This is a genomic window from Actinomadura rudentiformis, from assembly GCF_008923185.1.
In the GTDB taxonomy this organism is placed as follows: domain Bacteria; phylum Actinomycetota; class Actinomycetes; order Streptosporangiales; family Streptosporangiaceae; genus Spirillospora; species Spirillospora rudentiformis.
On sequence record NZ_WBMT01000001.1, the window covers coordinates 115344 to 227466 of the forward strand.

General features: G+C 68.2%; 111 protein-coding genes and 3 pseudogenes (2 of these 114 only partly in view). 48 read left to right on the forward strand and 66 right to left on the reverse strand.

Annotated features, from left to right (window positions below):
* Positions 1 to 279 carry the beginning of a hypothetical protein gene (locus F8566_RS50750; protein WP_151556852.1) on the reverse strand. It extends 651 nt beyond the left edge of the window, so only the first 279 of its 930 coding nucleotides appear in the window; its start codon is at positions 277 to 279; its stop codon lies beyond the left edge, outside the window.
* A gap of 81 nt (positions 280 to 360) precedes the next feature.
* Between F8566_RS50750 and F8566_RS00545 the strand changes: the two genes are divergently transcribed.
* Positions 361 to 768 (forward strand): ArsR/SmtB family transcription factor, encoded by a 408-nt coding sequence (locus F8566_RS00545; RefSeq protein WP_151556854.1) that lies wholly within the window; start codon positions 361 to 363, stop codon positions 766 to 768.
* The gene (locus F8566_RS00550) at positions 768 to 1697 is read left to right on the forward strand and encodes a cation diffusion facilitator family transporter (RefSeq protein ID WP_151556856.1); all 930 of its coding nucleotides are present in this window, start codon (positions 768 to 770) and stop codon (positions 1695 to 1697) included. The genes F8566_RS00545 and F8566_RS00550 overlap by 1 nt, the downstream gene beginning before the upstream one ends.
* 708 nt (positions 1698 to 2405) lie before the next feature.
* Here F8566_RS00550 and F8566_RS00560 read toward each other — a convergent pair.
* On the reverse strand, positions 2406 to 2849 hold the full coding sequence (locus tag F8566_RS00560) for a TetR/AcrR family transcriptional regulator (protein WP_151556858.1): 444 nt from the start codon (positions 2847 to 2849) through the stop codon (positions 2406 to 2408).
* An 84-nt stretch (positions 2850 to 2933) separates the two neighbouring features.
* On the opposite strand from F8566_RS00560, the gene F8566_RS00565 reads away from it, so the two are divergent.
* Positions 2934 to 3611 carry a DUF5990 family protein gene (locus F8566_RS00565; RefSeq protein ID WP_225992725.1) on the forward strand — a complete coding sequence of 226 codons (678 nt, stop codon included), beginning with the start codon at positions 2934 to 2936 and terminating at the stop codon, positions 3609 to 3611.
* 415 nt (positions 3612 to 4026) lie between these two features.
* On the opposite strand, the gene F8566_RS00575 is transcribed toward F8566_RS00565, so the two are convergent.
* Positions 4027 to 4662 carry a copper resistance CopC family protein gene (locus tag F8566_RS00575; RefSeq protein ID WP_192809439.1) on the reverse strand — a complete coding sequence of 212 codons (636 nt, stop codon included), beginning with the start codon at positions 4660 to 4662 and terminating at the stop codon, positions 4027 to 4029.
* A 258-nt stretch (positions 4663 to 4920) separates the two neighbouring features.
* Here F8566_RS00575 and F8566_RS00580 point away from each other — a divergent pair, with 258 nt between their 5' ends.
* From F8566_RS00580 to F8566_RS00590, 3 genes are all read left to right on the forward strand, one after another.
* Entirely contained in the window at positions 4921 to 5298 is a 378-nt protein-coding gene (locus F8566_RS00580) for a BlaI/MecI/CopY family transcriptional regulator (RefSeq protein WP_151556862.1), read from the forward strand.
* A complete protein-coding gene (locus tag F8566_RS00585; RefSeq protein ID WP_151556863.1) occupies positions 5295 to 6236 on the forward strand; it encodes a M56 family metallopeptidase in 942 nt (313 codons plus the stop codon). The genes F8566_RS00580 and F8566_RS00585 overlap by 4 nt, the downstream gene beginning before the upstream one ends.
* A gap of 439 nt (positions 6237 to 6675) precedes the next feature.
* Positions 6676 to 7374, forward strand: coding sequence for an SRPBCC family protein (locus tag F8566_RS00590; RefSeq protein ID WP_192809440.1), 699 nt, complete (start codon positions 6676 to 6678; stop codon positions 7372 to 7374).
* Positions 7375 to 7574: 200 nt separating this feature from the next.
* On the opposite strand, the gene F8566_RS00595 is transcribed toward F8566_RS00590, so the two are convergent.
* Positions 7575 to 7880, reverse strand: a complete 306-nt coding sequence (locus F8566_RS00595; protein ID WP_151556865.1) for a hypothetical protein — start codon at positions 7878 to 7880, stop codon at positions 7575 to 7577.
* 440 nt (positions 7881 to 8320) lie between these two features.
* On the opposite strand from F8566_RS00595, the gene F8566_RS00600 reads away from it, so the two are divergent.
* From F8566_RS00600 to F8566_RS00610, 3 genes and pseudogenes are all read left to right on the forward strand, one after another.
* Complete coding sequence (locus F8566_RS00600; RefSeq protein ID WP_225992834.1) at positions 8321 to 8848, forward strand: DoxX family membrane protein; 528 nt, start codon at positions 8321 to 8323, stop codon at positions 8846 to 8848.
* Between the two features lie 227 nt (positions 8849 to 9075).
* A pseudogene (locus F8566_RS00605) lies at positions 9076 to 9423 on the forward strand (OsmC family protein); the annotation flags it as partial.
* A 29-nt stretch (positions 9424 to 9452) separates the two neighbouring features.
* Positions 9453 to 10307, forward strand: a complete 855-nt coding sequence (locus F8566_RS00610; RefSeq protein WP_151556868.1) for a universal stress protein — start codon at positions 9453 to 9455, stop codon at positions 10305 to 10307.
* Positions 10308 to 10793: 486 nt separating this feature from the next.
* On the opposite strand, the gene F8566_RS00615 is transcribed toward F8566_RS00610, so the two are convergent.
* Both F8566_RS00615 and F8566_RS00620 read right to left on the reverse strand, forming a co-directional pair.
* Positions 10794 to 11231: a pyridoxamine 5'-phosphate oxidase family protein gene (locus tag F8566_RS00615; RefSeq protein WP_151556870.1), complete on the reverse strand. Its 438-nt coding sequence runs from the start codon at positions 11229 to 11231 to the stop codon at positions 10794 to 10796.
* A 357-nt stretch (positions 11232 to 11588) separates the two neighbouring features.
* Entirely contained in the window at positions 11589 to 12020 is a 432-nt protein-coding gene (locus F8566_RS00620; protein ID WP_151556872.1) for a pyridoxamine 5'-phosphate oxidase family protein, read from the reverse strand.
* A gap of 220 nt (positions 12021 to 12240) precedes the next feature.
* On the opposite strand from F8566_RS00620, the gene F8566_RS00625 reads away from it, so the two are divergent.
* Complete coding sequence (locus tag F8566_RS00625) at positions 12241 to 13986, forward strand: GAF domain-containing sensor histidine kinase (protein ID WP_151557853.1); 1746 nt, start codon at positions 12241 to 12243, stop codon at positions 13984 to 13986.
* A 213-nt stretch (positions 13987 to 14199) separates the two neighbouring features.
* The gene (locus F8566_RS00630) at positions 14200 to 14430 is read left to right on the forward strand and encodes a hypothetical protein (protein ID WP_151556874.1); all 231 of its coding nucleotides are present in this window, start codon (positions 14200 to 14202) and stop codon (positions 14428 to 14430) included.
* A gap of 180 nt (positions 14431 to 14610) precedes the next feature.
* Here the strand turns inward: F8566_RS00630 and F8566_RS00635 are convergent, their stop codons facing one another.
* The 7 genes from F8566_RS00635 to F8566_RS00665 form a co-directional block, all read right to left on the reverse strand.
* Positions 14611 to 14892 carry an STAS domain-containing protein gene (locus F8566_RS00635; protein ID WP_192809441.1) on the reverse strand — a complete coding sequence of 94 codons (282 nt, stop codon included), beginning with the start codon at positions 14890 to 14892 and terminating at the stop codon, positions 14611 to 14613.
* Positions 14893 to 15977: 1085 nt separating this feature from the next.
* Positions 15978 to 16667, reverse strand: coding sequence for a response regulator transcription factor (locus tag F8566_RS00640; RefSeq protein ID WP_151556878.1), 690 nt, complete (start codon positions 16665 to 16667; stop codon positions 15978 to 15980).
* A gap of 121 nt (positions 16668 to 16788) precedes the next feature.
* The gene (locus F8566_RS00645) at positions 16789 to 18333 is read right to left on the reverse strand and encodes a bifunctional aminoglycoside phosphotransferase/ATP-binding protein (protein ID WP_151556880.1); all 1545 of its coding nucleotides are present in this window, start codon (positions 18331 to 18333) and stop codon (positions 16789 to 16791) included.
* 5 nt (positions 18334 to 18338) lie between these two features.
* Positions 18339 to 19022, reverse strand: coding sequence for a CBS domain-containing protein (locus tag F8566_RS00650; protein ID WP_151556882.1), 684 nt, complete (start codon positions 19020 to 19022; stop codon positions 18339 to 18341).
* A 1-nt stretch (position 19023) separates the two neighbouring features.
* Positions 19024 to 19509 carry a universal stress protein gene (locus tag F8566_RS00655; protein WP_151556884.1) on the reverse strand — a complete coding sequence of 162 codons (486 nt, stop codon included), beginning with the start codon at positions 19507 to 19509 and terminating at the stop codon, positions 19024 to 19026.
* A gap of 150 nt (positions 19510 to 19659) precedes the next feature.
* Entirely contained in the window at positions 19660 to 20052 is a 393-nt protein-coding gene (locus F8566_RS00660) for a nuclear transport factor 2 family protein (protein WP_151556886.1), read from the reverse strand.
* The gene (locus F8566_RS00665) at positions 20049 to 20723 is read right to left on the reverse strand and encodes a TetR/AcrR family transcriptional regulator (protein ID WP_151556888.1); all 675 of its coding nucleotides are present in this window, start codon (positions 20721 to 20723) and stop codon (positions 20049 to 20051) included. The genes F8566_RS00660 and F8566_RS00665 overlap by 4 nt, the downstream gene beginning before the upstream one ends.
* A 110-nt stretch (positions 20724 to 20833) precedes the next feature.
* Here F8566_RS00665 and F8566_RS00670 point away from each other — a divergent pair, with 110 nt between their 5' ends.
* Positions 20834 to 21301 carry a DUF6069 family protein gene (locus F8566_RS00670; RefSeq protein WP_225992727.1) on the forward strand — a complete coding sequence of 156 codons (468 nt, stop codon included), beginning with the start codon at positions 20834 to 20836 and terminating at the stop codon, positions 21299 to 21301.
* A 324-nt stretch (positions 21302 to 21625) separates the two neighbouring features.
* On the opposite strand, the gene F8566_RS00675 is transcribed toward F8566_RS00670, so the two are convergent.
* The 5 genes from F8566_RS00675 to F8566_RS00695 all read right to left on the reverse strand — a co-directional run bounded on the left by F8566_RS00675 (position 21626) and on the right by F8566_RS00695 (position 29437).
* Positions 21626 to 24331 carry an HAD-IC family P-type ATPase gene (locus tag F8566_RS00675; protein WP_151556890.1) on the reverse strand — a complete coding sequence of 902 codons (2706 nt, stop codon included), beginning with the start codon at positions 24329 to 24331 and terminating at the stop codon, positions 21626 to 21628.
* A gap of 17 nt (positions 24332 to 24348) precedes the next feature.
* Entirely contained in the window at positions 24349 to 24651 is a 303-nt protein-coding gene (locus F8566_RS00680) for an SHOCT domain-containing protein (protein WP_225992728.1), read from the reverse strand.
* Between the two features lie 273 nt (positions 24652 to 24924).
* Positions 24925 to 25605, reverse strand: a complete 681-nt coding sequence (locus tag F8566_RS00685; protein WP_192809442.1) for a CBS domain-containing protein — start codon at positions 25603 to 25605, stop codon at positions 24925 to 24927.
* 351 nt (positions 25606 to 25956) lie between these two features.
* The gene (locus F8566_RS00690; RefSeq protein WP_151556894.1) at positions 25957 to 28317 is read right to left on the reverse strand and encodes a phosphoketolase family protein; all 2361 of its coding nucleotides are present in this window, start codon (positions 28315 to 28317) and stop codon (positions 25957 to 25959) included.
* An 88-nt stretch (positions 28318 to 28405) separates the two neighbouring features.
* Entirely contained in the window at positions 28406 to 29437 is a 1032-nt protein-coding gene (locus F8566_RS00695) for an Acg family FMN-binding oxidoreductase (protein ID WP_151556896.1), read from the reverse strand.
* A 204-nt stretch (positions 29438 to 29641) separates the two neighbouring features.
* On the opposite strand from F8566_RS00695, the gene F8566_RS00700 reads away from it, so the two are divergent.
* Positions 29642 to 30184, forward strand: coding sequence for a CBS domain-containing protein (locus F8566_RS00700; RefSeq protein ID WP_151556898.1), 543 nt, complete (start codon positions 29642 to 29644; stop codon positions 30182 to 30184).
* A gap of 510 nt (positions 30185 to 30694) precedes the next feature.
* On the opposite strand, the gene F8566_RS00705 is transcribed toward F8566_RS00700, so the two are convergent.
* Positions 30695 to 30958 carry a hypothetical protein gene (locus F8566_RS00705; protein ID WP_151556900.1) on the reverse strand — a complete coding sequence of 88 codons (264 nt, stop codon included), beginning with the start codon at positions 30956 to 30958 and terminating at the stop codon, positions 30695 to 30697.
* 702 nt (positions 30959 to 31660) lie between these two features.
* Here F8566_RS00705 and F8566_RS00710 point away from each other — a divergent pair.
* Positions 31661 to 32215, forward strand: a complete 555-nt coding sequence (locus F8566_RS00710; RefSeq protein WP_151556902.1) for a hypothetical protein — start codon at positions 31661 to 31663, stop codon at positions 32213 to 32215.
* Between the two features lie 754 nt (positions 32216 to 32969).
* Here the strand turns inward: F8566_RS00710 and F8566_RS00715 are convergent.
* Positions 32970 to 33833, reverse strand: a complete 864-nt coding sequence (locus tag F8566_RS00715) for a helix-turn-helix transcriptional regulator (RefSeq protein WP_151556904.1) — start codon at positions 33831 to 33833, stop codon at positions 32970 to 32972.
* Between the two features lie 34 nt (positions 33834 to 33867).
* Between F8566_RS00715 and F8566_RS00720 the strand changes: the two genes are divergently transcribed.
* Positions 33868 to 34446: a VOC family protein gene (locus F8566_RS00720; RefSeq protein ID WP_192809443.1), complete on the forward strand. Its 579-nt coding sequence runs from the start codon at positions 33868 to 33870 to the stop codon at positions 34444 to 34446.
* 161 nt (positions 34447 to 34607) lie between these two features.
* Here F8566_RS00720 and F8566_RS00725 read toward each other — a convergent pair whose 3' ends face one another.
* Both F8566_RS00725 and F8566_RS00730 read right to left on the reverse strand, forming a co-directional pair.
* Positions 34608 to 36272: a glycoside hydrolase family 27 protein gene (locus F8566_RS00725; RefSeq protein ID WP_151556908.1), complete on the reverse strand. Its 1665-nt coding sequence runs from the start codon at positions 36270 to 36272 to the stop codon at positions 34608 to 34610.
* Positions 36273 to 36485: 213 nt separating this feature from the next.
* Positions 36486 to 38090 carry a non-reducing end alpha-L-arabinofuranosidase family hydrolase gene (locus F8566_RS00730; protein ID WP_225992729.1) on the reverse strand — a complete coding sequence of 535 codons (1605 nt, stop codon included), beginning with the start codon at positions 38088 to 38090 and terminating at the stop codon, positions 36486 to 36488.
* A gap of 237 nt (positions 38091 to 38327) precedes the next feature.
* On the opposite strand from F8566_RS00730, the gene F8566_RS00735 reads away from it, so the two are divergent.
* On the forward strand, positions 38328 to 39740 hold the full coding sequence (locus F8566_RS00735) for an endo-1,4-beta-xylanase (protein WP_151556910.1): 1413 nt from the start codon (positions 38328 to 38330) through the stop codon (positions 39738 to 39740).
* 26 nt (positions 39741 to 39766) lie between these two features.
* On the forward strand, positions 39767 to 41137 hold the full coding sequence (locus F8566_RS00740; RefSeq protein ID WP_151556911.1) for an RICIN domain-containing protein: 1371 nt from the start codon (positions 39767 to 39769) through the stop codon (positions 41135 to 41137).
* A gap of 116 nt (positions 41138 to 41253) precedes the next feature.
* Here the strand turns inward: F8566_RS00740 and F8566_RS00745 are convergent, their stop codons facing one another.
* Together F8566_RS00745 and F8566_RS00750 are read right to left on the reverse strand one after the other, a co-directional pair.
* Positions 41254 to 42096, reverse strand: a complete 843-nt coding sequence (locus tag F8566_RS00745) for a hypothetical protein (protein ID WP_151556913.1) — start codon at positions 42094 to 42096, stop codon at positions 41254 to 41256.
* Position 42097: 1 nt separating this feature from the next.
* On the reverse strand, positions 42098 to 42604 hold the full coding sequence (locus F8566_RS00750; protein ID WP_151556915.1) for a SigE family RNA polymerase sigma factor: 507 nt from the start codon (positions 42602 to 42604) through the stop codon (positions 42098 to 42100).
* 279 nt (positions 42605 to 42883) lie between these two features.
* Between F8566_RS00750 and F8566_RS00755 the strand changes: the two genes are divergently transcribed.
* From F8566_RS00755 to fxsT, 3 genes are all read left to right on the forward strand, one after another.
* Positions 42884 to 43465: an RNA polymerase sigma factor gene (locus F8566_RS00755; RefSeq protein ID WP_151556917.1), complete on the forward strand. Its 582-nt coding sequence runs from the start codon at positions 42884 to 42886 to the stop codon at positions 43463 to 43465.
* Positions 43465 to 44490: a hypothetical protein gene (locus tag F8566_RS00760; RefSeq protein WP_151556919.1), complete on the forward strand. Its 1026-nt coding sequence runs from the start codon at positions 43465 to 43467 to the stop codon at positions 44488 to 44490. The genes F8566_RS00755 and F8566_RS00760 overlap by 1 nt, the downstream gene beginning before the upstream one ends.
* Before the next feature lie 217 nt (positions 44491 to 44707).
* The gene (gene fxsT, locus F8566_RS00765) at positions 44708 to 47686 is read left to right on the forward strand and encodes an FxSxx-COOH system tetratricopeptide repeat protein (RefSeq protein WP_192809444.1); all 2979 of its coding nucleotides are present in this window, start codon (positions 44708 to 44710) and stop codon (positions 47684 to 47686) included.
* Between the two features lie 427 nt (positions 47687 to 48113).
* On the opposite strand, the gene F8566_RS00770 is transcribed toward fxsT, so the two are convergent.
* The gene (locus tag F8566_RS00770) at positions 48114 to 48431 is read right to left on the reverse strand and encodes a MerR family transcriptional regulator (RefSeq protein WP_225992835.1); all 318 of its coding nucleotides are present in this window, start codon (positions 48429 to 48431) and stop codon (positions 48114 to 48116) included.
* A gap of 784 nt (positions 48432 to 49215) precedes the next feature.
* Between F8566_RS00770 and F8566_RS52560 the strand changes: the two genes are divergently transcribed.
* The 4 genes from F8566_RS52560 to F8566_RS00790 all read left to right on the forward strand — a co-directional run bounded on the left by F8566_RS52560 (position 49216) and on the right by F8566_RS00790 (position 52165).
* Complete coding sequence (locus F8566_RS52560) at positions 49216 to 49479, forward strand: RNA polymerase sigma factor (protein WP_318836378.1); 264 nt, start codon at positions 49216 to 49218, stop codon at positions 49477 to 49479.
* Between the two features lie 139 nt (positions 49480 to 49618).
* Positions 49619 to 49813 (forward strand): RNA polymerase sigma factor, encoded by a 195-nt coding sequence (locus F8566_RS52565; protein WP_318836379.1) that lies wholly within the window; start codon positions 49619 to 49621, stop codon positions 49811 to 49813.
* A 331-nt stretch (positions 49814 to 50144) separates the two neighbouring features.
* Positions 50145 to 50816, forward strand: coding sequence for a CU044_5270 family protein (locus F8566_RS00785; RefSeq protein ID WP_264159280.1), 672 nt, complete (start codon positions 50145 to 50147; stop codon positions 50814 to 50816).
* A 275-nt stretch (positions 50817 to 51091) separates the two neighbouring features.
* Positions 51092 to 52165 (forward strand): hypothetical protein, encoded by a 1074-nt coding sequence (locus tag F8566_RS00790; protein ID WP_151556927.1) that lies wholly within the window; start codon positions 51092 to 51094, stop codon positions 52163 to 52165.
* Positions 52166 to 52323: 158 nt separating this feature from the next.
* On the opposite strand, the gene F8566_RS00795 is transcribed toward F8566_RS00790, so the two are convergent.
* Both F8566_RS00795 and F8566_RS00800 read right to left on the reverse strand, forming a co-directional pair.
* Positions 52324 to 52953: a LysE family translocator gene (locus F8566_RS00795; RefSeq protein ID WP_151556930.1), complete on the reverse strand. Its 630-nt coding sequence runs from the start codon at positions 52951 to 52953 to the stop codon at positions 52324 to 52326.
* A 412-nt stretch (positions 52954 to 53365) separates the two neighbouring features.
* On the reverse strand, positions 53366 to 53920 hold the full coding sequence (locus F8566_RS00800) for a peptidoglycan-binding domain-containing protein (RefSeq protein ID WP_151556932.1): 555 nt from the start codon (positions 53918 to 53920) through the stop codon (positions 53366 to 53368).
* A 335-nt stretch (positions 53921 to 54255) separates the two neighbouring features.
* Between F8566_RS00800 and F8566_RS00805 the strand changes: the two genes are divergently transcribed.
* From F8566_RS00805 to F8566_RS50760, 3 genes are read left to right on the forward strand one after another with little or no spacing between them, the layout of a single operon-like run.
* Positions 54256 to 54609, forward strand: a complete 354-nt coding sequence (locus tag F8566_RS00805; protein WP_151556934.1) for a DNA glycosylase AlkZ-like family protein — start codon at positions 54256 to 54258, stop codon at positions 54607 to 54609.
* On the forward strand, positions 54590 to 54943 hold the full coding sequence (locus F8566_RS52780) for a DNA glycosylase AlkZ-like family protein (RefSeq protein ID WP_225992730.1): 354 nt from the start codon (positions 54590 to 54592) through the stop codon (positions 54941 to 54943). The genes F8566_RS00805 and F8566_RS52780 overlap by 20 nt, the downstream gene beginning before the upstream one ends.
* The gene (locus F8566_RS50760) at positions 54940 to 55179 is read left to right on the forward strand and encodes a hypothetical protein (RefSeq protein ID WP_225992731.1); all 240 of its coding nucleotides are present in this window, start codon (positions 54940 to 54942) and stop codon (positions 55177 to 55179) included. The genes F8566_RS52780 and F8566_RS50760 overlap by 4 nt, the downstream gene beginning before the upstream one ends.
* 66 nt (positions 55180 to 55245) lie before the next feature.
* On the opposite strand, the gene F8566_RS00815 is transcribed toward F8566_RS50760, so the two are convergent.
* Positions 55246 to 55608 (reverse strand): VOC family protein, encoded by a 363-nt coding sequence (locus tag F8566_RS00815; protein ID WP_151556936.1) that lies wholly within the window; start codon positions 55606 to 55608, stop codon positions 55246 to 55248.
* A gap of 394 nt (positions 55609 to 56002) precedes the next feature.
* Positions 56003 to 56365, reverse strand: a complete 363-nt coding sequence (locus F8566_RS49585; protein ID WP_192809445.1) for a hypothetical protein — start codon at positions 56363 to 56365, stop codon at positions 56003 to 56005.
* 161 nt (positions 56366 to 56526) lie between these two features.
* Here F8566_RS49585 and F8566_RS00820 point away from each other — a divergent pair, with 161 nt between their 5' ends.
* Positions 56527 to 57735 (forward strand): outer membrane protein assembly factor BamB family protein, encoded by a 1209-nt coding sequence (locus tag F8566_RS00820; protein WP_192809446.1) that lies wholly within the window; start codon positions 56527 to 56529, stop codon positions 57733 to 57735.
* Here F8566_RS00820 and F8566_RS00825 read toward each other — a convergent pair.
* The 5 genes from F8566_RS00825 to F8566_RS00845 form a co-directional block, all read right to left on the reverse strand.
* The gene (locus F8566_RS00825) at positions 57631 to 58419 is read right to left on the reverse strand and encodes a TetR/AcrR family transcriptional regulator (RefSeq protein ID WP_151556940.1); all 789 of its coding nucleotides are present in this window, start codon (positions 58417 to 58419) and stop codon (positions 57631 to 57633) included. The two genes, F8566_RS00820 and F8566_RS00825, sit on opposite strands and share 105 nt — an antisense overlap.
* Positions 58416 to 60152 (reverse strand): ABC transporter ATP-binding protein, encoded by a 1737-nt coding sequence (locus tag F8566_RS00830; RefSeq protein ID WP_151556942.1) that lies wholly within the window; start codon positions 60150 to 60152, stop codon positions 58416 to 58418. The genes F8566_RS00825 and F8566_RS00830 overlap by 4 nt, the downstream gene beginning before the upstream one ends.
* Positions 60149 to 61900 carry an ABC transporter ATP-binding protein gene (locus F8566_RS00835; protein WP_151556944.1) on the reverse strand — a complete coding sequence of 584 codons (1752 nt, stop codon included), beginning with the start codon at positions 61898 to 61900 and terminating at the stop codon, positions 60149 to 60151. Before F8566_RS00835 ends, F8566_RS00830 begins: the two co-directional genes overlap by 4 nt.
* 311 nt (positions 61901 to 62211) lie before the next feature.
* A complete protein-coding gene (locus tag F8566_RS00840; RefSeq protein WP_225992732.1) occupies positions 62212 to 62634 on the reverse strand; it encodes a hypothetical protein in 423 nt (140 codons plus the stop codon).
* A gap of 250 nt (positions 62635 to 62884) precedes the next feature.
* A complete protein-coding gene (locus tag F8566_RS00845; RefSeq protein ID WP_151556947.1) occupies positions 62885 to 63484 on the reverse strand; it encodes a CGNR zinc finger domain-containing protein in 600 nt (199 codons plus the stop codon).
* Between the two features lie 65 nt (positions 63485 to 63549).
* Here F8566_RS00845 and F8566_RS00850 point away from each other — a divergent pair, with 65 nt between their 5' ends.
* Positions 63550 to 64794 (forward strand): MFS transporter, encoded by a 1245-nt coding sequence (locus F8566_RS00850; protein WP_151556949.1) that lies wholly within the window; start codon positions 63550 to 63552, stop codon positions 64792 to 64794.
* Between the two features lie 85 nt (positions 64795 to 64879).
* Here F8566_RS00850 and F8566_RS00855 read toward each other — a convergent pair whose 3' ends face one another.
* From F8566_RS00855 to F8566_RS00895, 9 genes are all read right to left on the reverse strand, one after another.
* Positions 64880 to 67438 (reverse strand): glycoside hydrolase family 9 protein, encoded by a 2559-nt coding sequence (locus F8566_RS00855; protein WP_318836380.1) that lies wholly within the window; start codon positions 67436 to 67438, stop codon positions 64880 to 64882.
* Positions 67439 to 67654: 216 nt separating this feature from the next.
* Positions 67655 to 68962: a preprotein translocase subunit SecY gene (gene secY / locus F8566_RS00860; protein ID WP_225992733.1), complete on the reverse strand. Its 1308-nt coding sequence runs from the start codon at positions 68960 to 68962 to the stop codon at positions 67655 to 67657.
* Positions 68963 to 68997: 35 nt separating this feature from the next.
* Entirely contained in the window at positions 68998 to 69495 is a 498-nt protein-coding gene (locus F8566_RS00865) for a hypothetical protein (protein WP_151556950.1), read from the reverse strand.
* Between the two features lie 131 nt (positions 69496 to 69626).
* Positions 69627 to 71054: a DUF6351 family protein gene (locus F8566_RS00870; RefSeq protein ID WP_225992734.1), complete on the reverse strand. Its 1428-nt coding sequence runs from the start codon at positions 71052 to 71054 to the stop codon at positions 69627 to 69629.
* Between the two features lie 109 nt (positions 71055 to 71163).
* The gene (locus F8566_RS00875) at positions 71164 to 71976 is read right to left on the reverse strand and encodes an alpha/beta hydrolase (protein WP_151556954.1); all 813 of its coding nucleotides are present in this window, start codon (positions 71974 to 71976) and stop codon (positions 71164 to 71166) included.
* Entirely contained in the window at positions 71973 to 72329 is a 357-nt protein-coding gene (locus F8566_RS00880) for a DUF4387 domain-containing protein (RefSeq protein WP_151556956.1), read from the reverse strand. The genes F8566_RS00875 and F8566_RS00880 overlap by 4 nt, the downstream gene beginning before the upstream one ends.
* Entirely contained in the window at positions 72322 to 73716 is a 1395-nt protein-coding gene (locus F8566_RS00885) for an acyclic terpene utilization AtuA family protein (protein WP_151556957.1), read from the reverse strand. Before F8566_RS00885 ends, F8566_RS00880 begins: the two co-directional genes overlap by 8 nt.
* 17 nt (positions 73717 to 73733) lie before the next feature.
* Positions 73734 to 74678: a phosphoglycerate dehydrogenase gene (locus F8566_RS00890; RefSeq protein WP_151556959.1), complete on the reverse strand. Its 945-nt coding sequence runs from the start codon at positions 74676 to 74678 to the stop codon at positions 73734 to 73736.
* 70 nt (positions 74679 to 74748) lie between these two features.
* Positions 74749 to 76023 (reverse strand): MFS transporter, encoded by a 1275-nt coding sequence (locus F8566_RS00895; RefSeq protein ID WP_151556960.1) that lies wholly within the window; start codon positions 76021 to 76023, stop codon positions 74749 to 74751.
* A gap of 112 nt (positions 76024 to 76135) precedes the next feature.
* Between F8566_RS00895 and F8566_RS00900 the strand changes: the two genes are divergently transcribed.
* From F8566_RS00900 to aroQ, 5 genes are all read left to right on the forward strand, one after another.
* On the forward strand, positions 76136 to 76885 hold the full coding sequence (locus F8566_RS00900) for a GntR family transcriptional regulator (RefSeq protein ID WP_151556962.1): 750 nt from the start codon (positions 76136 to 76138) through the stop codon (positions 76883 to 76885).
* Positions 76886 to 77051: 166 nt separating this feature from the next.
* Positions 77052 to 77558, forward strand: coding sequence for a SigE family RNA polymerase sigma factor (locus tag F8566_RS00905; protein WP_225992735.1), 507 nt, complete (start codon positions 77052 to 77054; stop codon positions 77556 to 77558).
* Between the two features lie 33 nt (positions 77559 to 77591).
* Entirely contained in the window at positions 77592 to 78293 is a 702-nt protein-coding gene (locus F8566_RS00910) for a hypothetical protein (RefSeq protein WP_151556965.1), read from the forward strand.
* A gap of 193 nt (positions 78294 to 78486) precedes the next feature.
* Entirely contained in the window at positions 78487 to 79473 is a 987-nt protein-coding gene (locus F8566_RS00915) for an alpha/beta hydrolase (protein ID WP_225992736.1), read from the forward strand.
* 41 nt (positions 79474 to 79514) lie between these two features.
* The gene (aroQ, locus tag F8566_RS00920; protein WP_225992737.1) at positions 79515 to 80219 is read left to right on the forward strand and encodes a gamma subclass chorismate mutase AroQ; all 705 of its coding nucleotides are present in this window, start codon (positions 79515 to 79517) and stop codon (positions 80217 to 80219) included.
* A gap of 58 nt (positions 80220 to 80277) precedes the next feature.
* Here the strand turns inward: aroQ and F8566_RS00925 are convergent, their stop codons facing one another.
* The gene (locus F8566_RS00925) at positions 80278 to 80739 is read right to left on the reverse strand and encodes a MarR family winged helix-turn-helix transcriptional regulator (RefSeq protein ID WP_151556967.1); all 462 of its coding nucleotides are present in this window, start codon (positions 80737 to 80739) and stop codon (positions 80278 to 80280) included.
* A gap of 63 nt (positions 80740 to 80802) precedes the next feature.
* On the opposite strand from F8566_RS00925, the gene F8566_RS00930 reads away from it, so the two are divergent.
* Entirely contained in the window at positions 80803 to 81180 is a 378-nt protein-coding gene (locus tag F8566_RS00930; RefSeq protein ID WP_192809447.1) for a nuclear transport factor 2 family protein, read from the forward strand.
* Positions 81181 to 81220: 40 nt separating this feature from the next.
* Here the strand turns inward: F8566_RS00930 and F8566_RS00935 are convergent, their stop codons facing one another.
* Positions 81221 to 82186, reverse strand: coding sequence for a hypothetical protein (locus F8566_RS00935; RefSeq protein WP_151556971.1), 966 nt, complete (start codon positions 82184 to 82186; stop codon positions 81221 to 81223).
* 94 nt (positions 82187 to 82280) lie between these two features.
* Positions 82281 to 82790 (reverse strand): winged helix-turn-helix transcriptional regulator, encoded by a 510-nt coding sequence (locus F8566_RS00940; protein ID WP_151556973.1) that lies wholly within the window; start codon positions 82788 to 82790, stop codon positions 82281 to 82283.
* Between the two features lie 88 nt (positions 82791 to 82878).
* On the opposite strand from F8566_RS00940, the gene F8566_RS00945 reads away from it, so the two are divergent.
* Positions 82879 to 83940: an epoxyqueuosine reductase gene (locus F8566_RS00945; protein ID WP_151556975.1), complete on the forward strand. Its 1062-nt coding sequence runs from the start codon at positions 82879 to 82881 to the stop codon at positions 83938 to 83940.
* A gap of 190 nt (positions 83941 to 84130) precedes the next feature.
* On the opposite strand, the gene F8566_RS00950 is transcribed toward F8566_RS00945, so the two are convergent.
* Positions 84131 to 85000, reverse strand: a complete 870-nt coding sequence (locus F8566_RS00950; RefSeq protein WP_151556977.1) for an alpha/beta fold hydrolase — start codon at positions 84998 to 85000, stop codon at positions 84131 to 84133.
* A gap of 96 nt (positions 85001 to 85096) precedes the next feature.
* The gene (locus F8566_RS00955; protein ID WP_151556979.1) at positions 85097 to 86497 is read right to left on the reverse strand and encodes an MFS transporter; all 1401 of its coding nucleotides are present in this window, start codon (positions 86495 to 86497) and stop codon (positions 85097 to 85099) included.
* An 83-nt stretch (positions 86498 to 86580) separates the two neighbouring features.
* On the opposite strand from F8566_RS00955, the gene F8566_RS00960 reads away from it, so the two are divergent.
* The gene (locus tag F8566_RS00960; RefSeq protein WP_151556981.1) at positions 86581 to 87507 is read left to right on the forward strand and encodes a LysR family transcriptional regulator; all 927 of its coding nucleotides are present in this window, start codon (positions 86581 to 86583) and stop codon (positions 87505 to 87507) included.
* A 335-nt stretch (positions 87508 to 87842) separates the two neighbouring features.
* On the opposite strand, the gene F8566_RS50765 is transcribed toward F8566_RS00960, so the two are convergent.
* The 3 genes and pseudogenes from F8566_RS50765 to F8566_RS00970 form a co-directional block, all read right to left on the reverse strand.
* The gene (locus F8566_RS50765; protein WP_225992843.1) at positions 87843 to 88160 is read right to left on the reverse strand and encodes a hypothetical protein; all 318 of its coding nucleotides are present in this window, start codon (positions 88158 to 88160) and stop codon (positions 87843 to 87845) included.
* 88 nt (positions 88161 to 88248) lie between these two features.
* A pseudogene (locus F8566_RS52785) lies at positions 88249 to 88821 on the reverse strand (pectate lyase family protein); the annotation flags it as partial.
* A gap of 11 nt (positions 88822 to 88832) precedes the next feature.
* Positions 88833 to 90713 (reverse strand): rhamnogalacturonan lyase, encoded by a 1881-nt coding sequence (locus F8566_RS00970; protein ID WP_151556983.1) that lies wholly within the window; start codon positions 90711 to 90713, stop codon positions 88833 to 88835.
* 277 nt (positions 90714 to 90990) lie between these two features.
* On the opposite strand from F8566_RS00970, the gene F8566_RS00975 reads away from it, so the two are divergent.
* The gene (locus tag F8566_RS00975; protein WP_151556985.1) at positions 90991 to 91503 is read left to right on the forward strand and encodes a hypothetical protein; all 513 of its coding nucleotides are present in this window, start codon (positions 90991 to 90993) and stop codon (positions 91501 to 91503) included.
* Between the two features lie 149 nt (positions 91504 to 91652).
* Here the strand turns inward: F8566_RS00975 and F8566_RS00980 are convergent, their stop codons facing one another.
* A complete protein-coding gene (locus F8566_RS00980; RefSeq protein ID WP_151556987.1) occupies positions 91653 to 92168 on the reverse strand; it encodes a nuclear transport factor 2 family protein in 516 nt (171 codons plus the stop codon).
* 68 nt (positions 92169 to 92236) lie between these two features.
* On the opposite strand from F8566_RS00980, the gene F8566_RS00985 reads away from it, so the two are divergent.
* Together F8566_RS00985 and F8566_RS00990 are read left to right on the forward strand one after the other, a co-directional pair.
* On the forward strand, positions 92237 to 92866 hold the full coding sequence (locus F8566_RS00985) for a winged helix-turn-helix transcriptional regulator (RefSeq protein ID WP_151556989.1): 630 nt from the start codon (positions 92237 to 92239) through the stop codon (positions 92864 to 92866).
* Positions 92867 to 92997: 131 nt separating this feature from the next.
* Positions 92998 to 93594, forward strand: a complete 597-nt coding sequence (locus F8566_RS00990; protein ID WP_225992738.1) for a hypothetical protein — start codon at positions 92998 to 93000, stop codon at positions 93592 to 93594.
* A gap of 59 nt (positions 93595 to 93653) precedes the next feature.
* On the opposite strand, the gene F8566_RS00995 is transcribed toward F8566_RS00990, so the two are convergent.
* A complete protein-coding gene (locus tag F8566_RS00995; protein WP_225992739.1) occupies positions 93654 to 94130 on the reverse strand; it encodes a DUF488 domain-containing protein in 477 nt (158 codons plus the stop codon).
* Positions 94131 to 94208: 78 nt separating this feature from the next.
* A pseudogene (locus tag F8566_RS01000) lies at positions 94209 to 94437 on the reverse strand (hypothetical protein).
* Between the two features lie 6 nt (positions 94438 to 94443).
* On the opposite strand from F8566_RS01000, the gene F8566_RS01005 reads away from it, so the two are divergent.
* Complete coding sequence (locus tag F8566_RS01005) at positions 94444 to 95418, forward strand: helix-turn-helix transcriptional regulator (protein WP_151556995.1); 975 nt, start codon at positions 94444 to 94446, stop codon at positions 95416 to 95418.
* 68 nt (positions 95419 to 95486) lie between these two features.
* On the opposite strand, the gene F8566_RS01010 is transcribed toward F8566_RS01005, so the two are convergent.
* Both F8566_RS01010 and F8566_RS01015 read right to left on the reverse strand, forming a co-directional pair.
* On the reverse strand, positions 95487 to 95927 hold the full coding sequence (locus tag F8566_RS01010) for a hypothetical protein (protein WP_225992740.1): 441 nt from the start codon (positions 95925 to 95927) through the stop codon (positions 95487 to 95489).
* 134 nt (positions 95928 to 96061) lie between these two features.
* Complete coding sequence (locus F8566_RS01015) at positions 96062 to 96451, reverse strand: RidA family protein (RefSeq protein WP_151556998.1); 390 nt, start codon at positions 96449 to 96451, stop codon at positions 96062 to 96064.
* Between the two features lie 65 nt (positions 96452 to 96516).
* On the opposite strand from F8566_RS01015, the gene F8566_RS01020 reads away from it, so the two are divergent.
* The gene (locus F8566_RS01020; RefSeq protein ID WP_225992741.1) at positions 96517 to 97119 is read left to right on the forward strand and encodes a CGNR zinc finger domain-containing protein; all 603 of its coding nucleotides are present in this window, start codon (positions 96517 to 96519) and stop codon (positions 97117 to 97119) included.
* Positions 97120 to 97347: 228 nt separating this feature from the next.
* Here F8566_RS01020 and F8566_RS01025 read toward each other — a convergent pair whose 3' ends face one another.
* From F8566_RS01025 to F8566_RS01035, 3 genes are read right to left on the reverse strand one after another with little or no spacing between them, the layout of a single operon-like run.
* Positions 97348 to 97656, reverse strand: coding sequence for a hypothetical protein (locus tag F8566_RS01025; RefSeq protein ID WP_151556999.1), 309 nt, complete (start codon positions 97654 to 97656; stop codon positions 97348 to 97350).
* Positions 97657 to 97698: 42 nt separating this feature from the next.
* Positions 97699 to 98247, reverse strand: coding sequence for a hypothetical protein (locus F8566_RS01030; RefSeq protein ID WP_151557002.1), 549 nt, complete (start codon positions 98245 to 98247; stop codon positions 97699 to 97701).
* 40 nt (positions 98248 to 98287) lie between these two features.
* Positions 98288 to 98755 (reverse strand): peptidase inhibitor family I36 protein, encoded by a 468-nt coding sequence (locus F8566_RS01035; protein WP_151557004.1) that lies wholly within the window; start codon positions 98753 to 98755, stop codon positions 98288 to 98290.
* 463 nt (positions 98756 to 99218) lie between these two features.
* Between F8566_RS01035 and ligA the strand changes: the two genes are divergently transcribed.
* Positions 99219 to 101249, forward strand: coding sequence for an NAD-dependent DNA ligase LigA (ligA, locus tag F8566_RS01040; protein ID WP_225992742.1), 2031 nt, complete (start codon positions 99219 to 99221; stop codon positions 101247 to 101249).
* Here ligA and F8566_RS01045 read toward each other — a convergent pair.
* Together F8566_RS01045 and F8566_RS01050 are read right to left on the reverse strand one after the other, a co-directional pair.
* Positions 101242 to 101514, reverse strand: coding sequence for a winged helix-turn-helix transcriptional regulator (locus tag F8566_RS01045; RefSeq protein ID WP_151557006.1), 273 nt, complete (start codon positions 101512 to 101514; stop codon positions 101242 to 101244). The genes ligA and F8566_RS01045 overlap by 8 nt on opposite strands.
* A 64-nt stretch (positions 101515 to 101578) precedes the next feature.
* Complete coding sequence (locus tag F8566_RS01050) at positions 101579 to 102223, reverse strand: TetR/AcrR family transcriptional regulator (RefSeq protein WP_151557008.1); 645 nt, start codon at positions 102221 to 102223, stop codon at positions 101579 to 101581.
* Between the two features lie 108 nt (positions 102224 to 102331).
* Between F8566_RS01050 and F8566_RS01055 the strand changes: the two genes are divergently transcribed.
* Positions 102332 to 103243 carry a sensor histidine kinase gene (locus F8566_RS01055; RefSeq protein WP_225992743.1) on the forward strand — a complete coding sequence of 304 codons (912 nt, stop codon included), beginning with the start codon at positions 102332 to 102334 and terminating at the stop codon, positions 103241 to 103243.
* A 347-nt stretch (positions 103244 to 103590) separates the two neighbouring features.
* Here the strand turns inward: F8566_RS01055 and F8566_RS01060 are convergent, their stop codons facing one another.
* Positions 103591 to 104781: a serine hydrolase domain-containing protein gene (locus F8566_RS01060; RefSeq protein ID WP_151557012.1), complete on the reverse strand. Its 1191-nt coding sequence runs from the start codon at positions 104779 to 104781 to the stop codon at positions 103591 to 103593.
* Between the two features lie 2 nt (positions 104782 to 104783).
* On the reverse strand, positions 104784 to 105089 hold the full coding sequence (locus tag F8566_RS01065) for an antibiotic biosynthesis monooxygenase family protein (protein WP_151557014.1): 306 nt from the start codon (positions 105087 to 105089) through the stop codon (positions 104784 to 104786).
* 98 nt (positions 105090 to 105187) lie between these two features.
* On the opposite strand from F8566_RS01065, the gene F8566_RS01070 reads away from it, so the two are divergent.
* Positions 105188 to 105643: a MarR family winged helix-turn-helix transcriptional regulator gene (locus tag F8566_RS01070; RefSeq protein WP_151557016.1), complete on the forward strand. Its 456-nt coding sequence runs from the start codon at positions 105188 to 105190 to the stop codon at positions 105641 to 105643.
* Between the two features lie 25 nt (positions 105644 to 105668).
* On the opposite strand, the gene F8566_RS01075 is transcribed toward F8566_RS01070, so the two are convergent.
* The 3 genes from F8566_RS01075 to F8566_RS01085 form a co-directional block, all read right to left on the reverse strand.
* Positions 105669 to 106580, reverse strand: a complete 912-nt coding sequence (locus tag F8566_RS01075; protein ID WP_151557018.1) for an alpha/beta hydrolase — start codon at positions 106578 to 106580, stop codon at positions 105669 to 105671.
* A 183-nt stretch (positions 106581 to 106763) separates the two neighbouring features.
* The gene (locus F8566_RS01080) at positions 106764 to 107822 is read right to left on the reverse strand and encodes a tartrate dehydrogenase (RefSeq protein WP_151557020.1); all 1059 of its coding nucleotides are present in this window, start codon (positions 107820 to 107822) and stop codon (positions 106764 to 106766) included.
* A 69-nt stretch (positions 107823 to 107891) separates the two neighbouring features.
* Entirely contained in the window at positions 107892 to 108773 is an 882-nt protein-coding gene (locus F8566_RS01085; protein WP_151557022.1) for a LysR family transcriptional regulator, read from the reverse strand.
* 146 nt (positions 108774 to 108919) lie between these two features.
* Between F8566_RS01085 and F8566_RS01090 the strand changes: the two genes are divergently transcribed.
* The 3 genes from F8566_RS01090 to frdA all read left to right on the forward strand — a co-directional run.
* Positions 108920 to 110530: an SLC13 family permease gene (locus tag F8566_RS01090; RefSeq protein WP_151557024.1), complete on the forward strand. Its 1611-nt coding sequence runs from the start codon at positions 108920 to 108922 to the stop codon at positions 110528 to 110530.
* 161 nt (positions 110531 to 110691) lie between these two features.
* Positions 110692 to 110922, forward strand: coding sequence for a hypothetical protein (locus tag F8566_RS01095; RefSeq protein WP_151557025.1), 231 nt, complete (start codon positions 110692 to 110694; stop codon positions 110920 to 110922).
* Between the two features lie 17 nt (positions 110923 to 110939).
* Positions 110940 to 112123, forward strand: the 5' portion of a protein-coding gene (gene frdA / locus F8566_RS01100; RefSeq protein WP_225992744.1) for a fumarate reductase (quinol) flavoprotein subunit. The gene runs 592 nt beyond the window's last position; 1184 of the gene's 1776 nt are visible here — the first part of the coding sequence; its start codon is at positions 110940 to 110942; its stop codon lies off the right edge, out of view.

Consider the following 112123-nt stretch of genomic DNA (forward strand, 5'->3'; position numbering starts at 1 on the left):
CGAGCGCGTCGTTGCGTTGCGCGCACGGCTTACAGCCTGGAAGCGCTCGCTGCCGCGATCGGCGGTGGCGCCACCTGCCAGTGGCTGATCGAGTATGGGACCGCACGGTGACGCCCGATCCTGCCCGAATGGTGGAACTGGCCGTCCGCCCGTACGTCGGGTTTCCGCTGGTCGCTTCCACGGGCCGGGAATGCCGACCGGATCCCGGCGCTTCACTTCCGCGGTCAACATCTGGCCGCGACCACTGCGTGGCGAACCTGAGACGTGGCTCTCGGTCATTCGCTCTGATCACACGGCCCCGATGTGGGAGCAAGGGCCGTGCGGTTGACAGAGCCACCGCCCATCCATGAAAGTCTATGTATGAACAGATCTTCAGATGAGCAGATTTTGGAGCTCGACGGTTGTGCGGTGCGCGTGGTGGATGCGCCGCGGGTCGCCTCGGTGTGCGAGCGGATGCCCGCCGAGCAGGATCTGGAGGACACCGCCGAGGTGTTCGGGCTGCTGGCCGACTCCAGGCGGCTGCGTCTGCTGGTGGCGTTGTTGGACGGTGAGTTGTGCGTGTGCGATCTGGCGGCGGTCAGCGGTATGAGCGAGTCGGCGGCCTCGCACGCGCTTCGGCTGCTGAGGGCGCACCGGGTGGTGAGCGTGCGACGTTCCGGCCGGATGGCCTACTACCGGTTGGCCGACGCGCATGTGCGGATGCTGTTGGATCTGGCCATGGCCCATATCGAGCACACCGAGGCCGTCCACCCCGAACGGGAGCTGTGATGGGCGCCGGGCACGGGCATGGGCACGGGCACGGCGCAGGCCAGGTTGCCGAGCATGCTGGAGGGCGGCACCGCTGGCGGCTGGGAGCGGCCTTCGCGCTGGTCGGCTCGTTCTTCGTGGTGGAGCTGGCGTACGGGCTGATCTCGGGTTCGCTGGCGCTGCTGTCGGACGCCGGGCACATGGCCGCCGACGTGGTGACGTTGGCCGCGGCGCTGGTCGCCACCAAGATCGCGGCGCGCCCTGATTCCACCGGCCGTCGCACCTACGGGTCCTACCGGGCCGAGGTGTTCGCCTCCGGGTTCGCGGTGTTGGTGATGCTGGGCACCGCCGTCTACATCACGGTCGAGGCCCTGTCCCGGATCGGTGCCGACGCCGAGGTCTCCACCGGGCCGATGCTGGTGGTCGGAGCGCTTGGTCTGGCGGTCAACCTGGCCGCGCTGGTCCTGCTGCGCGCGGGCGCCGCCGACAGTCTGAACGTCAAGGGCGCCTACCTGGAGGTGCTCGCCGACACCGCCGGATCGGTCGGCGTGATCGCAGCCGGCATCCTGGTCGCCGCCACCGGGCAGGTCCTGTTCGACACCCTGGTCGCGCTCGCCATCGCGGTGTTCGTCATCGTCCGCGCCCTGGTGCTGGGCCGCCAGGTGCTCGCGGTGCTCGGCCAGCATGCCCCCGAAGGCCTGGACGTCGACGCCGTGGCCGGCGAACTGGCCGCCATCGACGGCGTCCAGGACGTGCACGACCTGCATCTGTGGACCTTGACCTCTGGCATGCATGTCGCGACCGCCCACCTGGTGACCGCCGAGCAGACCCACGCACACGCCGTCCTGGACCAAGCGCGCGACCTGCTTCGCGACCGCCACGCCATCGCCCACGCCACCCTCCAGGTCGAACCCGCCGACCATGAAGGCTGCGACGAAGTCGGCTGGTGACCCCCGCAGGCACCGCTTCCGGGGGATGTCTTGCTCACCACCGCCGCGGGACGTTGCGGGCCAAGATCGCCCTCCGCCAGCCCGTTGTCCCACCCTCCGCCAGCCTGTTGTCAGCCTTGCGTCGGCTCCCATCAACCCAACCGAGGAGAAACGACGATCGGCCGTGGCCTGTCTGCCGCAGTGCGGGCCGCCTACGCCGGTGAGATGAACGCCGCTCGCCATGCCGTCGGGCCCCCGCCGCCCGCTGGCAGCACCTGTAACGGGCCCGCATCCTCTCCCAGCCCTGGCCCAGGCAGCACACCCGCAACCACCTCGCCATGCTCGCCCTGGTCGTTATCCAGCGCGCTCGCTCCAGCGGCGCTGCCGCTGGAGCCGGTCAGGCGTGGCTCCCTGGTCTTGCCGGCCGTCGCGGTGGCCTGCTCGTTCGCTGCCGAACGCACCCTGCTGTATCAGGCTGCCTGGAACAGCGCGCTGAACGACGACCGGCGCGACGTCGCCCATGCGTTGGTGACGAGACGCTCATGCTGGGGAGCGTCGCGGCGCTGCCACTGCTGGCCGCCCTCGTGCGCAGATTTCGGCCCAACTTACTGATCAGCACGCCGGACAGCGCTCCCGGCTCGTTCCCCGAACTGCAGTAGATCGGGCAGCACCTCGACATCGGCGCGACCACTCTGGAGATCACCGCGCCCACACCCAGCTGCGTCATGATCAGCCACCCGGTCGCTGGCCTGCCCCGCGCCTGTGACCTGCTACGCACCACGCACACCCAATCTGGGCACAACGCAGGCGTCTATGCGCGGCGTCGTACGCCCCGGGCATCGTCCGTCCAGGCGACACCAGGGCACCGGTGACGGCCGGTAGCCACCGTTCCAGGGGCTGGGGCCGGGTGAGGTGTGTGCGTGCGGCTTGAATCGTGTCGTCCAGATGGGCCTGGGCGAGCGTGACCAGGATCGCGTCCTTGTTGGGGAAGTACTGGTACAGCGAGCCGATCGAGAGTCCGGCTTGCGCGGCGATCCGGTCGGTGGTCCCCGAGGCGTAGCCGTGTTCGGCGAAAACGCGAGCCGCCGCAGCCAGAATCCGTGCGCGCGTGCGCCAGGCGCGCTGCTGTCTGGGCGTCTTCCTGGGCCGATGGGCCGACCTGGGAGGGGGCATCGCGAGGCTCCTGACGCGAGTACAAAAAACGAGGATTTCCTCATATTCTAGCCAGGTCTTCGGTAAACCCCTGGGAGGTATGTCATGGCCAGGTCACTCGCATCGCACGCCGCACGCCAGGAGGCCGCGCCGCCGGTCCTGATCGACAGCACCGTGCTGTTCCTGCTGCCGTTCATGGTGTACGTGCTGCACACGCTGAAAGAGCTGCTGAACGGGCGCGGCCGACGACGTACGCCGGTGGCGTGCGGCCTTGGGCGGGAGCCCCCGAGGGCCACGCGTTCGGCTGGGCTGCGAGAAGATGGTGGTGTGCTGGTGCGAATTGAGGCGTCGAATCTGCCGGGGCGAGACTGTGGTCGAGCGCCGGGATTCCCCGGCTACCGCAATATTCACGTCGGTGTCCAGAGGCGGGAGCGCCCGAGTGAGATCCTGGGACTGCGCCCGGGTGATGCTCGTTCGGCGGTGTGGGAGCTGGAGATTACCGCGACGCCGAAGGGGACCGGCTGGGATCTTCGGGGACCCCATGTTCAGGGACGGCCGGGTGGCCGGTTCGTGTATTTGTCGTGGGGCACCGTGGACGATGCCGGGGCGTTCTCGATGTTCCGGCGTGCCAAGGTGTGGTTCGACGGAGTCGAGCCCGACGTGCTGGACGCCGCGGTGGCAGGTGGGTTGTTGGTGGCTCGGCTGGGTTTGACCGACGGCCGGGGCCATCCGTTGTGTGCGGCGGTCCGGCCGCCGCTCGTCGAATGGTCGGCCTCGGCCTAGGACTGCCCTGGCGAGGTGGCCAGGATGCTGCACACCTGGTCGCGCAGTCGGCGGGCTGGACCACGAGACACCATGAATGGCCGGGGTGGTGGAACCCAATGTCGTTGCGGCGATCAGGGGTTGAGGTGCGGATCATGCCAGTTGCAGAAGGCCCTTAGCCGGGTTGTTTGCCGGTGCCTTGGTGGGCGCGGCATGGGGGTACTTCAGGGCCTAGAAGACAGAAATGTGGTCGGTATAGCCCCTGCAACCGCAGCACGGTCTGGGCGCTCACCATGTGGCGCACTCGATGCCCGCGGTGCGCCGCTATCGCGGAGCATCTGCTGCATCGCTTCGATCTCTGCGCGCTGGCCGTTGACGATGCTGTCGGCCAGGCTGCGAACTTCCGCTTGAACGCGGGTGCGGTCAGGCCGCTCGGTTAACGTGCACGGCGCCGGCCTCGCCGGAACGACATGGCAGCGGCGGCCACCACTGCCGCCCCCACAGCGCCGAGCAATATCAGCCCCCACGAGAATCCCGAGGAGGACTGCTCGCCCGGACGCTGGGTCTGCGTCGGAGTGGGCACGGAGCCCGCAGGCGCGGAAGCGGCCGATGGCTGCGGCGCGACGGGACCAGGTTTGAACGTGAACTCCCGCGCCCCGCTGATCACATGTCCGTCGACCGACACCGTCCGGTACGCCACCTGATACGCCCCTGGCTTCGTCAGCGGCATCAGCCCCTGACGAACGACCGCTCTGCCGACCAGAGCACTGCCTGAGTCGGCACGTGCACCGTCCGGGCCGGTCACCCTGATGACGGTGAACTGGCTGTTGACGGGCTGGTTGAAGGTGAGCACCACTTGGTTCGGTGAGGCGGTCTGAACGGACTTGTGCTCGGGCGTGATGCTCTTGAGCTCTGCGTGCGCGTCGGCCGAGGGCGCTACGAGCGGCACTGTCGCGGCGGCGGCGAGGACGGCCGCCAAGGCCCTCAACGTCCCGTGCAGTCCGAGGCGCGCTGCGGTCGTGCGCAGGCGGCCAGGTTGGGGGAGCCCGAGTGCGGCGGAGTGATGGATCACAACTGGCCTCCAGGGCCGGGTGTTTCCTTCGAGGTGTCCGATCCGAGGTTGTGGGCGAATACGTCTGCCGGTAGGAAGATCACCGGTTCGACGCTCGGCGTATCGGTAGCCTATTTCTACGTACTGTAGAAGTTGGCTGGGCATAGCGTAGGGCAGACCGGAGGCTGGTCGAGGTCCTTGGCCGTACGGATGGGGGTGCCCTCACGGTCATGCGGCTAGTGTTCAGGGAACCCATGGGGACGGTGAAGGCGGTGAGACATGAGGCTCGGTGAACTCGAACGCGCGGTGATGAACGAGCTGTGGGCACGGCCGGAGGGTGCGCTGGCCAGTGATCTAGTGAGCGTTCTGCCGTCCGGGCCGGCGCACACGACAGTTCTCACCATCCTGGACCGGCTCGTGCGCAAGGGTCTGGTGACGCGAGTCAAGGAAGGCCGTGCGCACCGCTACAGCGCGCTGCAGACCAAGGACGTGCATGTGGCCGAGGTGATGCACGAGGCCTTTGCCGGGGCGCGGGACCGGGAGTCGGCGCTCAGCCACTTCCTCGATTCGGTCAGTGCCGACGATGTGGCCGCTCTGCGCCGGGTGCTCGATGCGCTCGACGACCCTGGTGCAGGCGCCGGGGAGCGGTCAAAGTGATCTTGAAGCCGCTGCTGGTGGCCGTGTGCTTCTTCGGTTTGGCGGTCGTGCTGCTCGGGCCCGTTCCATCCATGCTGTCGAAGGCGGGCTGGGCCGAACGCAGCCCCAGGGCGGGCCTGGTGCTCTGGCAGGCGATAACCTCAGCCGCAGGGCTGTCCATGGTGATCGCCGCGCTGGCGCTGGCGGTCGCCCCCCTCGCGCTCACCTTCCGCCATGGGCTGCATGTCTTCGTGATCCAGACGCTGGAGGGACGGCCGCTGGACGGTCTCGGGGCGAGCGAGGTGGTGGCGTTGATCTGGGCAGTGGCGATCGCGGGATGGCTGCTCGCGCTCTTGGCGCGCACGACCATCCAGAACGCGCGGCTGCGTGGCAAACACCGTGCGCGGATCGACCTGGTGGCCGAACGGTCCGAGCGATACCAGGGTGTCCAGGTCATCGATCATCCTGCCGCGGCCGCGTACTGCCTGCCTGGCATGCGGGCCCGCGTAGTGATCACTTCAGGGCTGATCGGCCTGCTCGACGAGCGTGAGCTGGTCGCCGTGCTCGACCACGAACGGGCCCACGCCCGTGGCAGGCATCACCTGATACTGCTGCCGTTCGACGTGCTCGCCGCCGCAGTACCGCGCTTGCCCGCCGTGAGGCTCGCCCGCCAGTGCGCAGCCCGGTTGGTGGAAATGCTGGCCGACGACCACGCCCGCCGGCGCAACGGCGGCCCCGTCGTCGCGCTCGCGCTCCTGCGGCTCGCGGCGAGCCGGGCGGAGTCGGGGGCGCTTCCGCAAGGGGCGCTGGGTGCGGCCGATCACGCCGTGGTCGCGCGGGCGCGCCGCCTCACCGAGCCGGTGACACCGGTCCCGGCCTGGCAGTGCGTGCTCACATATCTCAGCGCATTCGGCCTCGTTGCGATCCCGATGACGCTGCTCGTTCCCTGTCTGACCTGACCGTCAGGCGCGGATCGCCCCGCTCAGGCCTCGATGAAACGGGCAGCTTTGGATCACCTGCGCCGGACACCGCGAGCTGCTTGCCCCACGCGCTCGCGTCCACCGGCGTCTTCAACCCGTCGAACGGGCTCGGCAGCACGAGCGGCTTGCCACGGACCAGCCCCTGCACGCCGCCTGCCAGGCAGGGTTGTGATCCCCGCCGACATGGCTGACGGTGCCGGACACATGCTTCTGTGACAGATCCGAGAAGCTGCACTCCTCGCCCGCGCTTGCCGCAGTGTCGCGCGCCGTGCGTCCGTGGCGTGGACTGGTGACAGGGACGAAAGTCCTCCGTACGCAGGTGAGCCGGCTCTGTGCGATGGACTTTCGCCCCTGTCTCTGGCGCGGCGGCGGCGATGTGCTGGTTGTGCAGGTTCCACTGATCGAAGGAGGGGCTAGCATGATCGGCTTTCGTACGGTCCTGCCCGTTCTCGGTGCGGCTGGTGCTTACGCGGCACTGGTGCGGCCCCGGCTGCTGAGCTGGGGAGCGACCAGCGAGGAGGCGAACCGTGTCTACCCGGGGGACGAACTCATTCCGGAGGCGACCGGTCAGAGCACGATGGCCGTCACCCTGCCTGCTCCGCCCGAGCGGGTGTGGCCTTGGCTGGTGCAGATGGGCCACGACCGCGGGGGCTGGTACAGCTGGGACCGGCTTGATAACACCGGGCATCCCAGTGCCGAACGGATCGTCCCGGAGTGGCAGGGCGTCAAGGTGGGCGATCGAATGATCACCATGCCGAACGGGACGTCCTGGTTCACGGTGGCGATGCTGGACGAGCCCCGCACACTGGTGTTGCGGGCCGACCTTCAGGTGCCCACGGGCAGGCCCTTCGACCCCCGCGGTACCTACCCGTCGGCGTACACCGAGGGGGTCTGGGCCTTTCACCTTCAGCCGGTGGAAGACGGGCAGACCCGGCTCGTCGTCCGGACCCGAGGGCGCGGCAAGCCCCGCATCCCCGAGCGGGTCGCCGGGATCGTGCTGGGCGAGCCGGCCCACTTCATCATGCAGGTGCGCCAGTTCCAAAACCTTCGGCGACGCCTTCAGACGGAGCCGGCAGAGGCTGACCGGCCGCGCGTGACCGCCGGTTCCGGTGACTGACCACGATCGGAGAGGAGATCGACGTGGAGGCCAAACGCTGATCGGTCGAGATCTCCATCAGCACGGGGAGCATTTGCTGGCGATGGTGACCGAGGCGTTCTCACATGCCGCCCGGCACGCCCGCGCGAACGCGGAGCACCCCTCCTGCGATAGCCCGCCCCACTCGACGACGACCCGTAGTGAGCCGACATGACCAGTCGTCAGGCAAGGGGCGCCGGTCGAGATGCATCCATGCCGCATCCCGTGAGCGCGGAGGTTTGCTGGTCATGGAGTCGGCGGATGATCAGATGGCCGGTGAGGAACGGCACGCCGGTCGGCGTTGCCGCGAGGAGGTCTGCGAGCGCCGATTCCGAGCCCGAGTCGGTGTGCGTCCTGGGCTGCTCGGTCGACCGTCCCATAGAGGTCTGAGCGTCGGTTGGCGGCTGCTTGGCGATGGCTTGGGGGTGCTGAAGGGCGTCGGCGCGGTCGGCGCGGAGGCCGGAGTCGTATACCCGGTCCACGACCATGGAGGACACCTGTGGCAGTGGCGAAATGACGACAGGGAGCGCCAGCCTGATCGCCCAATGAAATCCGGTCGCCCCATCGCCGAAGCAGGTTGCGGTCGAACCCCAAGCGTCGGCGCAGTCGATGGAACCGCGTTTATCCCTCTGGCGTGCACCGCGTTCTCCCAGAGATGTCCCTTGCCTGTCACTTTCGGCGACGGTAGGCCGTTGCGCCGAGGCGGCAGCAGGTTCGGAGGTCCCTTTATGGCAGGGACCGTTGGGTCGTGGCTTGAGCCGCGTTCGGGGTCTTAGGTCCTGGTTGTTGGGGGTCCAACGCTCCTACCGGGCACTGGGGTGCTCGGGAGACGGTGTCCTCAGCCGGATCACCGAGGTCCGGATCTCCGGAGAGAGGTGTGATGACGATGACCGTCACCGACCGCCCTGCCGTAAGGTCGCGCCGGGCCATGCCGCGTCCGCATCTGGTGGCGCCGGTGCCGTTGACCGAGTCGGTCGCGGCGCGTTATGTGTGGGCGATCGCGAGGCTTTCGCTGGCGTGGGTGTTTGTGTGGGCGTTCTTGGACAAGACCTTTGGGCTTGGGCACGAGACTCCGGCCGCGCGGGCGTGGATCGAGGGCGGGAGCCCGACCGAGGGGTTTTTGAAGAACGCGCCGGCCGGTCCGTTCGAGGGCTTCTACAAGGACCTGGCCGGGCTGGCCTGGGCCGACTGGTTGTTCATGATCGGCCTGGCGGGCATCGGCGTGGCGCTGGCTTTGGGCATCGGCATGCGGATCGCCGCCGCGAGCGGCGCGCTGCTGCTGGTCCTGATGTGGACCGCCGTGCTGCCCCCGGAGAACAACGTGTTCATGGACGACCACCTGGTCTACGCCATCGTGCTCATCGGCCTGGCCATGGTCAGCGCCGGACACACCCTGGGATTCGGCCGCCGCTGGAGCAAGACTGAACTCGTCCAGCGCTTCCCGATCCTCAAGTAGTCCACCGCCACGCGGAGTGCGGGACCGGAGCATGGCTCTGGCCCCGCACTCGCACGTTCGGCGCCAGCGTTCATGCACCAGCCCCTTTTGTGCCCGCCGCGGAGGGCCGTGTGCCCCTTCCTACTAGGACTTTTGGCCCTAACGCCTGCTCTCGGATCCCGCGACGCTGGAGGCAGCGAGAACGGGGAAGTCCGCCGCTGTGCGGCGCCGGGGGAGGGAGGACGGGGATGGACGACATCAAGGTGATCTGTCGTCAGGACGACGTGTTCGTGATCCTCGTCCGTGATCACGTGATCCACGTCGATCAGCCGTACTCGGATGGCGGCCACGACGCAGCGCCGAAGCCCGTCGAGCTGTTCGTGGCGAGCTTGGCCGCGTGCGCCGCGTACAACCAGAGGCGTCACCTCAAGCGCCGCGGGATGCCCGCCGACGGGCTGGAGGTGACCTCGACCTTCGTCATGAGCGATGTGCGCCCCGCGCGGGCGACCCGCGTCGACCTGTGCGTTCGCCCGCCCGCTGGGCTGCCGGAGACCAGACTCGACGGCCTTTATGAGGCCATGGAGCAGTGCACCTTGCGCAACTTGATCGTCCGATGGGAGCAATCATGGTCATGTATCCCTATGTCCTGGTCGGCTACGACGGCATGGTGGAGAGCGACCGGGCGCTGCAGTGGGCGGCCGAAGAGGCCCGCCTGCGCCGGCTGGAACTGGTCGTCTGCCACTGCTGGCGCTGGCCGTACCCGATCAGCCATGTCGACCATGACATCGAGAGGACCGTCCAGCGTATGGGCGAGCATCTTCTCGACCATGGTGCCGATCGCGCCGCGCACCTCGCGCCCACGGTGAAGGTGCGCAAGCGGTTGATGGACGGGCCGGCATACGCGGCGCTGATGCACGAGTCATCTGAGGCCGAGCTCATCGTGGTCGGCTCGCATGAGCAGGACGAGCTTGCGGTGGGGTCCACCGCGTTGCGGTTGCCCGTCCGTTCGCGTCGTCCGGTGGTCGTGGTCCGTCAGGCGGCCTCCTCCTACGATCACGTCGTTGTCGGGGTCGACGGTTCGCCTGGCGCGGACGCGGCGCTGGCGTTCGCGTTCGAGGAGGCGGCGCTGCGCGGGTGGACGCTGGAGGCGGTGTACGGCTGCTGGGAACCGGGCGCGGTCGCCGAGTCCGAGCTGGCGCTGTTCGCCGACAGGGACGCGCTCACCCGGTCGTGCGGAGCCCGGCTGGAACGCGCCGTGGCGCCTTGGCGTGAGAAGTACCCGCAGGTGGAGGCGCGGACCTCGCTGATCATGGAAGGACCGCGCACGGCCCTGCTCAACGCGGCCGCGGCCGCCTCCCTGGTGGTCGTGGGCGATCGCGGGACGGGGAACGTGGATCCGCTCCTGCTCGGGGCGACCAGCTCGGCGCTGCTTCATCACGCGCCCTGCACCGTGGCCGTCGTCCACGATCCCCAGCGCTGATCCGACTCCCAAGCGGCGAACACGGTGCGCGCCGTGGCCAGGGAACTGGCGCGTGACTGGCGACTGAGTAGGGCATCGGCAGTTGTTCAGTGTCTTCGTCGGTCGCCCGCCTGGTGATCAGTTTGTTGAGCGTCGGTAGGTGGGCAGGGCGTGGAACAAACGGTCGGTTCCGAGACCGAAGGCTTGGAGGTCGTCGAGCAGGTCTGGCTTGACGCGCCCAGCGCGAAACCGTGCCCTGGCTGGTGACTTTGGCACGCAGGCCTTCCAGAGCGTCCAGAGCGGTGATGTCGACCTCGACGTCCGGCTCCGTGGGCGTAGCGGTCGAATCCCGTGACCGGCGGTCCGGCTAGCTGGTGGGCGTTCCCCCATACGAACCCGCGAGAGGCCTCAGGATCCGCTCAGCTTGAACCCCACCCCGGCGCCGAGGCGGACCCGGCCGCGCATGCTCAGCTTGAAGCCACACCCGCTCCTGCCTGGCTCGGTCGGTCAGGCCGCCTGCCCGCCGCTGCCGGGAGCGACCGGAACGATCCGGCGGCCGGTGAGGCGGTGGCAGGAGATGCGGATGAAGTGCTCTTTCGGCCCGGGCGACCAGGGCTGCAGCGGCAGCCGGGACAGCCGGGCGATCTCCTTGGGGTCACGTACCGCGCGAGCCTGGCCGACGGCAGTGACGGACCAGCCAGTGCCGGCCGTGGTGTCAAAGTCATCGGTCTCGAACGCGACGACGGCTCCGCGGGTGGCCGCCGCGAGCTTCGAGCCAGGTGCGGTGCGGATGACCACAGAGTCCCCGTCGAGGACGAAGTTGACCGGCTGGACGGCGGGAAGCGCCTGCTCGGTGAACACCACGCGCCCGATCGGGATGGTCTGCATCAGGGCGAGGCATTCGGCGTGGCCGAGCACCTCCAGCCCGTTCGCATCGATCTCCATGCCTCCAGGATCCGCCAGGCCGGGCGTCCCCAGCAGAGGCGAACGTCCTCAGTGGTCGTGCCTTCCGTTCGCGGACGTCCCGGCGCGCACGGACCTTCGGCCTCTGCGGGCGCACCACGGTGGCGGTGCTGCTGCTGTGTTTCTCGCACTCGGCGGCGGCAGCGTGATCTTGAACGGCTGCGCCCGGCGGGCCATCGGCGGTCACCGCCGATCACGGGCCCGCGGCGATCATCATCATGCGCGCACCGGCTCTGGCGCGCAGGTCCATCCGGTCCGATCACGAAGGCCACCCAGCAGGCGGCACGGTCTCTCGAGCCAGGGACCTCGGGTCTGATCGACCCGTTGGGGCTCGGGTCTTCAGCGGGGGACCGGGGTGGTGGTGTTTGCCGGGATGCGTCGGCCGGTGAGGATTTCGGGTCGGATCCGGATGAAGTGGTCGTGCACGCTGGGTCCCCATGGGCGGAGTGGCAGCTGCTGGAGGGCGGTGAGTTCGTGGGGGTCGGTCACGGTGCGGGCGGGGCCGATGGCGACGACTGACCAACCGGTGCGGGTGGTGGTGTCGAAGTGGTCGGCTTCGAAGGCGACGATGGCGCCGCGGGTGGCCGCGGCGAGTTTGGATCCGGGTGAGGTACGGATGATCACGTCTCCGTCGCAGAGGGCGAAGTTGACCGGTTGGATGGCCGGTAGTGCCCGGTCGGTGAAGACGATGCGGCCGAGGGGCGCCGATTCGAGCAGCGCCCAGCACTCGGCGTCGCCGAGGATCTCGAGGCCGCTGCGGTCGAAGGGCATGAACCCATCATGCTTGGGCACCGGCGGTCGGCATTAGGGACCAAGGTCCCTGGTTTTCCGGCTGTCCCCGACGCCTGTCAGGCGAACGGGCTGGAGACGTGGTCCTTGACAGTCCCGTAGGTCTCGCTGCGCGGCCTGGGAAAAGGCGCGCAGTCGGGTGACCGTGGCTCAGGGTCTCTCGGCGGAGGTGCCGGCGCCGGATCAGGGGGATACTGGGCGGATGGTGCCGGTGTCTGGAGCGGGTGATGATCGTGCACGGCTGCTGCTTCCGCAGTTGCGGCTTGATGATCTGCTGACCGAGTTGCAGGTGCGGCTGGAGGCGGTGCGGGGCACGCGGGACCGGGTGCACGCGTTGCTGGAAGCGGTCGTGTCGATCGGCAGCGAGCTGAATCTGGCGACGGTGCTGCGGCGGATCATCGAGGCGGCCACGACGCTGGTCGATGCCCAGTACGGGGCGTTGGGGGTGATCAGCGAAGAGGGCGAGCACCTGGTGGAGTTCATCACCGTGGGGGTGGCCGAGGAGGACATCGAGGCGATCGGGCACTGGCCGCACGGCCACGGCATTCTGGGGCTTTTGATCAAGGAGCCGCAGCCGTTGCGGTTGCCGGATCTCTCCCGGCATCCGGAGTCGTACGGGTTCCCGGCGAACCATCCGCCGATGCGGCGCTTTTTGGGTGTTCCGGTCCGGGTGCGTGATGAGGTGTTCGGCAACCTGTATTTGACCGAGAAGCGTGGTGGCGCCGAGTTCGACGAGGAGGATGAGATCGTGGTCACCGCGCTGGCCACGGCTGCGGGGGTGGCGATCGAGAACGCGCGGCTGTATGAGGAGACGCGGCGGCGTGAGCAGTGGACCGAGGCGTCGGCGGAGATCTCCACCGCATTGCTGTCGGGGGCTGACCGGGAGCAGGTGCTGGAACTGGTGGCGCGGCGGGCGCGTGAGATCTCGGGCGCGTCGCATGCCACGGTCTCGCTGGTCGATGAGGTGGCCGGCGAGTTCGTGGTGATCGCTGCCGATGGCGGGTTGCCTGGTGATCTGCGCGGGTTGCGGTTGCCGCTGGGGGATGAGCTGCTGGGGCGGGTGCTGCGCAGCGGCAGCCCGTTGTCGGTGCCCGATGCCGGGCAGGCGGCCGGTGCCGGGCAGGTGGCTGGTGCCGGGCTCGCCGGTCGTGTGCCGGAGGGGCCGCTGTTGTTGGTGCCGCTGGGTGTGGGTGAGGGCGCGCGGGGTGTGCTCGCGGTGGGGAGCGCCCCGGAGGCGTCGCCGTTTGGGGCGTCGATCCAGCAGTTGCTGGAGGCCTATGCCGCTCAGGCCGCGATCGCGTTGGAGCTGGCCGGACGGCGCCGTGATGCTGAACGTTTGGCGATGCTGGAGGACCGGGACCGGATCGCCAAGGATCTGCATGACACGGTGATCCAGCGGCTGTTCGCTACCGCGATGACGTTGATGAGCGCCATCAAGCTGGTGGAGAAGCGCGATGTGGCGGTTCGGCTGCAGCGTTCGGTGGATGATCTGGACGACACCATCCGGCAGATCCGTTCGACCATTTTCGCGTTGCAGGCGGCGCCGGGTGAGGAGAGCCTGCGCCACCGGCTGCACACCGTGATCGATGCCGCGACCCAGAATCTGGGATTCGCTCCATCAGTGCGCCTGGACGGACTCCTGGACACCGCCATCGGAGACACGCTTGGTGAGCATCTGCTGGCGGTGGTGACCGAGGCGTTGTCCAACGTCGCCCGGCATGCCCAGGCCACCCGTGTCGCGGTGTCGGTCGAGGTCGGCGACGACGAGGCCGTCCTGCGCGTGGAGGACAACGGTGTCGGGATCCCCGAAGACGTCGGACGCCGCAGTGGCCTGCGCAACATGGCCGACCGGGCTGGCGACCTGGGGGGTTCGTTCCAGACACGACCACGCGAGGGCGGCGGCACCCTCCTGCAATGGCGCGCGCCCCTCAACGACGACCAAGCCTGAACCTCCTCCGATCAGCGCCGGGAGCAGTGGACCAAGACGTCGACGGAGATCTCCACAGCGCTCCTGTCGCGGGCCGACCAGGATCTGGTGCTGGAGCCGATGGCAAGGCGGGTCGCGGTTCCGTGGCTGGCGCGGGCGGGGCATTGCCGGTACTGCCTGACCGGCTGGCAGACGCTGTCTGTAAAGCCAGCAGAACGTCGAGACGCCCGTTCAGTGTGCGGTGCTGGGCCGGTCCTGGCTGTTCCCGCCCACCGGTCGCGGTTCAGCGCGGCGGCGACCACGCCGGTGCAGGCACGGGAGGTCGACGCCCGGCTCGTCGTCCACGCCCGGCTCGTCGTCCACGCCCGGCTCGTCGTCCACGCCACGGCCCTCGAAGAGGGTCAGGTCGAAGGGGACATCATGCGAGGCCGCCCGGTCCCGCTGAGCCCTCCCAGCCTGGGCTGATCCGGCTTGATCCACTCCGTTGGTCAACCCTGGTTCCACAGGTCGGGCCCGAAGACCTCATAGTGGACGCGTTCCTCGCCGATCCCGCCGTCCAGCAGACCGCGCCTGGCGTCGCGCATGAACGGAATGGGGCCGCACAACCGCCGTCGTCATCATTTCTCGGGCGCGCGCGGCAAGCTCTCAACTCGCGTCGGGGGCGGCGATGTGCAGGCACCGATCGAGGCAGGTGATGCGGATGACCTTGGCGACGCGGGGATGCAGGTCCACCAGCGTGAGGAGGCCGCCTGCGGCCTCGGCGTGGCGGGTCGCGTCCAAGAGAGCGCTCAGGCCCTCGGAGTCACAGAACGTCACGCCGGACATTTCGACGACCACTTTGGAGTGTCCACCGGCGATCGTCGAACTGACCAGACGGCGGAACGCGTCGCCGGTAGCCATGTCGAGCTCGCCGTGGACTCGGATCATCACCTGAGAGTCGCAGAGAACCTCGGTGGAACTCGTTAGCGGTGTAGATCTTGTGGTCGTGTGCATGACGTAGCCCATTTCGTCCGTTGATTCGGCGCGCGTTTTCCTTCACGCACCAACATCCCCTGTGGGCATGAGGTGGTCGTAGGGGCGAAAGTCCCTGCCCAGTTCGCCAAAGGCCCCCGCGGTCGTCAGGTGCCTGGCAATCCGTCCGCTTGTCGGCAGACGCTGCGGCAAGAGCCTGGTGGCGAGAGCTTGGTACGGAACGTGGGCGGCGCGCCCTCGTACCGACCACGTGTTCGTGCTGCTCACTCGACTGTCACCGGGTGGCTTGTGGGGCGCACAACGGCCACGGGCAGTGGGTGTGATGGATCGCGCCATGGCTTACCGAGCCGAGATGCGGACCCGTGTGCGTTCGGTAGCCCACGACCTCCAGGTCGGCGTGAGCCGAGGCGCCCACGAGGGCGTCGGTGGGATGCGCGCGACCGACGTTGTCGATCACCTTCATCTCGGGGTGGCGCGTGTTCCAGGGAGCCACCGTTGCGGCGAGGTGGTCATGGGACGCGGCGTCCGCCGCCTAGACGTCGATATCCGTTGCCATGCTCAGCGGTGTGGGCCGCCAGGCGTGCAGCACACGCAGGCGTGCGTGCCGCTGTGCGGCGGACGCGAAGGCATAGGCCAGCACCGGCTTCGGCGGGACGCATGGCCCGTCGAGCCTCGGAGGAGCCCGGCGAAGCCGCCGAGTCCGTGATGGCCGACCACCACTTCGTAGGCCTCTTCCGCACGGGCGCGCGCAGCGCGGCGTGACGGTGTCGTGAGGGAGACGGGTCTCAACGGGAAGATCTGGATGAGCCTGGAGGCAGAGACGCCGTGCCTCAACCTCGGTCCTGGGACGTCCGCGCGGGCCGTACGAGCCTGAAGGGAACCGCCATCCGCCCACGCCACGGAAAGAGAGGGCCGTGAACGACCTCGATGAGACCGCGCCGGTCCTGGCCATTTGGACCTTCGCTCCTCCGGGATGGCCAGCCGGTTCCGCGGCGTGCTTCGAAGCCTGTGGCCTCGCTGCCTGGCGGGGCGGGCTGGCGTTAGCTGTTCTTGTGGTCTTTGGAGGAGGATGCCTTGAGTTGGGCGGCGTATGCGGCGGCTTGGGTGCGGCGGCTCATGCCGAGCTTGGCGAACAGGCTTGATACGTAGTTCTTCACGGTTTTTTCGGCCAGGAACATGCGTTCGCCGATCTGGCGGTTGGTGAGTCCTTCGCCGATGAGGTCGAAGATCTGGCGTTCCTGGTCTGACAGGCCTGACAGCGGGTTTTCTTTGGGTTCTTGGCGTTTGCGCAGTCGTTCCAGCATCTGGGCGGTGCTGCGCGGGTCCAGCAGCGACTGGCCGGAAGCGACGGTGCGGACCGCACCCACCAGGTCAGATCCGTGGATCTGTTTGAGCACATAGCCGGAGGCGCCCGCCATGACCGCGTCGAACAGAGCGTCCTGGTCGTCGAAGGAGGTCAGCATCAGGCAGGCCACCTGGGGCATCTGTGACCGGATGTCCCGGCACAGGGTGACGCCGTCGCCGTCGGGCAGCCGCACGTCCAGTACGGCCACGTCGGGCCGGGCCGCCGGGATGCGGGCGAGTGCATGATCGACCGAGCCGGCCTCGCCGACGACCTCGATGTCGTCCTCGGACGACAGCAGCGCGGCCACGCCACGGCGGACGACCTCGTGGTCGTCCACCAGGAACACCCGGATGCCAGTGCGCTCCTGAGAACTTTGATCGGTCATGGTGGGTGGTGTCCTGACTGTGGAAGCGGTGACTACAACCGACCGTAGGCGAATGAATGGCTTGGGGTCCTAGGACCAAAGTCCTTTTTGCTCGCGCTGAAGGCCCTCTCTGACCGCGCCCTCATCCAGTGGCCTTGGCGGCTTTAACTCCGGGCGGGCTGCTGTGAACGGTGCTGGAGGTACTTGGGATGTCGGGGCGAATAACCGAGAGTGCCTGTTCGACCGCCTTGTCGACAGGGCCGCTGGTGTCGATGGTGGTGGCGCCGGGCCAGGGAACGGCGTCGGCCGCCATGGCGGCGGCGATCTTGGTATCGGCGTCTGACGCGCCGTGCGGGCGGGTGCGAAGCCGTTCGGTGGCGAGTCGGGCTGGGGCTTCGCAGCGCAATGCGTGGAAGTCGGCGCGAAACTCAGAGGCAAGGGCGATCGCCTCATCGCGATGGCTCCGCGCGATCCAGGAGGCGTCAAGAAGGACGGTCTCGCCCATCTGGAGGAGTCGGCGAGCCCGGTCGAGGAGTGTGGCATAGGTGCGGTCGGTGGAGCTGGGGTCGTAGATGCCCGTGCCGTATGGAGCGGCGGCGGACTCCTCGGCCGGCAGGCCTGCCAGCTCTTTGCGGGTCCGGTCGGAGCTGAGCATGGTGCAGCCCAGTTGATCGGCGAGTGCGCCGGCCAGGGTGGTCTTGCCGGTGCCGGGCAGGCCTCCGACGAGGATCAGGCTGACCCGTCCGGCGCGCAGGTGGCGGAGAGCGATCTGGCCGAGTGCTCGGGCTTCGGCGGCGGCATGGGGGTCGCCTTGCTGGTGCCGGAAGCAGGCGACTTTGGCGCGGACGAACGCGCGGTAGGCCACATAGTGGTGTCGTAGTGAGGGCGGCGCGGGGTCGGCGGCGTACTCGGCGTACCGGCGCATGAAGTGCTCGGCCAGATGCGGTGCGCCGAGGCGTTCGAGGTCCATGGCCAGGAACGCGGCGTCGTCGAGGCCGTCCAGGTAGCGCAGCCGGTCGTCGAACTCCAGGCAGTCCAGGATGCGCGGGCCGTCGTCCAGGACGAAGATGTCGCCTGCGAGCAGGTCGCCGTGGCCGTCCACGATGCGGCCGCCGGTGACGCGGGAGTCGAAGAGCGGCCGGCGGCCGTCCAGGAATCGTCGTGTGAGCCGTTCGATCTCGAGGGCGTCGGCAGCGGGGATCGCTTGGTCGTGGAAGGGGCGGACCTGTTCGAAGCTGGCCTTCCAGCGGTCGCGGAGAGCGTCGCGCGTGCCCTCGGCTGACACCGCCGGGCCGCGGGGAGCGATGGCGTGCCAGGCGGCCAGCCGCTTGGCGATCGTACGCAAGGTGTCGTCGACGGGGGCGTGCGCTCGGACGAGGGTGGCCAGGCGCCGGGCACCGGGCATCCGCCGCATGACCACCAGGTGATCGCAGACCTCGCCGGACGGACCGTGGACGTCGGCGACGCCGAGGTAGACGTCGGGGGAGAAGCGCCGGTTGAGCTCCACCTCCCGGTTGCAGGCGTGTTCGCGGGCCTGCCTGGTGGAGAAGTCGAGGAAGTCCAGGTCGACCGGCTTTTTCAGTTTGTAGGCGCGGTCGCCGGCGAAGAACACGATCCCGATGTGGGTCTCGCTGACGGCTGCGGCGGGCCCTTCGGCCGACGGACTCGCTCTGAGTGTGCTTGTCATCGCCGTCACGCCTCCGCGTAGGGGCCGGGCCGGGTGTCGTCCTTCTCGTAACCCAGCCGCGCCACCACGTCGACGACGCCTTCGGTGCCGGCGGTCAGCCGGATCAGCATCGGGATCATGCTCTTGAGCTCGACCCGGCCGGTCAGCGAGACCACGCCCGCGTTGACCCGGACCTGGATCCTGGACGGGACCTGCCACAGGCGGTCCACCAGGACCTCACGGATGATCTCGTCGCGGATGTCATCGTCGGAACGCAGGAACACGCGCAGCAGGTCGGCGCGGGAAACGATGCCGTCCAACCGGCCTTGATCGTCAACGACGGGAAGGTGCTTGAAGCCCCTCTTGGCCATCCGCCGCGAGGCCGCGGCCACGGTGGTGTCCGGAGTGACGACCACCGCGGGGGTGCTCATGGCGCTGCGGGCATCGGTAGCGGTGGCCTTAGCGCGAGCCCGGCGGTGCCGCGGGCTCTCCAACAGCGGCCTGGTACCGGCGCCCCGGTCGCTGAACTCCTCCTTGCGGAGCAGGTCGGCTTCCGTGACGATCCCCAAGACCTCGTTGTGCTCGCCCACCACGGGTACGGCGCTGATCCGGTTCTCGGCCAGCGTCTCGACGATCTCGACGAACAGGGTGTCCTCCGGGACGCTGATCACGTCCCTGGTCATGACGTCTCCGACCTTGCGCCGTTCCATCTCAACCTCCTCTGATCGCCTCAGACGCCGTGGCGCCGGAGGCCGCGGCGCTGAAGGCGCTGCTTGCGGCGTGGTCGGCGCAGACGATGACCTCGCAATGCGCGGTCGCCAGGATGCCCGGGACGGTGTCACCACCAAAGGGATTGCCGTGCTCGGAGTGAACACGTGCGCCGATGACCAGCAGTTCCGCACGATCGGCGGCGGCGGTGAGCGCCTGAGCAGGGTGACCGTGCGCGATGCGCAGCCGGGCCGTGAGATGCCGGGACCGCGGGATGGTCCTGGCCACCAGCGCACGCAGGCGCAGCCACGCCCGGGCCCTTTGCACGAGGCTCGGATTCCGTGGCTCCTCGCGAGGCAGGACCTGGATGACGTCCAGGCGGGCGTGCCGGAGACGGGCTTCCTTCGAGGCGCGAACCAAGGCGGCGATGGAGTTCGGGGATCCGTCGACGCCGACGATGACACGTCTCTGTTCTGGAATGACTTGCATGTCGACCTCCTAACGGTTTCAGCCTCCCGCCGCACGAGGTCGTACCTGCAGAGCCAAGCGGTCCTTTCCCTCGGGACCTTCGGCCCTTTGGGGCTCGCCTCGCGGATGGCCGGCGGCAGGAGACCGACCTGACTTACGGGGTCGGCCGTGTCAGGTGGTGGGACGCCAGGAGCCACCCGTCTCGCGTTCGAACGCCGTGCGGGTGGTCACGGTGTCATAGAAGATGCGCAGGTTGGTGATCAGGCCTTCTTCGTCGAGTTCCAGCATGTCCACGCATTCGAAGCCGGCCGCGGTGCCCGAGGGCAGTGTCCAGTCGAAGTGGAACCAGACGCCGACGAGACGTTCGCCCTGGGTGACGCCACGGAGGTGGAGTTCGGAGCGACCGGTGTCGGCGAGCAGTCTCGGGTAGAACTCCACAGCGGGCGACGGCCCGTACAGCGGGGAGTGGACGATCGCCTCAGGGTGGAAGAGCGCCAGGACTCCCTCCAGGTCGCCGCGCTCAAGGGCGGCGAGGTAGCTCGCGGCCAGCGTGGAGGCTGTCATGAGCGTTCCTGGATGAGGGTGGCCAGGCCGTCGAGGAGGCGGTCCAGGCCGAAGGCGCGGGCGTTGTCGTCCAGGGCGGGGGTGGGGCCGCTCAGCGCCTGGCTGAGCTCGGGAAACAGGTCCGCCCGGCTGCGGATCAGCTCGGCCATCTCACTGCCGCCCGACCAGGCCTGGGTACCTGCCGTGATCATCGATTGGGTGGTGCGGACGTGCCCGACCAGCAGGAACGCGGCGGCCATGCGCTCGTCGCCGGTGAGTCCGGTTCCGGCCAGCGCGGCCATCGCGCTCTCGGTCCATCCGGCCTCGCGGGGGCCCATGACGCGGGCGCCCACGGTGACGGCGGGCAGCCAGGGGTGCTGCCGCCAGACCTCGGTGAGCTGCCGGACGAACTCCTGCAATTTGGCCCGCCAGCCACCGGGGACCTTGCTCAGGTCGGGCGGTTCTCCCACCGCCGTGTCGATCATGATGCTGAGCAGCTCGGACTTGTTCGAGACGTAGCGGTAGAGCGACATCTTGGTGAAGCCGAGATCGGCGGCGACGCGCTGCATGGAGACCGCCTCGATGCCCTCTGCGTCGGCGATCGCAATGGCCGCGTCGACGATCGCGGACACCGAGAGCGGCATGCGCGGTTTCTTCTCCGGCTGGTCGCGGAGATCCCAGAGCGCCTTCATCGCACCAACCTCTTGTCAGCTCGGCCATGATGTGTCTAGCTTACATTAAGTATCCGTCGGACACTCCGCTTCCATCGGACATCCCTTTACGCGAGAGGTCAGGTCAGACCATGACGAGCAACGTCACCTCCAGCAGCCTCGGCGCCGCCCAGCCCCCGATGACCGCCGCCACGACCCCTGCCACGACCGCTGCCCGCACCATCCCGATGTGGCGCACCGGCCTGTTCGCCTGCGTCGCCGCCGCCGTGGCCACCACGGTCACCGCCGCCATCGCCCGGGGGGCGGGGGTGCCCTTGGAGATCGCCGGCGAGCCGGTCCCGCTGCTCGGCTTCACCGAGCTGACACTGCTGTTCAGCGCGATCGGCGTGCTGCTGGCCGTGGCGCTGCGTCGCTGGGCCGCGTCGCCCAAGCGCATGTTCCTCGCGGTCACCCTCGTCCTCACCGCGCTGTCGATCGTGCCCGACCTGCTCATATCGGCGACGGTCGCGACGAGACTCACCCTGTTCGCCACCCATCTGGTGGCCGCGGTGATCGTCATCCCGCTGGTTGCCGGTCGCCTGCCCGGCCGCACCCGATAGCGACCGGCCGAGCGAGGCCGCGGCCTCCCCGCCGACCGCCGACCGCCGGTCGGCGGGGAGGCCGATCTTCGGCAAGCTCTGCCAGCACGTCAGGTGGCGGGGAACGGACCAGCCAGACTCCGCCGCACGCGAACATCACGATCGACCTGCGCAGCCACGGCCGCGCCCCGGATGTCTTACCGGAGCTCCCAGTCACCGCCCATGACGAGTCGTGCGCGCCGCGGCGCTGGTCACCCTCGGCATTCTGGTCCTGCTCGAAGCATTCACCGTGGTGGGTTTGGCTTAGCTGCGGCCCTTCAGGCCAGGCCAGCCGTTGTTTGAGATCTACAATGTAAAGGCCGACGGCGGTTGGTAGTTCTTCCGTTCGTGGGGGGATGGGCGGGTCAGTCGTTTGGCCAGTTCGACGAGGGCGTAGGCCAGGACCGCTACGGCGGTGACGCGTGCCCATGCGCCGGCGTTGATGGGCGCCGAGCGGAATAGGTCGTTCATGAACGGCGCGTAGGTGTAGAGGAGCTGGATCGCGATGAGGGCTAGGGCTCCGGCGCCGACCCAGGGGTTGCGGCGAATGCCTCGCAGGAGCATGGGGCGGTGCATGGACAGGCAGTTGAAGAGGTAGGTCAGGAGCGTCATCGCGAAGACGTTGACGACGATGGTGCGTGCTTCGGCGAGGGAGGCGCCCTGGTTCTGTTCCCAGTGGAAGAGGCCGAACGCTCCGGTGAGCAGGATCGCGGACACGAGCAGGATGCGTGCCGCGAGCGGGCGGGTGATCAAGGGCAGGGCCGGGTCGCGGGGTGGCCGGTGCATGATGTCGTCGTCGTGGGGTTCGAGGGCGAACGGCAGGCCGAGGACGAGGATCGCGGTCATGTTCAGCCAGAGAACCTGGACGGGCAGGATGGGCAGTTCGCCGCCGATGACGATGGCGGCCACCAGGACCAGGCCGAGGCCGATGTTGGCGGGCAGCGCCCAGACGATGAACTTGACCAGGTTGTCGAAGACGCCGCGGCCTTCTTCGACTGCCGCCTCGATGGAGGCGAAGTCGTCGTCGGTGAGGACCATGTCGGCCGACTCTTTGGCGACCTCGGTGCCCGCCTGGCCCATGGCCACGCCGATGTCGGCCTGCTTGAGTGCGGGCGCGTCGTTGACGCCGTCACCGGTCATGGCGATCACATGCGACCGGCTCTGCAACGCCCGGACGAGGCGCAGCTTCTGCTCGGGGGAGACGCGGGCGAAGACGGCGGCGCGTTCCACGGCGTCAGGCAGCTGTTCGTCTGGGCAGGCGGCGATATCGGGACCCGTCATGACCTCGCCCGACAGACCGATCTGGGCGCCGATGGCCGCGGCGGTCTCGGCGTGGTCACCGGTGATCATCTTGACCTGGATCCCGGCGGTCCGGCAGGCGCGCACCGCGTCGGCTGCGGCCGGACGCGGCGGGTCGTGCATGGCCTGCAGGCCCAGCAGCGTCAAGCTGGGGAGCGCGTCCAGGCCCGCTCCGGGCGCCGCCGGTTCGCCGCTGGCGAAGGCCAGCACGCGCAGTCCTTGACGGCCGAGGGCCTCGGCCAGCTCAGTCACCGCGGGATGATCGAGCGGCTGGGATGCGCCGCCTGCGTCCAGTTGCGTGTCGCAAAGGGCGAGGACCCGTTCCACCGAACCCTTCACGTAGACGATGCCGTCCTGGTGCAGGGTCGCCATGTACTGCCGTTCGGAGGCGAAGGGCAGGGTCTCGACGCGGTCGGGGACGGAGTCGATTCCCGCTTTGGCGGCGCTGGTGACGAGAGCTCCCTCCGTGGGGTCGCCGACCAGCTTCCATTCATTCCCCTCGGGCACGATGTGAGCGTCGTTGCAGGCAAGCCCGGCCTTGAGGGTGGCGCCTAGCCCGGGGTGCGCACCGACATCGACCGGGTGCCCGGCCAGGAGCAGCCGACCATGCGGGGCGTAGCCGGTGCCGGTCACGTCGTAGAGGTGGCCGCCGGTGGCGACCGTGGTCACGGTCATCCGGTTCTCGGTGAGGGTGCCGGTCTTGTCGGTGCAGATGACGGTCGTGCTGCCGAGGGTCTCCACCGCGGGAAGCCTGCGGATGATCGCGTTTCGCCGCACCATGCGGGCCACTCCGAACGCCAGCGTGATCGTGACGACCGCGGGCAGCCCCTCGGGAATGGCACCGACCGCGAGTGCGACGGCGGCGGTGAGCATCTCGGCGGCGGGCTGGCCGCGCAGCACGCCGATCAGGAACGTCAGCGCGGCCAGGCCCAGGATCGCCACGGTGACCAGCCGGCTGAAGCGGGCGATCTTGCGGGTCAGCGGGGTCTGCACCGCCGTGGCCTGGCCGACCAGATGGTGGATGAGTCCCAGCTCTGTGGCGGCGCCCGTGGCGGTCACGATTGCGGTGCCGGTGCCATGGGTGACGAGCGTGCCGGAGTAAGCCATGTTGTGGCGATCGGCCAGAACCGCCTCTGCGGTCACTGCCTCGGGGTCTTTCGAGACCGGCGCCGACTCGCCGGTGAGCGCGGACTCGTCGATCTGCAGGTCGTCGCTGTGCGCCACCCGCAGGTCGGCGGGGACCTTTCCACCCGCTTCCAGGACCACCAGGTCGCCGGGTACCAGATCTGTGGAGGGGATGACCCGGGCGGTTCCGTCGCGGATCACCGTGGCGCTGATCTGCGTCATGGCCACCAGCGCGGCCAGGGCCTTCTCGGCGCGGGCCTCCTGAGCGAAGCCCACGATGGCGTTGGCGATGACGACGCCGAGGATCACCGCGGCGTCCACATGATCACCAAGAACCGCGGTGATCACGGCCGAGAGGAGCAGTACGTAAATGAGCGGGCTGTGAAACTGCAGCAGGAATCGGACGACCGGTCCACGGCGCCGCGGAGCCGGAAGGGTGTTGGGTCCTGAGCGTTCCAGCCGGGCGGCGGCCTCCGGGACGCTGAGTCCCGCCTTCACATCGCCGCCCAGGTCGGCTGCGACCTGGGCGGTGGTGCGCTGGTACGGGGCGAGGATCTCCCGCCCCGACGGCTTTGTGACGATCTCCATCTGCGATGCGTGTCCACTCATGTCAGCTTGGCCAGACGCTCTTGGTAGTCCTCGGCATCGATCTCGCCACGGGCGAGCCGCTCGGCGAGGATGCCGCGCGCCCGCTCGATCCCGGCGCCTTCGACCGGTGTCGTTCTCGTCTGCGGGCGGCTGTTCGCGGTTGCCTGGAGCACGAGCCAGACGACAGCCGTGATCACCGCGAGCCAGGCGACCATCATGATCGGTCCCAAGACCCACATCCAGCCGGACCAGCCGTTGGCTTCCATATGGCCCCAACCTCCGCCGGGCCCTGAGAACGCCATCGCGTGAACGGTGTTCATGAGGTCCACCTCCTCATCTCACTGTGCGTCCACCAAGAACGGCGTAGGGAGGGGCGAAGGTCCTGAGAATGCGGGGCACACGTCCGCCAGGCGGCGTGCTTCCTAGCGATGTGGGTCACCTGCCCGGTCGCCGGACAACGACGAGCGAAGGGCACGACGTCCCTCTTGCGAGCCGTCCTATCCGACGACGAGACCGCTTCATCCCGGCTGACCCCGGCAGGAGCTGTCAGTGCTCCGGCCGGGGCCTGAATGAGCGAGGTGTTCTCGCCGTTGTCACAGGGTGGGGTAGTGCTGGGCGTAGGTGTCGTCGATGGTCCAGCTCAGGTGGCCTTGGGCCGACACGACGCCTTCCAGTCTGCGGATGGCGTGCAGCAGTTGGGGGATTTGTGAGCGTCGTTCGACCTGTCCCTGGACGCGGACCTGTCCCTGCTGGACATCGACGGTGTAGAGGTTGGCGTCCCAGCCGAACTGGTCGGCGATGATGGTGTGCAGGACGTCGTCGTGGATGTCGTGGTCGGGTCGGGTGTAGACGCGCAGGGCGTCGCTGCGGCTGATGATGCCGGCCAGCCGTCCGGTCGCCGGGTCGGTGACGGGCAGCCTGCTGACGTGGTGGCGCCGCATGGTCCGGGCGGCCTGTTCGACGGTCGCGGTGGGAGAGATGGTGATCGCGGGCGTGGTCATGAGGTCGCACGCGACGGTCCCGGCGGTCTTGCGGATCTCGCGTCGCCGGCGGGGCCCGGCGAACGGGTGCGGGTCTTCGGTCGCGCCGGGGTCGGCCTCTTTGAGCAGCAGGTCGGTCGCCGAGACCACTCCGCACAGGGTGCCGTCGGGCCGCACGACCGGTACGGCGTCCACCCCGTGCAGGCGCAGAGTCTGCACGATCTCCTTGAACGGTGCTTGCTCGGGTACGGCGATGACGTCGGTGGTCATGACTGCTTCAACGGCGGTGCCCATGGGACCCTCCTCCAATTCTGGCCCTGCGTGGAGTTGTTGATTTCGCCTCCACACTGCGGCATCTCCGCAGGTCCTGCCTAAGGTCGAAAGTCCCTCGAACGGCGGCATTGGTCTCGGCTCAGCGGCCGGGCCTCTGCCTGTGGCAAGGGCGCTGCATGTGCCTGTGTCGAGCGATTCCAGGTCTTTCCGGGCTGTGAGGACGAGAGTTCGCACGGGTGCGGCGCCGCCAGCCGTTCGCCCTCCCGGCACCCGGCCCGGTGGCCAGGTCAGGGCCGTGGCGTCGTGGTCGAGCAGGCTCAGCTTGAGGTTGCTCGATCCCGGGTTGACCGTGAGCACCCTCCTGGTCGTCTCTTAGTAGGGCCAGGTCCAGTCGCGGACTTCGGGGGCGTCCTCGCCGTGTTCGCGGGTGTAGGCGCGCAGCGCGAGGCGTTGGTCGGCCATGCGCTGGCGGAGGTGGGCGACGCGGCCGCCGAGGTGGGGGACACGGTCGATGACGTCCATGACCAGGTGGTAGCGGTCGAGGTCGTTCAGCATGACCATGTCGAACGGCGTCGTGGTGGTGCCTTCCTCCTTGTAGCCGCGGACGTGGAGGTTGTGGTGGCCGTTGCGGCGGTAGGTAAGGCGGTGGATGAGGTAGGGGTAGCCGTGGAAGGCGAAGATGACCGGCTTGTCGGTGGTGAACAGCGCGTCGTACTCCGGCTCGGTCAGGCCGTTGGGGTGTTCGCCGGCGGGCTGGAGCCTCATCAGATCGATCACGTTGACGACGCGTACACGCAGGTCGGGCAGGTGCTGGCGGAGCAGGTCGACAGCGGCGAGGGTCTCCAGGGTCGGGATGTCGCCGGCGCAGGCCAGCACCACGTCGGGGTCGGCCCCGCCGTCGGTGCTCGCCCATTCCCAGATCCCGATGCCGCGGGTGCAGTGCAGGACGGCGGCGTCCATCGGCAGCCAGTTGAGCGCGGGCTGCTTGCCCGCGACCACCACGTTGATGTGGTCGCGCGAGCGCAGGCAGTGGTCGCCGACCGACAGCAGGGTGTTGGCGTCCGGCGGCAGGTAGACCCGGACGATCTCGGCCTTCTTGTTCATGACGACGTCCAGGAAGCCCGGGTCCTGATGGGTGAAGCCGTTGTGGTCCTGGCGCCAGACATGCGACGACAGCAGGTAGTTGAGCGAGGCGATCGGGCGCCGCCACGGCAGGTGCCGGGTCACCTTGAGCCATTTGGCGTGCTGGTTGAACATCGAGTCGACGATGTGGATGAACGCCTCGTAGCTGTTGAACAGCCCGTGCCGCCCGGTCAGTAGATAGCCCTCCAGCCAGCCCTGGCACAGATGCTCCGACAGGATCTCCATGACACGGCCGTTCGCCGCCAGATGCTCGTCGGACTCGTGGCGTTCGCCGGTGAAGACACGGTCGGTGACCTCGAAGACGTCACCGAGCCGGTTGGAGGCCGTCTCGTCCGGCCCCATGATCCGGAAGTTGTCGGGGTTGGCGGTGATGACGTCGCGCAGGAATGCGCCGAGCCGCCTGGTCGGTTCGGTGGAGGTCGTGCCGGGCTTGTCGACGGGCACCGCGTAGCCGCGGAAGTCCGGCAGGACCAGGGGACGCAGCAGGAGACCGCCGTTGGCGTGCGGGTTGGCGCTCATCCGCCGATCCCCCGTCGGCGCCATCGCGCGCAGCTCGGCCGTCGGCCGGCCCTCGTCATCGAAAAGACGCTCGGGCCGGTAGGACCGCAGCCACGTCTCGAGTTGAGCGAGGTGCTCGGGATTGTCACGTACGCCCGCCAGGGGCACCTGGTGGGCACGCCACGTGCCTTCGACCGGGACGCCGTCGACCTCCTGCGGCCCGGTCCAGCCCTTGGGGGTCCGCAGGATGATCATCGGCCAGCGGCGGCGCTCGTGGACCTTGCCGGTGCGAGCGCCGTGCTGGATCGCGGCGATCTCGTCGAACGCGCGGTCCAGCGCGGCGGCCATGCCTTGGTGCATCTTGGCAGGGTCGTCGCCGGTGACCAGATAGGGGTTGTAGCCGTAGCCGTCGAAGAGCTGGACCAGCTCCTCCTCGGGAATCCGAGCCAGCACCGCCGGATTGGCGATCTTGTAGCCGTTCAGGTGCAGGATGGGCAGCACCGCGCCGTCGTTCACCGGATCCAGGAACTTGTTGGCGTGCCAGGACGCCGCCAGCGGACCGGTCTCGGCCTCACCATCCCCCACGATGCACGCCACGGTCAGGTCCGGGTTGTCGAACGCGGCGCCGAAGGCATGCGCGAGCGAATAGCCCAGCTCGCCGCCCTCATGGATCGACCCCGGCGTCTCCGGCGCCACATGACTGGGCACCCCGCCGGGGAAGGAGAATTGCCTGAACAGCCGCTGCATCCCGGTCTCGTCCTGCGGCACCTCCGGATAGACCTCGCTGTAGGTGCCCTCCAGCCACGCGTTCGCCACCGCCGCAGGACCACCATGCCCCGGGCCCATGATGTAGATCATGTCCAGATCGCGTGCCTGGATGAGCCGGTTGAGATGGGCGTAACAGAAGTTCAGGCCGGGCGTCGTCCCCCAGTGCCCCAGCAGCCGCGGCTTGATGTGCTCAGGCCGCAACGGCTCGCGCAGCAACGGATTGGCCAACAGATAGATCTGCGCCGCCGACAGATAGTTGGTAGCCGCCCAGTAGGCGTCGATCAGCCGCGCTTCCTGCTTCGACAGGGGTGCGTTCTTTGCCATCGCATGGTCTCCATTGTCATTAACGTCATCGACCACCGCTGTGCCCCTGCCCCTGAGGCGCGAGGGCAATCTCGCCTTCGATGCCACCTCAGGCCTCTTCGGTGAGAACGTGTTCGACGGGTCGGCGCACCGTGGCGAACTCGCCCGTGGCCGCTCCCAGCCGCAGGACCAGTTGAGGGTGCTCTCCGGCGCAGAACCGTGTCCGGATGAACTCCCGCAGTTCGGGGATCTCGAGGGCCTGCGTGTGGAACGCCGCTGACACGTCCTCCTCCACCGACGCACGGAGCAGGACCCGTTGCAGCGCCTGTCCGGCGCGGAGCCAGTCTTCGGCCTCGTCGCCCTTGGTGGTGAGAACGCACGCCACTCCGGTCACCGGCTCATCCGGCCAGTCGACGGGTCTCTCCTCGGCAGCGGTGCCCCAGCCGTGCCCGCGCGCGAAGTCCCTCCCGGGAAAGTGCGGCTCTGTGTGCGGTGCCTCCTTCGGGTAGGCGCCCTCGTGAACGCCTTCCCGGCGCGGGTTGCCCGGGGCCGGCGCCCACCTGGCCAGCTCTCCCGCGTACGAGGGGGTGCGCTGGTGAACGTGCTCGGCGGCGACCGTCAAAGCCGCGATGGCTCCGCGGGTAGGCGCGTCCACGATGATCCGCAGCGTGGCGCCCTCACTCTGCGCCTCCTGCCGCAAGACCGACAGCAGTGCTTCGGCGACCGGGTCCGGCTTGAACGCCCCGCGATGGGTACGGCGGCGCCGGATCTCCCCGTACAGCCGCCCGTTGTCCTCCGACTCAGGCGCCCGTTCGCGCAGGCTCACATCGGCGAGCAGGTGCGGCCGGTCCGGGTCGGGCAGCAGCGCGACCTCAGGCTCGTATCCCAGATGGCGCGCGGCCACGCGCAAGGTGAAGATCGCGGCACCGCAGCTGATCAGCATCTCCCGGCCCTCGGGATCGGCCACGCTCAGCCGCCGGTCGGCATCCGCGCGCACAGTGATCCGATCTCCGCTCCAGGTGAACAGCCATGGCTGGGTGTTGTGCACCGACGGCGCCCACGTCGCCGCCTCGACGGCGGCCCGCACATGCTCGGCCGGTGGGTTGAAGCCGCTCTCCCCTTTGCCTCGAGTCGAGGGCATGATGAGCTCCTTTGTCTGCCGATGGACCTCCACTCCATCAAGCTTCCGGTGCCGGATTCAGGGCCGAAGGTCCCTTATGGAGGGGACGTCTGGTCGCCAGACCACGGGATTCGCAGGACCTGCGCCTCTGCCGGATCCGATGCCGGAAACAAAGACTGGAAGCGTCAAGTGCGGCCGACCGACCGCTGATCCCGGGAGAGCCTCATGAACGCGCGCACACCACTCGAAGCACGAACCGTGGCCCAGGTGATGACCACCGATCTGCTCACCATCACTCCCGAGGAGTCGGTCCTGATGGCCTGGGAGCTCATGTGCCAGGCCCGGATCCACCACCTGCCGGTCGTCAGCGCCGAGGGCAGCTTCATGGGCGTCGTCGACGCGCAGATCCTCATGGCGACCTGGGAGTCCGCCGGTCCCGGACGAGCCCGGCGCCCCGTCCGTGACCTCCTGCCCGGCAGCCCCCTGCTGGCCGTGCTCGCCGACGACCCCATCCCGACGGCGGCCCGCGCCATGCTCAGCGCCAACACCGACTACGTCGCCGTCATCGACGACGACCGCACCCTGATCGGGCTGCTCACCGCGCACGACCTCATCAACGCGCTCGCCGGCGGCCCCACACCACAGCCACACCCCCGTCCGAGCATGCCCTCCCTCTACCGAATGGAACCGGTCCTTCCGAAGCACCGGCCCGCCGAGCGGCCCGAGGCCATGGCTCACCCCAGCCGCACCGTCATCTCGCCCGACTGAGACCCACAAGTACAGGGGCGTGACGGGCGTACCTGCCATGCCGTACTAAGTCAGTCGCGTTTCGCGGTCACGGTCATGCGCGCTGAATGACGTTCCGCCATGGCCGGTGAGCGGAGAAGGCCGCCGTGTAAGTCATGCGTGAGCTCAAGTCCGTGTGCTCGGCCATGACGCTCTCCTGGGGCGACCATGCGGTCGAGGAGGCGGTGTCGAAGGTGTGCCGCTGATGGTCTGCCACGCCTGGTACTGACCTTGGGACGCACTGAGCGACGCCGTCACCCACGTCGAAAGCACCGCATGTGAGGCGACCAATACCTAGCCTTGCTGCTTTCCAGTGACACCTCTGCGCGCATCGGCACAAACCCACAGTTCCGAGTGGAGGCTGGCGCAGACGAGGTACTCGGCGCCGCGCCGAAGATGACCGTCGCGCCCGGGCCGGTGTGGTCCGGGGACGCTGACGGTTCGCGCGTGCAGCAGGGCACCGGTCTTCTGAGTCAGTCAGGGTGAAGGCTCTCATCCGAGAAGGCGCTTGAGGAGACGATTCTCAGACGGCTTGGGAGTGGGGTCGCACCGGACGCCGCTGGCGCCATAGGAGTGGCCTTCACCTGACTTGCCGGCGCCCAGAGCCGCATCCATGCCGAACGCAGGCTTCAACAGTTCGACGAGCAGTGGCCCTGGAGCAAGCGCATCGACTGGACGATCAATGTGCTGATCAGCGTCCAGACCTTCGGAAGCGAGCGTGTGTTTCAACTTGCCGAAGACTGGATGGACGCCCACGACGCCGAACTCCGCGACGTCACCACGGAACTCCGACTACCCGGTTGGCTGGCCGAGTGGTAGTGGGAGTCCTGCGAGATCCAGGTGGAGAGAGACAGGACAGTTCGGCCCTGGGCATCGGATTGGACAGAACGGGCCTGGACAGACATTCCCGCTCGGCACAGGTGGCTGGGCCGCGCACGGCGCTGCTTGCGCGACCGGGATGGGCGCGGCGAACGCTGCTACAGCGGCGAGCGCCGCGCTCACGAGGGCACGTTTCATGAGGTACCTCCAGCAGCCGATACGAACTGCAATCAGGCAACTACAATACGCACTTGGGGTTATCCTGACGAGGCGATCACACTGTTCCGCCACCAGATAGACGCCACGGAGCTACCCCGGAACAGGCGATCCAGGTCGTCCAGGGCGGGGCACACCCGAGCCCGCCACGATGAACGGCTGCAACATCTCCGAAAAACCAGCTCCAGCACGCGCAAGCTGGCCTCGGCCCGCGCGGATCACGACCGCACGACGCGCACGCGAATGAAGCCTTCTGACCACCAGAGGACGCCCGTACAGTGCTGGCGCTCCGGTGATGATCGACCTGACCCGCCGCCCACGCCCGCCTGACCGAACCTGGCCCACCACTGTGGGCTGCTGTTCAGGTGAACTATCGGCATGGCGACATTTGGTCGAGGTCGAGGCGCCCAAGAGGATCCCCACGTGGCCCAGCGGGCGCAACTGTGGAATGACGCCTGCGCCGTGTACGCGACCCTCATCGACGGCGGTGACCTCCCGGTCCAAGCCACTCAGCTGTTCGTCGGTGAAGGGGAGAAGGTCTTCCTGCAGGACTACTACGTCGGTTGGCGAACCTCCATCACGCTCACCTATGACGAGATCATCATGGCGCTCGGCGCCGAGAACTTCTACCAGCGCTCCGACTTCGCCTCCCAAGCGATCCAATCAACGTTCCAGGACGACTACGGGATGGTTACGAGCCACCTCACTGACCAGCGCCTCATCATCATGACCGCCCCACAGACCCGCAGCCTCTGGCACCGCGACCTGATCGCCATTAACGGCCGCCTCAACGAGGCCGGCAACCTTGTCCCTGAGGAGTTCAACGTCGCCTACGACGGCCACCGCCCCCAGACCATCTACGGCCCGGCCGCACTCGGCCTGACCATCAGCCTGGCCTGGGCCGCAGGCGGCGCCCACGCCCTCCAAAACCCGGTCTTCGGCCCCGTAGCCGCCGCAGTGTCCGCCGGCCCCAGGTAAGAGCAATACTCCGACCGAGCCCTGGGAGCTTCGACGCGATCGTGGCGCCGACCGCCTCGCAGGCCTCGGCCGCTCGGATTGCGCCGCCGCCACAGCCACCCCCGCCCTTTCGGCCAGCTCATCGTGCGTAAGGGTGTCAGGTGGGGCGATGTAACCGGCCTCGCCGCGGTCATCGCGATCTTTGACTGGCTGGGCTGGTGGTTCTGGAACTTTCGGCCGGGGGCGGCGGATCCTGCCTGCTGACTTGGTGAGTCGCGGTGACGCCGGTACGAGGCGTAGTTGGCCAAGGATGCCCTGGACAGCGTGGCGTGGTCTTCGGCGCGTTCGGGGGGTGTAGCCCAGAGGGTTGGGCCGCGACGGCGGGCGGCATCTGCAGGACAGGTTGCGGACTGCGGCGATTCGGGCGCCGAGCAGATTGTTCCGGACCTGGCCACCTGGTTCATCAGGTAGGTCGAGTGGAGGTGCTGCGCTGGCCGGTTGCCGGGAAGCAGCCAAGGGCTGCTCCGGTTGACTTCGACATTGCGGGACCGCGATGGGCGTTCTGGCCGAAGGGCTCAGGGACCGGCTGGCCTGTGCGGCCCGAGGGTGATCTGTACTTCCTCGCCGCTGAAGTTTCTCCTGGGTGATTGTTTTGTGGACGGTGCCCTGGTGGGGGCAAGTGCAGGTGCCGTGAATCCCACGCAGATCTGCGCCACGCAGGTCCACTTCTGTGAGGATTGCGCCGCGCAGGCGCGGTATGGCTGAGTCGTTCGGCTCAGTCCCGAGCGGGGGCGGGGACGCCGGACAGGACCGCCAGCCGGAACCGGGTCTCGTCCTCGGTGTCCGGGGCCGCCGTCAGGATGACGATCTTTCGTTCCGCGTCGCCGTCGGTCATGACGTCGCAATCCACCGAGATCGGCCCGACCGCGGGATGATCGACGATCTTGTGGTCTTCGCGATGCGCCCCGACCGTGCCGGAGGACCACAGCTCGGCGAAGCGTTCGTTGCCCGTGGTGAGTACCTGGATCAGGTGTGTCAGACGGTCGCTGTCCGGGAAGCGTCCCGTGGCGCGGCGCAGGTCGGACACGACCGCGGACTCGACCGTGTCCTGAGCGAGAGAGGTCACGGGCCAGTGCGACAGGCGTGCGCCCGCGCCGTCGATCGAGAAGGTGTCGCGAGCGAAGTTGCGGAGCCGCGGCGGCGTCGCCGACGGGTCGCCCAAGAGCCCCGCCCAGCTGCGGTTCCACCAGATCAGTTGCCAGTCCGCGGCGAAAACCGCGGCGGCGGTGTCGTCCAGGCGGTTGAGAAGGCGGCGGAGACCGGGCGGGATGTGATCGGAGACCTCCCGGTCGGCCGGTGGGACCAGACCGGCCAGCCGATAGAGATGATCCCGTTCGGCGTCGGTGAGCTGCAGGGCGCGAGCGAGTGCGGCGACCACCTGCGCCGAGGGTGTGGTGGCGCGTCCCTGCTCCAGACGCACGACGTAGTCGACCGAGATCCCGGCGAGTTCCGCCAGCTCCTCCCGGCGCAGTCCCTTCGCTCGGCGCGAGCGCCTGCTCGGCAGGCCCGCTGTTGCTGGAGCGATGCGGTCCCGCCATGCACGCAAAGTCGCACCCAGCGTCGTCCCGTCAACGGTCATACGATCGATTCTCGCTCGTGGCCACGGGGCGAGGATGGTACCCGTCTTCCTACCGTCGCTCCGTCACTGGTTCCAGGCTCGACGCGCGGCGAGCATCGGTCGCATGAGCATTTCTTTCGCACACGACCATGTCGGAATCAGCGTGACTCCCGAGGATCTCGAGGCCACCATCGAGTGGTATTCGAGCAGCCTCGGCTTCACTGTTGACCAGCGGTTCGACTCCCACGGCACGACGTTCGTCTACATCGTCAGCGGTGACGTCAAGATTGAGCTTCTCGCGGGCGCGGCGAACCGCCAGGCGCCGACCGACGACGTCCTGAAGAGCATGGACCCGTCGCGCCTGCACCACTTCTGTGTCGCCGTCCAAGATCTGGACGCGGCCGTCGCCGAGCTGCGTGACCTCGACGTGGAGTTGATCGGCGGGCCCATGGAGGTGGCGCAGATCGGTCAGCGCATCGCGTTCGTCGCCGACAACCTTGGCAACATCATCGAGCTCGCCGAGCCCGGCACCTGGCCCGCCGACCGGTCGTCCTCGGCGAATTCGGGATGGAATCAGGCCGCTGCCGCTCGCGTTCGGCGTACTGGCGCCGGCGTTGCAACTCCAGCGGCTTGAGGCGTTGGTCGGCTGGGGCAAAGGACGGTTCGAAGTACTGCTTGCCCAGCGGCAGGGCGTCGAACATGATCGGGGCCGATGCGGTCCATGAACTGCTGCGGCGCTCCCTGGTCTGGGCGGTCTGTTGAGGATCGCCCAGACCAGGGATCTCGAGAAGACGATCAGATGCGGGTCCAGCGTTGGTTGGCGGCACCGTTGCACGTCCAGATCTGGACGTAGACACCGTTGGCCGTTGAGTTGCTGGGTACGTCCAGGCATTTGTTCGCGCCGAGGGCGGTGATGCTTCCGTCGGAGTTGACGCGCCACTTCTGGTTGGTCTGGCCGTTGCAGTCCCAAATGATCACGCTGGTTCCGTCGGCGGTGCCGTTGTCGTTCACGTCGAGGCACTTGCTTCCGTAGACCCGCAGTTCGCCGGCCGCCGTGGAGGTCCACTGCTGGTTGCTCTGGCCGTTGCAGTCCCAGATCTCCACCCGCGTTCCGTTGGCCTGGGAAGCTCCGGTGACGTCGAGGCATCTTCCCGACCCAACGCCCTTGATCTGGGATACGGGGTTGGGCGTTCCGCCGCTGACCCGGAACACGACGGTGCCATGAGAAGGCACGCTCGCCGAGATGGCCCCGGTGGTCGAGGTGACGGCGTTCGTCCAGGCCTCACGGAGGCTGAAGGAGTTGCCGGACAGACCGATCGCCGAGGTGGTGGTGCTGACCGTCGTCGTGCTGCCTCCCTGGTTGAACAGCGCGACTGCGATGTCGCCGTTGCTGAGCCGTTTGGCCAGGACGCGGCGGGTGCCGTCGTTGCTGATCTGGTTCGCCTGGAGGCCGAGCGGGTCCTGATTGATGGCGATCAGATTCTGGTTCTTCATGATCGTGGCGGTCGCGGCGTCCATGTTCCGCATGTCGTTTCCCGCGATCAGCGGCGCGGCCATGATGGCCCACAGGGCGAAGTGGCTGCGCATCTCGGTGTCGGTCATGCCGCCCCGGCCGACCACCATCATGTCGGGGTCGTTGAACTGCCCCGGCTTGGCGTAGCCCGACAGGGGCACGTTGACGTTGACGATGTTCTGGATGCCCATGGGGTAGCCGTTGGTCTGGCCGGAGTTCCAGACGTTGGTGATGTCCTCGGTCGTGCGCCAGATGTTGGCGACGTCACCCCAGTTCCGCTGCGGGCCGGTCTTCTCATGGATGCTGTTGGGGTTGATGCTGTAGAGGATCGGCCGTCCGGTGGCCGCCAGGGCGTCGCGCATCTTCGCGAAGGTGCGTACCTGGTCGTCGATGGTGCCGGTGGGAGAACACCAGTCGTACTTGAGATAGTCGACGCCCCAGGCGGCGAACTGCCGGGCGTCCTGGGCCTCGTGGTTGAGACTGCCGGTGGCACCCGGATAGGAGCCGAAGTACTGGGCGCAGGTACGGTCCAGGGGCGCTTGGTAGAGACCGAACTTCAGACCCCTGGCGTGCAGGTAGTCGCCGACCGCCTTCATGCCGCTCGGGAATCTCGACGGATTGGCCCGCAGGTTGCCGGCCGGGTCGCGGTTGGGATCGAACCAGCAGTCGTCGACCACGACGTACTGATATCCGAGGTCGCGCATGCCGGAGCTGACGAGCGCGTCGGCAGTCTGCCGGATCAGTGTCTCGTTGATGTTGCAGCCGAACGTGTTCCAGGTGTTCCACCCCATCGGCGGGGTGCGGCCCACGCCGTTGTCCAGCGCTTGAGCCTGGGTGGCCGGGCTCAAGCGCTGGACAACGGCGTGCGCTTGAGCCTGGGTGGCCGGGCTGAGCGCCACGGCCAGGGACACCATGGTCAGCAGCGCGCGGATTCGTCTCCTGCTCATGGAGATCGCTCCTCAGTGATGTGAAGGCCGGGTCCATGGGGTGCGCGGCCACCCCATGGACCCGGTGTCCAGGGCTCAGACGACCGTTGTGGCCGCGCTGCGGTCGGCGACGAAGCCGACGGTCGTCCTGTCTGCGGTGACCTGGGCGGGCTCGGCCTTCCGCCGAGCCCGCCCCGGCCGGATCCACGCCGGAGCCGGATCCGTGTCACGGCGTTAGCGCTGCAGTGTCAGCAGGCCCGGCCGGTAGGGGAGGAGGCCGTAGTCGCCGCCGGAGTTGGGGTTGCGCCCCTGGTAGAGCAATTGCAGATTGCAGGGATCGACGGTGAAGGTCTGATCGGCGCTGGCGCGGATCAGTTCGCCATGGCTGATGTCGTTGGTCCAGGTGGCGCCACTGTTGGCCTTGCCTGCGAAGGGATTGCTCTCGGTCGCGGCCTGTGGCGTCCACGTACCGTTCAGACTGGTGGCCGTGAACGAGCGGAAGTAACGACCTTGCGAGCCGATCGCCTCGACGATCATGAGGTAGCGGTTCTGGCCCTGGAGCTTGTAGACCTGAACGGCTTCGAACAGGTTGTTCCTCGTGTCACTCATGATCACTGTCGCGGTCGAGCCGAAACTGCCCGGGAAGTTCCCGATCGGCATACTGGCCCGGTAGATCTTGCCGTTGTCACCGGCGAAGAACAGGTACATGTTCGTGCTGTCACCGATGAGCGTCTGGTCGATGGGTCCTGTCCCGGAGTCGCTGATGCTGGCGGTGGAGAGCACCTGCTGTGATGACCAGCCATTCGGGTTGGTGGGGTCGCTCGACGTCCGGTAGGAGAAGGCGGTCCCTCCCCATTGGTAGGCGAGCACCCAGATGTTCTTCGGCGCGAAGTAGAAGAGCGTGGGCGCGACGGTGGAATTCGACATCGTGTTCTGGCTGGCCGAGGCCATCTCCGACCAGTTGGTGAACAGGCCGAAGTTCATCGAACCCCACTTCGTCCCCGTGTCGTGCGTCGTCGCATAGACGAGATGCCTGCCGTTGTAGGGGGCGACGGTGAAGTCCTTGAGCGAGACCCACCCCGGCTTGGGCTGCGCCAGCGGGCCCGTTGATGTCCAGCGGTATGTCGACGGAAGATTGCACGTCGGATCGGGGCCGCTGCCGCCGACCTCGACGAGCTGCCACTGCTGGTTGTTGCCGCCCCAGTCGTCGTACTGGACGATGTTGGCGTTGTCGGCGGTGGAGGCGCCTTGCACTTCGAGGGCCTTGCTGCTGTGGCGCGAGACGAGCCTCACGTGGCCACCCGGGCTGTCGGCCAGCCGCCACTGCTGGTTGGCGCCGTTCAGGTCGGCCCACTGGACGATCGAGCCGCCGTTGGCGGTGGAGAAGTTGTGGACGTCCAGCACCTTGCCGGAGTGGCGGGACTTGATGCGGTAGTAACCGCCGCCGGAGTCGACGAACTGCCACTGCTGCTGGTTCTGATCATTCCGGGTCCACTGGGTGATGCGGGCGCCGTCGTTGGTCGCCAGGTTGTAGACGTCCAGGGCCTTGCCGCTGTTGCGATTGACCAGGACGTACCACTTGTTCACATCCACTGTCGCGGCGCGAGCGGCCTGTGCGTTCGTCACGGACAGGAGCGCCGACAGCAGGAGCGATGCCAGCACCGCACCGATCTTCAACATGAGCTTCTTCCTTTCGTTCGGCATGAGTGTTAGCGCTAACATTCCGCTGCCGAAGGGGACCTCCTCTCCATCGGACGATCGGGGGTGGTGGTGGCCGGAGTAAATATGAGGCTGAGCGACATCGTCAAGGGCCCAGACCTTCGAAAAACTTTCGGACACAGATGGGCTGGTAGATCGCGTATAGAACTCGCCGACTGGACATACGCGATGAAATATTTCGAAACTATTGACGGAATCTGTGTGGGCTCACACACTGAGTCCGCGACGCCGTGGTGGTGTGTGCGTTCCCGGTGATGGAGCGCGGCGTCTGTCACACGGGCTGTGTCCCGTGCTTCCCACGGGCTGTGTCCCGTGCTTCCACCCCTCGTTCATTCATGCATTCATGGAGGAACAGACATGCGTACGAAAGCCATGCCCAGGTCCAGGATCCGCAGGCGGGCCCTCGTCGCAGGCGCCCTCGGGGTGCTCACCGCGACCGCCGCTCTGGTGGCACCGGCTCCGGCCGCCGCCGCGGCGAGCACGCTGGGTGCTGCGGCGGCACAGAACGGCCGTTACTTCGGCACCGCCATCGCCTCGGGCAGGCTCAACGACTCGACGTACACCACGATCGCCAACCGCGAGTTCAACTCGGTGACCGCCGAGAACGAAATGAAGATCGACGCCACCGAACCCCAGCGGGGCCAGTTCAACTTCACCGCCGGCGACCGCGTCTACAACTGGGCGGTCCAGAACGGCAAGCAGGTGCGCGGCCACACCCTGGCCTGGCACTCCCAGCAGCCCGGCTGGATGCAGAGTCTCAGCGGCAGCACGCTGCGCCAGGCGATGATCAACCACATCAACGGCGTCATGGCCCACTACAAGGGCAAGATCGTCCAGTGGGACGTCGTGAACGAGGCCTTCGCCGACGGCAGCTCGGGAGCCCGCCGAGACTCCAACCTGCAGCGCACCGGCAACGACTGGATCGAGGTCGCCTTCCGCACCGCGCGCGCCGCCGACCCGGCCGCCAAGCTCTGCTACAACGACTACAACGTCGAGAACTGGACCTGGGCCAAGACCCAGGCCATGTACGCCATGGTCCGCGACTTCAAGCAGCGCGGCGTGCCGATCGACTGCGTCGGCTTCCAGGCTCACTTCAACAGCGGCAGCCCTTACAACAGCAACTTCCGCACCACGCTGCAGAACTTCGCCGCCCTCGGCGTCGACGTGGCCATCACCGAACTCGACATCCAGGGCGCCTCGCCCACGACCTACGCCAACGTCACCAACGACTGCCTGGCCGTCTCGCGCTGCCTCGGCATCACCGTCTGGGGCGTTCGCGACACCGACTCCTGGCGTTCGGAGCAGACGCCGCTGCTGTTCGACGGGAACGGCAACAAGAAGCCTGCCTACACCTCAGTCCTCAACGCCCTCAACGGCGGCACCACGCCCAACCCCGGTTCTGGAACGATCAAGGGCGTCGGTTCAGGCCGTTGCCTGGACGTGCCCAATTCCAGCACCACCGACGGCACCCAGATCAACCTGTGGGACTGCCACAGCGGCACCAACCAGCAGTGGACCTCCACCGACGCGGGCGAGCTCAAGGTCTACGGCAACAAGTGCCTGGACGCCGCCGGCACCGGCAACGGCGCCAGAGTCCAGATCTACAACTGCTGGGGCGGCGACAACCAGAAATGGCGCCTCAACTCCGACGGATCCATCGTCGGCGTCCAGTCCGGCCTCTGCCTGGACGCCGCCGGCAGCGGCAACGGCGCCCCGATCCAGCTCTACTCCTGCTGGAACGGCAGCAACCAACGCTGGACCCGCACCTGACCTGCCACGAGCGAGAGGGTGAATCGATGAAGACCTACGGTGCGGCTTCCCCCGCCCCTCCGCACAGGCATCGCAGGTGGTCCCGGTTCGCCGCCGCGGTGGCGGCGGCCCTCGGGGCCGGCATGCTCGTCGTGGTGAACCCGGCGCCTGCCGAGGCGGCGACGGTGGACACCAACGCCTGGTACGTCATGGTCAATCGCAACAGCGGCAAGGCGCTGGACGTCTCTGGCTCGTCCACCGGCGACGGCGCGCGGATCAGCCAATGGACGCGCCACGATGGAACCAACCAGCAGTGGCAGTTCGTGGACTCCGGTGGCGGCTTCTACCGGCTGAAGGCCCGGCATTCGGGCAAGGTGCTCGACGTGGCCGGCGCCTCGACGGGCGACGGTGCCGCGATCCAGCAGTGGGCCGACCACAACGGTGCCAACCAGCAGTTCCGCCTGGCCGACTCCGACGCAAACCACGTCCGCCTGATCAACCGCAGCAGCGGCAAGGCCGTGGAGGTCCAAGGAGCCTCCACCGCCGACAACGCGAACATCGTCCAGTACGCCGACTGGGGCGGCGCCAACCAGCAGTGGCAGATGGTCAAGCTGTCGTCCGGCGGCAACGGCGGATGCGGCAACGCCCCGACGCTCGCAAGCGGTACGCACACGATCCAGAGCAGCGGTAAGAGCCGCAGCTTCATCCTCAGGGTTCCGTCCAACTACAACAACAGCCACCCCTACCGGCTGGTCTTCGCGTTCCACTGGCGGGGTGGAACCGCCGGCGACGTCGCCTCGGGTGGAACGAGCGGAAGCGCCTGGTCCTACTACGGCCAACAGGAACAGTCGAACAACAGCGCGATCCTCGTCGCCCCCCAGGGCCTGGGCAACGGCTGGGCCAATTCGGGCGGTGAGGACGTCACCTTCGTCGACGACATGATCCGGCTCATCGAGAGCGGCCTCTGCGTCAACACGACACAGCGCTTCGCCACGGGGTTCAGCTGGGGCGGCGGCATGAGCTACGCACTCGCATGCGCCCGGGCGAACGCCTTCAGGGCCGTCGCGGTCATCGCCGGCGGCCAGATCAGCGGGTGCAGCGGCGGCACCCAGCCCATCGCCTACTTCGGAATCCACGGCATCAGTGACTCCGTCCTCACCATCGCGCAAGGACGGTCACTGCGCGACAAGTTCGTCGCCAACAACGGCTGCGCTCCCCAGAGCCCGCGCGAGCCCGCCCAAGGCAGCCGGACGCACATCACCACCGCCTACTCGGGCTGCCGCGCCGGGTACCCGGTCCAATGGGCCGCGTTCGACGGAGGCCACATTCCCGGTCCGGTCGACGGCTCCTCCAACGAGAGTGGCGTCGCCACCTGGACCAAGGGAGAGATCTGGAGGTTCTTCGCACAGTTCCAGTGACACACCCGCACCACGGAGTGGAGCCAGGATCGCCCTGGCTCCACTCCGTCGGCCATCTTCGAGAACAGCGAACCCGCGGTCACCAGCACGGCCCCGGTAAGACTTCCCGCCGGGGTTCACATCCCCGGGAACGGTGGCGTCATGGTGCTCACGACCCGGCCGGCCGCGTTGTAGGCGACCACCTTGGTCACCTGGTCGTCCGGATCGGACATTCCGGTGGCATCGATGTCGTTGTCTCCCGGCACTCCGGCCGGCACGACCCGGCTGTGCGTCCGCGCGATGAAGAACCCGTTCTGGACGGCGGCGTCGGCCTTCCGGTTGCGGTTCCAGTAGACGGTGAGGCGGGCGACCTCCGGCTTGACCCGGCCGAACACGAGTTGGTGCAGGTTATATGGATGGCCGTCGGCGGTGCTCTCGCTCACCTTGCGGTCCAGCCGGACCTTCCCGCGGAAGGCCCACAGGTCGCCGCCCGGCGCGGCCTGCCAGGGATGGAACATGGGCCCGCTCACGTTGCCGACGTTCTTGGCGCCGACGCACGTCACAAAGCCCCGACCGGTGCCCACCGCCGCGACGAACTGGCGGCCGACCTGCTGCCTGACCAGGAGCCGGAAGTCAGAGACCTTGCCCAGATCCGGCCGGCGCCTGCCCATCTCGTCCCTCGGCACCCCGTCACGCATGCATCCCAGGGTGACCTTCGCCTCCGCCCGGGTATCGGCCGGCAGCGGACGCGGCTTCGGCTTCACCTCCACATCCGGCGTGGAGCCCTCCCCACCGAAACCGGGGCCGAACACCACCCACGGCACGGCCACCGCCGACGCGATGGCAAGCACGACGCCGGTCACCCGCCTGTTGCGGCGCCGCGCGTCCAGCCGCCGGAGCGCCCGCCCCGCCAAGTCGTCCACCGGGTGCGCCTCGTCCGCCAGCTCCTCGAACGCGTCCCTGAGCATCTCGTTCGTCATCTCAGCTTCCCGTCTTCTCGAAGTCGAGCGCGGCATCGGGCACCAGCTCGCGCAGCCGAGCGAGCGCACGGTGCGCCTGGCTGCGCACCGTGCCGACCGAACAGCCCAGGATGTCGGCGACCTGGCTCTCGGGGAGATCCTCGAAGTAGCGCAGGACGAGCACCGCGCGCTTGCGCGGCGGCAGTGCGAGCAACGCCTCCCGCAGCGACAGCCGCAGATCCACATCGCCGGTGAGATCCCGGCCAGCGCGTTCCGGTGGCTTCTCGACCGTCGCCTCGCGGCCGCGGCGCCGCCACCGGCTGACCTGCTCGTTGTACATGGCGCGGCGCACGTACGCCTCGGGGTTCTCACGGATGTGGCGCCAGCGGGCCGCCGTCTTGGCGAGCACGGTCTGCAACAGATCCTCGGCCGCGTGCTGGTCGCCGGTGAGCACGTACGCGCTGCGGATCAGGTTCGCGGAGCGCGCCTCGACGAACGCGGTGAAGCTCTCGCGGGCTTCTCGGTTCAAAGGGCCTCCCTTAGTCGTCACACCCTTTGACACTGGGAGGCCCCGCCACTATGCCGTGCACGTCCGGATTTCCGTCAGCGAGTTCGACCCCGATGACTACCGCCACCGGACCGGTGGCACTACCGAGACCCTGGTCGGGGCCGACCTCGCCTCGCCGGGCTCGTCGAACGCCCTTGGTATCACGATGGGTCGGCAGTCACCGCTCGACGTCTCTGCTGAACGGTTCACCCATCAGTTGGCAATTGCTGGATGTAAGGCGATCCCACTACGAGGAGGGTCATGACATCTGATCCGGAGGATGCGGAGTTGATCGTTCGGTCGCTCGATGGCGATGACGATGCTTTCGTCCAGGTGGTCCGGCGTCACGAGGTGGCGGTGGGGGCTTACCTGGCGCGACGGGTCGGCCGGGAACGGGCCGAGGACCTGCTCGGCGAGGTGTGGGTGGCGGCGTTCGCGTCCCGGGCGAAGTACGATCGCTCGTTTCCTGACGCCGGCCCGTGGTTGTTCGGTGTGGCGCACAACACTCTCCGGCGGCACTGGCGGTCCCGGCGGACCGAGGAGCTGCGGCCGAACGTGGAGGCTGACATGGCGTCCGGGTGGGATCCGTGGGCCGCCGTGGACAACCGCGTCGACGTCGAGTCGGTGCTGCGGCGCGCCCTGACGCTGCTCAAGCCGCAGCAGCGGGAGATCTTGACCCTGGTCGCGTGGGAGGACCTGACCGTCGCCGACGCGGGGCGGGCGATCGGCGTACCGCCGGGGACGGCACGCCGCTACCTGCACGAGGCGCGCATGGCGCTGCGGGACGCGCCGGGGATGGCCGCGCTGCTGACCGATCACAACACGGTGAGGGAGGGCAACTGATGCTTGATGAAATGGACCTGCTGAGGGATCTGAGGAACGCCGAGCCGGTGCGGCCGCGCGCTTTCGACGAGGCCAGGACGGTGCTGCGGGCGGAGATGGCCGCACAAGGGGCATCGGAGACCACAACCGGATCTCGCCGGCGGACCCGGTGGGGCAAGCGCCGCATGGTGGGCTTCAGTGCCGCTGCCTTGGTCGCCGCGTCTGCGGCGGCTGCGCTCGTCATCACATCTACACCGACGGCCGACAAGCCCCCCGCCAAGGCGGCGCAGGCAACGGAGAACCCGATTCTGGCCAAACTGGTCGCGAACATCACGCCTCTGCAGGCCAACGCGCCGGGCGACGCGACGCTGGAGATTCGCAACCAGTCGCCGACCAGTGACGAGCTGGGCGCCAACGGCATCGGCCTGTTCACCGACGACGGCACCTACTACTGGGGAGTCGACAAGAGTGCCCTGCGGCGCGCCATCCTCCGGAAGGACGGCGGTGATGAGGTGTTCAAGCGCGCCATAGCGGTGGCGCTCTACGCCGTGAAGGGCGATATCGGCACCGCTCGTGCACGGATGGCCGTTGCCAACATCGCCCCGGGCACGAATCCGGATCCGGAACGGACGAAGATCGAAAAGCTCAAGGCCGTGGCCAAGGCGCGGGGGGAGAAGTACGTTCCGCCGAAGCCGCCGACCCCGGAGCAGCAGAAGGAGATCACCGACAACCACATCTGGAACAACGCCATCGACGCGCTGATCGCGGCGCCGGAGAACCCCCAGGTCCGGGCTGGCGTGCTCCGCATCATGGCGACGATGCCGAAAGTCAAGGTCACGAAGACCACCACCGCCGGACAGCCCACGCTGACGCTGGTGGACAGCTGGCCCAACACTTCCGGGAAGTTCGTAGAGAAGCTGGTCATCAACGCTGGGACAGGTCATCCTGTCGCCTTGTCCAGCAGCGGCTCGGACGTGCCGTCCCGCACGACCTACTATCACAACTCCCGGGTGACGCTTGCCGACATCAGAGCCGGCAAATTCTGACCCATACCAGCGAGATCGTTCGGGCCGCCCGGTCGCCGGGCGGCCCGAACGCCATATAGCCCGGTCACTGTCGCGTGCTCGGATCGGCACTGGGCGAGCCTGGGATGGGGGCGTGGCCGTTATCGGCAAGCAGGAGATATGGCTTGCCGCGAGTGGTCAGAGCATTGTCAAATTCAGGTGACCGTGCGCGATCTCCGGCCGCAGCATGGGAGCGATCGTGACGAACGACCAGTCCGGCGGCTCGCGTCTTGGCCGGCTCCGCATCCGCATCGCGGCCGCTGTCGCCGCGATAGGCGCGGCGGCCAGCGCCTTCGCCGCGATCGCCCTGGAGGATCAACTGTGGCTCCTGGTCCCGCTGGCGAGCTTGGCCGCCGTCAGCGCGGCGGTCGAGGGGTACCGCCGACAGATGGGCCAGCGGTCCTTGCCCATGGGGGAGAGCTCGGGGCCCATGGGGGAGAGCTCGGGCATCGGCCTGGTCATCGCCTTCGTCGACCGTGACCGGCTGTGGGCCGAGTGGGTCGGTGCGACGCTGCGGGCGGCCGGGTTCTCCATCGAGCTGATCGATTGGCGTTATCTGAAGATCGGACGGAGCCGGTGTGTGCTGATCGCGGGCCACGGCTTCGCGACGGTTCCCACCGCCGGCGAGAAGCTGGCGGGACTCTCAGCCCGCGGGAGGAAGCGGTTGCTCGTCGTCACAGTGGACGACTGCCCGCTGCCCATAGAGCTGAAGGAGGTGGTGAAGCTTCACAGCGACATGCGTGCCGAAGCGGCTCGGGACGCGGTGACCGGGGCGGCGCTCGACCATGGACCGAGACCGGCGGCTCGCCGGGCGGCGTCCGCCGATACCGCGGTGTTCCCGCCCGCCGACACTGCCGTGTTCCCGCCCGATGACGTCCTGTTTCATTTGGGCGGCCGGGAGCGGCGAAGGGGATTCACCGACCGCGATCTGCAGCTGAGGATCCTGCGAACACGCCTGATGGGGAGCGGCGCCGACGCGATGATGTCGCGCGCCTGCGTGCTGCAGGGCATGGGCGGCGTGGGAAAGACGCAGCTGGCCGTGGAGTACGCCTGGCGTTACCGGGCCTACTACCGCACCGTGGCCTGGATCGACGCCGCCGACACGGCGTCCGTGGATCGGAGCCTGGAGGCCCTCGCAGGGGAACTCGGCGTCGAGGCCGCCGACTCGCGGCACCGGGCCCGGCACGTGTGGGAAACGATGTCCAGCCGTGGTGACTGGCTGGTCGTCTTCGACAACGCCGAACACGAGCAGGATCTCGCGGCGATCTGGCCCGAACCGAGGCCCAGGAGGAACGTGCTGGTGACGTCCCGGAGCGCCCATTGGACGCGTGCGGAACCGATCGATGTCCCGCTGCTCGACCCCGAGCACTCGATCGACCTGCTCTGCGCATGCGTGAAGAGCGGTGACCAGGACGGGCGCCCGGAGGGCCGGGACCGTGAGGGGGCCGCGAGGGTCGCCCATGCGCTTGACCATCTGCCGCTCGCGCTCATTCAGGCGGCCGCGTACGTACGTCACACTAGGTGCACGTGGCTGGAGTACAACGACCTGCTCGCCGAACGGCTGGCGGAGATGATGAAGATGAAGCCTCCCGAGGACTACCCCGGCAACGCGGCTACCACCTGGGCCATCTCCGTCGAGCGGCTGCGTGACCATCCGGAGAGCCCTCCCGGGACCGAGCACCTGCTGTACCTCTTCTCATTCCTGGCTCCCGACGACATCCCGCGCGCTCTGGTGCCCGCCCACCCGGACGTGCTGCCGATGCCGTTGCGCGGCCTGGCCGAGGACGCCGACGCCTACAACCGCGCCATCGGGGTCCTGAGCGCGGACTACTCGTTGATCACGGTCAAGCCGGAGCGGCTCTCGTTGCACCGCCTGGTCCAGACGTTCGGGCGGGACAGCCTCGACCCGGAGGATCGCAGCGCCTGGACCCGGGCGGCCGTCCGCCTGGTCGATCAGGCGTTCCCCGCCGACGTCACCGATCCGGCGAACTGGCCGGAGTGCGCCCGGCTGATGTCCCATGCGATCGCGGTGGCCCGGCATTCCGGCGACGCCGCCGTGGCGCCCCCGGAGGCCGCCGGGTTGTGCCAGCGGACGGCGGAGTATCTGGGGGCGATCCGTGCCCGCAACGAAGCCGCTCTGGATTTGATCGAGAAAGCGGTCGCGCTCCGCGAGCGCCTTGCGGAATCGGCACCGGCCCCGGTCGCCGAGTCCCTGACCACCCAGGCCCAGATCCTGTGCGACGCCGGGCAGTACGAGGCGGCGGAGCGATCGGCGCGTCGCGCGCTGGGAATCTGGGAGGGTTTGCCGGATACCGACGCGGACTCCCTTGTCGCCGCTTTGTGCGTCCTGGGTGGGGCACTGGTGGAGCAGGGACGATTCGACGGCGCCGCCAACGCCTACGAGCGCGCCCTCGAGACCCAGAGCCGCGTGCACGGGCCTGAGGATCGCGGCATGGCCCCGATCCTCGCGCTGCTCGCCTATGTGCAGTTCCGCATGAGCACTCTCCGTACGGCGAGGGACACCTTCCAGCGCTCTTTGGACATCTGGGAGGCCGCCGGGGGGCCGCCTTCTCCGGCCCGTGTCCAGGCGACCCGCCGGTTGGGCCGGGTCCTGGGCATTCTCGGTGAGATCGAGGCCGCCCGCGCATGCGTTGACGAGGCCGAGCAGATGGCGGCCGAACTCTGGGACGAGGACGCGGTCGAGACGATGCGGACCGCGGAGATGAAGGGGGAGATCCTCGCCTTGGCCGGTGAGGTGGCCGAGGCGGAACGCCTGCACCGCCGATCTGTGGAGTACTACCGCACCCGTTATCCCGAGCCGTCCTTGCACTACGACGCGCTCGGACATCTCGCGCAGACGCTCATCAGGGCCGGGCGTCCCGATGAGGCCGCCGAGTCCGCCGCCCAAGCCGTCGAACTGTGCCCTCGGGTCTTCTATGAGGCCTGGGTCCTGTGCCTGCTCGGTACCGCACAGCGGATGCAGGGACGCCTGGAGGAGGCGGCCCGGTCGTTGGAACGGGCGAAGTCGATATACGAGGAGATGTGGGTCGCGGATCACTACGGCCTGGCGCCCGTGCTCCGCGAACTCGCCGCGATCCGGCGTGAGCAGGGCGATGCCGAAGAGGCGGAGAGCTTGATCGAGCGGGCCCGCGACGTTGAACGCCGATCCCGGCGCTGAACCCGCTCTCCGGTGACACCTTGAAGCCCAGGCTCTGGTAATCGGTCCCCAGTTCGCCATCGCCTCGCCGCCGACGGCCGCTGGTCAGCACGTACCACGATTGCCGCCACCACCCTGCGACCGTGCGTTCGGCTCCGGTGGCAACGGGCGCACGATCTCCCACGAGCCTCCGGCACGATCCGGTCCCAGCGATCATCCGCATCGTTGCCACGATCACTCACAACAGCGGGTCTTTGGAGGGTGTGTCCGCGTTTGATGCAGCGTCGTCCAGCACCTGGGCCAGTGTGAGGGGCACCGCCGTAGTGGTCTGGCTTGTCGCGGTCGCCCCGGCCGGAGTTCGAGTTGGACCTTCGGTCGGGGCGTGCTGCGCTGCTGGGGGATGTGCGCCAGCCCCGTCGGTATCGGCGGTGCTGGCGATCACGGTGGATCAGTCCCGTTCGGGGGCCTGGTCGATGCGCCGCTGGAGTTGGGCATTGATGCGCTCTGCTTCGGCGAGCTGGTCTTCGAGGATGATGATGCGGCAGGCCGCCTCCAGGGCGGTGCCCTCGTCGACCAGGTCGCGGGCACGCCGGGCCAGGCGCAGTTGGTAGCGGGAGTAGCGGCGGTGGCCGCCGGCCGAGCGTTGCGGGACGAAGAGCTTGGCGGCGTCGAGGCCACGCAGGAAGCCCGGGGTGACGCCGAGGATTTCGGCGGCTCTGCCCATGCTGTAGGCGGGGTAGTCCTCGTCGTCGAGCTTGTCGTCCAACGGGCTGCCGGGGTCGTCCTGCGCCGGACCGGGCTGGGCGGCGTGCGGGTCGCGGTGTGCTGGGTGGGTGCCGGGCTTGGCCGGCTGAGGTGCTTTCACAAAACCTTCCGTACTGTCGAGGGTGTACGCGCAGGACGCATACCGGACGCGTTCTGGGGAAACGACGGGGCCCCGGCGCCATAGGCGGCGCCGGGGCCATGAGGTACAACACCATCTACCCGGCGCTGTGGCCGGTTGACTTCCGCGCCAGCCGCCTGGGGCGGGGGCGCGTGGATCGCGGATGCGTGACCGTAGACCACCGTCCAATCTGTGGGGCTGCGGTACCCGTGCGGCATGACTGGAGCCTGCGACGGGCGATCCCGATGGTGCCGAGATCCTCCTTCCGTGTTTTCCCTACCTGCGTTACCTGTGTTGTTGCCACTTGCGTTCGTGCTGTCGGCGGCCCGTTGACCGCCGGGCGCGCGGTCGGCTGCCGGAGTCCCTTGCACTGCGTTGACCCCGGCACGCCCGGCCTGCGCCATCCATGTGTGCGGGCAGTTCGTCATCTGCCGCGCCTCGTGGACTTGTTCCTCTTCGATGACAGGAACACTACCCCATGCCGCCGCGAATATCTACCTTGATCGGCAGAGGTTTTCAGAGATCGGCTGATGCGACTGTCTGACGCCGGTGGGTGCACCCTCACCGGGCGCCGGGCCCGAGGCCCGCACGGCGGGGGCAGCGACGGACACCCGTCCATCTCCGCCGTACCGGATGTCAATTGCCCGCTTGAAGGGAGAAACCGCCGGTGGCGACCAGGAATCCGCTCGGTGCCGAGGAGGTGTCCGACGATGCGGCCATTGGTGCGTCGGTCGCGGACCCGGAGAGGTTCGCCGAGATTTTTCATCGGCATTGGGAGGAGATCCACCGCTACGTCTATCGGCGGCTGGGGCCGGAGGACGCTGAGGACGTCAGCGCGGAGGTCTTCACCGTGGCCTTTCGCAGCCGTGCGCGGTACACCTGGCGCGTGCGGACGCGCGGCCGTGGCTGTACGGCATCGCGACCAATCTGATCGGCCAGCACCGCCGGGCCGAACGGCGCCGCCATCAGGTGCTCGCACGGGTGAACGCCGAATGGGTCACACCGTTCGACGGTGACGGTGCCGACACGCGGCTCAGCGCGCAGCACATGGCCCCCGGATCGCGTCGGCGTTGACGAGGCTTTCGGCGCGGGAGCGAGACCTGCTGCTGATGATCGCGTGGGCGGACCTGACCTACGAGGAGGCTGCCCAGGCGCTCGATCTACCGCTGGGCACCGTCCGCTCACGGCTGCACCGGATCCGCAAGAAGCTCGCCCGGGCCTTCGGGGACATGGACCTCTCCCGCTTGAAGGAAGGATGCGCATGAACGACGAGATGATCACGGCGATGCGGCAGGTACGGCCGGCCGGCCCGCCGGAGGACCCGGCGGTGCGGGAACGGGCCTGGGCCCGGCTGCGCGCGGAGCTGGACACGCCCCCGGAGCCACGCCGTGTTCTCGGGCGGCGCATCGCCTGGCGGTCGGCGATCATCGGCGCCGTGGCGGCCGGTGCCGCGGCGGCCGTCATCGTGACGCAGGCGGGCGGGAACGCCCCTGGGACGCCGCGGGCCGGCGGCACCGGCCAGACAGTGCGGATTCTGGAGGTCGCGGCCAAGACCGTCGAGAACCAGACGGCCCCCGGCCGCGGCCAGACCAGTGGATCTATGTCGCGCGGCTCTCGCCTCTCGACGCTTCGTGGGCCGAGAACGGGGTCGGGAAGATGGAGCAGTGGTGGCGGTTCGACGGTGCGAAGACCGCGAGCTACGACCCCAGGAAGAATGAGCTGACCGTCCATGACGCCGGCCTCCGGGGCGACGACCGCTCGCCCCGCCAGTTCTACGACTACGTGAACGGGCTGCCGACCGGCTCGGAAGCGCTGCTCACGCGGTTGCGCCAGGACAGCGCGAAGAGCGCCGGAGCCGATCAGAACGAACGCGTCTTCAATCTGATCTCCGTCATCCTCCGGGACGCTCAGATCATGCCGCCCAAGGTGAACGCGGCGCTGCTGCGGGTGCTGGAGAAGATCCCCGGCGTACGGGTGAACAACAACGTCACCGACCTCGCCGGACGCCCCGGCATCGCCGTGACCCGCGACGACGACACCGGGCGCAATGAGCTGATCCTGGACCCGAAGACCTACCGGTTCCTCGGAAACCGGACCGTCGCCACGCGGGAACGGACCATCACGTCCTCCGCCGTGCCCGGGAAGAGCGCCCCTGGAGCGCCCCGTCCGCCGTTCGACAGGGGCACGGAGACCCAGCACGCCGGGCAGGTGCTGATCAACGTCGCCTATCTGCCGACCAAGGTGGTCGACAAGCCGGGGCAGCGTTGACCTGCCCACGCCGGTCTCGATCGCAGTTCACTGTCTGCCGCCACAGGCGCGCTCGCCGCCGTGGTGAAGGTCCCGGCGGGCACCTCCCCGCTGCCCCGCCTGACAGACCTTGACGCCCACAGCCAGACAGACCTCAGAGCACAGCATGATCCTCGTGGCACAGGCCGACTGGGGCGGAGGCGACGTAAGAGAGTGGTTAGATCTTTCGGCTGTGATCGGATCTAGGGTCGCGGGTGTTGCGTGATACCCCCTCCCCGCACTGAGGACGTGTTCTCATGCACCGATCTCGTACGGCCCTCTGCTCCACCACGACCCTGGCCGCCCTCATCACGATCACCGCCCTGGCCGCTGCCCCACCGGCGTCCGCGGACAGCGGCACCGCCGCCCCGCGCGAGCTGGTCCATCTCGGCACGCTCGGCGGGTACTGGAGCATCGCGAACGCCCTCAACAACCGTGGTGAGGTCGTCGGCACCAGCCCCGTCGCATCCGGGCTGAACCACGCCTTCCTCTGGAAGGACGGGAAGATGACCGACCTCGGGACGCTCGGCGGAGACACCAGCACCGCCACGGGAATCGACGACGACGGCCGCGTGGTGGGCTGCAGCGACACCCGGTCCGGTGAGTCGCACGCGTTCGTGTGGCAGCACGGCATCATGCGCGACATCGGCGACGGCGGCCGTGGGTACTGCGACGCCAATGTCAGCCGAGGTCACATCGTCCGCCAGTACCAGTCCGATCCGGCCCAGGCATTGGCCGGCTCCCGCGCGCAGTTGATCCGCACACCGTCGATCTTCCAGGCCACCTGGGTCAGGACCGAGATCGCGCTCCGGCCCGGCGTGACGGCCGGGGACGTCAACGACGCCGGTCAGGTCGTCGGCGCGGACAACTGGACGGTCAACGACAGCGGTTTCCCGCAGAACACCTGGCGCGCCTACCTGTGGAAGAACGGAGTCGCGCAGGATCTGGGCACCCTGGGCGGCATGAGCGTGGCCAACGCCGTCAACGAAGCCGGTCATGTGGCCGGCACCTCCGACACCACCGAAGACACCCGGATGCCGTTCTATTGGGACGGCACGACGATGCGACAGTTGACCGTTCCCCAGGGGCGGCGATACGCCGGGGCAAACGGCATCAACGACAGCAACCAGATCGTCGGCGGCTACAGTGCCTCCGGCAAGTCCGAGGCCCTGTTCTGGAACACGCCGGAACAAGCCCCCGAGACGCTCCCGACGCCCCAGGGCGTCGAAGGTGCGGACGCCAGAGGCATCAACTCTCAGGGCTGGGTCGCCGGGTACGTGCAGTACGCGCCGACCAACCCGCTCGGTACCCGCGCCGTCATCTGGAAGTAACGGTCAGCGAGGGGGCCGCCTGTCCACCAGATCGCGGCCATCCCGGCGGGCGGACTGCATGGCGGCCAGGGTCGACGACACCAGGGACGCGATCCGCGCCACAACGACAGAACCGCGATCGAGCACCGAATCAGACAGCTCGAACAGGTCAGGCCCCCTCAGCGTTCGGCTGCAAGCCTGATGCCCAGGGCGATGAACACACTCCCGGTCGCGGCGTCGATCCGGCGCCGCACCGCCTGGCGTGCGCGCAGCCAGCCACCGATCCGCCCGGCGAGGACGCCGACCGTTCCGTCTGCCACGAACTCCAGGACGATCAGGATGGCGCCGAGCACGAGGAACTGCAGCCAGATGGGCCCCGCTGCGGGGTCGATGAACTGAGGCAGGAAGGCGACCATGAAGGTGAATGTCTGCGGGTTGGCCATGGAGCTGACCATGCCGTTGAGGAAGGCGCGCCGACCCGACATCCCGCCGGCTGCCGGATCGTCGGTCTGGCCTTTCTTACGGTTGCGGATCATCTGGACACCCAGGTAGATCAGATACGCGCCACCGACGATCCGAAGCGCCGTGAACACTACGGGAAACGCCGTCAGCAGCACGGCGAGCCCGCCGGCGGCCGCGGCGATGTACAACGCGTCACCCGTGATGACGCCGACCGTGGCCAGCAGTCCGGCACGGGCGCCGCCCCGCACGCCACACCCCAGCACGAACAGCATGTCGGGACCCGGCGTGACCAGAGCGACAATGGTGGTCACCGTGAACACGGCGAGCAGATGCGGATCGATCAGCATCCAGTGATCTTCTCAGCTCCCGTCGGCACACAGCCCAACGGGGCCCGATCAACCTGATGCAGACGGCGGCCAGGCCCTCTCGGCGGCTTGTGTCGGGCTGATCTTGCTGCCGCTGAGTGGTGGGTGGTGGACCGCGGCGCGGTGGTGGCCTGGCTCAGGGCACAGGCGGCCACTTCGGGGTTGCCGGCCAGTGTCTGGCCGGGACCACATACTCGCACCCGGCTACCGCAGTGATCTTGAGTCGGTGAGATGCCGAACGGGCGGAACAGCATGGGCGGCATGCAGACGACGTCTGAGCTCGAGAGTTGGGCGTTGCGCCCTATATGGGAAGGCTCCCGCCTCATCTTTGAGGGGGAGCCGTTGTCGTCGGTCTGGGACCGTCACCGGCCGCCAGCGGTCAGGAGTCCGGTGGTCAGGAGTCCTTGGCGTGGTGATAGACCAGCGCGTGGAAGGTCTCGTGGTCGACCTGGCCGGTGATCTTCAGGCCCAGGCCCTTCTGCAAGCTTCGCACCTGCTTGGCGGTGAGATCGGCGAAATTGCCCGTGACTGGCAGTTTCCCGTCGGAGGTGTCCTTGTTGAGCAGAACCTGCACCGCCCTGACGCAGTCACCCTTGGCACCCTGGGACAGGGTTCCGGTCCTGACGTACAGCCTGTGCCAGGTGGCGGCGCCCACATGGCCGTCCGGCTTGCCCGCGCGCCCGTCGGCGGTCTGGAAGCTGGTGACCTGCCGCTTGGTCGTGGGCCCGAAATGCCCCGGCGGCTTGGGCTGCTTCTTGGTCGCCACCGAGTAGCCCCGGCAGTTGAGCATCCACTGCAGGGCCAGAACCTCATTGCCCTTGTCCCCCTGCCGCAGCACCTGATGAGGGCCGTAGCCGCCAACAGTGGTGGTCTGGGTGTCCGCCGAGGCCGGCGATGCCATCGCCGCACCGCCCACGACGATCCCGGCGGCCGCCAGACCCGCAATCACGACCCGCTTCAAATGTGCCCCCCTGTGTGTCGCGTTCTGTCCGTGTCCAGGGTTAGAGGGCCTGTGACCTTGGATTGTTCGGAACGATCCCGCTGGCCTCCAGCCGGAGCTCTGCGCCAGCAGGCCGCGGAATCCGCACTCCCAGAGCGGGGGAGGGGTCACAGTTGCGGAAGACAAAGATCGATGCGACGTGCGCGCATGCGGAAGCTGAATGCGCCCTTGGTGACCGTGGTCGTTATGGCGACGGCACTGGTCCCGGCGCAGGCGGTGGCCTGCTCGGATGGCGCCGCCGCGTTTGCGGGCTGAGACCTGGAGACCTTCTCCGGAAGGCTGGAATGACCGATGTTCTGAGCCGGCGTCGCCTCAACCGGGCGACGCCGGCTCGCCAATACCCACTGGAACGTGCTCCAGTACGGGAGATCGACGCGATCGAGCACCTGGGCGGGTGCAGTCGCAGGCCCGTTCACCCCGTGCGCTGGGCCCGTGGACCGCCTCCAAGGCTTCCACCGGACGACCTGTTCGGGCTGGCCGAGCGGCGTGAGGTGGTGCGGCTGCACATGATGCGCAACACCGTTCACCTCGTCAACGCGGGCAACTGCCTGGACTGGCGTGCGCGGTTCTCCCGGCTGCACGCCGCCGAGTACAGCGCGCACTTCCGCGAAGGTATCGGTGACCTGGACCCGGGATGAGCTGATCAGCGAGGCCAGGCGGCTGCTGGAGGAATGGCCACGCACCCGGCTTGAGCTGGGCAAACCGTTGCGCATGGTGTCCCTGGATGCGCTCGCCCTGCGTTACCTCGACGAGTACGGCCCGGCGAGCATCGCGGACGTCCACGTGTGGTCCGGGCTGACGCGACTGCGCGAGGCGGTGGATCAAATGCCCTTGTGCACGTTCCGAGGGGAGAGGGTGAGGTCCTGCACGACCTGCCTGACGCGCCCTACCTTCGGAGGACGTGCCCACCCCACCGCGATTCCTCCCCGAGCACGACACCCTGCCTGCCCCACGAGGACCGCACCCGCGTGATTCTCAACGACCGTCCCGTGCCGCTGCCGCTGCTGCGCAACGGCGCTACCACCGGCACCTTCCTGGCGGCCGGAATGTGGCAGGGCACCTGGCAGATCCGGGACAAGACCCTGCGCGTCCGGCCGTTCATCAAGCTGAGCGGGGCAGCCCGCGATGCGCTCCTGACCGAGGCCGCGCGGTTGTGCGAGTTCATCGCTGAACAGTCGGCGTGCGACATCGTCCTGCGAGCGCCATAGGTCAGGGACGAGGAAAGATTCCAGCGGGACCTGATGGCCGAGGATGCGCCGGTCGGCGAGGGCCGGCTACTTCTGGTGGATCTGGATCTGATGGCCGTCTGGACCGTCCACGTGCGCGTATGTGCCCCACGGCTCTTCGACCGGGTCGGTGACCGTCACACCCGCCTCGCGGAGTTCGGCGACCGTCGCCTGAATGTCGTCGCACGTGAAGGTGAGATAAGCCCCCTCCCCAGGTTGCTTACCGAACGTCGCCGCGTCATGGATGGCGATCGTTGTCTGGCCGCTTGGCGGAGTTACCTCGATCCAGCGCGTTCCTGCGAACATTTCCGCGTCGGTGGTCTTGTTAAAGCCGAGTTTTTCGACATAGAAGTCCACGGTCTCCTGCTGATCACTGACATAGAGAATGGCCACGCCGATGTGGGTGATCATGGTAACTCCCGAAGTCGACACCTTCAATGTGAGACCAGACTACGATACTCCCGCGATTCACGAGTCCGGAACGAAGTGGAAGGCAGTGCACGGAAGTACGGACAAGCCGTTGCTTCACAGTCTTCTGCCCAGATCCGAGATGGCCGCTAGGCGAGGATTTTCGTTCCGATGCTGGGTACCACGTCTTCCGGTTGTGCCGACAGTTGTATCCGGTAGAGCCGTCCGCATAATGCTGGCCGGCCGCTTCGCGCCGGGGAGGAGGCGAAGTATGAGGGGACGTACTGCCAGCCCTGGCCGTCACCATCGGCGCGACTGATGTGGCCAGTGCCGCAGAGGCGACGGCCACTATGCCGAGGCGGCGCTTGAGTAAGGCATCTACTTCCCCATCCTTTCATCAGATGTGCGAAGACTTTTTCACGGTGTGGACGTGGGTGTGCAGGGCGGTGAGAGGCCCCGAATCGTTTTCAAGGATGTCCAAGGCGGCCAGCGTGCCGGCGACGAAGCCGCCGATGGCACTTCCGAGGGCCTTGCCCAGGGAGCCGAGGACCTCGCGGTACCCCACACCGCGCGCACCCGAACGACATCGGCGCGAAAGGTCTTGTGACGAACCTGTCGGTGACCAGCAGCCGGTGGGATGCTGCGAGCATGGTGGAACGGGGTCCGTGGACCCCAAGAGGAGTTCCGGATGGAATTCCTGGTCGAACGATTGCAGAAGGTTCCACATGGCCTTCGTCTTCGAAGGGCCTTCATCGCTCATCAAAAACCCCCGTCGACATGACGAGCGCGGCCGATGGCGGTGGGCAGCGTTCAGGCGCACCCTGCCCTGGTGGCACGGAGGTTGCCTGGATACCGTCTTACGCCGTGATGTTGAAACGGAGATTACTGGTAAGCAGGCGGCGCCTTCGTGGCTTGGCCGTCATGGGAACGGCGCTCGTCATGGCCCTGGCCGGTTGCGGAGGCGGTTCGGACAACGGCAGCGAACGATCGATGCTGCTGCGGCTCGACGGGCGTGCCGTGGGCGTCGCCGACGGGGCTGACCCCTCGGGCTGGGCCAAGCCGCGGGTATGGGCCACCGATTCCGTGGTGGCGGTGGCAGGCCATGACGCTGTCACCGGCTACGCGAAGGACGGGCGCGCCAAGCGTTGGAGCGTTCCGCTCGCCGATGTCTGCGGGGCCTCGGCCGACCCCGTCGACGGACGGGTCGCCGTCATGCTTGGCAGCACCCCTCGCTGTGGCCGGGTCGCTCTCATCGACCTGCGTACCGGCACCAAGGTCTGGGAGCGGACGCTGGGGCTCACCGAGAACGTCGCCTTCGCACAGGCCGTCATCGGCGGCGAAGCGGTCGTGGCCCGCTGGCTCGGTGGCGCCACCGCGCTCTCCATCAGGGACGGCCGGCGCCTGTGGAACGCCCAGCGGAGCCGGTGGTGCGGTTTCGACGGCTTCAGCGGAGGCGAGACGCTGGTGGGCACCTGGGTGTGTCGCAGGAAGGCCATGGAACGCACGACCGTCCAACGTCTCCACCCCCGCACCGGCCGGGTCCTGTGGAGCCGCCAGGTCCAGGGCGACGTGATCGCGATGCCCGCCGCGCCTCAGCCCGTGATCGGTGTCGGTGACCGCAGGCGCGTCTCGCACTTTGTGGTGCTCGACGGGAAGACCGGTGCCGAACGGGCGCGGATACCTCTGCCCAGCGGCAATGCCGTGAAGTGCGAGACCTCCGATCCGCTGCTCTGTGCGAACCTCGTGGTGGGAGGCGGCGCCCTCTACACCAAGCCCAGCGCGGTCGAGAGCACCGGCCAGGTCTCGCTTGTCGCGTTCGATCTCGCGACCGGACGGCGCAAATGGGAGCCCTCCGGCTCCGGCACGGACTTCCTGCAACCCGTCGGCTTCGAGGGCGGACGCCTGCTGGCCGTGCGCGAGGGGACCAGGCGGCAGGGCGCGACTCTCGTGGAACTGGCACCTGACACCGGCCGGATCCTGGCCCGCCACGACCTTGAGGGCCCCCGCCGCCAGGTCAACACCCTCCTACGCCAGGCCGCCCATGTCCGCTACTCCGGTGCACGGCTGCTCGTCTTCGAGGACCTCGTCACCAAGCCCGGTCATGAGGCGGTTCGGATCTTCGAGGGATGAACCCGGGCCCCCGGGGGCTGCGCCCTCATGGGCTTTTCCGAATCTGGCTTCGATGCCTTCGAGGGCGAGGTCGAGTTTCTGGCTGAACCAGTCGAACGGGGTGAGTGTGATGGCGTTGGTCATCGCGGCTCGTACTGCTCGCCGGCTGGGTGGGTCGGCGTCGTTGGGGGCCCATAGTCGTGCCATGGCTTCCCGCGTCGCCGGGATGTCGACGAAGCCGTCGAAGCTCTCGACGCCGCGTCGGTGGTCGATGGTGAGGTCGATGACGAGGTCGACGGACAGGACGGCGTCCTTGGCTGTGAAGCCCCGGTCGACGAGGGCGACGGCCAGATCGTCGATGCGGTTCATCATCTCGGGTGGCATGAGGGATCGGGAGAGTTCGGTGACCACTCCCGGGTGGCGGGCGAGGAGCTGCCAGAGCGCGACTGCTTGGGTGTCCAGAATGTGACGCCAGGGGCCGGTGATGGGTGGCCAGTGCGTTGTGGTGATGACGTGGTCCCAAGCAAGGCTGAGCAGGTCTGTTCTCGTTGGCGTGTACCGGTAGAGGGTCATGGTGGAGACGCCGAGGCGGCGTGCGACGGCGGGGACGGTGATGCCCGCGAAGCCTTCCTCAAGGACGGCGTCGATGATGTCGTCCTCGGTGAGTTTGCGTGGACGTCCGGTCACTCGTCGGTCGGCGGTCATTGCTCGAGGAGGCGCCAGGTGCGGGCGGCGTTGAGGGCTCGCCAGTGGGATGCGTAGCGCTGGTTGATGGTGAGCAGTTCCTGATGGGTGCCGCGTTCCACGATTCGTCCGCCCTCGAGGAAAAGTATCTCGTCCGCCGTGGTGATGGTCGTGAGCTGGTGCGCGATGACGATGACCGTCTTGTGACGTCGAAGGCCGTCGATCGCGGTGGCCAGAGCTTGCTGGTTCTCAGCATCGAGGGAGCCGGTGGCCTCGTCCAGCAGCAGGATGGGCGCGTCTTTGAGAAAGGCCCGGGCGATGGCGACGCGTTGTCTCTCCCCGCCTGACAAGCGAGTGCCGCCTTCACCGACGTGGCTGTTCCAACCCTCCGGCAGCGCTGTGACGACCTCTGCCAGACCGGCATGCCGCGCGACCGCGTCCAGATCGGCATCCGTCGCGTCAGGCCGTGCGATGCGGACGTTGTCGGCGAGGGTGCCGGAGAAGAGATAGTTGTCCTGGAACACCGGGGCGACCATGTGGTGCAGGTTCTCCGCGCCGATCAAGGGGAGCGGCGTGCTCCCGATGCGGATCTCACCGTTCTGAGGATCGAAGAATCGGGCCGCGAGGCGGATGATCGTGCTCTTACCGGAACCCGATGGCCCGACGATCGCGGTCGTGCTCCCTTGCGGAACGGTGAAACTGATGTCGCTGAGCACGGGAGTGCCGGTGTCGTAGGCGAAGGAGACGTTCTCGAACGCGATGGTCGCATCGGATGGGCGGCGGGGCATGGCGGGTTCTGGGAGGGGTTCGGCGTCCAGGATCTGGTCGACGGCGTCCATTTGCGCGGCGGCGACGCGGATGACGGTGGCGTGGCCGGCGACCTCGCCGAGGGGAGTGACGAGGCGATTGATGATCGGCAAGGTCGCCAGCAACGTCGCGAGGGCGAGCGCGTCGGTGACCCCGGCGGCGAACGCGATCACCGTGGACAACAGGCCGAGCAGGGTCAGCCGGACGACCATGCCGTTGAGGATGACCGGGGGCAGGACAAGCCACAGGTGGCGGCGCTCGGTGCGTGCTTGTTCCTGGAGCGCCCGGTCGAAGTGGTCGGTGGCCGATCCCGCTCTTCCGAAGGTGCGGAGCACCGGCTGCGCCTGGGCGAATTCGACCATGCGGTCGCTGGCGTCGGCGGTGGCGCGGTTGACGGCGGCATCGGCGCGGCGGCCGAGCCTGCCGACCCACCAGTACAGGGCTCCGACCGCGGGCACGGCGGCCAGCGCGATCAGCCCGATCCGGTGGTCGACGCCGAGGAGGACGGCGATGAGCACCAGCGGGATCACGATCGACTTGATCAGGGCGGTCAGCTGGCGCGCGGGGAGCGCGAGAATGTCCATGACACCCTTGCTGAGGGTCAGCCCCAGGGTGCTGGTGTTGGCAGGGGTGAACCATCCCAGCGGCAACGCCGCGACGTGGTCGCCGATGCGGTACCGCAGCGTGGTGAGCAACTCGCCTGCGGTATCGAAGCCCTTCAGCGTGGCCAGGTACTCGACCCGCCACGAGACGACGGCGGCGATGCAGAACCCCACCAGCCAGCCCGCAGTGGCCGTGGTGTCCCCGGTCAACACAGCACGCAGGACCGGGATGATGAACGCGAGGGTGACGCCTTGCAGGATGCTGGAGACGATCGTCCATCGGAAGTAGCGAGAGATGAGGACCGCGTCTTCGGGGTCGAGGTAGCGGGCGAGACGGCGGATCATCGGACACGTCCTTCCGGGCGATGCTGAGCGTGCCACAGGCGCTGGTAAGCGCCGTCGTTGCGCAGGAGCTCGTCGTGGCGTCCCCGCTCGACGATGCGCCCCTGCTCCAGGACGAGGATCTGGTCTGCGTCGCGGATGGTGTCGAGCCGATGGGCGATCACGATCACGGTGCGGGAGCGTTGGGTCACCAGCGTCGACAGCGCCATCTGGATGGCGTGCTCGGATTCGGCGTCGGAGGCGGAGGTGGCCTCATCGAGAATGAGCACGTCAGGGTCGAGGAGGAACGCGCGGGCGATGCTGACGCGCTGCGCTTCGCCTCCCGAGAGCATGGCGTCTTCGCTGTAGACGGAGTCGTATCCGCGGGCCAGGCGAAGGAGTCGTTCATGGATGTTCGCCGCGGTGGCGGCCTTCTCTATGTCCGTGCGCGCCGCGTTCGGCCGGGCGAGAGCGATGTTCTCCGCGATGCTCGCCCGGATCAGCCGGACGTCCTGGAAGACGAAACCGACAGTGCGGAACAACTCGGCCGAGGCGATCTTGTGGAGGGGGACGCCACCGAGCCGGATCTGGCCGGCTGATGGGTCGGCATAGCGCAGCATCAGGCGCGCAAGGGTGGACTTGCCCGACCCGGAGGCACCCACGATGGCGGTGACGGTGCCGGGCTCGAACGTGGCGGTGATGTCGTGAAGGACCTTCCGGTCCGCGTCGTAGCCGAAGCTGACGCGTTCGAGCTCGATGCGGGTGCCGGAGGGGCTCACGGGCGCGGGTGGTTCCTGGACTTGCTCGATCTGGAGCAGAGCGTTGAGCCGCGCGGCCGCGGCCTGGCCCATCTGCAGCGCCAGCAGGTTCGAAGTCAGCACTCCGATCGGGCCACCGAGACCCAAGGCCACCAGGGCGAAGGGCAACAGATCGATCGCGTCCATCCAGCCCAGCTCGACGAATCCCGTGCCGAACAGGAGCGTCAGGGCCAGGAGCGCGGCCGGGGCGACCAGCTGGTTGGAGAGGGTCTCCGGGGCGATCAATGGCCTGGCCCAGCCGAGGAAGAAGGCGGTGAAACGCTTGACCGCAGCCCGGTAGGCGGCATGGGCACGGCCGGTCTGGCCGAAGGTTTTGACGACCGGGATCCCGTCGACGAATTCCACCACGCTGCTGTTGATGTCGGCCAGGACACGGCCGTACTCGCCCATCTTCTGCTTGCTGCCGGCCATCATGCGCCGGTACACCAGCACGAAGACAGGAATCGGGATCAACAGGATCGACGCCAGACGCCAGTCGACAAGGAACAAATATCCGTAGGCGGCGATCGGCGTCGCGATGGCACCCGCGACCTCGGAGTAGGAATGCGCCACCAGATGATGCAGCGCACCGACATCGTCCTGCATGCCCTGCTTCACCTGCCCCGCGGTGGTGTCGGTGAACCAGCCGAGCGGGGCGTTGCGCAGCCTGTCCGCAACGCGCCGCCGCAGGATGAGCGTCAGCGCGTTGTCGGCGAGGTGCGCGACCAGGTCCGCGATGCCTCTCAACGCGAGACCCACGCCCAGCAGCATTGACCCAAGCAGCAGGATCGGCCAGATGCCTGGATCGGCTGGGTCCTCAAGGAGCCGGCGGGCGATGACACTGCTGGTGATGAGCGGAGAAAGCACCAGGACCGATGCGACGACCTGCAGGCTCGCCGCCAGGATCAAACGGCCGCGCACCGGACGCAGCAGCGATGCCATCGGGTTCGGGTCCGGCGGTACGGGGTCTGCCATATGAGCGAGCTCCTCCTACGTTCGCCGATCCGCCCGGCAACCGCAGGCCCTCCCGAAGGACGAACCCGCCAAGGCCGAAAGCGATAATCGTTTTCAGAGCGGTATTATGTTATGCGCCTAACACAAGTGCAAGACCCGCGGTGTCATCACCGCGTCCAAGCCGGCCGAGATGGCGGGGTGGCCTGCCCCCTGCCTTCTCTGCTCGACCAAGGATCGGTTCCTGGTCTGCGCTGGCAGGAGGCGCGCTGATCGGCGCCGGCGTCGCCTGTGTCGCCACACCCGCCACCGATGCAATCGTCGGTGGCGCGACCTCAGAATCGGGCGGTGCTGCGCCGCTCCATGTGCTTGCGAGCGCCGTACGGTGTCATTCCGGGCGGCTTGAACACCGACACCACGACGGCAAGGAGCAGGAGCAGGAGCGCGCCGACACCGTGCACCGTAGGGGACGGGCTCTGCAGGATGGCGAGGTCATCGCTGGTCAGCGTTGGCCGCGCCGCCATGTCTGCGAGGTAGGACAGCGTCTGCATGTACAGGAGCAGGACGGCTGTGGCGAAGACGTTCATCACGAGCTTGACGAGCACCCAGTAATGCCGGATCAGTCCCCACCTGGTGCCCAGGGACTGCACGAGTCCAGTCACCAGGGACGCGATGCTGAACGGGATCAAGGCGATCCAGCCGATCATCTCCAGAGCGCGGGACGCGGCCTGTGTGAGCTCCGTGTCATGACTTGTCATCGTGACAACGGACAGGGCCAGGGCGACTCGAAGTCCGAGGCCGCCGTCGCCGTCCAGCGGCTCGTCGCCCTGACGATCACCGCAATGCACCCCACGCACCAGACCTGACACGGTCGTACTGGCCGACCCAGGCTTTTCGCCGTACGGGCGGTGAGGGACTGGCTCCATCAGCGGAGTGGTACGACCTTGCCGGGCGGCTGATCGGGTCCTTTCTAGTCCTTGTGCCGTCCGGCTACGGCGATGAGCTCCTTCACGAAGTCGCGCCATCGCCATGCGTCGCCGCCGCGCCTCCCTGTTGGCGGCTGCGGTAGGCGGCGGTCTTGGCGCGGGCGGTGCAGGAGGCGCTGCAGTAGCGGCGTGAGCCGTTGCGGGTCAGGTCGATGTAGACCGCCTCACACTGGTGCGCTTGGCATTCGCCGAACCGTTCCGGACCGTAGCCGTCCACGATCAGGGCGAGGGCGGCGGCGAACTCTCCGCCGAGGGCGTCGACCTCGGTCCCGCCTTGGCCGTGAAAGTGCAGATGGAAGGGCTGGTCAACGTCCTCGACCAGGTACGGCTGCGCGCTGTATCTGCGGATCAGCGCGTTGATGTGCTGGGCCCTGGCCGCCGGGCTCCCGGCCAGCAGCGCCTCCCGCAGCTCGCCGGCCAGCGCGGCCAGGCTCCGTCCGGCGTCCGGAGTGGCCCGCAGGGCGGCGCTGTGGCGCTGGCTGAGGCTCTCGGCGAAGGCCGACGTCAGAGCATCACCGTCGAGCGGATCCGTCCTGGCCCCGCCTCGCCATTGCGCGGTGGCCAGGTTCACCAGGTGGGCGATGAGCGGCGCCTGCCGAGTGACGTTACAGGCTATCTCCACTTGACTAGTAACTCCCCTTCTGTGTGTTATAGGCGTAATAAGTTTAGAGAGTAACGGAGAAGCGGGTGTTCCAGACCTACCGCCGCCTGTTGAGTCATCGCGGCGCCCCGTCCCTGCTCATTGCCGGGACGGTCACGAGGTTGAGCACTCCGGCTCTGAGCCTTGCGCTGCTGCTGGCGGTCCTCGACCGGTTCGGCTCGTACTCCACCGCTGGTCTCGTGCTCACCGGTCACGCCCTGGCGCTCGCCCTGTGCGCGCCGTTCGGCGGGCGGATGGCTGACCGGCTCGGCGGGAGGCGGGCGCTGACGTGGTACCTGCCAGGTCACGCGCTTGCCTACGCTCTGCTTCTCTCCGTCCAGCAGGCTCCGCCGACAGCAGTGGTCGGGGCGGCGGTCCTTCTCGGTGCCACCACGCCACCCGTCTCAGCCATCATCAGAGGTGCCTGGCCGCAACTCGTGCCCGCAGGCTCCCTACCGGCCGCGTACGCAGTGGACAACGCCGTCAACGAGTTGATGTTCATCGTCGGCCCGCTCCTGGTGCCCCTCCTGCTGTTGGCGTTGCCTGCTTTCGGCGTGGTGGTCGTGTCCGGGGGAGCGCTCCTCCTCGGCGCAGCGCTGTTGCTGGCGTCCAGGACGGTACGCCACGTACCGCCGCCTTGCGGCTCGCAGTCAGTAGCCGAGTCACGCCTCAAGCGCATCGCCGGACCGCTCACCCAGCGCTCGACCCTCCTGCTTCTGACCCTCGCGAGCCTCGGGACCTTCTCCTTCGGCTGCCTGCGCATCGGCACGGTCGCCTCGTCCGATGCGTTCGGCGCCGCAGCGTCGGCAGGCGTACTGATGGGCTTGCTCTCGGCCGGGGCCCTCGGCGGAACACTGGCCTTCGGGGCACATGGCCGGACGCAGAACGTCAGGGTCTGGCTGATCACACTGTCCGTCGCCGAGGCGGCCAGCCTGCTCGCCGGGGCCTTTGCCCCCGGCTACTTGCCGCTGGCCGTGCTGATCTTGGTGACGGGTCTGGTGACCGGGGCCCGTGACGCCATGCACCCCGTTCTGCTCGCCGAGCACGCCCCCGCGCCGTACCGCACAGAGGTGTTCGCATGGCTCAACACGTTCATGTGGACCGGCTACAGCGTGGGCACCGCCGTCGCAGGCCAACTCACGAAACCAGGCGCCGACGGGACCCCGGCTTTCATCGCCGCAGCGGCAGCCGCACTGCTCGCCGCCATCCTTGCCACCGCATTGCGACCCCGACCGCCGGCGAGTTCCTCACCGATGCCCATGGCCACAGCTGAATGCGATCCCACTCATTGAGGCTTCGTTTGGCTAACGGCGCGCTCTGCGACAGTCATAGCCGCTAGCGCCCTACGACCTGGTTGCTCAGTCCTCGTTTGGGGTGTCAGCGTGCGCAGGCTGCTCCATTCAGGGTGAACAGGTCGGGCGCGGGGTTGGCGCCGAGGGGGTTGGTGCCGGTGAAGCCGAAGGTGACGGTCTGCCCGGGCGGGATCTTCTTGTTGTAGGACCGGTTCTTGGCGACGACCGTCGCGCCGTCCTGCGACACGGTGGCGTTCCAGGTGTTGCCCGCCTTCTGCCCGCCGAGGAACGACCACTTCAGTGCCCATCCGTTGATCGCCGTGGTCCCGGTGTTGCGGACGGTGACCTGGGCGGTGAAACCGGACGCCCACGAGCCGTGCACGGTGTATGCGACCTTGCACTGGCCCGGTGCGGGCGCCGAACCGTCACCCTGGTCGGCGGCGAACGCCGAAGCCCATGCCAGCGGGGCGTTCCAGTTGATGGTCAGCTCGTTGGTCGCCCACGACTCGATGTCGTCGATGTAGCAGAACTGCGGCTTGCAGCCTCGCAGCTTGGCCTGGGCGACCGGGTCCTGGATGGAGGAGTTGGGGCCGCCCGCGACGGTGCCGGCGGGCGGGTTGGGCAGATCCGGATTGAGCTGGCGGGCGTACCAGCGGCTGTGCTGGTTGCGCGAATGCACCTCACCGTAACCCGTCACATAGGAGATGTTGAGGGCGTTACGGCCGAACAGGTAATCCATGCCCTGGAGCGCGCCGTCGCGGTACTTCTCCGCACCTGAGATGTCATAGGCGGCGCCGAGCACGACGATGTTGTTGAGCACCTGGCTGTTGGAACCCCACTCGTAGGTGTCGGGGTTGTACGGCGAGCCGTAGGCGAAGCCGTCGATGATGCCGAGGTATTTGTCGCCGGCGGCCAATACCGACCTGCGTACGGCGTCGCGGCCGGGCAGGGCGTTGGGGACGGTCGCCAGGTCGAGTCGGCCGAGCGCCGCCACCGAACCCCAGTTGAACCCGCGCTCGGCGAAGACGTCGTCGGTGTGCAGCGGTGAGTCCAGCACGTACTCCCGGAATTCGGTCTCTCCGGTGGTGATGTAGAGCTCGGCGGCCGCCCAGTAGAACTCGTCGGTGACGTTGTCGTCGGAGTAGGTGCCGCCGCCGTTGCCGTCGTTCGGCGAGGCGTAGACGGCGGGGTTGGCCTTGGCCGCCTTCCACGCCTTGCGTGCCGCGTCGAGGTTGGTCGCTGCGTAGCGGGCGTCGTACGGGGCGAACACGCGCGCCGCCTGCGCGGCCGTGGCCGCCAGGTTCAAGGTGGCGGCAGTGGACACCGGATGCAGCTCGCGCTTCTGCGGGTCGAGATGGGGGAGCAGCGGCAGGCCCGTCCAGTTCTCGTCGTGGATCTTGTGGTGGACCATGCCGTCCGGGCGTTGCATCTTCAGCAGGAAGCTCTGCTCCCAGCGCGCCTCGTTCAGGACGTCGGGCACCCGGTCGGAGCTCTCAGGGATCTCCAGCCCGGGGATCGGCCGGGCCGTCGGGGCGTTCTTGGTCCGCTCGAACGCGCTCATGACCTGGGCGACGGAGATGCCGCCGTTGACGACGTACTTGCCGTGGTCGCCCGCGTCGTACCAGCCGCCGGAGACGTCGAGGGTGTAGTCGCAGACGCCGGGCTGGCAGGGCACCTCGGTGTCGCCCTGGTTCGGGCTCACCCCGACGTGGCCGGCGGGCCTGCCGTATCCGGGCCGCAGGCCGTCGTCGATGGCGAGGCCGCTGCGCTGGGTGTAGTAGAACTTCAGCGCGTCGGCCTTCAGCCGTTCGTACGCCGTGGCGGAGATGTCGAACGGGCGGCTGGTCTCACCGTCGGCGGTCAGCGTGAAGCCGGTGCCGGCGGTGGTGTACGAGCCGAAGTCGATGCTGTGGACGTTCTGTCCCGAGGAGGCGTCCAGACCTCGCGGCTTGGTGGTGCCTTCGGCGACGACGGCGCCGCCGCGCTCCAGCTTCCAGGGAAGGGCCGTCTCCGAAGTGGTCACGACGGTGGCGTTCTTGGGGCCCTTCGGCAGGTAGGCGACCTGGTTGACGCGCACGCGGGGACCGGTGTCGGGCTTGTAGACGTCCGGCTCCGCGCCTCCCTTGAGCGACACGTCGTCCAGGCAGAAGCGCCACGCGGTCGCGCTGCCGCCGAGTTGGAAGGCGACCTGCGCGTTGGGGATGTCCACTGGTGAGGTGAAGGTATAGGTGTAGGTGTTGCCTGAGACGCTGAGCTCCGGGTTGGCCGCCAGGTACTGCGTCCACGGATCGACCGGAAGCTGGATCAGCGCCTTGGCGGTCTTGGCCGGGGTGCCCGTGGCGAAGAACTTGAACGCGTAGGTCTCGTCCTTGACGAGCGGGATGCCGTCGAGCCCGATGATGGCGTCCCAGGGGTTGACCGTTCCGGCGGGGACGTCGGAGCACAGCCGCCCGCTGGAGATGTCGAACGCCAGGTTGGCTGTGTGCCACCAGGGCTCCGCGGTGGTGTCGAACGTGCCGTTGCGGATCTGTTCCGGCTCATCGGCCCTGGCCGCCGCCGGGGTGACGCACGTCGCCGCCAGCGCGGCGACCGCGATCAGTACCAGCCGTCTTCCCATCACGCTCTGTCCCAGTCGTCTTCTCACGGCGCTCCTCGCGGGCCGTCGAAGTGGGAGCGCTCCCACCTGGTTCGGGCGCCCCAATGGTCACCCGCTGTCCGAACGCCGTCAAGACCCGGTGCACGCGGACCGCCCTGGCCTGCGCGCCGCCCGTGAAAACTTTCATCGTCCGCGAGCCCGGCTGTGGTGGCCCGCCTTGGCGGCGTACCACCACAGCCATGGAATTCGGCTCTGGAGAAGGCCCTAACGGAGAAAGCCTTCGTAATTGCGTTGCTGGAGTTGGGCGTCGATGTGCTTGAGCGTGTCGATCGCGACGCCCACGACGATGAGGATGCTCGTTCCCCCGAAGGGGAACTCGTTACCGACCTCCAGCAGCGCGAGCGCGACCATCGGGATCAGTGAAACAAGGCCGAGGTAGAGCGAGCCCGGGGTCGTGATGCGGGTCAGGACGTGGTCGAGATATTCGGCGGTAGGACGGCCTGGGCGGATGCCGGGAACGAAGCCGCCGTACTTCTTCATGTTGTCGGCCACCTCGGCCGGGTTGAACGTGATCGCGACGTAGAAGAACGTGAAGAAGACGGTGAGACCGAAGAAGGCGGCCATGTTCCAGGGGTCGGTCTGCTGGGTGTAGGGAGCGATCTCGCGCAGGAGCTTGCTCTCCGGCCAGAGTTCGGTCGCGAGTATCGGCAGATAGAGCAGCGACGAGGCGAAGATGACGGGGATGATGCCCGCCTGGTTGACCTTGAGAGGGATGTAGGTGGCGGTGCCGCCGTACATGCGGCGTCCCACCATGCGCTTGGCGTACTGGACCGGGATGCGGCGCTGGGCCTGCTCGACGAAGACGACGCCCGCCATGATGGCGAGGCCGACCAGGATCACCAGGGCGAAGGTGAAGCCGTTCTTGGCCTGCAGGATGCCCCAGAGCTGACCGGGGAAGACCGCCACGACCTGGGTGAAGATGAGGATCGACATGCCGTTGCCGATGCCGCGTTCGGTGATCAGCTCACCCAGCCACATGACCACCGCGGTCCCGGCCACCATGCAGATGACCATGGTGATGACGGGGAACGGGGTCTTGTCGTAGAGGATGTCCTCGCTCCCGGAAACGTTCTGGAAAAGGCGGCCGGTCGCCGCCATCGCCACCACGCTCGCGCCCTGCAGGACGGCGAGCGCGACGGTGAGATAGCGGGTGTACTGCGTGATCTTGGTGGTGCCGGACTGGCCCTCCTTACGGAGGGCCTCCAGGCGCGGGATCACGACGGTCAGCAGCTGCAGGATGATGCTCGCGGTGATGTACGGGAAGACGCCGAGCGCGAAGACCGAGAGCTTGAGCAGCGCGCCGCCGCTGAAGAGGTCGAGCATGCCGAACAGGCGGCTGTTCTGCTCCGCGGCGTCGGCCGCGGCCTTCAGCGCGGGCACGTTCACATTCGGGGTCGGCAGGCTCTGGCCCAGCCGGAAGATCACGACGATCAGCAGGGTGAACAGAATCTTCTTACGGAGTTCGGGCGTGCGAAACGCCAGGGTGAAGCGAGAGATGGCAAGCCTCCACACGGGTAACGCCGCAGCGCCCGGTGGGGACGCCGCGGTCAGGAAATGAGAGCCTCGAAAACCCGTGCTGGAGGCGGTCCGCGGACGTGGACGGTGGAACGGGCGACTGCCGGAAGGGCCGACCCGCGTTCGGCCGCGGCCGGCATGGAGGTGCCGGCCACGCCTGGGGCGTGCGGCGGCCGGAGAACCGCGACGTCGTGGTGGTCGGACGCGATGGTCTTCTCGCAGGCGTGCGCCTGCGAGACCGCCCACCGGACGGCGTCGGCGCCACACGCGGTCTGCCACGCCTTCGCGGCGACCCTGGTGCGATGCTCCGGGGTGACGGCCTTCGCCACGGACGTACGGGTGGTCACCGAGTTGGCGGCGGCGAGGGTACCCGTACGGAGGAGCTCGGCGACGCCGGTCGTCCCGGGGAAGACCGAGATGGTGCCGGCGACTGCGAAGCCAAAGAACCCGGCCAGGAGCATCAGCACGCGCTGACGATGGACGACCTGGCCGCCCTCGCCCTCGCCTGAAGCCCGCCCGGATTCCGTCATGGCCGGTCGTCTCACCCCGTGAACTCTGGAACGGGCTGAGAGCGCCGCGTTCAAGAGATCACCATAAGCGGCACCGCCGGAACCGTCCACCGGATGGGCTCTTTATGGCGTGCCGCACTCCGCATGGCGGATTAGAGGAATGGTGAGGGAGCGATTCCCACGCCGTCGATTCGACTCCACGCGCGCTCCTGTGCTGCGGTCATGGCCGGCCAGGAGACGTGGCCAAGCCGGGGCCGAATTCGTGTGTAGTACGAGGAGGGGCGGTATTCGGGGTCGTAGAAGCATCCGCCGCCGTAGGTGCTGTCAAACGTCCTGCAGGAACTCGCGATCGAGCGTGGGGTCGGCTTCCGCCCAGTACGCACCCATTTGTCGAGGGCGGCGATGGAGTTGGCGTACTCGGAGACGCTCAGCTCGTCGTGCTCGGATTCTCTGGTGAACGTCTGGACGAGATGGCTGTCCTGGCCGGCGCCGTGGAGAGTGGCGCGGTAAGCGGCCTCGTGTTCCACGAAGACCGACGGGTCGTCGATCGCGTGCAGGGTGAGGACCGGGAGGGAGACGCGGCCGGTGAGGTCGCTGTCGTAGGAGAGGTCACGGAGTGCGGTGGGATCGGCCGAGAATCGCGCCGCACCGGCGTTGAGGGCCTTGTCGTCGCGTGAGCCCGTGTACCGCACGCCCTGGTTGCTGAACGGGTTACGGCCGCCGAGCCGTTTCCACACGATGTCTTGGAAGAGGAAGGTCGCGTACTGCAGGTGCGTCGGCAGCGAGCGCTCCGGGATGTTCGTGACGGCGGTGATGTCGTCCAGGTTGCGCTGTTGCAGGGGAGTCCGGTCGGCCGGGTCGGAGGCGATGCCGGTGCACTCTTGGAGGCGGGCGAGGACGTGCTCGGGGGTGATGGTGGAGTCCGAGGGCAGCCCTTGCCACAGCGGGTACTGCGGCTCCGTCGGGCGCGGGAGGTTTCGGCAGAAGTACTGGTAGACCACACGCAGATCCACGCGGTGGTTGTAGCCGCGGGAGCCACCGGCCAGCAGACCGCTGGTCAGCAGCACTCCGTCGTAGGCGCCGCGTTTCCTGCCGTAGGTCTCGGCGACCTTGGCGGCGACGTTGCCACCGAAGGACTGGCCGTGGAGGTAGGTACGGTCCGGCCGGCCGAAACGGCTGACGAACAGGCGGCGCACGTTCTCCGTGTCGGTGGCGGCCATCCTGACGCCGTAGCCGCCGCGCCGGTACGAGGAGCCGGCCCAGGCATATCCCTCCGCGACCATGACCGCCCACTCGGCCAGGTCTTCTGTGGTGGTGGAGGGATCGTAGGACACGGCGGGTCCGCCGTGGGCGTGGACGACGAGCGAGCGGTTCCAGTGCTTCGGGACGGCGATCGTGTAGTAGGCGCCGTTGGCGTCCTGGCCGGTGTAGCAGGTGGCCTTCCCGGCCAGGCTGGGCGGGCAGGTGGTCGCCTGTGGCTGCGTTGTGCTCGCGTGGCCGGGACCCACGGTCGCGAGCGAGCCCAGGAGCGTGGTCCCGAGCACGCCCAGGAGTGCAGTGGCCAGCGACGCACCGACCATCACCTGACGACTTCGGCGATAACCAGGGAAGGGAGGACCAGGGAAAGACTGACCGGTCTTGTTCAAGGAAGTGCCTTTCGTGGCGTACCTGGCTGGGCAGCTGGGGAGGTCAGGCGTTGCCGGCCAGCAGGTCGGCGAAGAAGTCGACGATCGGCGGTCTCGTCGCCGCGGCGTTGTGACCCGCTTTCGGGACCACGACCTTCCGGACCGCTGTGCCGTGCCGGGTCAGGCTCTCGGCCAGCCGGTCGAGCTCCTCCGGCCGGCTGTGGCCCGGGTGGCCCATGGCGGCGAGGTCGGCCCGCCCATCGTCGTCGCCGCCGATGACGAGCAGCACCGGCACCCGGGCGGCCGCGCCGGGGTCCACGGTGATTCCGAACCGCTGCCGGGTGTCGCCGATGCCTTCCGGCCAGGCGAGCGAGTGATCGAGCACGGTCACGCTGCCGGGTGCGCTGACCGCGACGGCGGCGACCCGGTCCGGGTGCAGGTAGAGGAAGCGGTGAGCGAACTGCCCACCACCGGAGTGCCCGCACAGCAGCACGGTGCCGACGTGGGCGTTCCACCTGAGCCGGACCTGCTCCAGGATGTCGAGCAACACCAGGTCGAACCGGATGCCGTGGGCGTCGAGGAGCTTGTAGTCGTGCACGTCGTCCGGGTCGTCGATGCCGACCGGGAACAGCGGTGTCACGACGATGAGGTCGTGGCGTTCCGCGAAGGGAATGAACGCCTCCCGCAGTGCTCCGATGTTGCGGCCGGTGCCGTGCACGGCCACCATGACGGACAGCTCGGTCTCAGGGGTCCAGCCCGTGGGCACGTAGACGCAGTAACTGCAGCGCGGCTCGTTCGGTGCGACGAAGAAGGGTGTGCGTTTGGTCAGCAGCCGGCGGCCGGGGTGCGTGGCCGGCAGGTCTGCGACACGGATCACGAGTTCTGCCCCCGAGGATTTTCTGGCCGGGGGACCGGCATGCGTGCGAGTGGGATGTGGTGCTGTCCCGCATGGACGTCACGGTCCCGGAGCGAGCCCTGGCTGACCGGGCGGGGGAACGAGATCTTCACGACGTTGAGCGACGGGATCCGGAACATCTGGACCGTGCTCTCCTTGACGCGGTAGAGCTCGGCGATCACGCGCTCGTTCAGGAACGACTCGTCCGCGGCGATCCGGTAGCCCGCGGCGTCGCGCATGAAGAGTTCCATGGTCACCCAGAACGGACCGGCGTTCTTGGAACGGACCTCGTGGGCGAGATCCGCGAGGGTGAGGGCGGCCGCGGTCTCAGGCATGGGTCTTCTCCCCGATCTCCGTCCGGAACAGGCTTGTGGGACTGGCGCAGTCCACGACGTGGTTCAGCACGAACTCGTACGCCGCGCCGCGCTCGACCTCGGCAGGGGAGGACGCGAACGCCAGGCTCGGCAGGTAGTTCATCCCCGGCGCCGGCAGGTGCAGCATCAGCGGATTGGCGACCTTGGCGACCGCCGTGGCGGTCGCCTGGTCGGGCGCGTTGACGAGCAGCATGACGCCGACCTCGCGCGGCGGCCCGCTCTCGGGTTCGAGGCCGTCCAGCACCGCGTTGTGGCCGTAGAGGCGAAGGTCGAAGGCGTACTCGTCGTCCGCCAGCCCCAGCGTCTGCCCCACCCGCTGCGCGATCATCGTGCGCATCAGGTCTGCCCAGGCGTCGATGTCCGCGAGGATGAGCGGGTCTCGGATCGCCGAGAACGACATGGTCTCGTAGCCGGTGATCCGGGCGCCTTCCAGCTTGATCGTGTACTGGTCGGCGACGTGGAACCTCGCCCCCTCGACGCGGACGATCCGGTCGTCGACCGCGGTGTACCGCGCGTCGTGAACGTCGAGGGTGCCGGCGGGCTCCCGCATCTTGAACGGGTTCGCGGTCTCGTAGAGCATGTGGGCTGCCACCGAGATCGGCGTGCACGACACCGTGGGGTCGAGCGGCTCGATGGTGAAGCCGTCGGCGTCGATGGTGGCGAGGACCCCGCCCGCCCGCGGGTCACCGGTGCACTGGCCGCCGCACTCGACGATCTTGGCGGCGTGCCATGTGGGTCCGGCGGGCATCCCCTTCATGAGCGGGTAGGCGGCCGCCACCGCGGTGTCGGTGGCGCGGCCGGCGAGCACGACCTGTGCACCGGCATGCAGCGCCTCGACGATCGGTTCGTGCCCCATCGCTCCGACGATGTGGGTGCAGCTCTCGAGTGTCTCGGCCCGCAGCGCCCCCATTGGCGGCAGCGGGTGGATCCGGCCCGCGTCGAGGTGCTCCTTCAGGTCGGCCGCGTTCTGCTCGCTGTAGATTCTCGCGACCTTCAGGTCCAGGCCTTCCTCGGCCATCACCTCGGCGGCGATCCCGGCGACCCAGTCGACGCCGCTGTCGGTTCCGCTCGTGCCGCAGGAGCCCACGATCAGAGGGATGCCCGCGCCGGAGGCGGCCGTCAGCAGGCTGCGCAGGTCGCGAGCCACCGCCTTGGCCGTCGTCTTGGGCGTCGCCGACCCGAGGTAGTGGGGGCCGGAGTCCGTGGACCCGGCGTCGATGCTGATGACGTCGGCACCCAGTGCGATGCCGCGCTCGATCGTCGCGTGGTCCCAGCCGGCGCCGAGCATGCCGCTCGGCGACAGGACCCTGATCGATTTGACGTGTTGTTTGACCTGTTGGCGGTGCATGTTCCTCTTTCTCCGTGTCAGTTCACCGGGAACTGTGGCCGGCCTTCCAGTGCCGCCACGAGTTCCTCGGCCCCTCGGCGGCCCGCTGCGGCCCGCGCTTCGGCGGTTTGCCCGGCCAGGTGGGAGTAGACGACGATGCCGTCCACGCCACGCAGCGGGCTGTCGGGTGGGAGCGGCTCCTCGCGTACGACGTCGAGCGCGGCGCCCGCGATCTCTCCGGCCCGCACGGCCGCGACGAGTGCGTCCTCGTCGACGATGGGGCCCCGTGCGGTGTTGACCAGCAGCGCCGCCGGCTTCATCTGCTTGAACGCCGATTCGTCCAGCAGACCCCGGGTCCGTTCCGTGAGCGCGGTGTGCACCGAGACGTAGTCGGAGGTGGCCAGCAGCTCGGGCAGAGCCACGAACCGGACCGCGGGGTCGTTCCGCAGCCGCGCCGGCACGTTGGTGGTGCAGACCACGCTCATGCCGAACGCGCGTGCCAATGGCACCACTGCCCGTGCCGATGCCCCGTAGCCGATGAGTCCGAGGGTGGAGCCGCGCAGTTCGTGTCCGTCCTCACGTGGCCAGACACCCTGTGCCACACCTTGCGCGGACTGCACGAGACGCCGGGCTCCCGCGAGCAACAGGCCGATGGTGTATTCGGCCACGGCGTTGGCGTTGATACCGGGCAGGTTGCTCACGGTGATCCCGAGCCGGGCCGCGGCGGCGACATCGATCGAGTCGTAGCCCACGCCCGTTCGCACGATGACGCGCAGCTGTGGTGCGCGGGCCAGGACGTCCGCCGTCAGCGGTTCGTTGGCCACCAACGCTGCGTCGATCCCGGCGAGGGCCGTGGCGAGCTGGTCGGGATCACGCCGACCGAGCATGGGCAGGTGCACGGTCTCCATCCCGGAACGTCTCAGGAACTGGTCGACATCGTCACCGGGACGCAGGTAGTCCGTGGTGATCAGAACGCGAGGCACGGCTTTCCCCCTGTGGGCGATGGGATGCGGTCGGACGGGATGCGATCAGACGGGATGTGGACGCGGATCGTCACAGCGCGCGACCGGCGGAGGACCGGCGCTGCAGGGCGCTGACGCGCGCGACCGCCAGCACGGCGAGGAGCGCGACGGCCGCGACGTCGAGCAGCAGCAGCGGCCAGCCCGTCAGGTCGACCATGCCGCCGACCAATGCCGGTCCGAGGAACCCGCCACTCACCCATCCGACGGTGTAGAGCCCGGTGTAGGTACCGACCACCCGGTCGGACGGGGCAAGGTTCCACAGGACGACGACCGCGTTGACCAGGAACGCGGACGCACCCGCTGCCGCCACACAGAGGCCGATGACGGCGCCCGTGGGGGATTGCGCCACGGTGCCGAGCACCATACCGGCCGCGAACACCGTCATCCCGACCATCATCACCCGCAGCCGCCCGAAGCGCTCGGCGAGCCTCGCCACCGGGTAGGCGGCCACGATGAAGGCCACTCCGCTGGGCAGGGTCAACCCGCCCGCTTCGCCGCGGGACATGTTCAGCGCCTCCATGCCGTACGGCGTCATGAGTGCCCGCGAGGCAGCCCACGCGCCCCCGAAGAGAAGGATGGACACGATGAGCAGCAACCTGCTGCGGTCCGCGTCTCTGATGATGTCGAGCACCGTGTCCCGCACCCGTACGCCAGGTGCCGCCGTGCCGTGCTGGTCGCCATCCTCATCGAGTGCCGTCTGGTACGCCGGCGACCGGTTGTCCCGCACTTTGGCGGCGAGAACGGCCAGGGACGCCACCATCAGGATCGAGGGAATCGCGAAGGACGACTTCGGATGCTCGTCGATCAGGAAGACGCTGATCAGTGCCGCGACCATCACCGTGAGACTCGCCGCGATTTTGACGACCGCGTTGGCCCGGCTTCGCCGATCGGGTGGGATGAAGTCCGGGAGCAAGGATTCGGCGATCGGCTTGAACGAGTTCGCGACCAGCGCATAGCTGAACATCACCAGGACCAGCAGCGGCAGTGAGGCCGCGGCGTGCGGGATGGTGAGGAACAGCAGCGCCGCCAAGGGCATTCCGACGACGAGATAAGGGATGCGTCTTCCCCACGAGGTGCGCGTGTGGTCCGATCTATTGCCCATCCAGGGCTGGATGAAGATGCCGAGCAGATTGTCCATCCCCATGAGAAGACCGACGAGCGCGGCACTACCGATGTGCTCTCGGAGCAACGGCGGAACCTGTGAGTCGTAGAGGTTCCACGTCGATTCCTGCGCGAAGACCGCCAGGGCTACGAAGAACGTGATCCGCCCTGTTCGCGCACGCTGCGTGGTCGACGTCGTCGTCATTCGGCACCTTCCATGTCTCCACCGCCGGCGCGGCGACCGTCACGGTACTTTTGCTATAGCAAGTTGGTCAAGAGTTGCTTAACCTGTTTGCTATGGCTACTAAGGTGGTGCCATGGCGGGTGAGACGTTGAAGGGCCTGACGGCCGACACGCTGGCCGACCGCGCGTACCGGGCCATCCGCGACGCGATCACGACCGGCGAGCTACGGCCGGGGCAGAAGGTCACCGAACGCGGGCTCGCCGAGCGGCTGTCGGTGAGCCCGACGCCGGTGCGCGAGGCCATCCGGCGCCTGGAACAGGACGGTCTTCTCGAACGGGCCGGACCACGGACGGTCCAGGTGGCGGCATTCGGAGACACCGCGATACAGGACCTCGCCGAGGTCGAGGTGGCCCTTCGCGGCCTGGTGGCCCGCTTCGCCGCGCGGCATGCGTCCGCTGCACAGCTGGACCTTCTCGACGCCGTTCTCGACGAGGCCGACGACTTGCTGATCGTCATCAAGCAACGTCATCAGGCCGGGCAGGAGGTGTCCCGGCACCTGGACCGGCTGCTCGATGCCATGCAGCGCTTCAACGAGGTCGTCGAGTCGTGCGCCCACAACCCGGTGCTCGTGCGCTTGCTCGGCCAGGCCCGGGTGTTCCCCTCGCCGGAACGGCGGGCCCGGCTCCTCGAACGGATCAGCAAGAACGACAGATTCGGCCTGGATCGCTACGGGAGCCATCGTGCGCTTGTTCGGGCCTTGAGAACGGGTGACTCGGCGACGGCCGAGGCGCTCGTGATCGACGACGCCCGTGGCGGATTGGGAGATCTGCTCGCCGCCCCCACGGCGCCGGCGACGACCTCGCCCTCTGCCGCCCACTCCTGAGGTCCGAGGGCTGCCGACCAGTCACCAATTCTCACGCGCCGATCTGGAGCCGCGAATCTCCTCGAATCTCCTCGAATCTCCTTGCCTCGCATGCAACGGGAACGTCGGCGATTCCGTATGAGGGGTGTTCACGCGGCGAGTGTCGACGACGAGAGGCGGGATGCCTGTGAGATGGCCCACGGATCGAGATCGCGAGTTCACCGAGTTCGTGAGGGCTCGGCGCGCAGCGCTGGTGCGTGTGGCGGCGTTGTTGGCGTCGGGGGACATGGCCCGCGCCGAGGACGTGGTGCAAACGGCGCTGACCCGCCTGTATCTGGCATGGCCGCGGGTGCGGCCGGACACCATGGACGCGTACGCGCGGCGGTGCGTCGTGAACGCGGCGACGGACGAGCGCCGCAGTCCGTTCCGCCGCCGCGAGCAGGTACGGGCGCAACTGCCCGACCGCGCCGCCGTCGAGGCCCGGTACGACGACAAGACGACGATCATGGCGTTGCTGTCCACCCTGCCCGCCGGCATGCGTGCGGCGGTCGTTCTGCGGTACGTCGAGGAGCTCAGCGTCGCCGAGACCGCCGACGCCATGGGCTGCAGCGAGGGCAACGTCAGAAGCCAGAGCGCACGCGGCCTGGAGCGGCTGCGTGCCGTCTTCCCCGAACACACGCGCAACGCCGGCTGATCGACCCCCGACCCTATGCGAAGGAGCAGTGAAATGTCAGACCTGATCGACGTTCTGAGGACACTGCCGCACGACCTCACACCCGAGCCGGCCGGAGCGGACGTCATCGCCGCCGACGTCGCTCGCGGGCATCGCGCCCTCAGCCGCCGGCGTCGTCGCCGGATCGCGTCTTCGAGTGCGGTCCTGGCGGTCGCGGCCTGCGTGGCGGTGGGCACCGTTCAGCTCACCCGGCCCGGTGACGCCTCCGCCCCGGCCGCGAAGGGCTCCAGCACGGCGCCGCAGGCGTCACGGGTGCAGCTCGTCGCTTACACCGGCACCCAGCCGGTCGGTTTCAAGGTCCGCACCGTGCCGGCGGGCTGGCAGGTGGTCTCCTCGGACAGGAGCGCCTTCGTGGTCGCGCCGCCCGGCGCGGACACCTCCGCGTCGAAGCAGAATCCGGACGGGGGAAAAGCCGTCAGCCTCGAAGGCCGCATCGCGGTCATGCTCCAGGGCATGTCGCGCCTTCCCAGCCGCTCACCGGTGACGAAGGTCGACGTCAACGGCGAGCAGGGCCGGCTCGGGTTCGCCGACGGAGGGAACGCCAAGACCCGGGCCAAATGGCTGATCTTCCCGGACGGAGCGGGCCACAAGGTGCTGGTCCAGGTGCCGATATCGCTCGGCCTCACCGACGACCAGATCGTGCGTTTCGCGCGTGGCATCACCGTCACCAGTGACGCGCAGAGCACGGGCGGCTGACTCGGACATTCGGCTGTGTGATCCTGGCGAGCACGGTGCCTTCTCGGCACCGCTCGCCAGGATCCGCGTCGTGAGCTTTCCGCTGACGCCATTGTCCGCTCGCCGGGTCTATTTCCAGGTTGCGTAACGACATGCCCGAGGCCGCCGCCGATCGTGCGCCTGGCTCCGGCGCTGGGCAGGAGAGGCACGTACCGTGGACATCAGTGAGCGCATCGACCCTGAGATCCGAGCGCGCCTCGATCAATACCGACAGCTGGTCGGCCCCGACGGCCTGAGCGGTATCAGGGACATTCCCGAGCGTCGCCGCAGGCAGGCCGAGTTGACCGCGCTGCGGGCCGGACCGGTCATCCCCGACGACGTCGATGTGCACGACCTGTCAATCGCTCATGGCGCGGAGACCCGAGGCGAGCCGGTGTTGCTGCGCGTGTACCGCCCACACGCGATGACCCGGTCGGCACCCTGCGTCTATTACATCCACGGCGGAGGCATGGTGGCGGGCGGCATCGCCAGCGATCATGCGAAGACCGCCCGGCTCACTCAAGCCACTGGCTGCGTCGTCGTTTCGGTCGAGTACCGGCTCGCACCCGAGAACCCTTACCCCGCGGCGCTCGACGACTGCTACGGGGGACTCGTCGGGGTCGCGGACAGGCACCGAGAGCTCGGCATCGACCCGGATCGGATCGCTCTCTACGGCACGAGTGCGGGCGGTTGCCTGGCCGCGGCGGTGGCATTGCTGGCGCGCGACCGCGGTGGGCCGGCCATCGCCCACCAGTTGCTCGTGTCCCCCATGCTGGACGACCTGTCGTCGACCCCTTCCGCCATGGTCAACACCGGATTCGGAGCATGGAGCCGCGAGGCGAACATCCAGAGCTGGCAGGCGTGGCTCGGCCAGGACTTCGGCACCGATCGGATCTCGCCGTACGCCGCACCGGCCCGCGCACGCGACCTCGCGGGCCTGCCCCCGACCTACATCGACGTCGGCGACCTGGATCTGCTCCGGGACGAGGCGGTCGACTTCGCGCGCAGGCTGTCCTGGGCCGGCGTTCCCATCGAGCTGCACGTCTATCCGGGAGGCATCCACGGCAGTGAGAATCTCGCGCCCGATGCCGAACTGAGTGTGCGAATCCGTGGATACCGACAGGACGCGCTTCACCGAGCGCTCTGCGAAGAACCGCCCTGATGCAGAGATGGCCGTCCACGATGTCCATCCACTCCGCTTCCGTGGGTACGCCCGCCCTTGGGAAGGGCGATGACCGCGAAATCGTGCACATCCCCCTGTCACCGAACGCCGAGAAAGGCAAGTCCATGTACGTGAATGCCCCTTGCTCCTCCTTGCTGCGGGTCGCGCTCTCCTCCCTCATGTTCTGCGGCATGGCGGTGGTCGGCGTGACGCCCGCGGCTGCGGCCCCCGCGGCGGCGGCCCCCACGCAGACGCTGTCGCGTGAAGGGCTGACCCCGCTGGTCGGGCTCGCTGCCGAACGGATCCTGCTCGCCGACAAGGTCGCCGCCGCCAAGTTCGGCACGAGCACTCCGATCGAAGACCCGGTGCGGGAACGACAGGTGCTGGACCGGGCGGCGGCGCTCGCGGCCGAGGCGGGCATCGACGTGCAGGACACCGTCGAGTTCTTCCGGGCGCAGATCGAGATGAGCAAGGTGGTGCAGCGGGGCCTGTACGACCGGTGGACGCGGCATCCGGAGCTGGCTCCCACCGACCGTCCCGACCTGGCCACCGAGGTCCGGCCGCAGCTGGACCGGATCACCGTCGCGTTCATCGACCACTTGGCCGCCACAGAGGATCTGCGTCGCCCGACGCCGCGGTGCACGATCTCGCTGTTCCTCGCCGAGGCGAGGGCCGATCTCCGATACGGCCTCGACCGGCTCCACGAGCGCGCCCTGCACGGCGCGGTCGAGCGGCTGTGCACCTGATCCGCCGTCAAGCACCGTCATCGCGGACGCGCCTGGCATCGTCCCATCGTCGATGGTCCTAGCGAGGTGGACGTACGTTCCGGCGGCGCACGGCGTCGGCGCCGCCCAGCTCGTCCAGGAGTTCCTCAAGTGCGGTGCGGGCCGCTGCCAGCCGCTGTGGTCCCAGCCGTTCGGCCAGGTCACGCTCGAGCTCCGTTCTTGCCCTTCGTGCGATCTCGACGGCCTCGGATCCGCGATCGGTGAGCCGGACGCGGCGGACCCGGGCGTCGAGGGGATCGGAGAATCGTTCGGTGTAGCCAAGGCCGTCAAGCTCAGTGACGGCCTTGGACGCCGCCTGCTGGGTCACGCCGAGCGATTCGGCCAGCTCGCCGATGGTCGGAGCGCCCTCGATCAGGTGCTGGAAGACATAACCGTGAGAGAACCGGAGGTCCCCGTGACCGGCGGCGTCGAGCACGGCCTGCACCCGGTCGGCAGCGGCGAACCCGACGAAGATCGCCAGTGATCCGGTGTCCAGTTCCATGGCCTCCGGACACTAGCACAACCAAAGTTGTGCAAATAAGGTTGTACAACTATGGTTGTGGACATGGAGGCGAACATCGACCTGGCATTGCGCTACCACGACGCCGTAGGCAAGGGCGCCGTCGGAGACGAACTCGCGGCGTTCTTCACCCCGGACGTCACTCACCGTGAGCTGCCCAACCTGCTGTTCCCCGACGGTATGACCCGCGATCTGGAAGGGCTGCTCGCTGCCGCCGAAGCCGGACAGGCCAAGCTGGTCTCGCAGGACTACGCCGTGAAGAACGTCGTGGCGGTCGCCGACACCGTGGCGCTGGAGATCGCGTGGACGGGCGTGCTGGCCACCGGCCAGACCGTCAAGGCCCACATCGCCACGTTCCTGGACTTCCGTGATGGAAAGATCTGCGGCCAACGCAACTACGACTGCTACGAGCCACTCAGCTAAGCCTGCTTCGCCTGCACGCCGACGGCGCGGGTGAAGTCGGCTAGCCGCCGTAGCGGCGGGCTACTTCGTGGAAGGCCGCTTTGGGCTGCCATGTCGGAGCGTCTGGAGGGAACTTGACGACGCCGAAGCCTGCCATGTCCAGGTCATGGCGTGGGTCATCGGGCTGGTGGGGGAAGTCGGACATGGCGAAGGTGAAGACAAAGCCGCCGTGTACTTCGTGCCTGGAGTAGAGCTCGATGAGCTCTCCCAGATAGGCGGCTTGGGTTTGCTCGTCCCGGACGTGGCCCTCCTTGACCTTGGGAGGGAGGGCCAGCCAGTTGACGATGAGGAATGAGGCAGGACCGCGTTGGTCGGCGCCTTTGTGTGCCCCACAGCCGAACTCGGTGATGACTACCGGCTTCTCGGAAGCCTCCAGGAGGGCCTTGAGCCGTTGCTCGTACGCGGCCTTGTCGGTGCCCAGGCGATAGAGGTTGACACCGACGATGTCGAAGGGCGTCCAGTCGACCTGTTCCCAGCCCCCTGCCGCGTAGGTCACCGGGCCGTTGAAGGAACGGCGGGCGGCCATGGCGGCAGAGGCGAGCAGCTGGTTGACCTTACGCGTGATGCGGCGGTCGAAGCGCCGGCGCAGGTTTGGGCGGACCAGGATCTGGAGGCGGAAGAACAGGCGCGGACCAGGGATCATGCCGGGCGAGGTCAGCGAGAACTCGCTGCCGACCATCAGGGTGACGCGGTCGGGGAAATCCTGGCGCAGGCGTTCGGCGGCAGTTGCCACCTGCGTGAGGTGGGTGAGCAATGCAGCACGGCGGCGGTCGGGCAGATAGGGCCGGATGTAGACGTCCAGTCCGGCGTCGAGGGCATGGCGTGCCGCTGCCAAATGGTGCTCAGGGTCGGTGCCGATGAGCATCACGTGGGTGCAGTGCAGGTCTTCGGCGACAGCGCGCATGTCGCGGCGGAGGACGTCGGCGGGTGCATCTCCGACGGTGTATGAGATTCCTTTGATGTCCACCGAGCGCCCTTCCGTGAAGCTCCTTGAACTTCGACGTTAGAAAACGCCGGATCGGCTCACATCGGCCGGTGGGCCAGGGCAGTCCGACCAAAGTCTATTGGCGTGGTGTCGGGGGTTGTGTTGACGCCGAGGGTGATTGACTCGCCGGGCGTGCGCCGGGGCCGGGTTCGATCATTACCTCGGATGGGCTCGTGATGGCGTGGCCTGCCTCGCAGATGGGGACGAGGCGGACGTCGGTGCCACATTCGGTGTGGCGGACGTGGACCGGTGGTCCGGAGGCGTCGGCGAGGTGGCGGTCGCCCCAGGCGATGATCGTCAACAGGACGGAGAGGAGTTCGCGGCCTCGATCGGTGGGCTCGTACTCGTGGCGGCGGCGTGCCCCGGGCTCCTGGTAGGGGATGCGGACGAGGACTCCGGCGTCCACCAGGGCGGTCAGCCGCTGGGTGAGGACGTTGCGGGCGATGCCGAGGTGGCGCTGCAGGTCGGCGAAGCGGCGTACGCCGTTGAAGACGTCGCGGAGGATCAGCAGCGTCCACCGGTCTCCGACGATCTCCAGGGTGCGGGCGACGGAGCAGGCCCTGCTGTCCAGATCGATCCACTCCACGATCCGATACTAGCCCACTTGGGTTGCATTCCAGGACTCAGCATGCCTAGGTTCTGATTAACTACTCAGCCATGAAGAGGGGTGCCCCATGCGGCTGGACGACCACCCGACTGTGCAGCGGGTCCGCGCGAGCCGGCAGGAACCCGTGGACGCCCTGATCAACGCCGACCGGCTGCGCGATCTCTGCATGGAAGCGGGCGCCGACGACGTGGGCTTCGTGTCCATCGACGCGGCCGAGGCCGCGAGCGAACGCGAGCAGGCCGTCACGGCACTGCCCGGCGCGCAGACCTACATCGCGATATGCCTGCGCATGAACCGCGACAACGTGCGCGCTCCCCAGCGCAGCCTGGCCAACTCCGAGTTCCATCAGACGAACGACGAGATCGACCAGGTCGCCCGGCGCATCGCCCGCGCGCTCCAGGACGCCGGGCACCGCGCCGTCTACCCCGCCGCGGGCTTCCCGCAGGAGATGGACGAGTTCCCCGGCCGGGCCTGGGTGATCGCGCACAAGGTGATCGCCGAGGCGGCGGGGCTCGGCCGGATGGGCATTCACCGCAACGTCATCCATCCCCGCTTCGGCAATTTCATTCTGCTCGGCACGGTCATCACCGACGCCCTCGTCGACCGGCCCGACAGCCCCATCGACTTCAACCCGTGCCTGGAGTGCAAATTGTGCGTGGCCGCCTGCCCGGTCGGCGCCATCACCAAGGACGGTGGATTCGACTTCCAGGCCTGTTACACCCACAACTACCGGGAGTTCATGAGCGGGTTCACCGACTTCGTCGAGACCATCGCCGACAGCGACGACCGCGAGGACTACCGCGCCCATGTCCCCCCCTCAGAGTCGGCCTCGATGTGGCAGAGCCTGAGCTACAAGCCCAGCTACAAGGCCGCCTACTGCATGGCCGCCTGCCCCGCCGGCGAGGACGTCATCGGCCCCTATCTCGCCGACCGCAAGGAGCACCTCACCACCGTGGTCCGCCCGCTCCAGGACAAACAGGAACCCGTCTACGTGCTCCCCGACTCGGCCGCCGAGGAGCACGTCACCAAGCGTTTCCCGCACAAGACCGCCCGCCCCGTCTCCAACGGCCTCCCCGAGGAGGTCAACGCCGCACTCGAAGCCCTCGGCCCCCGCCCCAAGAACACCTGACCAAAGACGCAGATGACGCGCCGTTCGTCCCCGTGTCACTTCGCGGCGGTACCGACCGTGCCGCCCTGTGAAGGTGTCGGGTGGCCGGGACGCAGCGATGCGTCCCGGCCACCCGAACAGGAAAAACGACGCTCAGCGAGGTGCGTCACAGCCCAGCCGAGGCTTGCACCAGGCGCGATGCGCGATCATGTCAGCGGCCCGCGGTGTGGTCGAGGATCGCCGGGATGACACGGTCCCAGTGGTGCCGGGGGAAGACCTCGTGGCCGGTCTGCTCCAGGGGGATGAAGCGGGCGCCGGGGATCTCCGCCGCGAGCGCGCGGCCGTGGCCGATCGGGAAGAGCGGATCTTCGGTGCCGTGCATCACCAACGTTGGAGCGCCGATCTGGCCGAGCCGCCCGCGCCAGGGCTCGCCCGCGTCGATCAAGTAAGGGTTGGTCAGCTGCGCGGCGATGTCGGCGGTACGGTCGAGGACGCGTTCGGCCGCCGCGCGCATGCCGACGGTGTCGAACGGGCGGGAGTGCGCGGCGAAGGGGCGTTCGGCCTCGACCAGATAGTCGATGACCGCGGCCCGGTCGGACCAGTCGGGCTCGGCGGGCTCGTTGGCGAAGAGTTCCTGGATCTCCTGCGACACCGGCGGCAGGTCGGGGTTTTGGTGGCCGGGGCCGCCAGGTGTGGAGGAGGCGAGCGTCAGTGAGGCCACCCGGTCGGCGTGGTCGAGGGCCAGGAGCTGGGCGACCGCGGAACCTTGCGACATGCCCACGACGTGCGCGGCGGTGATGCCGAGCACATCCAGCAGCGCGGCGGCGTCGGCGACCAGGTCGCCGAGCCCGTACGCGGGTGATCCTGCCGGGTAGCCGGTCGAACGGCCCGCGTCCCTGCTGTCATACCGGATCACCTGCCGGCCCCCGGCGACGAGCCGGTCTACGAACTCCTCCTCCCACGCCAGCAGGGAGTGGCCCGCGCCATGGATCAGCAGGATGGCCGGATCCGCCGGGTCGCCGAAGGACTCCACGCACAGTTCCACGCCGTTGGCCTTGACGATCTGCTCACCGTTCGACATCACGTACCTCCAGATGGTTACAGCTAACGAGAATCCCGTGCGCTCCTGCGCATGACCCGAACGCGCCAGCCGGAGATCGCCGCAGGAGAGGAACAGTCACGACTTGTGGTTCGGCTGTCGCGGCTTGAGTGACGCCGCTGTCAGATGACTCGCAGTAGACCTGGACCGGTCGCCGACGGTGCTGGCCCTACGTTCCTCCGCGGTCAATCCGGCAACCCAGGTTGGTTGCTCGGGGTCGTCCTTGGCCCCATCGGTGGAAGGGGCGTCGTACGCCGGGGCGGAGGTTCGGCGGCGCAGTGCCGGGGCGACGGCACGCTGCGCGGCGAACAGCGCGAATCCGATCGCCGAGCATGCCGCCCACAGTGCGGTCCGCCCAGCGTGGTCGAGCAGCGCGGTGCCGAGCAGTGGTCCCAGCACGGCGCCCAGGCTCCACGTGGTGGAGGCGACGCCCATGTACCGGCCGCGTAGGTCGGCCGGTGCGAGGCCGGCAAAGGTGGCGCCGAACATGACGGAGACGCCGACCTGGCCGAGGGTCCACACGAGGATCGACGCGGCGTGGGCGGCGCTGCTGTGCACGACGGCGCCGAGTCCGCCGCCGATGCCGGCCAGCAGCATGGAAACCGCCAGAACGGAGGCTGTGTCGCGGCCGTCGAGCAGCCGTACCGCAATCGGCTGGACCACGACGATCACGATCCCGTTCAGGGCGAGCACCGCACCGAAGGTCTCTGGACCGTGGCCGTCGCCGGCCATGACGAGCGGGAGTGTCGAGAACGCCTGCAGGAACATCGTGAAGTAGACGACGTGGATCGCCGCCATGGCGAGCATCACCGGATCGCGCAGGAGGACTGGCAGCAGTGCCCGTCGGGCCGCCTTCGACATCGGCGGACGGGTCTCGGGGACGTGTCGCCACACGATCAGCGCCGCGAGGACCGAGGCCGCTGCATTGATCCAGAACAGGATGCCGTATCCCTGCTGGACCAGCACCCCAGCGGCCACCGTGGAGACCGTGAAGCCGAGATTGGCCGCCCAGAAGAGCAAACCGAAGGCGCGGACCCGTTCCTGCGCAGGCAGGTCCGCCACGGCAGCCGATCCGACCGGACGGAACAGCTCCGCCATCAGCCCGACGCCGACGGCCGCCGCACAGATCGCCGGCATCGTTTCCGCCGAGCCGAGCGCGACCAGTGCGACGGCTGTGCCCAAGAACCCCACCAGCATGGTGTGGCGTCGACCGATCCGGTCGCCCAGCCAGCCGCCCAGCAGCTGCGACCCGATGTCTCCGACGCCGACCGCCGCGACCACCGCCCCGGCCGTCGTCGGCGAGAGTCCCCGCTCCTGGGTCAGGTAGAGCACCAGGAACGCCCGCGCCACTCCGCCGGCCCGGCTCACGAAGTGAGTTGCCGTGAGCGCCCATACCAGGCTCGATTGCCTCAACCGGGCCCGAGGCGGTCGGGCCTTGATCGCCAGCGTGACGGGGACCTGTGTGCCGTGGGTTGTCATGTCGTCGACGTTAGGGGCGCAGTTGCATCGTGAAAAGCGATTGTTTCTTATCGAGTCGATCGCCATCGACTATGCTTTGGCTCGTGATCGATGTGGAACTGCGGCACCTGGCGACGATGGTCGCCATCGTCGAGGAGGGCACGTTCGGGCGGGCGGGCACGCGGCTGGGCTACACACAATCGACGATCAGCCAGCAGATCGCCGCATTGGAGAAGTCGGTCGGCGGCCCGGTGTTCGAGCGGCCGGGCGGTCCCAGGCCGGTACGGATCACGCCGCTCGGCGCCGTGGTCCTCGACCAGGGGCGCGAGCTGCTGGCGAAGGCCGGGGCGCTGTCCGATGCCGTCGAGCGGTTCAAGGCCGGCGACGGCCGGATCGACATAGGCACGTTCCAGAGCGTGTCCAACGTGATCCTGCCATCGGTCGTGCGCCGACTGCGTGACGAGCACCCCGGCTGCGAGATCAGGCTGTACGAGGTGCCGGTGGATCCACAGATCGGTGACCTGGACCTGCTGTTCTACGACCGACCGGTCGACGGCGACGTCGAGCGCGTCAAGCTGGTCGACGATCCCTACCTGCTGGTGGCCCGGCCCGGCGACCTTCCCGACGGTCCCGTACCGCTGAAGCGGCTCGATGGCAGCCCGATGGTGGGCTGCCATGCAACCTGCGACGAGGTGTGGATGGGTCAGGCACTCGCCGATGCCGGTGCGCGACCGCGTATCGTCTTCCGCTCCCCGGGCAACGAGGCGATCCTGTCGATGGTGCGAGCCGGACTGGGATGGGCGGTGCTGCCGTGGCTCGCCCTCCACGGATCCGACGTCCGGTCCGACGACCGGCTCACCATCCACGAACTGCGGCCGACACCGTCGCGCGGGATCTACCTCCACTGGCGGGCCACATCCTCCCCGTCCCCACTGGCAGTACGGGCAATGGAGCTCGCCGCCGAGGTCGCCGCCAAGGTTTCAGCCGACCTGACCATGCAGCCCCAGCCGGACACACCCGACCATCGCTAGGTCAAGTCAGGGGTTCGGGGTGCCAAGCGCCAGGAAGAGCGGGGCAACATCACCGTGTCGTCAAACCGGACCCACAATCCCATCGTTCAGGGAGTAAGGATGATCTTGCCGCGGGTCTGCCCGGTCTCGCTCCTGCGGTGGATCGAGGCGAGGTTGATCACAATGTCGAGGTCGCCGGGGACCGTGGTCACCCTGCTGGGATACGCGATCTGCCTCACCATGGCTCCGGAGACCCGAGGCCGGGCAGCCGGTCGGCCGGCGCGGCGGAGAGACGAGGATTCTGCATGGCGGTGCCCCCTCGCCGTGTGGCGGCGAGGGGGCGTTCTCGTGGGGGGTCAGAGCTTGCCGACTCCGGCGCCCGCGGTGACGGTGGCCTTGACGCTGGTCCCCGGCTCGCCGGAGTAGGAGTACGGGATCGCCGCCACGGAACCGGGGTTGCGGGTGACGATCGCGCCCGACCCCACCAGGTGGTTGCCGGACTCCCGGATGTTGCCCTCGGCGGAGTCGCCCTCCTTGATGGAGGTGGGACGGCGGACGTTCTCGTAGTAGTTGCGGTCGACGAACACGCCTGCGCCCATGGTGGACGCGGTGCCGTAGCTGCCGATGTTGCTGTAGTAGTTGTTGACCACGTGCACCGGGTTGGCGAAGCGCACTCGCGGGTGGCGCTGGTTGGTGCCCTGGAAACCAGTTGTGCACGTAGGTCACGCGCAGGTGGCCCCGGTCCTGCGAGGCGTTGCTGTCGGAGTGGCCGATCAGCGCGGTCTTGTCGTGGTCGTGGAAACGGTTCCACGACACGGTGATGAAGTCGGAGCCGCGCTTGATGTCCAGCAGGCCGTCATTGGCGTTGGACAGGTCGTTGTGGTCGATCCAGATGTTGGTCGAACCGTCCTGGATGTTGATGGCGTCGTCGCCCGCGCCGCTGAAGCTCAGGTTGCGGACGATGACGTTGCGGGATCCGTCGAAGTTGAGGCCGCCGCCGGTGATGCGGCCGCCGGTGCCCACGCCGATGATCGTCTTGTTGGAGCCGACCTTCTGCATTCCGGCCAGCGAGATGGTCCCGTTGACCTGGATGACCCGGCGGGCGTCCCCGGCGACGTGCTGGCTGAGCTGGGAGGCGTTGGTGGCGGTCACGGTGGTGCCGCCCGCGCCGCCGGTGGTGCCGCCGTTCATGCTCGCATAGCCGACGGGGCTGCTCTCCGGCGCGGCGGCGGCGACGGGGCGGGCGGAGACCTCGGTCTCGTACGAGCCGACGGCGACGGTGACGCCTGCGGCGACGACTGACGCGGCGGCCAGACCGATGAACGTCCTCTTCATGGTTCCTCCTCTTAACGGGCGTAGACCGATGGCTGTGCGGGGGTGGACATGCGGTCGCCGATGAAGAAGCTGGGATGGGGCGGCTGGTTGTAGCCGGAGTTCTGCCAGGCCAGGGCGACGCGGTACTGCGTGTCGTGCTGCAGGGTGTAGATCTTGCGGTCCGTCACGGCGCGGGAAGTGTGGATCCGCAGCCTGGTGTTGTCGGTGGTGCGCCAGATCACCTCCTCCCTCCAGTCGCCGAGCAGGTCGCCGGACAGCGCGGGGGTGGCCTTGGTGCCGTTGTTGGACGCCACGCCCGAGCCGGTGAGCAGGCGGGTGTCGCCGTTCGGCCCGTACTTGTCGATCTGGGTGCGGTCCAGCAGCTCGCGGACCGGGTCGGCGTCCCACCAGGCCAGGAAGTTCATCGACGACGGCTTGCGTCCGGCGGTGTTGCCGGTGACGCTGCGCAGGTCGCCGTCGGCGGCCGACCAGAACTCGCCGCCGACCCGGCCGTTCCAGATGTCGCTGCCCACGCCGCGTCCGTTGTCGCCGCCCGCGGGCGTGGACCACAGGACCTGGCCGGTGCGGGCGTCGGCGTACCAGGACGAGGGCTTGGAGGAGCTCTCGCTGACCTTGAAGTACTCCAGGCCGGGACGGGCCGGGTCGAAGTCGCCGAGGTGGGCGGCGTCGCCGTGGCCGAGTTTGGTCGTCCACAGGCCGTTGCCGTTGTCGTCGACGGCCATCGCGCCGTAGACGATCTCGTCGCGGCCGTCGCCGTCGACGTCGCCGACGGTCAGCGAGTGGTTGCCCTGCCCGTCGTAACCCTTGCCGGCGTTGGTGGAGCTGCTGGTGTCGAACGTCCAGCGCCGTGTGAAGCGGCCGTCGCGCCAGTCCCACGCGGCGATGACCGAGCGGGTGTAGTAGCCGCGCGCCATGATCAGGCTGGGACGCGAGCCGTCCAGGTACGCGGTGCCCGCGAGGAAACGGTCGACGCGGTTGCCGTACGTGTCGCCCCACGACCCGACGTTGCCCCGCGCCGGCACGTAGTCGACGGTCTGCATGGCGGCGCCGGTCTGGCCGTTGAACATGGTGAGGAACTCGGGCCCGGCCAGGATGTAGCCGCCGGAGTTGCGGTGGTCGGCCGAGGCGTTGCCGATGACCTTGCCGGTGCCGTCGACGGTGCCGTCGGCGGTCTTCATCGCCACCTCGGCCTTGCCGTCGCCGTCGTAGTCGTACACCTGGAACTGGGTGTAGTGGGCGCCCGCGCGGATGTTGCGGCCCAGGTTGATGCGCCACAGGCGGGTGCCGTTGAGCCGGTAGGCGTCGATGTAGACCGGGTCGGTGACGCCGGATTGGGAGTTGTCCTTGGCGTTGGCCGGATCCCACTTGAGGACGATCTCCTGCCGTCCGTCGCCGTCGAGGTCGCCCACGCTGGCGTCGTTGGCGCTGTAGGTGGACGACGGCGGCTGGATCGGCACGTCCAGGGTGCCGTCACCGAACCGCAGCGACGGCTCGGACGCCGCGCCCTCGGCACCGTTGACCACCGGCCGCACCGTGTACGCGGCGTCGGCCGGGGCGCCCGCGTCGAAGTAGTTGGTGGAGCCGGTGACCGACGCGACGCGGGCGGACCCGCGGTACAGGTTGAAGGTGGTGCCCGCGGCGTCGGTGCCGAGCAGGCGCCAGCCGACGTAGTTGCCGGTGCCGGACCGCACGCTGATCAGGCCGCGGTCCAGGTCCTCGACTTGGCGGGCCGCGGCGGCGCGGCGGTCGACGGTGACCGTCCGGTCGCCGCCCTGGCCGGCCACGACCACGACGGCGGTCGCGGTGGCCGCGGCCGCGACCAGGGCGATCGATATGAGCGGCGGTTTGACCCGGCCGTACGATCCGGGGGATGAGCGGGGGGCTCGTGTCACGACTTCTCCCTTGAGAAGGCTTCATGCGGTGCCGGCACCGATGGGAAAGGGCTTTCCATACCCCTAGTCGCCACGGCCCGCCGAGGGGTTGCCGCGTTCCCGCATATTTCACGGCACGCCTCACCGGCCTGGGAAACGGCTCCCTCACCTGCCGCGCGACGCTGGCGGTTTGGGGTCCCTCTCGCGGGTTCCTCGGGCCCTAGGGCCCTGTCTCCTGGTTTCGCCGCCGCCATAGCGTTCCGACGCAGCCGAAAGCGCAAACCGGAAAGGGATACCGATGTCACTGCACAAGCCGGTCACCTTCAACACCAGGCGCCTCGCGCTGGCCGTTCCGGCCGTGGCCCTCGCCGCGACCTCGATGCTGGCGGCCCCCGCCGAAGCTCGGACGGTTGACGACGGAGCCTCGGCGACGGCGTCGAAGTCGCTCAAGTCCAAGAAGAAGAACCGGCCGGACGTCATCGTCTGCCAGGTGAAGATGAACAACCCCCACAACTCTCATCACGTGCGCGGCACCATCAACGCGCAGGCCACGGTGAAGTGCACCAAGCCCGTGGCGGGGATGAAGCTGCGCGTCAAACTTCTCAAGAACGGAAAGGTCCGTAAGACCAGCGGCTGGAAGGTCAACAACGGCAAGTCCAGCATCAAGCAGAACGCCGCGCTCACGTGTCAGCCCAAGAAGCGCTGGCAGGCCATTGCCGAAGTGTGGGTCTGGTTCCCGCCGAAGTACCTGCCCGCCGCCGGGAACAGCACCGTACGGAGCGCCGTCCGTACGATCCAGAAGTGCAACTGAGGATTTCGCGACCTCGGGGCGGTGAGGCAGTGCCTCACCGCCCCGAGGGCTGTCGGGCGAAAGAGATGATCTCCGAGGTGGCGGCGACGTTCCCCTGGTAGGGCAGGACCCGTGCACGCTCGCCGGAGCCGTGGCTGGTGCCCGAGGCCTTAGAGGAATCTGGGAGCCAGGCGGTCCGCGGTGTGCAGGACGAGGGCAAGAGGCCGGGTGAGGGACGCCACGAGCGCTCCCAGCAGGCGTCCGCGACGCCTGGCCGAGACCCGCGGCGGAAGGGTCGCGAACAGCGTCGCAAGGCCTGGGAGCGGACGGATGAAGATCTTGATCTCGACGATCTGTCCCTGGTCGTTGAAGCGCACCAGGTTGATGGCTTCGAGTTCCACCCCGCGAACGCGCGCGTGAAAGGAGAACGCTCGCGTATCGCCGAGCGCGAGCGGTTCGGTGGTGTGGAGGTCCTCGAGGACGGCGAAGATGTCGCGGTGCAGTGCCGCGACCTCCTCCTTGCCCTCGAACCGCACCCGCGTTGTGAGCGGGGAGTGGAAGACCACATCGGACGCCAGGAGCTTGGCGACCGCATCGGCGTCGCCGCTTTCCCCCGCGGCGCGCAGGGCGGTGATCGCTGCTGAGACCGGCGAGGTGGCGGGGGCCGGGGGGCTGGAGGCAGACATGGGAACCCATCTGGTGAGCGAACGTGCGATGCTTGATAAAATCAAGCTTCCTTTAGGAGGTCAAGTAGATGCCGACTCGCTCCTACGGGCAGTTCTGCGGTTTGGCGCGCGCACTCGACGTGGTGGGTGATCGCTGGAGCCTGCTGATCATCCGCGAGCTGCTTCCCGGTCCGATGCGCTACGGCGAACTCTTGGCGTCGCTGGACGGGATAGCCACCAATTTGCTCGCCGAGCGCCTGCGGAGCTTGGAGTCCTCCGGAGTGATCCAACGGGGGCTGGCCCAGCCGAGCGGCGTCGTGTACGCCCTGACGCCTTGGGGGAGCGAGCTCCGTGAAGCGATCGGGGCGTTCATCCACTGGAGCTTCCCGCTGATGGCAAGCGGCCGAGGCGACGACACCGTGCAGCCTCGCTGGCTGGCTGTCGCGCTCGAAGCGCTGCTCCGCGGAAGGACGGCAACACCTCCGGCTGAGCTGGGCATCGAGGCTGCAGGTCTCTTCATGACCTTGCGGATCGACAAGGACGGCCCCCACGTGATCCTGCAACCCGACCGGCGCCCCGGCACCATTCTGCAAGCGGAGCCAGAGGCGGTCCTGGGACTGGCCGCCGGTGCGATCAGCATCGACCACGTACTGTCCCAGGCGAGCGTCCACGGCGATCCGCACATCGTCACCATGGTGCTGGCCGGGGCGCAGACATGAGCGGATTGCTCGACGAGGTCCTCACTGCCCATGGCGGTCTTGAACGATGGCGAGCTGTGACCGCCGTGACCGCCCACGGGAGATTCGGCGGCCTCCTGCGCTCACGCTTTCCCGGGAACCGAATGTCCAGCGTGACCGTGCGGGTGGATTTGGCAGAACAGCAGGCCGTGTTTCACGGCTTCCCGCAACAGGATCAGCAAGCGGTGTTCGATCGAGGCGATGTACGGATTGAGACCCGCGATGGCCAACTGATCAAGGCCCGGCGCAGCGCTCGCGCCGCATTCGCCGGACTCAGCGGACTACGTCGCAACCTGCGCTGGGACGCTCTCGACGCCGCCTACTTCGCCGGATACGCATGGTGGAACTACCTGTCGACACCCATGCTTCTGACACGCGCAGGAGTCACCATCACCGAAGGCGATATCTGGCCGGAGGCGGGTGAGCATTGGCGACGCCTGGAGGTCGGTTTCCCTCCGGATCTCCACACTCACTCCCCACATCAGACCTTCCACGTGGACGCCGCCGGGCTCATCCGCCGGCACGACTACGTCGCCCACCCCGTCGGTGGGTGGGCGCGCGCCGCCCACTACTGCAACGACCACCGAGACTTCGCTGGACTCGTCTTTCCCACCCGGCGGCGAGTGGTCCCACGAGGCCTTGGCGGCAGGACTCTCGCCCATCCGATCCTTGTCGCAATCGACATCGACCACATCGAGATCGAGACATGACCGCGGAGGCGCGACTATCGCCCACGCTCCGTGGCGGACGCTTCTGAGGACTTCGCGCGTCACGACGGGCACAGGTGCTCGATCATGACGTGGTGCTGCTCGGTCAGCCGCTGGGCGATCAACGAGCGGTGGCAGGCCTCGGGGTCGCGCTCGACGCAGAGCAGCGCTGCGGTCCCGCTGCTCGGCAGCGCGGATACGATCGGCGCGAGGTCGGCGCGGTCGAGGATCTCGGTGGTGTAGCGGCGGATGTACTCGGCGGCGAGCTCGCGGCGCGAGCGCTTGCCGACCCCTTGGCGGTCATCCTCGGCGTACTGGAGCTGGCGTAGCTCGGTGGTCGGCGCGAGCTCGGGGTGGTGCTCGTACGCGATCCGGGCCTGGGCGAGGGCCGCCTGTAGCCGGAGTGAGTTCGCCCAGGCGTACTCGGGTCCGCGGACACCGCGGCGCTGGCGTACGTCGAGGAGCAGGCGGACGTCCGCGTGCTCCAGTCGTTGCAGGAAGGATTCGCCGTCGAAGCCGTAGACGCCGATCGTCACCATTCTGAGCAACGGAAAATCACCCACCTATCTGCTGTCCGTGCCGCCTCCGGCAGCTCTGCCGGAGGCGGCGAGGTCGCATCACGCGACGGCGGTGCCCTCGAGTTCGACCATCAGGGCGGGGATCGCCAGGCGGGCCACGCCGAGCATCGTGGTGGTCGGCGCCACCTGGGCGGCGCCCAATCGTGAGGCCAGCACGCGGTTTGCCTTCCTCGCTCATCGCGGTCTGCCCGGAGCAGTACAGGGTCCGGGTGTACCCGGAGCCTCCCAGCCAATCACGACATCCCTTGTCGTGTTTTCTGGTAAAAATCTTCGTATGCGCGCCGACCGGTTGGTCTCGCTGGTGCTGTTGCTGCGCCAGCGCGGTCAGCTGACTGCGGCCACGCTGGCCCGCGAGCTGGAGGTGTCCACCCGCACGGTGCTGCGCGACATCGAGGCGCTGTCCGCGGCCGGCGTCCCGGTCTACGCCGAACGCGGCCGGCACGGCGGGTTCGCGTTGCTGCCCAGTTTCCAGACCGAGCTCACCGGACTGAACCACGACGAAGCGCTCGCCCTGCTGATCGCCGGATCACGGCGCGGCGCGCAGGCATTCGGCCTCGGCTCGGCACTCGCTTCGGCCATGCTCAAGGTGGTCGACGCGCTACCGGAGAGCCATCGGGACGCCGCGGCCGGCGCGGCCCAGCGATTGCTCATCGACCCCGAGATAGACCTGCTCTCCCGCCGGATGGTCACTGAAGAGGTGCCCGACACCGTCATGGCCGAGATCCGGCGCGCCGTACTCGCCGGACATAGGCTCCGCATCCACTACGCGGCCACCGGCCAGACACCACAGTGGCGCACGGTGGACCCGATCGGCCTGGTCACCGTACGTGGCCAGGGCTACTTGCTGGCCACGAGATCTGGCGCGGACCGCACCTACCGGCTGTCCCGGGTCTTGGCCGCCAATGAACTCCCCGAGCCGGCACAGCGACCAACCCGGGTCGACCTGGACCGGGCCTGGCAGGAACGCAGCACGCGGTTTCGGACCGGCGGCGACCAAGTCACCGTGCTGGTACGGGTGAAGCCGACGCGGCGGGAGGAGCTGGTGGGCACCGCGCTGGCCGTCCATGCCGAGGAGCCCGACGCAGACGGCTGGCTGCGGCTGGAGGTGGCCTTCCAGGATTCACGACACGCCGAGTGGGCGCTGTGGCAACTCAGCACGGACGCGGAGGCCCTGGCCCCGCAGTCGCTGCGCACCTCCCTGCGCGACCGCGCCGCCGCGATTGCCACCTGCTACGGAGTCTCATCCTGAGAGGCCCAGGCAGGGGCGATGGACACCCTTTTTCGAGGTTTCAAGCCGTGTCGGCGCATCGGCGTTGATCAGCTCGTGTGCGAAAGCCAGCGGTCTGTGTTGCGATGGCGGCCGAGTCCGACTGCGTCGAACTCATCGATGTGATCGCCCTTGACGGCCCCGAGCCGCCGAAGCGCCTGGGAGATCGGAGTGCCGGCTGCGGGAGACGACTCTCCCTCGGCCAGGTGCAGTGGGCCAAGGATCACCTTCCCTGCATCCCAGACCTGCGCGGTCTGTGTTCCTACCCCGCCGAAGTAGTCAGCTTCGATGTAGGCCACCGGTCCCGCCGCCGAGCACGTGGCCAGCACGCGATCGAAGCCTGCGGGTGCCTTCCAGAACCCGTCGAGTCCGGGTGCTCCGGCGACCGTGACCGCGTCGAACAGCGCGTCGGTCATCGGCAAGAGTGAGAGATGTTGGCTGAGAGGAACGATGCGCGCTTCCGTGATGGAGCCGGTCAGTTCGCGGAGCACTGGTTCGGTGGCTATGACCGCCTGTAGGCAATACATGCCTTATTCTCCCGCAATCCAGTGCCACGACCGGGGTCGATTGCCACGACCGGGCCCGGACCCGGGCATGGCGGCAGCCGATCCTCGGCCCCGGGGCGTCACACGACCGCGATGGCGTCGATTTCGACGAGGAATCCGGGCGCCAGGCCGGCGACGACGTGGACGGTGATGGCCGGCGGCGGATCGGCCGGGTCCCACACCTGCTGGAAGGCGGCCACACCCTCGTCGAACGAGTGGCCCTCCACCGTGGCGATGGTCCAGTGCACAATGTTGGCCAGGCTTGCCCCCTCGCTCTCCAGGATGGTCGCGAGGTTGCGGAACGCCTGAGCGGCCTGTTCTCCGAGCGTGGGGCCGACGATCTTGCCGCTGGCGTCGACGCCGTTCTGTCCGCCGATGTAGATCGTCTTGGCCGGCTGCTCGACCACGACGGCCTGGCTGAAGGCCGGACTGCGGTGGAGTCCCTCGGGGTTGATGTGCCGTGTGCTCATGTGTCGCCTCCTCAACGAGGAAACCACTAATAGTGGTTTCGTTCAACACCGGTTATAGTGGTTTCATGCGAGCGAGCGCAACTGGACGGGTGTTGCACGATCCCAGGGGAGGGTCGTTCCGGTTCGACGCCGGTGCCGTCTGCCTGGACTTCGCCCACACCGGCGGCGAGGGCGCGTACGCGGTGTTCGAGACTCTCCACCAGCCTGCCGACCTGGGCGAATGGCTGGCCCAGCCGCCGCTGGCCGCAGTCATGACGGTCCCCGTGACGGCCCGCGAGCTGACCGCGGCCAAGGCCCTGCGCCAGGCGATCTGGGACGCGGCGCACGCCCGGGCGGCACATCACCCTCTGCCGGTCGAGGCGGTCGCGACCATCAACCGCGCCGCGGCCGCGGCGCCGCTGATCCCCGAACTGGCCGCCGACGGCACGACCGCGGGGTGGGCGCCGCCGGTGCGGGCGACGCACGCGCTGTCCACCCTGGCGCGGGAGATGATCGACCTGCTGTCCGGGCCGCTCTCCGGACGCATCCGCGAATGCGCAAGTGACAACTGCCCGCTGGTGTTCGTCGACACGTCCCGCCCCGGCGCCCGGCGCTGGTGTTCGATGGAGCGGTGCGGCAATCGCCACAAGCTCCGGGCGCTTCGCGCCCGGCGGGCCGCAGACTCGTGACGCCGCCTCAGCAGATGCGCGAAAGCGACCCAGCGCCGCGCACGACCGAGCACCTGAGCCAGCCCGCCACTCGACGGTGCCTTGCCCACCGCGATGCCGGGGAAAGCATCGCGGTGGGCATCGCGGTGGGCATCGCGGTGGGCAAGGTCCGCTGCAACCGCCGGCCTGACAATGTCCGGCACGCTCGTCTCAGCTCCGCCGCGCGTCAGCACGGCCTATCCGTGGGACTTACGGGACGGCGACGCTGAGGCGGGGCCCGACGCCTATCGGATTCGTTCCCGGCATGACGACGACATACTGGCCTTGGCATCGTTCGCCCGTGTAAGCGGTGACCGGGGTATTCGTCCTGTTTGCCACGGTGTCGAACCTGATGGTGTCGTAGCAGCCCGGCGCGGGATTGATGTAGGTGACGGTCCGGCCGGTGGTCCCATCGGCGAGGGTCAGCCTGCCGGTGGCCGCCGTGGCCGGCGCCGCGGCGAATCCGATACCGCCGGCCACCAGTGCCGCGGCAGCGACGAAGCGCGCCATCGACTTCATTTCTCACATCCTTCGGAACGGGAGGAAAGGTCGGCCGGATATTTACGCATGCATAAGGAAAGATTGGATTCGGTCGTTCCAGAAGTCGCCCACGTAGGCGTAGCTTCCGTGGCCGTACTTCACATCACTGCCACCGTAGTTGACGGCGGTGTACCACTGTGTCCAATGGCAGTTGTTGTGCACCCTGAACGAAGATATGCTGTAGCGCCAGGCGCGGTCGTAGTAGCCGACGTCGCGCACTCCGTATCCCGCTTTGTCACACGGGCCGTACAGCCCGGTGTAGGTCATCGACGCCCCGTCGTAGCTGGCATGCTGATACCAGGTCATGAGAGCGGTTTCGGCGTTGATGCCGAGGTCGGCCCGGTCGGCGGAGCAGGTGCGCGAGACGACTCGGGAGAATTTCTCGCCGGGTCGTATTCTGTCGAGCACGACCCGGCAGTGTCCGGCGGCCGGACTGCTGGGCGTGGTTGCCGTCGGGGTGGGCCCGGGCGGCGCCGTGCTCGCGGCGGCGCCTGTGGTCGTGAGCGCGGTCGCCAACATCGCGGTCGCGCCGAAGACCAGGCTGATGGAGTTGCGGAGGGGTGTTTTCACTGCCATCTCCCGTTGTCGGTCTGGTGGGCCGGCTGCAGCGCTACGACGACTGGATCCAGATGGACCGGATCTTGTCGTTCATGGTGTCGCCCACGTACGACCGGTTTCCGTGGTACCACATATTGGTGCCCTTGAGATTGGTCTCCTGATATGCATGGACGTTGTCGCAACTGTTCCAGACCTTGAACGAAGAAATCATGTTCCGCCAGGTGTTCCCGGTGTCGAGGATCTTGTATCCCACGCGGTCGCATGGACCCCAGTCGCCTTCCACGTAGGTCGACCAGCCGTTGTAGTTGGAATGCTCATACCAGGTCATGAGCAGGGTCTTGGCGTTGATGCCGAGTTCGGCTCGGTCGGTGGAACAGGTGCGAGAGGTCACCCGGGAGGCCTCCTCGCCGGGCTGTACCCGGTCGAGCACCACGCGGCAGTGCATGCCGGACGGCTTGGCGGGTTCGGTTTCCGCGCTGGCGCTCGTGGCTCCCAGAACGGTCGACGAAAGCACGGCCATCCCGAATATCGTGGCGATGGAGCGGCTCATGGATTTTTTCACACAACCCCCATGGTTCGATCCTCGGCAGGGTGGAGCCCGGTCGGTGTCGGCTATTCCTGTGTACGAAAGCCCCCGGGTCGTCGCCTGCCGACGATACGACTGTGTCAGCTGAACTGATCATCACATAGAGCGAATTGCTGGACCGCCAGGAGACTTGCCAATTTTCGCCGGATTCCTGCCATCGCCGCCGGGCGGTCCGTGTCCAGGGGCCACGGCGGTGCCCATCACCGGTGCATTAGACGAGTGTTCTGGATGGCGCTCGACGCGGCGATCAATTGGTCAACGAAAATGCCGGTATTGGGGATCGCGGTGCCGGTGGGGACCGTAAAGTACACCAATTCTGTCTAGTGCAGAAAGCGCGGGCTGCCAGGTCGCCTGCCGCGGCGACCTGCTTGATATCCGCGAGCACAGGGGTACGGGGGTGACGAGCAATGTCGGTGCCATGGCGTTTAATCGAGGGGTGAACGTTGAGGAGCGCATCGCTGAGCTGACCGCCGAGGTCAAGCGGCTGAACGATCTGTACTACGGCACCGGCGACAGTCCGTTGCCGGATGCTGACTACGACGCGCTGAAGGACGAGCTGGCGGCGCTGGTCGCCGAGCACCCGGAGCTCGAGCCGGCCGACAGCCCGCTCGGCAAGGTCAACGCGCCGGCGGAGCTGACCGGCCCGACCATGCGCCACGCACGCGCGATGCTGTCGCTGGCGAAGGCGACGAGCGAGGAGCAGATCCACACGTTCTGCCAGCGCTTCGGCGGTCAGGTCTTCCGCGTGTCGGAGAAGCTCGACGGGCTCTCGCTCAGCGTCGTCTACGTCGACGGGAAGCTCGACTACGTCGCCACGCGCGGCACCGGCGCGGTCGGCGAGCTGGTGACCGAGAAGGTGCGCCACGTGATTCCGGGCCTGCCGACCGAGATCGCGGCGCCTGGGCGCGTCGAGGTCCGCGGTGAAGCGGTGATGCTGCGGTCGGTGTGGGAGGCCTATAACCAGGCGCACCCGGACCGGACGCTGACCAACCCGCGGTCGGGCGCCGCCGGGACGCTGGTGCTGAAGGACCCTGAGGCCGCGGCGAAGGCCAAGCGGTTGCTGAGGTTCTTCGCGTTCGGCGCTGATCGCGATGGCGTCGCGGTGGAGATCCCGGCGGGTTTTGAGCCGGTCGCCCAGTACGTGTGCACGAGTGCCGCCGAGGTGATGGACGCGATCCATGAGATCGGTGGCCGCCGCGACGGGCTGGACTATGACATCGACGGCGCGGTCGTGCGGCTGCACGAGCCGGCGGCGTTCGACGCGGCGGGCTTCAACAGCGCCGAGCCGCGCGGAGCGATCGCGTTCAAGTACCCGCCGGAGGAGAAGCTGACCACGCTGCTGTCGGTCGAGTGGCCGGTCGGCAAGATCGGCCGCGTCCCGCCGCGGGCGAAGGTCGCGCCGGTCTTCGTCGGCGGCGTGACGGTCGAGAACATCACCCTCCACAACCCGCGGCTGATCCGCGAACGCGACCTGCGGATCGGCGACACGGTGGCGGTCGTCCGGCGCGGCGATGTGATCCCGTTCGCGGGCCGCTCGCTGCCGGAGATGCGCGATGGGAGCGAGGTCGAGATCGTCCCGCCGTCGCACTGCCCGTCGTGCGGGTCCGAACTGGAGGTCCGCGGCACCGGCGAGGAGCGCTGGTGCTTGAACTTGCAATGCCCGGCGCAGGCGACGCGCCGGCTGATGCACTGGGCCTCGCGCCCGGCGGCCGACATGGAGGGCGTCGGCGACACCTGGATCGAGAAGCTCGCCGAAGACGGCGTGCTCAAGCGACGCAGCGACTTTTACGACCTGACGGCCGAGCAGCTGCTCGGCTACGAGCGGATGGGCGAGGTCAGCGCCAGGAACATGGTCGACTCGATCGCGTCCTCCAAAGGCATGGGGCTGCGCCGCGCGCTGATCGGGTTGGCGATCCCGATGGCTTCCGAGGGCACGGCCAAGCGCCTGTGCCTGGCCGGCTACCAGCGCATCGAGGACATCGCGGCTGCGACGGTCGACGACCTGGTGGCCATCCGCGACATCGGTCCGAAAGCCGCCGAGAGCATCGTGGCCTTCTTCGCCCGCGCGGAGGTCCAGGAGGAGATCGCAGCCCTGAGAGAGCGCGGCGTGAATCTCGACGTGCTGGCCGAGGACCGGCCGGTCGACGCGGCGGCCGCGGGCGACTCACCGCTCAAGGGCGCATCGGTCGTGATCACCGGCGCGTTCACCGACCCGCGCTCGGGCGCGAAGATCAGCCGACCGGACGTCACGCGCCTGGTCGAGCAGGCGGCGGCCACGACCGCCTCATCGGTCTCGGCCAACACCGACTACCTGCTCGCCGGCGACAACGTCGGCGCCTCCAAGACCGCCAAGGCCGAAAAGCTCGGGGTCACGGTCGTCCGCCAGGACGAACTGTGGCGCTGGCTGGCCGAAGCCAACGTCATCTGATCGCTGAGATCAGGCACGTCGGCGCTCTGGTCGCGATGTGGAAGGAAGCCGGCCAGGCGCCGTGGAGACCGGCGAACAAGCGCCATCGGCGTGGAAAGGGCCGGTCTCCTCCGTCCGCGATCGCGCGGATGAGCTGGGCGAACGGGCGGGACAGGACGTGGCCCATGTCGGTCAATTCGTAGGTCACTTGCGGGGGAGTGGTGGGCTCCACGGTACGTGTGATGAGGCCGTCGCGTACCAGCGTCTGCGGTTTGGCCGAGAGCATTGTGTCGCTCGATGCGGTGGCGCAGCTCGAAGAAGCAGCGCCCCGGGCTGCAGCGCGCACAGGATCAGAGGGACCCAGCGCTCTTAACTCCCTCCAGGTCGGGTCCCCGGGTGAGCAGGCCGGCACGGGCGGCCTCGGCGGCGATGGCGGCGCCCCGGGCGGCCACGCCGGCGTCGATGGGCTCGCCGGTGATGAACATGCGGTAATAGACCGGCGCGGCCATGATGCGGATGACCTCGACGGGGTCGGTGTCGGCGGGTATCTCGCCTCGCTCGATCGCACGTACGGCGAGTTCGGCGACGTGGGCGGTGCGTGTGGTGAAGAAGGCCGTGAGGTCGTCTCGGAGCTCACGGTCGTGGACGGCGGCTGAGACCAGGATCTCCAGGACGTGACGCAGCGTTGGATCGTTGTGGAAGGCGAGAATGCCGTGCGCCAGGGCGAGCAGGTCACCGTCCAGGGTGCCGGTGTCCGGGAGTGGGATCAGCGCCTCCGCCAGTTCTGACAGCAGCTCGGCCACCAGCCGGTCGACGCTGGCCCAGCGGCGGTACACGGTCGTCTTCGCCACGCCCGCGCGCTGGGCGATCCGTTCCACGGTGATCTGCTCGTAGTCGGTTTCGGCGAGCTCGGACCGCAACGCGTCGAGCACGGCCGCGCGCGTCCGGGCCGTACGTCCTCCGGGACGCCGGGTCCCCGCTCCAGTCGCACTCAATCAAAACTCCAGTTGCATTTAGCGGTTCGGCCTGCCATGCTCAACCTTAACGCAACTCGCGTCCTGTTTGTCGAACCACCGCGTCCCCTTGCCACGAAGGGTTCCGTCATGCGTGAAGTCCAGGAGAAGGGCCGTCCCGGACCGCGGGCACGGCGGTGGGGCATCGTCCTCGGGGCGATCGCGGTCTCGCACTGGCTGGCGGATGTGCTGCTGCGGACCGACCTGCCGCTGCCGCGTGCGCATCTCACAGGTGTGTCCTGGCTGTGGAGCTACCCATGGTTCACTGCGGCCTGCGAGGCTGGGCTACTCCTCGCCGGCGTCCTCCTCTACCGCCGGGCCGCCCTCAAAAAGGCGGGCCTGGATAATGCGGCCGCCAGGACGGCCGAGCTCCGCCGGATCGAACGAAACCTGCACGATGGCACACAGGCCAGGCTGGTGGCGCTCGGCATCAGCATCGGGCTGGCCGAGCATCTGCTCAAGGACCGTCCGGAAGCCGCCTTGGAGCTGCTGGTCGAAGCCAGGAAGGCCAGCACGGACGCCCTGGCAGAGTTGCGGTGCCTGGTCCGCGGCACCGACCTGCCGGTACTGGCCGAACACGGCCTGGACGCAGCGATCCGCGCGTTAGTCCGTGCGCTGCCCCTGCCGGTGGACATGGAGATCGACCTGCCGGAACGTCCGGACCCGCCCGTCGAGTCAGCGGCCTACTTCGCAGTGGCCGAGGCGATGGCCAACATCGTCAAGCACAGCCACGCCACCCGCGCCTGGCTGCGACTCCGCTACACCGGCGGACGCCTCGGCATCCAGATCGGCGACAACGGCAGGGGCGGAGCGACCCCCTCGGCAGGCACCGGCCTGCGCGGCGTACAACAACGGCTGGCCCCGCTCGGCGGGACCCTGCTCATCACCAGCCCGCCGGACGGCCCCACCCTGGTCTGCGTGGACATCCCCTGCGGGCCGCCGATTACCCGGCGCACAGAGAGTGCCTCGGTGGGCCGGCGTCGCTCCAGAGCCGTCTTGTAATGATCAAGAAGTGACGAGCTCGTCAGCGGACGGCCCGTGACCGAACCGCCGCGGTGCCGCCCGCAGAATTTCTCCTCATAAGCGACTGGGCTGGCAGTTGCACGCACTTGGCGGCAGCGCGCCGCCGAGGTCGACGTCGGTACTGGGGAACGCGGCCCGCAGCCGCTCCATCATGTGCTCGGACAGATCGTGGTGGTGGAAGTCCAAGCGCCGCAGATGAGTCAGAGGCTGGCCGGAGAGCAAACTTCCGGCTCCCTCGTCGGTGAGTGTTCCGCGCGCCAGGCCCAGCGACCGTGGAACTCGGGCGGACCGGAGACAGGCGCGCTGAGGCGCCAGGCCGGAATCAATCAACTCCCACAGTTCGGCTCTGAAGTGCGCTCGGCGTGGCGGTTTGTCAGGTGACGGGCGGCGCGCAGGACGGCGGCGGCCAGCCGGTGGTTTTCGGGCGCTCCGCCCCCTGCTCCGGGGGTGAAGCGGCGGCGTGTGTAGCTGTAGGCGACGCCGGTGCCGGGGTCGGCGAACGACTGCGCGCCCACCGCGCCGCTGTGGCCGAAGGCGCCCGGTCCCAGGAACGGGTAGCGCACACCCTGTGCCTCGAAGCCGAGGGTGAAGTGGTCGTGTTCCCCGGTGACAAGATCGACGCCGTTCGAGTGGATGGTGGTGAATTCGGTGAGGGTGGCGGGGCGGAGCAACGGGTCTCGGCCGTCCACCTGGCTGATGGCTGCCGCGTACATCTTGGCGAGGCCGCGCGCGTTGCCCACACCGCCCGAGGACGCCGGGCCCGATGCCCGCACCGCCCGGGTATTGGCGAACTCCACCAGGTCGGTGGGAGGGGTCGCGTTGAGGTTGAAGGCGATCCCGGTCAGGCTGTGCGGGTCCGGCCCGTCGACCCGGCTCTGCATCGGCTGGACGTCCAGGTAGCGCGGTTCGAGCGACTCGGGGAGGCCGAGGTAGAAGTCCAGCCCGTACGGCGCCCTGATCCGCTCGTCGTACAGCTGCTGGATCGAGCGGCCGGTGACGCGGCGCACCACCTCGCCGGTGAGCGCGCCGATCACGAAGGCGTGGTACCCGTAGGCGGTTCCGGGTCGCCAGAACGGTCGCTGGTTCGCGAGTCTTTCGGCGATCCGCCGGTCATCGGCCAGTTCCTCGGCGGTGAATCCGCCATCTACCCCGATCAGGCCGGCCTTGTGGGCGAGCAGGTCCCGGAGTGTCAGCTCGCCCTTGCCCTCGGCGGCGAACTCCGGCCAGAAGTGGGCGACCGGGCGGTCGAGTTCGAGCACGCCGTCCTGCACCAGCAGCGCCACCACCAGGTGTGCCGCGCCCTTGGCCGACGAGTACAGGCCGAACAACGACTCGCCTGCCACGTCCTCCCCGGCCCACAAGTCCATCACCTGCCGCCCATGCGCGTATGCGGCCAACTGCGCGTCCAGCACATTGCTCTCGGCGAGGGCGGCGGCGAACTCCTCCCTCACCTCTTCGTAACCTTCCGCGACCGTGCCCTGAACGCCCGTCTCGGCCAACGTCGTCTCGGTCGGCATCCTCACTGGTTTCCCTCCGGGTCCGTCAGCGTGCCCTGCTCGTCGGCGACCACCTCGGCGATCGCTGCGAAGAACGCGGCGATCCCGGGCAGGTTGGCGCCCTTGGCGCGGGACGCGGCGAAGTCCTCGGCCGAACGCCACTCAACGATGTCCAGCCACTCCTCATCCGGCAGCCGCACAAGGCGGGCGTCCACGAACCCCTCCCGGTCGGCACGGAAGTCCGCCACCATGGCCGGTCGGGCCGCCAGCAGCGCCTCGACCTGGTCCGGCGCCACCTTGAAGCGAGTCAGCTCCACGAAGGTCGTCATCGTCATCTCCTTGATCACGTTCTGGCGGCGACGATATAGTCACCTCCAGATATAGTCAACATAGGTGACAGTCATATGGGGTGACCTGATGGAGAGCCATGCGACGCAGTGAACGCAAGCGGACCGATCCCGACCTGGGGGTCCTGACCAGCCGGCTGCTGTTCGCCATCCAGGCCGAGCTCTTCGACACGCTCGCCCGGCAGGGACATACGAACCTGCGGCCGCAGCACGGCGCGGTCATGGCCTACCTGGACGCCGAGGGCAGCCGCGCCACCGACCTGGCTCGCCGCTCCGGCCAGCACAAGCAGGTCGTCGGCAAGTTGATCGACGAACTGGAGGCTCTCGGCTACGTCGAACGCCGCCCCGACCCCGGCGACCGCAGGGCCAAGCTCATCGTCCCCACCGTGCGCGGCCTGGACCAGATGACCCGATCCGACGCCATCCTGGCCGAGATCGAACAGCGTCACGCGCGTGCCGTGGGCCCCGACGCCTACACCGAGTTCAAGCGGCTCTTCCGCCAGATCGTCGAAAGCCAACGCGCCGGGCGCGACTGAGGCCGCCGGCCCCACCCGGGGTGGGTCAGGCCCAGGCTCGCCTCAGGGCCGAGGCGGCGCGTTCCATGGCGTCCTTGGCGGCGGGGATGACGGCCGGCATGGCGAAGAACCCGTGGATCTGGCCGTCGTAGCGCACGTACTCGACCGCGACACCGGCTTCGCGAAGCCGTTCGGCGTACGCCTCCCCTTCGTCGCGCAGCGGGTCGTACTCGGCCGTGAACACCAGCGCGGGAGGGGCGGCGGCCATAGTGGCGGCGTCGGCGTACAGCGGCGAGATGCGCGGATCGCGGGGATCGGCGCCACCGCTGAGGTACTGGTCCGTGAACCACGTCATCGCTGCCTTGGTCAACAGCAGCCCCTCACCGTTCTCCTCGATCGAGGGATGCGGCTGGGCCAGGTCGGTCGCCGGATACACCAGGATCTGCAGCGCGAAGGCCCCCGGCAGTTCCTGGGCGAGCACGGCGCTGAGGGTGCCTCCGGCCGAATCTCCGCCGACCGCCATCCGGGTGGGGTCGCCGCCCAGAGCCTCGATCTCGGTGGACACCCACTTGGCAACGGCGATGACGTCCTCCACGGCGGCCGGGAAGGGATGTTCGGGTGCCAGCCGGTAATCGACGTTGACCACCAGGCAACCGGCGTGACGGCACAGGTCACGGGCCGTCGCGTCGGATGCGGCGGCGCTGCCCAGCACCCACCCGCCGCCGTGGATCCAGATCATGACCGGATGCGGGCCGTCGCCTTCCGGCCAGTACAGCTTGACCGGAACCTCGTTGGCCACCGCGTCCTGGGTCCGGGCCACCGGTGCCGGCTCGCCCGCCAGGGCGGACAGTCCTGCGTACGCCTCGCGGGCGTCGGGCACCGGCAGTTCGTTGAGCGGGGGAACGCCAGGCTGCTGAAGCATGTCGAGCACGGCCTGCGCCGACGGGTCGATGGCCATCGTCTTCTCCTGTCCTAGCCTGCAGGCTCGCTGATAGAGCCGCTGACCAGGGTCGCTTCACACCTCCATGGGGGGATAGGGGGAATCAACCCGTTCACCTACCTGTCCCTGGCCCCGTCGCTGTTGATCCACTGTGCGGGAGCACATGATCACGCGGAGGCCGGATTCGGGAACGCGGGGGATTCAGAGGGCTTGGATGAGGGCCTCGGTGAGTTCGTCCGTGGTGGCGGAGCCGCCCAGATCCGGGGTGATGGTGGCGCCCTTGGCGAGCACGGTGGCGATGGCGTCGGTGATATCCGAGGCGGCACGGGGATGACCGAGGTGGTCGAGCATCAGGGCGGCGGACCAGACGGTCCCGAGGGGGTTGGCGATGCCGCGGCCGGCGATGTCGGGGGCCGATCCGTGGACGGGCTCGAACATCGAGGGGAATTCGCGTTCGGGATTGAGATTGGCCGAGGGGGCGATGCCGATGCTGCCCGCGATCGCCGCCGCCAGGTCACTGAGGATGTCGCCGAAGAGGTTGGAGCCGACGACCACGTCGAAGCGTCCGGGCTGGAGGACGAACTTCGCGGCCAGGGCGTCGATGTGTTCCTGGTCCCAGGTGACGCCGGGATGGTGGATGGCGCGTTCGGCGACCAGTTCGTCCCAGAACGGCATCGTGTGAACGATGCCGTTCGACTTGGTGGCCGAGGTGAGACGGCCGCCACGTCGTGCGGCGAGATCGAAGGCATAGTCCAGGATGCGCGTCACGCCGGCACGGGTGAAGATCGCCTCCTGGATCGCCACCTCCTCGGGGAAGCCCTGGTACAGCCGGCCGCCGACCTGGCTGTACTCGCCCTCGACGTTCTCCCGGACGATCACGAAGTCGACCTCGCCGGCCGCCGCGGTGCGCAGCGGGCTGGGCACGCCCTCGAAGACGCGGATGGGGCGCAGGTTCACGTACTGGCGGAAGCTTCTGCGGATGGGGATCAGCAAGCCCCACAGGGAGACGTGGTCCGGAACACCCGGGTATCCGACTGCCCCGAGCAGGATGGCGTCGTGCTCGCGCAGCCGCTCCATCCCGTCGTCCGGCATCATCGCGCCCTCGCGCAGATAGCGCTCGCACGACCAGTCGAACTCGGTGTACGTGAGTTCGATGCCGTGCCGTTCGCTGACCACGTCCAGCACCTTGCGCGCGGCTGGAACGACCTCGGTGCCGATGCCGTCACCGGGGATGAGGGCGATCCGATGTGTCTTCGTCATAGGGCCGATTGGAGCAACAACGTCTGAGCACGTCCAAGACACGTTGTCGATCCGCCTTATAGGCAACGCCTACTGGTGGGCTCTCAGGGCCATGGTGAGGAAGTCCCTGGCGGTCGGGCTCAACCATCCCTTCCGGCTCACCAAGGACAGGTGGAGAGACGCGGGCGGGTCGAGATCGAGCACCACCGCACCCGCGCGCAGGGCCAGGGGGCGCCAGGCCTCGGCGAGTATGCCGACCCCCACCCCCTTGAGAACGAGAGGCAGGATCGCCGCCCGGTGTTCGGTCTCCACCGCGATGGACAGATCGATGCCCGATGCCTGGATCTCATCGACGAGCCGGCGCATGGCCGTGCCCCGTTCTCCGGCGATCACCCGCTGCCCGGCGAGCCGTTCGCGCGGCACCGCAGGCCCGGGGGCGAACGGTCCTTCCGGTGCCGAGACCAGGACGAGCCGCTGCTCCTCGACGGGATGGAGGTCGACGTCCGCGGTCGCGGGCGGGCTCCACGCCGACAACAGGCCCAGCTCGGTGACCCCGTTGCGGGTGAGGTCGATGACGGCCTGCGGTACCGGGGCCTCGCGCAGGATCACCTGAACGCCGGGATGCTCGCGGGTGAAGCCATGGATCATGCTGCTGAGAGGCTCGACCGCCGGTGAGGGCATCGAGGCGATGGTGAGGCGGCCGGTGCGCCTTCCCAGCGCGGTGGTCACGCTCTCCCTGGCCACCTCGAGGCTGCGGACGGCCTGCCTGGCGGGACCGATCAGCGACTTCCCGGCCTCCGTCAGCACGACGCGCCGCCCGATGCGGTGGAACAGCGGGCTGCCGAGGTCCTTTTCCAGCAGGCGAATCGCCTGTGACAGGGACGGCTGCGCGATGTACAGCGCGGAGGCCGCCCGGTTGAAGCCCCCGTGGTCGACGACGGCAAGAAAGTACTCCAGCTGGCGGACGTCCATCGGCGGCCCTTCTGCGCGTCCCGACCTATAGGCAGAGCCTTTCACCCAAGTAGAGAAGTCGTCTCGGCGCGGGGGATGACATGAAGCCTGCGTGTGACGGACATTACAGAAGTGAACGCCTGAGCCTACGCGTCGAGGAGGGGCCGATGACTTCCGACGAGACCGTGCCGCGCACCAGAACAGACGTGGAAAAGGCCCTGCTGTCGCACGCGACCTACCGCAGCCTCGGCGAGCAGCGGCTTTCCCCACAAGAGGAACGATTCGAACGGGGACGCAGGACCACCGGCCTGTGGTTGGCGCCCCTGGTCGCGGCCGTCTTCCTCGCCCTGCCGCTCGACATGGCGCCCACGCAGCAGACGCTCGCCGGGATCCTCCTCGGCGTGATCGTCCTGTGGGTCACCGAGCCCGTGCCGATCCCGGTCGGCGGCCTCATCGGCGTCTCCGCGATCGTGCTCTTCGGGGTGGTCCCGGCGGCGGACGCGCTCGAACCGTTCGGCTCCACCACGATCTTCACGTTCATCGGGGCGTTCATCCTCGCCCAGGCGATGCTCAAGCACGGCGTCGCCCGGCGGTTCGCCTTCTTCATGCTGTCGCTGCCCGGCGTCGGCCGCTCCACCTTCCGGCTGATCATCGCCTTCGGCCTGGTCACGTGCCTGTTGTCGGCGTTCGTGTCCAACACCGCCACGGTCGCGATGTTGCTGCCGACCGCGCTCGGCATGCTCACGGTCATCGCCAAGATGCTCCAGGACCGCGGCCTCGTCGCCGAGGACTTCGATCCGGCACGGCTGCGCGTCGGCGCCGCCCTCGTCCTGATGCTCGCCTACGGCGCCAGTGTCGGCGGCCTGCTCACCCCGGTCGGCAGCCCGCCCAACCTCATCGGTCGCGGGCTGATCGAGAAGGCCACCGGCGAGAAGATCTCGTTCGCCCAGTGGACCGCCACCGCCCTGCCCCTGTGCGCCGTGATGTTCGTCGTCCTGGCGGCCGTCCTGCTCTTGCTCAACAAGCCCGAGATCCGCCGCATCGAGGGCGTCGAAGAGTACGTACGGGCGGAACGCGCCGCACTGGGCTCGCTGTCCCGCGCCGAGATCAACACCCTGATCGCGTTCGGCGTCACCGTCTCCCTGTGGATCCTCCCGGGCATCGTCGCGCTCATCGCCGGCACCGACGCCTCGATCTACGACACGATCAGCGGCCGGCTGAACGAGGGCATCGTCGCCGTGCTCGGCGCCTCCCTGCTCTTCCTGCTCCCCACCAACTGGGGCCGCCGCGAGGCGACCCTGAACTGGAGCGACGCCGCACGCATCGACTGGGGAACGATCCTGCTGTTCGGCACCGGCATCATCTTCGGCGCCCTCCTGGAGGACACGGGTCTGGCCAAGACCATCGGCAGCGAGGCCTCCGACGCCCTCGGCCTGGGAAGCCTGTTCGCCATCACGGCCTTCGCCGCCGTGCTCGCCATCGTGATCTCGGAGACCACCAGCAACACCGCCTCGGCCGCCGTGGTCGTCCCCATCATCATCCCCATCGCCGTGGCCGCCGGCGTCGACCCCTTCGTCCCCGCCCTGGCGGCCACCTTCGCCGCCTCCTTCGGCTTCATGCTGCCGGTCTCCACGCCCCAGAACGCCATCGCCTACGGCTCCGGGGTCGTCCCGATCACCACCATGGTCCGCACCGGCTTCGTCTTCGACATCCTCGGCGCGATCTTGATCATCCTCGGCCTCCCGCTCATGGTCGCCCTGACCGGAATAGGTTCCTGAACCGCGGAGATGTGGAGCCGGGCTGTTTTCGGCCGGGGTCAATTCGGTGGCAACAACGGGTGATCAGACATGACGGGCCTTTCCAGGGCGGCGTGACGGTGGGACGCTGAGAGCGAGGGGACGAGCGCGACGCGGATCATGTTGTCCGACGGGAGTGCGCGATGGTCGGTACGAAGACCCATTTCACCAGCGAGAAGGCCCCCTGCGGCAGGACGGTCGACGGCGAGCACTACGTCGACAGGGACGAGGAGGGCCTGGTCATCCGGGACGAGTTCTTCGCCTGCGGATGCCGCCTGATCAGGCATGAGTATCACGACGGCAGTGTCGACGTCAGGACGGTCCGGCACGACGGGAAACGTGTCAGCGAGCCCGGCCCGGACCACGGGGCCTGAGCGCCGGGAGCCGTCTCATGACGTCCACGAGTCGTCTCGTGACTTCCACCTGTGACGTGCTCGTTCTGGGCGGGGGCGGGGCGGGGCTGCGCGCCGCCATCGCGGCCGTGGAGGCCGACCCGGACGTGCGCGTGGCGATCATCTCGAAGGTGTACCCGATGCGGAGCCACACGGTCTCCGCCGAGGGCGGCGCGGCGGGCGTGATCGCGGCGGACGACAGTCTCGATGAGCACGCGTACGACACCGTCTCGGGCAGTGACTGGCTCTGCGATCAGGAGGCGGTCGAGGCGTTCGTGCGGGAGGCCCCCGAGGAACTGCTCCGGCTGGAGCACTGGGGGTGCCCCTGGAGCCGCGAGCCGGACGGCCGCGTCGCCGTGCGGGCCTTCGGCGGGATGAAGAAGATGCGCACGTGGTTCGCCGCCGACAAGACGGGATTCCACCTGCTGCACACCCTCTTCCAGACCTCGCTGAGGTACGAGCGCATCGTCCGGTACGACGAGTGGTTCGTGACCAGGCTCCTGGTCGACGACGGCCGGGTGCGCGGGGTCGTGGCCATCGAGCTGATGTCGGGACGGATCGAGACGATCACCGCGAAGACGGTCGTGATCTGCGCCGGCGGGTGCGGGCGGGTCTTCCCGTTCACCACGAACGCCAACATCAAGACCGGTGACGGCATGGCGCTGGCGTTCCGTGCGGGGGCGCCGCTCAAGGACATGGAGTTCGTCCAGTACCACCCGACGGGCCTGCCGTTCACCGGGATCCTGATCACCGAGGCGGCGCGGGCGGAGGGCGGCCTGCTGCTCAACAAGGACGGCTACCGCTACCTGCAGGACTATGACCTCGGCAAGCCGGACTCCAGGCCGGTGCTGCGCAGCATGGAGCTCGGGCCTCGTGACCGGCTGTCCCAGGCCTTCGTCAAGGAGGCGGAGAAGGGCAGGACGGTCGACAGCCCGTACGGGCCCATCGTCCACCTGGACCTGCGGCACCTCGGCGAGGACGTCATCAACGCCAAGCTTCCGTTCGTCCGGGAGCTCTGCCTCAGCTACGAGCACATCGACCCGGTCCGGGAGCTGATCCCGGTGCGGCCGGTCGTGCACTACATGATGGGCGGCATCCACACCGACATCGTCGGCGCGACGCCGGTGGCGGGCCTTTACTCGGCGGGCGAGGCTGCCTGCGTCAGTATCAACGGGGCCAACCG

Bases quoted from the DNA above. Each gene is read 5' to 3' on its own strand.
- F8566_RS00565 (WP_225992725.1), top strand. From the start codon at position 2,934: ATGGCCAGGTCACTCGCATCGCACGCCGCACGCCAGGAGGCCGCGCCG.
- F8566_RS00825 (WP_151556940.1), bottom strand. From the start codon at position 58,419: ATGACCGCCGACCGACGAGTGACCGGACGTCCACGCAAACTCACCGAG.
- F8566_RS00620 (WP_151556872.1), bottom strand. From the start codon at position 12,020: ATGCCCTTCGACCGCAGCGGCCTCGAGATCCTCGGCGACGCCGAGTGC.
- F8566_RS01080 (WP_151557020.1), bottom strand. From the start codon at position 107,822: ATGACGAAGACACATCGGATCGCCCTCATCCCCGGTGACGGCATCGGC.
- F8566_RS00865 (WP_151556950.1), bottom strand. From the start codon at position 69,495: ATGACGGAATCCGGGCGGGCTTCAGGCGAGGGCGAGGGCGGCCAGGTC.
- F8566_RS01065 (WP_151557014.1), bottom strand. From the start codon at position 105,089: ATGACGACCTTCGTGGAGCTGACTCGCTTCAAGGTGGCGCCGGACCAG.
- F8566_RS01070 (WP_151557016.1), top strand. From the start codon at position 105,188: ATGCGACGCAGTGAACGCAAGCGGACCGATCCCGACCTGGGGGTCCTG.
- F8566_RS00670 (WP_225992727.1), top strand. From the start codon at position 20,834: ATGACGAGCAACGTCACCTCCAGCAGCCTCGGCGCCGCCCAGCCCCCG.
- F8566_RS00880 (WP_151556956.1), bottom strand. From the start codon at position 72,329: ATGCCTGAGACCGCGGCCGCCCTCACCCTCGCGGATCTCGCCCACGAG.
- F8566_RS00870 (WP_225992734.1), bottom strand. From the start codon at position 71,054: ATGGTCGGTGCGTCGCTGGCCACTGCACTCCTGGGCGTGCTCGGGACC.
- F8566_RS00550 (WP_151556856.1), top strand. From the start codon at position 768: ATGGGCGCCGGGCACGGGCATGGGCACGGGCACGGCGCAGGCCAGGTT.
- F8566_RS00790 (WP_151556927.1), top strand. From the start codon at position 51,092: ATGCACCGATCTCGTACGGCCCTCTGCTCCACCACGACCCTGGCCGCC.
- F8566_RS00900 (WP_151556962.1), top strand. From the start codon at position 76,136: ATGGCGGGTGAGACGTTGAAGGGCCTGACGGCCGACACGCTGGCCGAC.
- F8566_RS00895 (WP_151556960.1), bottom strand. From the start codon at position 76,023: ATGACGACGACGTCGACCACGCAGCGTGCGCGAACAGGGCGGATCACG.
- F8566_RS00835 (WP_151556944.1), bottom strand. From the start codon at position 61,900: ATGGCAGACCCCGTACCGCCGGACCCGAACCCGATGGCATCGCTGCTG.
- F8566_RS49585 (WP_192809445.1), bottom strand. From the start codon at position 56,365: ATGAGCGATGAAGGCCCTTCGAAGACGAAGGCCATGTGGAACCTTCTG.
- F8566_RS00795 (WP_151556930.1), bottom strand. From the start codon at position 52,953: ATGCTGATCGATCCGCATCTGCTCGCCGTGTTCACGGTGACCACCATT.
- F8566_RS00625 (WP_151557853.1), top strand. From the start codon at position 12,241: ATGGTGCCGGTGTCTGGAGCGGGTGATGATCGTGCACGGCTGCTGCTT.
- F8566_RS00660 (WP_151556886.1), bottom strand. From the start codon at position 20,052: ATGACAGCCTCCACGCTGGCCGCGAGCTACCTCGCCGCCCTTGAGCGC.
- F8566_RS00665 (WP_151556888.1), bottom strand. From the start codon at position 20,723: ATGAAGGCGCTCTGGGATCTCCGCGACCAGCCGGAGAAGAAACCGCGC.
- F8566_RS01015 (WP_151556998.1), bottom strand. From the start codon at position 96,451: ATGAGCACACGGCACATCAACCCCGAGGGACTCCACCGCAGTCCGGCC.
- F8566_RS00590 (WP_192809440.1), top strand. From the start codon at position 6,676: ATGATCGGCTTTCGTACGGTCCTGCCCGTTCTCGGTGCGGCTGGTGCT.
- F8566_RS01035 (WP_151557004.1), bottom strand. From the start codon at position 98,755: ATGGCCGTGCTTTCGTCGACCGTTCTGGGAGCCACGAGCGCCAGCGCG.
- F8566_RS01085 (WP_151557022.1), bottom strand. From the start codon at position 108,773: ATGGACGTCCGCCAGCTGGAGTACTTTCTTGCCGTCGTCGACCACGGG.
- F8566_RS00955 (WP_151556979.1), bottom strand. From the start codon at position 86,497: ATGACAACCCACGGCACACAGGTCCCCGTCACGCTGGCGATCAAGGCC.
- F8566_RS00720 (WP_192809443.1), top strand. From the start codon at position 33,868: ATGGTACCCGTCTTCCTACCGTCGCTCCGTCACTGGTTCCAGGCTCGA.
- F8566_RS00675 (WP_151556890.1), bottom strand. From the start codon at position 24,331: ATGGAGATCGTCACAAAGCCGTCGGGGCGGGAGATCCTCGCCCCGTAC.
- F8566_RS00610 (WP_151556868.1), top strand. From the start codon at position 9,453: ATGGTCATGTATCCCTATGTCCTGGTCGGCTACGACGGCATGGTGGAG.
- F8566_RS00820 (WP_192809446.1), top strand. From the start codon at position 56,527: ATGGGAACGGCGCTCGTCATGGCCCTGGCCGGTTGCGGAGGCGGTTCG.
- F8566_RS00725 (WP_151556908.1), bottom strand. From the start codon at position 36,272: ATGAGCAGGAGACGAATCCGCGCGCTGCTGACCATGGTGTCCCTGGCC.
- F8566_RS00545 (WP_151556854.1), top strand. From the start codon at position 361: ATGAACAGATCTTCAGATGAGCAGATTTTGGAGCTCGACGGTTGTGCG.
- F8566_RS00815 (WP_151556936.1), bottom strand. From the start codon at position 55,608: ATGATCACCCACATCGGCGTGGCCATTCTCTATGTCAGTGATCAGCAG.
- F8566_RS00985 (WP_151556989.1), top strand. From the start codon at position 92,237: ATGCCGACTCGCTCCTACGGGCAGTTCTGCGGTTTGGCGCGCGCACTC.
- F8566_RS01045 (WP_151557006.1), bottom strand. From the start codon at position 101,514: ATGCTCTCGGCCAAACCGCAGACGCTGGTACGCGACGGCCTCATCACA.
- F8566_RS00560 (WP_151556858.1), bottom strand. From the start codon at position 2,849: ATGCCCCCTCCCAGGTCGGCCCATCGGCCCAGGAAGACGCCCAGACAG.
- F8566_RS00645 (WP_151556880.1), bottom strand. From the start codon at position 18,333: ATGACAAGCACACTCAGAGCGAGTCCGTCGGCCGAAGGGCCCGCCGCA.
- F8566_RS00930 (WP_192809447.1), top strand. From the start codon at position 80,803: ATGGAGGCGAACATCGACCTGGCATTGCGCTACCACGACGCCGTAGGC.
- F8566_RS01055 (WP_225992743.1), top strand. From the start codon at position 102,332: ATGCGTGAAGTCCAGGAGAAGGGCCGTCCCGGACCGCGGGCACGGCGG.
- F8566_RS00680 (WP_225992728.1), bottom strand. From the start codon at position 24,651: ATGAACACCGTTCACGCGATGGCGTTCTCAGGGCCCGGCGGAGGTTGG.
- F8566_RS00910 (WP_151556965.1), top strand. From the start codon at position 77,592: ATGTCAGACCTGATCGACGTTCTGAGGACACTGCCGCACGACCTCACA.
- F8566_RS00980 (WP_151556987.1), bottom strand. From the start codon at position 92,168: ATGTCTGCCTCCAGCCCCCCGGCCCCCGCCACCTCGCCGGTCTCAGCA.
- F8566_RS01090 (WP_151557024.1), top strand. From the start codon at position 108,920: ATGACTTCCGACGAGACCGTGCCGCGCACCAGAACAGACGTGGAAAAG.
- F8566_RS00745 (WP_151556913.1), bottom strand. From the start codon at position 42,096: ATGACGAACGAGATGCTCAGGGACGCGTTCGAGGAGCTGGCGGACGAG.
- F8566_RS00885 (WP_151556957.1), bottom strand. From the start codon at position 73,716: ATGCACCGCCAACAGGTCAAACAACACGTCAAATCGATCAGGGTCCTG.
- F8566_RS00655 (WP_151556884.1), bottom strand. From the start codon at position 19,509: ATGCAAGTCATTCCAGAACAGAGACGTGTCATCGTCGGCGTCGACGGA.
- F8566_RS01060 (WP_151557012.1), bottom strand. From the start codon at position 104,781: ATGCCGACCGAGACGACGTTGGCCGAGACGGGCGTTCAGGGCACGGTC.
- F8566_RS00950 (WP_151556977.1), bottom strand. From the start codon at position 85,000: ATGTCGAACGGTGAGCAGATCGTCAAGGCCAACGGCGTGGAACTGTGC.
- F8566_RS00650 (WP_151556882.1), bottom strand. From the start codon at position 19,022: ATGGAACGGCGCAAGGTCGGAGACGTCATGACCAGGGACGTGATCAGC.
- F8566_RS00715 (WP_151556904.1), bottom strand. From the start codon at position 33,833: ATGACCGTTGACGGGACGACGCTGGGTGCGACTTTGCGTGCATGGCGG.
- F8566_RS00695 (WP_151556896.1), bottom strand. From the start codon at position 29,437: ATGCCCTCGACTCGAGGCAAAGGGGAGAGCGGCTTCAACCCACCGGCC.
- F8566_RS00685 (WP_192809442.1), bottom strand. From the start codon at position 25,605: ATGGGCACCGCCGTTGAAGCAGTCATGACCACCGACGTCATCGCCGTA.
- F8566_RS00740 (WP_151556911.1), top strand. From the start codon at position 39,767: ATGAAGACCTACGGTGCGGCTTCCCCCGCCCCTCCGCACAGGCATCGC.
- F8566_RS01020 (WP_225992741.1), top strand. From the start codon at position 96,517: ATGCGAGCGAGCGCAACTGGACGGGTGTTGCACGATCCCAGGGGAGGG.
- F8566_RS00690 (WP_151556894.1), bottom strand. From the start codon at position 28,317: ATGGCAAAGAACGCACCCCTGTCGAAGCAGGAAGCGCGGCTGATCGAC.
- F8566_RS00640 (WP_151556878.1), bottom strand. From the start codon at position 16,667: ATGACCGATCAAAGTTCTCAGGAGCGCACTGGCATCCGGGTGTTCCTG.
- F8566_RS01005 (WP_151556995.1), top strand. From the start codon at position 94,444: ATGCGCGCCGACCGGTTGGTCTCGCTGGTGCTGTTGCTGCGCCAGCGC.
- F8566_RS00600 (WP_225992834.1), top strand. From the start codon at position 8,321: ATGCCGCGTCCGCATCTGGTGGCGCCGGTGCCGTTGACCGAGTCGGTC.
- F8566_RS00805 (WP_151556934.1), top strand. From the start codon at position 54,256: ATGACCGATGTTCTGAGCCGGCGTCGCCTCAACCGGGCGACGCCGGCT.
- F8566_RS00995 (WP_225992739.1), bottom strand. From the start codon at position 94,130: ATGGTGACGATCGGCGTCTACGGCTTCGACGGCGAATCCTTCCTGCAA.
- F8566_RS01025 (WP_151556999.1), bottom strand. From the start codon at position 97,656: ATGAAGTCGATGGCGCGCTTCGTCGCTGCCGCGGCACTGGTGGCCGGC.
- F8566_RS00760 (WP_151556919.1), top strand. From the start codon at position 43,465: ATGCTTGATGAAATGGACCTGCTGAGGGATCTGAGGAACGCCGAGCCG.
- F8566_RS00615 (WP_151556870.1), bottom strand. From the start codon at position 11,231: ATGGAGATCGATGCGAACGGGCTGGAGGTGCTCGGCCACGCCGAATGC.
- F8566_RS00580 (WP_151556862.1), top strand. From the start codon at position 4,921: ATGAGGCTCGGTGAACTCGAACGCGCGGTGATGAACGAGCTGTGGGCA.
- F8566_RS00635 (WP_192809441.1), bottom strand. From the start codon at position 14,892: ATGATCCGAGTCCACGGCGAGCTCGACATGGCTACCGGCGACGCGTTC.
- F8566_RS01095 (WP_151557025.1), top strand. From the start codon at position 110,692: ATGGTCGGTACGAAGACCCATTTCACCAGCGAGAAGGCCCCCTGCGGC.
- F8566_RS00755 (WP_151556917.1), top strand. From the start codon at position 42,884: ATGACATCTGATCCGGAGGATGCGGAGTTGATCGTTCGGTCGCTCGAT.
- F8566_RS00840 (WP_225992732.1), bottom strand. From the start codon at position 62,634: ATGACAAGTCATGACACGGAGCTCACACAGGCCGCGTCCCGCGCTCTG.
- F8566_RS01075 (WP_151557018.1), bottom strand. From the start codon at position 106,580: ATGGCCATCGACCCGTCGGCGCAGGCCGTGCTCGACATGCTTCAGCAG.
- F8566_RS00925 (WP_151556967.1), bottom strand. From the start codon at position 80,739: ATGGAACTGGACACCGGATCACTGGCGATCTTCGTCGGGTTCGCCGCT.
- F8566_RS00700 (WP_151556898.1), top strand. From the start codon at position 29,642: ATGAACGCGCGCACACCACTCGAAGCACGAACCGTGGCCCAGGTGATG.
- F8566_RS00975 (WP_151556985.1), top strand. From the start codon at position 90,991: ATGTCACTGCACAAGCCGGTCACCTTCAACACCAGGCGCCTCGCGCTG.
- F8566_RS00595 (WP_151556865.1), bottom strand. From the start codon at position 7,880: ATGGTCGTGGACCGGGTATACGACTCCGGCCTCCGCGCCGACCGCGCC.
- F8566_RS00945 (WP_151556975.1), top strand. From the start codon at position 82,879: ATGCGGCTGGACGACCACCCGACTGTGCAGCGGGTCCGCGCGAGCCGG.
- F8566_RS00735 (WP_151556910.1), top strand. From the start codon at position 38,328: ATGCGTACGAAAGCCATGCCCAGGTCCAGGATCCGCAGGCGGGCCCTC.
- F8566_RS00830 (WP_151556942.1), bottom strand. From the start codon at position 60,152: ATGATCCGCCGTCTCGCCCGCTACCTCGACCCCGAAGACGCGGTCCTC.